This window comes from Halomonas sp. 3H, assembly GCF_024206005.1.
Lineage (GTDB): Bacteria > Pseudomonadota > Gammaproteobacteria > Pseudomonadales > Halomonadaceae > Halomonas > Halomonas campaniensis.
Map to the genome: position 1 here is coordinate 1,344,683 of NZ_CP100360.1, position 114,122 is coordinate 1,458,804.

A 114,122-nucleotide genomic window follows, 5' to 3' on the forward strand; every position below is an offset into this window, starting at 1 on the left:
CAAGGAGCGTGCGCGGCAGGCCGCGGCGACCCGCAAGATGTCGCCGGACGAGAAGGCCGAGTACCGGAAGCGCAAGGCCCAGGAGCAGCTGATCCGGCGCATGGGGATCGACCCCGAGCACGACTGGGAGGCCCACTACGAGATCCTGCCGGGCAAGGAGAAGGTGGTCGCCGAGCTCCAGAAGCTTGCCCAGAAGGCCGACACCGTCTATCTCGCCACCGACCTCGACCGCGAGGGGGAGGCCATCGCCTGGCACCTTCGCGAGACCATCGGCGGCGACGAGGCCCGCTACAAGCGCGTGGTCTTCAACGAGATCACCAAGAACGCCATCCAGGAGGCCTTCCAGGACCCCGGCGCGCTCAACATTCCGCGGGTCGAGGCCCAGCAGGCGCGACGCTTCCTGGATCGGGTGGTGGGCTTCATGCTCTCGCCGCTGCTGTGGGCCAAGATCGCCCGGGGGCTCTCGGCCGGGCGGGTGCAGTCGGTGGCCATGCGCCTGATCGTCGAGCGCGAGCGCGAGATCCGTGCCTTCGTTCCCGAGGAGTTCTGGGACGTCCACGCGGACCTGGTCCCGCAGGTCGACGGGGCCGGCGGCGAGCCGGTGCGCTTCGAGCTGGTGCGCCAGGACGGCAAGGCCTTCCGCCCCACCTCGGAAGCCGAGACCCTGGAGCGCATCGCCGCGCTGCGCAAGGCGTCGCTCGCCATCACCGCGCGGGAGGATAAACCGACGCGTTCCAAGCCGAACGCGCCCTTTATCACCTCGACCCTGCAGCAGGCCGCCAGTGGCCGGCTGGGCTTCTCGGTGAAGAAGACCATGACCCTGGCCCAGCGCCTCTACGAGGCGGGCTACATCACCTACATGCGTACCGACTCCACCAACCTGTCGAAGGATGCGGTGGAGAGCGTGCGCGAGTTCATCGGCGAGGAGTTCGGGCCGCGCTACCTGCCCGAGGCCCCCAACCGCTACTCCAGCAAGGAGGGCGCCCAGGAGGCCCACGAGGCGATCCGTCCCTCCGACGTGGGGCGGCGTGCCACCGACCTGGCCGGCATGGAGCGCGACGCCGAGCGGCTCTACGAGCTGATCTGGCGCCAGTTCGTGGCCTGCCAGATGACCCCGGCCGAGTACCTCTCCAGCACCCTGACCGTGGAGGCTGACGGCTACGAGCTCAAGGCCAAGGGGCGCGTGCTCAAGTTCGACGGCTATACCCGGGTGATGAAGCCCGCCGGCAGGAACGAGGACCAGTCGCTGCCGGACCTCGCCGAGGGCACCCCGATGACTCTGGCCTCCCTGGACCCGCTGCAGCACTTCACCAAGCCGCCGGCCCGCTACACCGAGGCGAGCCTGGTCAAGGAGCTGGAGAAGCGCGGCATCGGCCGCCCCTCCACCTACGCCTCGATCATCTCGACCATCCAGGATCGCGGCTACGTCAAGCTGGAGAACCGGCGCTTCTACGCCGAGAAGCTCGGCGATATCGTCACCGAGCGCCTCAAGGAGTCCTTCCCCGACCTGATGGATTACTCCTTCACGGCGCGCATGGAGGACAGCCTCGACGAGGTGGCCGAGGGCGAGCGCAACTGGCGCGCGCTGCTCGACGCCTTCTACGCCGAGTTCAGGAAGGAGCTTCAGGAGGCCGAGAGCGAGGCGGGGATGCGCCCCAACCAGCCGGTGCCCACCGATATCGACTGCCCCTCCTGTGGGCGCAAGATGCAGATCCGCACCGCCTCCACCGGGGTCTTCCTGGGCTGCTCGGGCTACAACCTGCCGCCCAAGGAGCGCTGCAAGACCACCATCGACCTGCTGCCCGGCGAGGAGGCGGTGGCCGCCGACGCCGACGAGGAGGCCGAGACCGATGCCCTGCGGGCCAAGCACCGCTGTGCGAAGTGCGGCACCGCCATGGACAGCTACCTGATCGACGAGACCCGCAAGCTGCACATCTGCGGCAACAGCCCGGACTGCAACGGCTACGAGGTGGAGCAGGGCAAGTTCCGCATCAAGGGCTATGACGGCCCCACCATCGAGTGCGACAAGTGCGGTAGCGAGATGCAGCTCAAGTCCGGCCGCTTCGGCAAGTACTTCGGCTGCACCAGCAGCGAGTGCAAGAACACCCGCAAGCTGTTGCGCAATGGCGAGGTGGCCCCGCCCAAGATGGACCCGATCGACATGCCGGAACTCGAGTGCCAGAAGGTCGAGGATCACTACGTGCTGCGCGACGGGGCCAGCGGGCTGTTCCTGGCGGCGAGCAAGTTCCCCAGGAACCGCGAGACACGCCCGCCGCTGGTCAAGGAGCTCAAGGCCCACGCCGAGGAGCTCCCCGAGAAGTATCGCTACCTGCTCGACGCCCCCAGCGAGGACCCGGACGGCCGCCCGGCCCAGATCCGCTTCTCGCGCAAGGCCAAGGAGCAGTTCGTGATGACCGACGAGGGGGGCAAGGCCACCGGCTGGAAGGCCACCTTCGACGGCCACCGCTGGCAGGTGGAGGACAAGCGAAAGTGACCCCGCGATCCCGTACCAACCAGCTGCTCTACCAGGCCGAGCTGCTGCTCGACACCCCGCCGGGCGACGACGAGCACGCCGAGGCACGGCGCATGGCGGCCGAGGAGGGCGCCCTGGCGCTGGCCGAGCTGGCGCTGCAATCGCTGCTGCGCGAGGTGACCGAGCACGCTCGCCTGGAGCGCCATGAGTGGCGCGAGCTGCTCGGTGCGGAAGGGGCCGGCATCGCCGAGCTGCACCGCCTGCGCGAGCTGGCCGCCCGCCCCGACAGCTGGCTGGCCTGGCTGATCGGCAGGCTCGAGGCGCTGCACTCGAGCGACGGCGTGGCTCGCCGCCGCAGCGGGGCCGCCGCCGGGCTGATCGCCGTGGGCAGCGGGGTGGCGCTGGGCGACGAACTGCGCTGGTGCCTCGCCGAGGCCAAGGCCGAACTCGCGGCCCTGCGCGAAACCAGCGAGGAGTGGTAGAGTAGAGCGACAAAGCCCCCCAGTCCGCCCCTATCTGCCAATTTCAAGTTCCCTTGTCGGGAGCTGATCCGGCGACAGGTCTGCGAGGGGGCGCTGTAAACCCCTCCCTGGGCGCTACCGATGCCATCCCTGGCATAGGACCCCCTCTACGACCTGTCCCCGGCGCTCCCTTGGCCCGAGTCAGCGTCGAGCCTGGCAACTTTCAAACAGTTGTTTATACTCGGTGCCATCTCCCACCCACCGGCCGACCGACATGAACGTCACCGCATGGAAGCGCCTGTTCATTGCCCTGGTGTGCGCGCCGCTGCTGGCGCCGGGCGACGTCTCGGCGGCCGACGCTGTTCTGGATCCGCGCCTGCTGCCGGGGGGCCAGGCCGACCTGCCGGCCCTGCAGCGGGAGCTCGAGCGCCTCTCCGCCGGCCGCGCCACGCCCGCGGTCGTCCCGGCCCCGCCCGGCACCGGCGTTCGACTGCCGGGCCTTGAGCGCCTGGAATCCTCCGCGTTTCTCGCCGCCACGGACCCCTTCGCCCTCGAGCCCCTCGACGGCGCCACCCGGGTGCTGCTGCTCGGCCCTGCCGGTGCGCTGGAGGAAGCCGCCGAGGCCCTGGCCGCCCAGGCCGGGGCACGCGGTATCGCGCTGGCCCCCCTGGCCGTCACCCCCGCCGGATCTCCTTCTGACACCGCCCTGCACGAGGCCGATGCCGCCCTGCTGCTGGCGCTGCCCGACCTCGATGGAGATGCCCAGCGGCGGCTCTTTGCCCGGCTGACCGAGGCAGGGGTGCCGAGCGTGGCGCTTACCGATGCCCGCCAGGTGGAGCGCGGCGTGCTGCTCTCCTCACCCCGGGCCCTGGACCATGAGGCCTGGCTGCGCCGCGTGGCGCTGCGCCTGGACGATGTCGCCGCCGGCCGTGCGCTCGAACCCCTCGACTCGCGACCCGGCCTGGAGCGCCCCTGGCTCAACCTGGAGACCGCCGACCGCCTCGGCTGGTCGCCGAGCTTCGCGCTGCTCAGCCAGGCCCGCCTGGTGGGCGAGGCGGCCGCCCCGGGTCGCGTGCGCCTGGAGCTCGCCCAGGCGGTGGCCCTGGCGCTGGCCGACAACCTGGGCCTGGCCGCCGCCCGCCAGGGCGTCGCGGTGGAGGCCTTCGAACGCGACCTGGCGGCCTCGCGCTATCGGCCCAGCCTCTACCTGGAGGCCACCGGGCGAATGATCGACGAGACCCGCGCTAGCGCGGCCCTGGGCCAGGAGCCCGAGCGCCTGGCCAGCGGCGGGGCGGTGCTGGAGCAGCTGCTCTTCTCCGAGCCTGCGCTGGCCGCCATCGCCGTCGCCGGCAGCCTCGACCGCGCCCGGCGTGCCGAGCTGGAGGTGGAGAGCCTCGACCTGGCCCTGGACGTCGCGCGGGAGTTTCTCGACCTGCTGCGGCTCGACGCCAGCCGCGAGGTGCTCCAGGCCGACCTCGAGCTGGCCCGCGCCCAGCGCGACCAGGCGGTGCGCGGGGAGGCCGCCGGCGCGGTGGGGCGCGGCGAGGTGGCCCGCTTCGAGGCGGAGCTCGCCCAGGCCCGGGAGCGGCTTGAGCGGGTGGCGGCCGACCGCGAGCGGCTGAGGATCGCCCTCAACCGCCGGCTCGGGCGCGACCCGTCCGCGCCGCTGGTCCCCGCCGAACCGGACCTCACCCGTCCCGGCTGGCTCGGCGCCGATTCCCGCTTCACCGCTGTCCTCGATACGTCGGCGAGCCTCGCCGCCTGGCAGGAGCGGCTGGTGACCGCGGCGCTGCATGATTCGGCCGAGCTCGAGGCGATCGGCGAGCTGCGCCAGGCGGCACGCCGCGAGCTCACCTCCCGACGCCGCGCCTTCTGGCTGCCCGAGGTGGGTCTCGAGGCCCGTTATACCAGCGAGCTCTCCCGCAGCGGGGAGGGCGAGCGGGCGCCCTGGGAGTCCTCGAACCCGCTGGTCCAGACCGGCGTCGGGGTCCTGGAGGGCGTGGGCGTGTCGCTGCCCGAGACCGGGCGCGACCAGTGGAGCGTCGGCGTCTCGGCGCGGCTGCCGCTCTATGCCGGCGGTCGGCGCAGTATCCAGCGTGACCAGGCCGCGGCGCGCCTGGAGCAGGTGGCCGTGGAGGATGCCGAGGCGCGGCTCGGGCTGGAGGCCCGGCTGCGGGCGGCGAGCGTGGAGCTTGCCGCCGCCTGGCGGCGCATCGCCCTGCGCGACGAGGCCCGCGACCATGCCGAGGAGGCGCTGCGGCTTGCCGAGGTGGCCTGGCAGGAGGGGGCGCTTCCCCAGGTGGCGCTGATCGACGCCCGTACCTCGGCCCGCCAGGCGGGGCTTGCCGCCGCGGAGGGGCGCTGGCAGGCGCTGCAGGCGCTGGTGCACCTGCAGCGGGCCCTGGGCATAAGCCCGGGGCCCATGGATGCGCGGGCCCGGGAGCGGCTGCTGGCGGGCGCCGCCGGGGCCCGGCAAGGAGGAGGGGAGCGATGATCATTCGAGGGGGGCTGCTGGTCGGACTGCTGCTGCTGGCCGGCTGCGCCGAGGAGGCGGTGGAGGAGCCGCCGCTGCGTCCGGTGCGCACCCTGATCCTGGAGACCAGCGGGGCCGAGGCCGAACGTGAGCTGCCGGGGCGCCTGGAGGCGTCCGCCAACCGGCGCCTCAGCTTCCGTGTGGCGGGGCGACTCGCGTCCCACGAGGTGGGGGTGGGGGACACGGTGGCGGCCGGCCAGCCGCTGGCCAGCCTCGAGGCCACCGACCTGCGCCTGCAGCGCGACCGGGCCCGCTCGGGCCTGGCCGGCGCCGAGGCCGCGGCGGCCAACGCCGAGGCCGAGTGGCAGCGTGCGAGGCGCCTCTATGAGGCCGGCAGCGCCCCGGCCCGTGACCTGGACGCCGCCCGGGCCCAGGTGGAGGCGGCCCGCGCCCAGCGCGACAGCGCCCGCGACGCCCTGGCCCTGGCCGAGCGCCAGCTCTCCTTCACGCACCTGGAGGCGCCCGGCGACTGCCGGGTGGCCACCCGCCTGGCCGAGGCCGGCGAGAACGTGGCCGCCGGCCAGCCGGTGCTGGTGCTGGCCTGCGGCGACGACCTGGAGGTGCGTGCCGCCCTCTCCGAGGACCTGCTCGGTGCGCTGGTGGTCGGGGCGCCGGTGCGGGTGCACCTGCCCCTGGCCGGGCTCACCCTGGCCGGCGAGGTCACCGAGATCGGCCTGCCGGTGGACCCGCGCCAGGCCACCTGGCCGCTGCGGGTCAGGCTGGTCGGCCTCGCCGACGACGAGCGCGAGCGGCTGCGTCCCGGCATGGCGGCGGAGCTCACCCTGCCGCTGGGCGGTCCCGGCAGCGGCCTCTGGGTGCCCATGGTGGCGGTGCAGCAGGATATCGACGGCCACTTCGTCTATGTCGCCGAGCCCGATGGGCCTGATGCCGTGGAGGGCAACGACGTGGCCAACGGCCGTGAGGCGACGGTGCGACGCCGCACCGTCACCCTGGGCGGGCGCCACGGCGAGCGCCTGGAGGTGGCGGCCGGCCTCGCCCTCGGCGAGCACCTGATCGTGGCGGGGATGAGCCGGCTGCATGACGGCATGCGGGTACGGCTGATCGATGACCATCGCGGCGATGCGGAGGCCTCGCCGTGACCCTCACCGAGGCCGCGCTACGCTACAACCGGGTCACCATCGCCGGGCTGCTGGTGGTGTTGCTGGGGGCGGTGATCAGCTACCTCTCCATTTCCCGGGCCGAGGACCCGGCGGTGACGGTGCGGGTGGCCCAGGTGGTCACCTACCTGCCCGGCGCCACTCCGGAGCGGGTCGAGCAGCTGGTCACCGACCCGCTGGAGACCGCCATCATGGAGATGCCGGAGCTCGACTTCGTCGAGAGCACCTCCCGGGCCGGGGTCTCCATCATCCGCGTGGAGCTGCGCCCCGAGGTCAGGGACGTCCAGGCCGGCTGGGACAAACTGCGCCGCAAGGTGGGCGATGCCCGGGGCCGGCTGCCCGACGAGGCCCTGGCGCCGATCATCAACGACGAGTTCGGCGACGTCTTCGGCATCATGCTCTCGCTGACCGGCGAGGGCTATGAACAGGCGGAGCTCAAGGCGGTGGCCGACGACGTCCGCGACCGGCTGCTGATGCTCGACGACGTGGCCAAGGTGAACCTCCACGGCTACGCCGAGGAGCGCATCTTTCTCGACTACAGCGAGGCGCGCCTGGCGGATCTCGGTGTCTCGCCCCAGGGCCTCGCCCAGCTGCTCGCCGCCCGCAACATCGTGCTGCCCGGCGGGGCGATCCGCAGCGGCGATGAGCGCATGATCCTCGAGCCTACCGGCAACTTCACCCACATCGACGACATCCGCCGGGCCCTGCTGCCGCTGCCTGACGGCACCCTGGTGCCCCTGGGCGCGCTGATGGAGGTGCGCCACGGCTACGCCGAGCCGCCCATGACCCGCTACCACGCCAACGGTGTCCAGGGGCTGGCCATCGCCATCGCCATGCGCGAGGGGGGCAATATCCTCGACCTGGGCGAGCAGGTGGAAGCCGCCATCGAACGGCTGGAGCGCGAGCTCCCGGTCGGCCTCGCGTTCGAGGTGCTGGCCAACCAGCCGGACCGGGTCGAGGAGCGCATCAACGAGTTCCTGGTCAACCTGCTGCAGGCGGTGGCCCTGGTCTGCCTGGTGATGCTGCTCTTTCTGGGGCTGCGCACCGGGCTGATCGTGGCGAGCCTGGTGCCCTCGGCCATACTCGCCTGCCTCGCCTTCATGGGGCTCTTCGATATCGGCCTGGACCAGGTGTCGCTGGGGGCACTGATCATCGCGCTGGGCATGCTGGTGGACAACGCCATCGTCATGGTGGAGTCGATACAGGTCTCGGCCCGGGAGGGCAGGACGGTGCGCCAGGCGGCCCTGGACTCCGCCCGGCAGCTGCGCTTCCCGCTGCTCACCGCCTCGCTGACCACGGCGGCGGCCTTCCTGCCCCAGTTCCTGGCGGTCTCCGACGTGGGGGAGTACACCCGTTCGCTGTTCCAGGTGGTCACCATCACGCTGCTCTCCTCCTGGCTGCTGTCGCTGACCATGATTCCGCTGCTCTGCGTGGCCTTTATCCGGGTCAGGCCGCAAGAAAAGAGCGGGGAGGAGAGCGAGGCACGGCGAGAGCAGCAAGAGGGGCGTGCCGAGTCGCGTCCGGGGCTCGCCGCCCGCCTGGCCGAGCGGGTCTACGCAGTCTATCGCCGGCTGCTGCTCGCCCTGCTGCGCCACCGCACCCTGACCCTGGCCGCGGTGGCTGGCCTGCTGGGGCTGGCCTGGCTCGGCTTCGGGCCGCTGCCCAAGATCTTCTTCCCCCAGGCGGAGCGTACCATCGTCACCGCCGAGCTGCGCCTGCCCTTCTCGGCGCCCATCGAGCGCACCCGGGCGGTGGTGGAGGAGGTCGAGGCCTTCCTGGCCGAGGAACTGGCCGCCGAGCGCGACGAGGCGGGGAACTGGACCCGCGACGGGGTCGATCGCTGGGGCAGCTTCATCGGCTTCGGTGGCGACCGCTATATCATCAATCATGCGCCGGAGCCGCCGAGCCCCGAGTACGCCTTCCTGCTGCTGCAGGCCAACCGCTGGCAGGCGGTGGACGAGGTGATCGAACGCCTCGATACCTGGCTCGCCGAGCGCTTCCCGGACCTGCAGGCCACGGTGGCGGCCACCAGCTTCGGCCCGCCGGTGACGGTGCCGCTCTCGGTGCGGATCTCCGGCGATGACGAGGCGACCCTGAGGCGCATCGCCGAGCAGGTACGCCAGCGGGTGGCCGAGGAACCCGGGACCCGCAACGTGCGCGACGACTGGGGGGAGTGGATCAAGCGCCTGCGCATCGAGGTCGCCCCGGCCCGGGCGCTGCGCGCCGGGGTCACCGAGCGCGACGTGGCGCTGAGCCTGCAGACGGCGCTCTCCGGCATGACGGTAGGGACCTTCCGCGACGGCGACACCCTGGTGCCGATCCAGCTGCGCAACGAGCGCGGCGAGGCGCGCACCCCGGATGACCTGGAAGGGGTGACCGTGCTGCCCGCCGGCGGCGGGGTGGGGGTGCCCCTGGCCCAGGTGGCCGAGGTCGAGCTCGACTGGGGGCCGGCGCGCATCCTGCGCCGGGACCGCTTCCGCACCATCGCCGTGGAGGCGGAACTGGCGCCGGGGGTCACCGCCGCCGGGGTGGCGGCCGAGCTGCGCCCCTGGCTGGAAGCGCAGCAGACGAGCTGGCCCGACGGTGTCTTCTTCGAGTTCGGTGGCGAGGTGGAGTCGTCGCGGATCGCCACGGCCTCCATCGCCGAGAAGCTGCCGATCGGCGCCATGGCGATCCTGCTGCTGCTGGTGGTGCAGTTCAACTCCCTGCGCCGGCCGCTGATCATCCTGGCGACCATCCCGCTGTCGCTGATCGGGGTGGTCTTCGGCCTGACCATCACCGGCTCTCACTTCGGCATCATGACCTTCCTGGGGGTGGTGTCGCTCGCCGGCATCGTCATCAACAACGCTATCGTGCTGATCGACCGCATCGATCTCGAGCGCGAGACACACCCGCCCCGGGAGGCGATCCTCGAGGCGGGCCGGCGGCGCCTGCGCCCGGTGCTGATGTCGACGCTGACCACCAGCGGCGGCCTGCTGCCGCTATGGCTGGGCGGGGGGCTGCTGTGGGCGCCCATGGCGATCACCATCATCTTCGGCCTGCTGGCCGCGGCGCTGATCACCCTCTGCGTAGTGCCGGTGCTCTACTCGCTGCTGATGCGGGTGCCCTTCGACGGCGTCGAGCCAGAGACGCGTGAGCGGGACGCTAACGGCGACGGCGAGGCGGCGACTGTGTCACGCTGAGGGCCACCTTCCCGTGCGAGGCCAGCCCCATGGAGCGTGTCGCCCTCTTCGTCGACGTGCAGAACGTCTACTACACCACCCGCGAGGCCTTCGGTCGGCACTTCGACTACCACGCCTTCTGGGCCCGCTTCGCGGCGGGCCGGGAGGTGGTGGTGGCCAACGCCTACGCGGTGGATCGCGGCGACCCCCGCCAGCGACAGTTCCAGGATATCCTGCGCGGCATCGGGTTCGAGGTGAGGCTCAAGCCCTTCATCCAGCGCCGCGACGGCTCCGCCAAGGGGGACTGGGACGTCGGCATCGCCCTGGATGCCATGGAGGCGGGGCCCCTGGTGGATCACCTGGTGCTGGTCTCGGGGGACGGCGACTTCGACCTGCTGGTGGACCGCCTGCGTGAGCGGTTCGGCATCCGGGTGACCGTCGTCGGGGTGGCGCGCCTCACCGCCGACTCCCTGGTGCGCGCCGCCAGCGAGTTCGTGCCCGTCGAGGCCTCCCTGCTGCGCTAGAGCTGCCATCAGCCCCCTTCATCGCCTGACGTTGATACACGTCAAGCAGGCGGCGCCCGCCTTGGCTAGGATGAAGTCAGGAGCCATCCGGCCGGGCCGCTGGCAGCAACGTTGAGGAGGAGCAGTCATGCGTTTTCATCAGGTAAAGGATCTGGTCACCTGGGCGGCCGGCTACCATCGGCGGCTGGCCGATCAGTTCACGGCGCTGGCCGGGGGCGGCGTGGAAGAGCGCGTGCGCATGGCGCTGGAGTACCTGGCCGAGCATGAGCACAAGATGGAGAACGACCTGACCGGCTATCTGGCGGACGGCACCGACCACAGCCAGGTGCTGGAGACCTGGTTCGACGATCCGGCCGATTTTCCCCACCCGCCGGTGCTCGAGCGCCTGCCCGACTGCATCGACTGCGAGACCGTCCAGAGCGTGCTCTCCACCGCCTTGACGGCCCACCGGACCCTCCAGGACCTATACTCCCACCGGGCCGAGCTGGCCGGCGGCAGCGACGAGAAGGCGTTCTTCGAGGCGCTTTCCAAGGGGCACGAGGCCGAGGTGCGGCGGGTTGCCAGGGACATGCAACGACTCGAGGACTACTGAGGAGGCCGCCATGACCGATCAGATGCTATCCCCCAAGATGCTGGGCTACTGGACCGAGGCGCAGCTGCGCGAGGCGCCGGACGAGTCCGGCATCTACTGCGTGTTCCGCGCCGCCAAGGACCCGGAAAGCGGCGAGATGGACGTCCAGGAACTGCTCTACGTGGGCGAGCACAGAAGCGCCCGCTACGGGATCCAGCACGACGAGATGCGGGAGACGTGGCACGCCTTCCCGCAGCCCGACGAGGAGATCTGGTATGCCGTGGGCCTCTGCGGCAGCGCCAACCGCGAGCGCCTGGCGGCGGCGATGATCAACGCCCACAAGCCGCGCTTCAATGGCAAGAGCCCCTATCTGGAGCGCTTCCCCTTCGACGAGACCACGGTGCATATCTACGGCAAGAAGCACAAGCTGCAGAGCATCTTCACCGTGGAGCGTCAGGACTGAGCGCCCCTCCTGTGGCATCTAAGCCCTTGGCGGACGGATGTGATGCCTCGCTAAGGTCGGATGCTTATGGTGGGAGCTGGGCTCCCACCAGTCACAACAGCCTCAGCTGAGTGTCTCACCAGGTCGATGGTCTCCCTGGCTCGGGAGCAGTGTGAAGGGCGCCCATAACCGGTACAATCCCGCCCCTTCCATGCACCGACCGGACCCTCTCCTTGATCTCCACCGCCAACATCACCATGCAGTTCGGGGCCAGGCCCCTGTTCGAGAACGTCTCCATCAAGTTCGGCAACGGCCACCGCTACGGCCTGATCGGGGCCAACGGCTGCGGCAAGTCCACCTTCATGAAGATCCTCGGCGGCGACCTGGAGCCCTCCTCGGGCCAGGTGATGGTCGAGAACGGCGCCCGGCTCGGCAAGCTGCGCCAGGACCAGTTCGCCTACGAGAACGAGCGGGTCATCGACACCGTGATCATGGGCAACGCAGAGCTCTGGCAGGTGGCCGCCGAGCGCGAGCGCATCTACGCCCTGCCCGAGATGAGCGAGGCCGACGGCATGGCGGTGGCCGACCTGGAGGTGCGCTTCGCCGAGCTCGACGGCTACACCGCCGAGGCCCGGGCCGGCGAGCTGCTGCTGGGGCTGGGCATTCCGATCGAACAGCACTCGGGCCCCATGAGCGAGGTGGCCCCGGGCTGGAAGCTGCGCGTGCTGCTGGCCCAGGCGCTGTTCGCCGACCCCGACGTGCTGCTGCTCGACGAGCCCACCAACCACCTGGATATCAATACCATCCGCTGGCTGGAGGGGATGCTCACGGCGCGCAACAGCACCATGATCATCATTTCCCACGACCGCCACTTCCTCAACAGCGTCTGCACCCACATGGCGGACCTGGACTACGGTGAGATTCGCCTCTTCCCGGGCAACTACGACGACTACATGACCGCGGCCACCGCGGCCCGGGAGCGCCAGTACGCCGACAACGCCAAGAAGAAGGCGCAGATCGCCGAGCTGCAGGCCTTCGTCAGCCGCTTCTCGGCCAACGCCTCCAAGGCCAAGCAGGCCACCTCCCGGGCGCGCCAGATCGACAAGATCAAGCTCGACGAGATCAAGCCCTCGAGCCGGGTCAGCCCCTTCATCCGCTTCGAGCAGGCGCGCAAGATCCATCGCAACGCGGTCAACGTGGAGGGGCTCACCCAGGGCTACCCCGGCGAGGCGCCGCTGGTGGAGCGCTTCGGCATGACCGTGGAGGCCGGCGAGCGCATCGCCATCATCGGCCCCAACGGCATCGGCAAGACCACCCTGCTCAGGACCCTGGCCGGTGAGCTCGCCCCCCAGGCCGGCAGCGTGAAGTGGACCGATAGCGCCGATATCGGCCACTTCGCCCAGGACCACGCCGACGACTTCGCCAACGACGCCACCCTGTTCGAGTGGATGGCCCAGTGGACCGATGGCGGCGAGCAGGTGATCCGCGGGGCACTCGGGCGGATGCTCTTCTCCAGCGACGATATCGGCAAGTCGGTCAAGGTGATCTCCGGCGGCGAGCAGGGGCGCATGCTGTTCGGCAAGCTGACCCTGACCCGCCCCAATGTGCTGCTGATGGACGAGCCCACCAACCACCTGGACATGGAGTCCATCGAGGCGCTCAACCTGGCCCTCGAGCACTACCCGGGGACCCTGATCTTCGTCAGCCACGACCGGGAGTTCGTCTCCTCCCTGGCCACCCGCATCCTCGACATGGGCGAGGCGGGCATCACCGACTTCAGCGGCAGCTACGACGACTACCTGAGAAGCCAGGGCCTGTTCGGCTGAGGGCGAGGAGCCAGGGCCAAGGCATTCTGTGGGAGCTCGGGTTCCCCGAGCGAATGGCGCCACAGGCGCCCTGGCGATGTTGCCTGTCTTCGAGACTCCCGCCCAGGAGTCCATCGGCCTCCATTCGTCGAAGCGTCGAGCCGCGGGAAAGCCCAGCGCCCACTGCCATGGCGCTGCATGGCCGTGGGGGCGCGGCTGGACTAGGGTGAAGGTGTTGCCGGCCCGTGGGCCGGTGTCGCCGCAAGGATGCCCATGCCCTGGTTAAAGTTCCTGCATATCATCGCGCTGGTGAGCTGGTGCGGGCTGCTGCTCTACCTGCCGGCACTGCTCCGGCAGCTGGCCCGTCCCGAGCGGCTGGCCCAGGGCTTCTCGCCCGGCGCACCGCCGCTTCCGCGCCTGCTCTTCAACGGCCTGGCGAGCCCCGTCGCGCTGCTCGCCATCGCCTCCGGTACCCTGCTGTTCCTGCTCCACGGCGTCGTGGATACCTGGCTGGTGCTCAAGCTGCTGGCGGTCTCCGTCATGGTACTGGCCCACGGCCTGTGCGGCTGGCTGCTGCTGCGCCTGGAACAGGGCCGGCCCCGCGGGGTCGCCGCCGGGTCGCTGCTGACGGCCGGGGTGGCGGGAGTCGCCATGCTGGCGGTGGTCGGGCTGGTGCTGGCCAAGCCGGCACTCTGAGGGGAGGGGAGAGAATGCCGCCGACTCAACCCTCAGTCATCGAGGTCGACACCCACCGCATGCTCGTAGACCAGCTGCCCCCCCAGCCAGCCGGCCAGGGCGATCAGTGCCGCGGTGGCCAGGCTCAACACCAGGGCCCAGGGCAGCAGGGGTTCGCCCATGAAGCGCCACAGCCAGTTCAGCGAGGCGAGCGAGAGCATCACCACCGCCACCATGGCGTGGCTCCAGGCGGTCACCAGCCGACGGATGCCCCGCACCGTCACCAGGTCGATGAGCCCGGCCAGGCTGGCGAGCCAGCCGCCGAAGGCACCCACCCCGGCCAGCCACAGGGAGGCGCGGGCCCAGAAGGGGTCGCCGGTGTAGAGGAACCCCAGGTCGCTGGCGACCAGGCCCAGCAGGGCGGCCACCGGGAAGTGGATCATCACCGGGTGCAGGGGGTGGCCGGCGACGGCGGCGCGGCTGTGGATGGAGCGCTGGGCGGAGGTTGGCATGGCGGCGTCCCTGTCGATGGCGGGGTGGGGAGCATCAGGCTCAGTGAAGGCCGCGGTGGCCGACGGGTCAACCCGAGCCCACCGCGCCGGGCGCTCGGGGGGGCGGGCGTGGCGCTGGCAGTGGCGCTCTCCATGGGATTGGCCGGCTGCAGCGGCAGCCACTCGATCCTCGACCCGGCGGGGCAGGCGGCCCGGGATGTGGCCTGGCTCTGGTGGGGCATGCTGGCAGGCTTCGGGCTGGTGTTCGTGGGCGTGGTGGCGCTCTGGCTGGCCGCCTTCCGTCCGCGCGAGCGCCCCGCTCGCAGCCCCGACCAGGAGCGCCGCCTGGCGCGAAGCTGGATCCTGGGTGGCGGCATCCTGCTGCCGGGGGTGACCATCCTGGTGCTGCTGGCCTTCGGGGTGCCCACCGGACAGCGCCTGCTGCCCCTGCCGCTGCCCGGGGGCGAGACGCCGCGGGTGATCGAGGTGACCGGGCACCAGTGGTGGTGGGAGGTGCGCTACCCGGACGAGGCCAGCGAGGTGGTCACCGCCAACCATGTGGTGATGCCGGCCGGCGAGCCGGTGGATTTCCATGTCACCGGCGCCGACGTCATCCACGCCTTCTGGGTGCCGCGCCTGGGCGGCAAGATCGACATGATCCCCGGGCGCATCAACCGCATCCGCCTCGAGGCCGACGCCCCGGGGGTGTTCGGCGCCCAGTGCGCCGAGTACTGCGGGGTGCAGCACGCCCATATGCAGCTCCATCTGGAGGCGGTGGCGCCTGCGGCCTTCGAGGACTGGCTGGCGGCACGGCGCGAGCCACCCCCCGAGCCTGATGACTCCCATGCCGCGGCCCGCGACACCTTCGCCGCGCACTGCGCCAGCTGCCACCGGGTGGCGGGGCTCTCCGACGGTGGTATCGGGCCCGACCTCAGCGACCTCGGCGCCCGCGATACCCTCGGCGCCGGCACCCTGGCCATGGAGGAGGGCGCCATCGCCCGCTGGCTCGCCGAGCACCAGCGCCTCAAGCCCGGCAATCGCATGCCCGCCCACGATCATCTCGCGCCCGAGGACCTCGAGGCACTGGGCGCCTGGCTGGAGACCCTGGCGCCATGAGCGAGACGCTGCGACCCAGCCCCGAGGCCGAGGGGCTGCACCGCGAGATGGAGGCGGTGTGGGGCAACCCCCGCGGCTGGCGAGGCCTGTTCAGCGTGGTCAACCACAGCACCCTGGGGCTGCGCTTCATGGCCACGGGCCTGGTCTTCTTCCTGCTGGGCGGGGTGCTGGCGATGCTGGTGCGCACCCAGCTGGCACTGCCCGACCAGGCCTTCATGTCGCCGGAGATCTACGCCCAGGTCACCACCATGCACGGCACGGTGATGATGTTCCTGTTCGCCATCCCCATGCTGGAGGGGCTGGCGATCTACCTGATCCCCAAGATGATCGGGGCCCGGGACCTGGTCTGCCCGCGACTCACCGCCTTCGGCTACTGGTGCTACCTGTTCGGCGGGATCATCCTCTTCGCGAGCCTCTTGCTGGAGATGGCCCCGGATAGCGGCTGGTTCATGTACACGCCGTTGAGTAGCGGGGAGTTCTCGCCGGGGCGGGGGTCGGATTTCTGGCTGCTCGGCATCACCTTCGTGGAGATCTCGGCGCTCTCCGCCGGGGTGGAGCTCACGGTGTCGATCCTGCGCACCCGGGCACCGGGCATGGCGCTGCACCGTATGCCGCTGTTCGCCTGGTACATCCTGGCCATGGCGCTGATGATCGTGGTGGGCTTCCCGCCGCTGATACTGGGCAGCGTGCTGCTGGAACTCGAGCGCGCCGCCGGGATGCCCTTCTTCACGGTGGCCGGCGGCGGCGACCCCATCCTCTGGCAGCACCTGTTCTGGCTGTTCGGTCACCCCGAGGTCTACATCATCTTCCTGCCGGCGGCGGGCATCGTCTCGACCCTGATCCCGGTGTTCGCGGGGCGGCCCATCGTCGGCTACGGCTGGGTAGTCGCGGCCATCCTCATCACCGGCTTCATCAGCTTCGGGCTCTGGGTCCACCACATGTTCACCGTGGGGATCCCCCAGCTCGCCCAGGCCTTCTTCTCGGCCGCCAGCATGCTGGTGGCGGTGCCCACTGCCATCCAGGTCTTCGTCTGGCTGGCCACGCTGTGGCTGGGGAAGCCGCGCATGAGCCTGCCGATGCTGTGGATCAGCGGGTTCCTGGTGATCTTCGTCTGCGGCGGGCTCACCGGGGTGATGCTGGCGCTGGTGCCCTTCAACTGGCAGGTCCACGACACCCACTTCGTGGTGGCCCACCTGCACTACGTGCTGGTGGGCGGCATGTTCTTCCCGCTGCTGGCCGGGGTCACCTACTGGCTGCCGCTGGTCACCGGGCGCATGCCCTCCGAGCGCCTCGGCCGGCTCGGCTTTTGGCTCACCTTCCTGGGCTTCAACCTCACCTTCCTGATCATGCACTGGACCGGCCTGCTGGGCATGCCGCGGCGCGTCTACACCTACGACAGCGCCATGGGCTGGGACCTCTACAACCTGATCTCCTCCATCGGCGGCTTCATGATGGCGGCGGGCGTCGCCGTGGTGCTGTTGGATCTGCTGCTCCACGGCCGCTACGGGCGCTCCGCACCGCGCAATCCCTGGGGCGCCGACACCCTGGAGTGGAGCCTGGCGATGCCGCCGGCCAGCTACAACTTCGCCAGCCTGCCCCGGGTGGAGGGCCGTCACCCGCTGTGGGAGACCCCGACCCTGGGCGACGCCATCGCCCGGGGCGAGGGCGCGCGGCCCGGCGCCGCCCACGGCCGCCGTGAGCTGCTCGGTGGCGATGCGCTGAGCGGTCGGGTGCGCGAGGTGATCCACCTGCCCGGCAACAGCCTGCTGCCGCTCTATGCCGCGCTCTGCCTGGCGGTGGTCTGCGTGAGCCTGCTTACGCGCCTCTACGCGCTTTCGCTGCTGGGCCTGGCCGGGGCCGGCGTGCTGCTGCTGCGCTGGTCCTGGGAGAACGGCGGCCACCGCCGGGCCGCACCCCTGGGGCATGACGAGCCCGAGGACCCGCCGCTGCACTCGCGCACCGCCGACGGCCCCGGGCGCTGGACCATGGGCGTGGCCCTGCTCGCCGACGGGGCCTTCTTCCTGTCGCTGCTGTTCGGCTGGTTCTACCTCTGGACGGTCTCGCCCGCGTGGCAGATGCCCGCCCAGTCGCCGCTCTCGCTGCCGCTGCTGCTGGCCTCCGGGGCCGCCCTGACGCTGGGCACCCTGTGGCTGGAGCGGCGGGTGGCGGCGCTCCAGCGCGGCCGTGAGGCGGGGCTTGCCCTTGCGCTCTCCGCCATTGCCGTCCTGGGCGGGCTGCATGTGGCCCTGCTGGTCATGGCGCTGCTCGGCGCGGACCTGGCGCCCACCGCCACGGCCCACGACGCCACCCTGCTGGTGGGGCTTGCCTATCTGCTGGGGCACGGCGGGCTCGCCGCCTTGCTGGCCGCGCTCCAGGCCTGGCGGGCAGGGCTCGGCCTGGTGGGGGCCCGGCTGCCCTTCGAGCCCGGCGTAGTGGCGCTGCTGTGGCGCTACCAGCTCGGCGTCTACTGGATCCTGGCGGCGGCCATGGCGCTGCTGCCGCGGCTGACGGGAGCGGCGCCATGACGGTGCTGCGTCGCTGGTGGGCGCCGAGCCACCCCGCCCAGCTGCTGCTGGGCCTGACCCTCTGGAGCCTGTGGTTCGTGGCGCTCTATGGCGGGCTTTCGGTGGCCTGCGCGCTGGCGCCGCCGCGGCCCGGGCAGGGGGCGTTTACCGCCATCAACGGCGGGCTCGCCCTGCTGACCCTGGCCACCCTGGCGCTGCTCGCCTGGCTGGCCTGGCGAGGGCTGGATGCCGCTCGGCGGGAGGCGGACCGCCGGCGCTTTATCGCCCTGACGGGGGCCGGGCTGCACCTCTTCTCGGCGGCCGGGGTGGCCTTCGTCGGCCTGCCCATCGTGACTCTGCCGCCATGTCTCTAGGGGAGGGGGCATGACCCGTCGCGACGCCTTCCCGGCTGGCCAGCAAGACGCCGCGACCCTGGCCGGTAGCCCCGCCACCGAGACGGCCGCGCTCGAGGGGGAGCGGCTGCTGCGTTCCTTGCAGGGCATGTGGTGCACCAGCTGTGCCCTGGCCATCGAGCACCGCCTGGGCCGCCTGCCTGGGGTCAGCCGGGCGGGGGTGGACTACCTCTCCGCCACCCTGCTGGTGGAGGGGGCGCCGGCGGCGGTGGCACCCGAACGGATCGCAGCGGCGGTGGGTCGACTCGGCTACCGGCTCTGCGACCTCGAATCGGCGCCGGATGCCCGCCAGCGCCTGGACGCCGAGAGCCGGGCCCTGGCCGGGCGGCTGCTGGCGGCCGCCGTGTTCGGCATGTGGACCATGCTGGCGTCGCTGCTGATCTACGCCGGCGCCCTGCCTGAAGCGCGCCTGGACCGGGTGCTGGCCTGGGTCTCCGGGGCCTTCGCGCTGCCGGTGGTGACCCTCGCCGCCTGGCCCTTCTACCGCGCCGCCTGGCGTACCCTGCGCGCGGGGCGCCCCGGCATGGATGCCCTGGTTTCGCTGGGCGTGATCGGGGCGCTCCTGGTCTCCGTCTGGCTGCTGTGGCGGGGGGCGGCGGAGGTCTACTTCGATACCGCCGTGATGCTGGTGCTGCTGCTGCTGGCCGGGCGGTGGGTAGAGACCCTGGTCCGCTATCGCGGGTTGCATGCCCTGGAGGGGCTCGCCCCGCTGCCTGAGCGGGTCCATCGGGTCAGGGATGCCGGCGAGCATGGGAAGGCCGAGGAAAGGGTGCCCGCGGCCGAGGTGGGGGCAGGGGAGCGCATTCGCGTGGCGACCGGCGAGACTCTGGCGCTGGACGGCGAGCTTCTCGATGCCGAGGCGCGGCTGGATCTCGCCCTGCTCACCGGCGAGAGTCGCCCGCGGACCCTGACCCGGGGGGCGCGACTCTCGGCAGGCTGTCGCAACCTGGGCGCGCCCTTCACCCTGAGGGTGTCCGCCGGGGTAGGCGCCCGGCGCCTGGATGGCCTCTACCGCCAGGTGCAGGCCCTGCAGGCGGGCAAGGGCGAGCTGCGTCGGCTGGCGGAGCGCTTCGCCGCCTGGCTCGCCCCCGCCGCCGTGGCCCTGGCGCTGGTCACCGTGGTCGTGCTGCTGCTGGCCGGCGTGGCGCCGGAGGAAGCGGCGGTGCGTGCCCTCTCGGTGCTGGTGGTGGCCTGCCCCTGTGCGGTGGGGCTGGCGGTGCCCCTGGCCAGCCTGGCGGGTACCGCCCGGGCGCTGGAGGCCGGCGTGGCGTTTCGCGACCCCGCGGCCCTGGAACTCGCCGGCCGGGTCCATGCCGTGGCCTTTGACAAGACCGGCACCCTGACCCGGGGGGCGCTGCGACTGGCCGCCCTGCGCCCGTCATCCGGCGTGGCGGAGCACGAGCTGCTGGCCCTGGCATCCCGTGCCGAGTGGGGCAGCGAGCACCCCCTGGGGCTGGCGATCCGTGCCGCCGCCGCCGAGGCGGGGATCGCCCCGGGGCAGGCGCCGGCGGCGATTTCCGAGCACCCCGGCCGGGGGCGCGAGACGCGTGAGGCCGATGGCACGTCACTGCGCATCGGCGCCCCCGACTGGCTGGTCGGGCAGGATGCGGAGCCCGCCAGGCGCGAGGCCGGGCCTCCCTGGGCCACGGAGGTGGCAGTGGCGCGCGATGGGCAGTGGCTGGGCACCCTCTGGCTCGAGGATGACCCCGAGCCCGGTGCCGCGGCGACCCTCGCCGGGCTGCGCGATCAGGGGCTGATGCTGGCGATGATCAGCGGCGATCGTCCGGCGCTGGTGCGCCGCCTCGGCCGCCGGCTGGGACTTGCGCCCGAGGCCTGCTTCGGTGGGCGCTCCCCCGAGGCCAAGCGTCACCTGGTGGCGGCACTGCCGGGCCCGGTGCTCTATGTGGGGGACGGCATCAACGATGCCCCGGCGCTGGCCGCGTCGACGGTGGGGGTGGCCACCGCGGAGGCCAGCGCCGGGGCCCGGGATGCCGCCGCGATCCAGCTGCTCGGCCGTGGCGTGCAGGGGGTGCCCGCGGCCATCGCCATTGCCCGGGCCACCCGGCGGGTGATGCGCCAGAACCTGGTCCTCTCGGCGCTCTACAACGTCCTGGCCCTGGGTCTCGCCGCCTGGATGGTGATCCCGCCCCAGGTGGCGGTGCTGGCCATGGTGGCCAGCTCGCTGTCGGTGGTTGGCAATGCCGCCCGGCTGGGGCTGGCGCACCCCGACGCGGGCAAGGCCCCGCAATCGCGCCTAGGCTGAGAAGGCCTGCACCCGGCCGGGTGCCCCGACCCGCGAGGATATTCATGCCTGCCGACGCGCCCCATGTCGAGTTCCACCGCCGCCTGCTGCCCCGCCTGAAGCCGCTGCTCGAGTCGCCCCCCGACCCGGGCGACGAGCAGCTCGAGGCCACCGCGCTGCTCGAGGACGCCCTGCGCGCCCGGGCCACCGATATCCACCTCGACCCCCACCAGGAGAGCCTGAGGATTCGACTGCGCATCGACGGGCGAGTCATCGAGGCGCTGCGCGTCGATGCCGCCACCGGCGCCCGGTTGACCAACCAGTTCAAGGTGCTGGCTCGCCTCAACCCGGTGCCGTCGCTGGCCGCCGCCGAAGGCAGCTTCAGCTGGCCGCCCGGCGAGGAGGGCAGCGAGGAGACCTTCCTGCGGATCACCGCGGTGAGCTGCGTGGCCGGCGAGAAGATGGCGGTGCGCTTCCTGGCCCCGCCCGAGAGCTTTCGCGACACCCTGTCGCTGGGGATCGGCGAGCAGGGCGCCCGCGGCATTCGCCGCTGGATGGACGCCACCGGCGGCATGCTGCTGGTGGCCGGGCCGACCGGCTCCGGCAAGACCACCACCCTCTACACCCTGCTCAATCAGCTGCGCCTGGACGACAGCCACGTGATCACCCTGGAGGATCCCGTGGAGTACGAGATCCCCGGGATCAACCAGATCCAGGTGGACGAGGCCAACGGCCTGGACTTCGCTACCGGCACCCGCTCGCTGCTCAGGCTCGACCCGGACTATGTGCTGATCGGCGAGATCCGCGACCCGGACTCGGCCCGGGCGGCCCTCAACGTGGCCGGCAGCGGCCGCTCGCTGATGGGCACCCTGCACAGCCGCGACGCGGTGGGGGTGGTCTCCAGCCTGCGCCATCTGGGACTGGGCGACGCCGAGATCAGCGCCAACCTGGGGCTGGTGGTGGCCCAGCGCCTGGTGCGCCGGCTCTGCGAGCACTGCCGCGAGCGCCAGCCGCTGCCGGCGCGGGAGGCCGAATGGCTGGAGGCGGTGGGGGCAACCCTGCCGGCCTCGGCGTGGATGCCGGTGGGGTGCGATCACTGCGACGGCCTGGGGTTCCGAGGGCGCACCGGGGTCTTCGAAGTGTGGCAGCCGACGCCGGAGGATCACGGGCGGATCCTGCGCCATGCCGACGAGTCCCGCCTGCGACGGGCCCTGATCGAACGCGGCGAGCCGCTGATGTTCGCCGACGGCCTGGCCAAGGCGGAGCAGGGCATTACCTCGCTGCGCGAGGTGCTGCGCATGGGGGCCATCCTGGCAGCCTGAGGCCCCCGCGGGGCGTTCAGGAGAGCCTCAGCGCCTCTGGCTCGCCCTCGCCGGCCAGGGCGTCGCGCTCGGCCGGACTCAGCAGGGAGTCCAGGTCCAGCTCGGCCACCTCGCTGGCGGCTTCCAGCACGTGGGCCCAGGTGGCGCGGTTGGCGAACAGCATGCCGAAGGTGTCCAGGGTGCCGCCACGGTTGCGATAGCCCAGGAAGCGCGAGTGTGTCCCGGTGTCCAGCGGACGCAGCACCCCCGCCAGGGGTTCCGGGCGACAGTGGGCCAGGAAGACCCGGGCGGCCACCTCCGGCACCAGGGTGCTCAGCCGGCACTGGCTCAGCAGGGCGGGGGCCTCCTGCTCGTCCCGGGCCTCGCGCAGCCGGCCGGGCGACTGGATCACGTAGAGGCTGGTCGGGACGCCGGCGGCGTCCAGCCGCGCCAGGGCATGGCGCATCTCGATCAGCTGATAGGCGCCGATGGCGAACAGCTGCAGCCGTGCCCGGTCGTCGTGGCGCAGGCAGAGCAGGCCGTCCTCGTCGAGGCGCCGGGCCTGCTCGGTGTCCAGGCACACCGGCACCGGGCCCTTGGGGACCACCATCACGGCGATACGCCCGCGAGTGGCGTAGAGGCGCTGCAGCGCCGTGGCCGCGCTGGTGGCGTCCACCGGGAAGAGCACCGGGGCGACGTCGTCCATCTCGCCGAGCCAGGCCTCGCACAGGGTCGGGTCCTGGTGGGACTGCTCGTTCTTGCCGTTCTCCCAGGTGTGGGAACTGGCCAGCACCGGCACCGACAGCCAGCCCGGCTCGCGCCCCGCCTCGCGGCAGTGGCGGGCGAAGATCGCCTCCTGGCGCATGGCGCCCAGCATCTTGACCGCGAAGGCCTCGTAGCTGGCCACCAGGTTCAACCCCTGCCTGTTGGCCAGGGCCGCGCTGACCACCGCTTCCTCGTTCAGCGCGGTGATCACCGCACCGTGGAGCGACTCGGCCACCCCGTCCTCGGGTTCGGTGACCCGGTGCTGCAGCAGGTCCAGGGTGCGGTTCAGCCGGTTGCTGCGCATCTCGTCGGGGTTGCCCACCCGCACCCGGAGGCCGGGATTGGCCTCCACCAGGGCGGTGAAGGTCGCATCGATGGCGGCCATGGGCGAGATAGGCTCGCCCAGGGTCCACTCGCGCGGCTCGGGCAGGGTGGGCAGGTCGGGATACGGGTGGGCCAGGGGATGGTCGCGTTCGCGCACCCGCGCGTCCCGGGCGTGGGTGTTGAGGGTGGCGATGGCCTCGCGCAGCTCGCCTTCGGGCACGTGCAGCGCCCGGGCGCCGGCGTTGAAGGCGTCCCGGGCCGCCGCGTCGGTGGCCGGGTTGTCGACCAGCGGCAGGTTGTGGGCGGCGTTGGTGCCGGCGCCGGGGAAGCCGAAGCCCTTGACCGTCTCGGCGATCACGTAGGGCAGGCGCAGCGGGTAGCGGGCCCGGCCGGCGCGCGCCAGTTCGGCCTGGTCGGCGAGTTCCGCCTCGGCGGTGAGGATCGCCCAGACGAAGGCCGCCGGATCACGACCGTCGATGGTCAGCGGGGCGAAGCCGTTGAGCACCAGGTGGTCCTCGAACCAGTCGGTGCCGCCGGACTGGCTCATGGTGGTGCGCTGGTCGATGCGCCGGCCGTTGGCGATCATCACCGGCACCACCGGGCCCGAATCGTCCGGTCGCCACCAGCGTGAGGCCCAGTCGCTGCCGCGCTGCTCCTCGAAGGCGCCATCGCTGAGGAAGGCCACCAGGGACTGGCCGGGCAGGGGCATGTGCACGTACTGCAGGCCGGCGAAGCCCAGGTAGCCGCCCTCGCCGGTGCCGCCGGCCGTATGGGCATTGACATGGCTGCCCAACGGCGAGACCGGGTAGCCGTCGGCGCTCACCTCGCAGCGGTAGAAGTCGTTGACCAGGCGCGTCAGGCCCGCGTCGTCGAGCGCGTATCGCGCCCCATGGGCAGGCCCCATGTTGTCCGTCAGCAGGTTGACGGCATCGATGGCGGCCACGCAGTGGCCCTGCCCCATCATCCAGCTGCGCGTCATGCCGCTGATGGCGTTGGCGGCCAGGTAGCCCACATAGGCGGGGACCATGTTCAGCGCGCCCCCGGTATGCCCCTCGGGAGTCGGCTTGAAGTCGTCGGCATCGAGCGGCTCGCCGTCGAGGCGCACTCGCCGGGCGTAGGTCATGTGGGCCACCAGCCACATGCCCATGCAGGCCAGGCGATCGGCGGCCTGCAGGTGCGCCAGCCAGTTGCGGCGCCTGGCGGGGTCGCCGGCATGGCGCTCCAGCAGCCGCGAGACGCGCTCGACGGTGACGGGGTCATGGCGGATGACGCCGACGCCTCGGGTCCAGGCCACGAAGTCGGGATCGCGGGTGAGGGGAGCGGGCGCGGAAGGGGAGGCGGGACGCGGATCATCGACGGGCATGCAGGACTCCTTGGACCGGGATGCCGGCGGGGGTGACATTCCCCGGACCCCCTCAGCCTAGATGGCCGCGCCCAGGGCCACCATGATCGAGCGCATCTTCGCGTGCCCTTGACAGTCAACACCTGACAGGCAGGGGGCGATTGCGCTATAAACGACGTTGAATGCCAGGGGCCGCGGCGGTCATCCGTCCGGCTGGCCACACTGCCCGAAACCGAGTCGAGTGATACCCCGATGAAACCCCTCTCACGACGCCGCTTCGCCCTGATGGCCCTGAGTGCCCCGTTTGCCCTGCTCGGCGCGGAGGCCGCTCGGGCCAACCTGATCGAGACGCTGCTGTCGCGAGCGCACCTCCCGCGCCACGACGACGAGCTCTGGGTGCTGGTGGAGGATCGCGAGGCTGCGCTGTCGGTCTATCGCGGCAATCGCATGCTGGAGCGCTTCGCACCCATCTCCCTTGGCCGCAGCGGCGCCAGGCCGGCCCGCCTGCGCGGCAGCAACGTCACGCCGCTGGGCGAGTTCCGTGTCAACCGCTTCAACCGCGAGAGCGACTGGCACATCTTCATCGGCCTGGACTACCCCACCCCGACCCATGCGCGCATGGCGCTGGAGGAGGGCGTCTACTCCCAGCAGGACTACGACGACTACTTCGACTACTACCGCCTGCGTGGCTACCCGCCCCAGCAGACGGCCCTCGGTGGCTTCATCGGCATCCACGGGATCGGCAAGGGCGACCCCGAGATCCACCAGCAGTTCCACTGGACCCAGGGATGCGTGGCGGTGACCGACGATCAGATCGAGCGACTCGCCTCGCTGATCGACATTGGCACTCGCGTCGTGATCCGCTAGGCTTTACATGCGCAAGGGACGTTCACAGCTATGGACAAGCGCCGCCTTGTATTATAAAACAGCGTTTGACTCCTGTGCTTCGCAGCACAAGTCGCTGCAAGATGGCCTGCATGTGCAGGAAGCCTGATCGTCAGGCAATCACCAACGCAGTACCAAGGAAGACTCAAGGAGAACACCATGACTCTGAAGACCACCCTGAAGCTGACCGCCGCCGCTGCATCCCTGGCCATCCTGGCTGGTTGTGCCTCCACCAGCGCGCTGGAAGAAGTTCGCCAGACCGCCGAGTCCGCACAGGCCGACGCTGCAGAAGCTCGTAGCATCGCCACCCAGGCTCAGAACACCGCCAACCAGGCGCAGCGTGACGCCCAGGCGGCTCTGCAGATGTCCGAGCAGAACCGTGACGAGATGAACCGCATGTTCCAGCGCTCCATGCAGAAGTAATTCTGCTGGAGGGCTGGCGCCATCTTCGGATGGCGGCGGTTCTGCAACACGAGAAGACCCCGCCTCGGCGGGGTCTTCTCGTTTCTGGGTGCCGGGTATCCGGCGGCTATCGCACGCTGAGCTCCAGCTCGCCGCCGAACAGGCCATCCACCTCGGGTGCCGGCTCGGCGGGGGTGGGCGCTTCCTCGGCGGTCTGCAGCAGCGAGACGAGCAGGCCGTCCGGCGCCTCTACCAGCTCGCGCAGTCGGGCATAGTCCACCGGCGGCTGCTCGTCACCGAAGGCCCGGGTCACGGCCTCGATGGCGTTGAGCAGGGGCTCGAAGCTGCCCTGGTTCTCCTCGAGCTGGGGGAATGACTGGGCATAGAGCACGCCCTCTTCCGACCACCCGGCCTTGAAGGGCTGGTCGATGATGTTCACCTTGGTGCCGCTGGGCACCCGCTCGTAGAGGGACTCGATGTCCTCCGGGAACATGCGGATGCAGCCGCGGCTGACCCGCATGCCGACCCCTTCCGGGCGGTTGGTCCCGTGGATCAGGTAACTCGGCAGGCCCAGCAGGATGGCATGGCGGCCCAGGGGGTTGTCCGGGCCGGGGGGCACCACGGCGGGCGGCGGCTCGCCGCGGGCGGCCGCCTCCTCGCGCATGGAGCGGGGCGGCGACCAGGCGGGATCCTTGACCTTGACGGTGGTGCGGGTCACGCCCACCGGGGTGGAGAAGCCCTCGCGCCCGACGCTGATCGGGTAGGTCTCGACCACGCCGGGGGAGGAGTAGTAGTAGAGGCGCAGCTCGGAGAGGTTGACCACGATGCCCTCGCGGGGGGCGTCGGGCAGGATGTGCTGGTTGGGAATCACCACCTCGGTGCCCTCGAAGGGCGCCCAGAGGCTCACGTCGGGGTTGGCCATGCGCATGGCCTCGTAGCCCACGTTGTGCTCGCGGGCGAGGTCCACCAGGGTGTCGCCCTCCTGGATCGTCAGGGTGAAGTTCTCGCCGATCACGTTGCCGGTCTCGGGCAGCGGGAAGTGGCCGCGCGGCCACTCCTCCTCGGCCAGGGCGCCGGAGGCGATCAGGGTGGAGAGTCCCAGGGCGAGGGCGCAGCGGGCGCCGCGCCGGGCCAGTGTCGAGGTGTTCATCAACGTCATGTCGTCTCTTGCGGGGCGCCGACCGGGGGTCGACGCAGCCAGGGTTGGGGTGCCGGGCGCTCCCTGCCCGGCGCCGTGGGGTCGGCGGCGATGAAACGCGGTAGCAATAGTATAGATTGCCGCGTGCCGCGGCGGTACGCCAGCCTTTCGTCCAGCGGCTACGCCGCCTCGGCCTTGCGGTTGAGGGTCTCGAGCAGTTGCTCGACGACCTGGAAGCGTGTCTCCTCCTTCTCCATGGCCGCCTCGAAGCGCAGGGTGTCGGCGCCGTCCAGCCGGTAGTGCGCCGGGTCCTGCTGGATCAGGGTGACCAGGGTCAGCGGGTCGACCCGGGTATGGCCGGCGAAGATGATCCGGCCGCGTTCGGGGCCTGCCTCGAGCCGTGCGATGCCGAGCCGTTCGGCACGCTGGCGCAGCCGGGTCTGGCGCAGCAGGGTCTTGACCGGCGCCGGCAGCAGGCCGAAGCGGTCGATCATCTCCACCTGCAGCTCCTTGAGCTCCGCCTCGTCGGCGGCGCTGCTGATGCGCTTGTACATCACCAGGCGCTGCTGGACGTCGTGCAGGTAGTCATCGGGAATCAGCGCCGGCAGGTTGAGGCTCACCTCGACCCCCTCGTCCAGCGGGGCCTCGATGTTTGGGGTCTTGCCGGCGCGGATTGCCGCCACGGCGCGGTCGAGCATCTGCATGTAGAGGCCGTAGCCGATCGCCTCCATCTGGCCGCTCTGCTCCTCGCCGAGCAGCTCGCCGGCGCCGCGGATCTCCATGTCGTGGCTGGCCAGGGTGAAGCCGGCGCCCAGGTCCTCGGCCCCGGCGATCGCCTCGAGGCGCTTGACGGCGTCCTTGGTCATCACCCTGGGCGGCGGGGCGAGCAGGTAGGCGTAGGCCTGGTGGTGGCTGCGGCCCACCCGGCCGCGCAGCTGGTGCAGCTGGGCCAGGCCGAAGCGGTCGGCGCGCTCGATGACGATGGTGTTGGCGCTGGGTACGTCGATGCCGGTCTCGATGATGGTGGAGCAGACCAGCACGTTGAAGCGCTTGTGGTAGAAGTCCGACATCACCCGTTCCAGCGAACGCTCGGGCAGCTGGCCGTGGGCCACGCCGACCCGCGCCTCGGGCACCAGCGCGCGGACCGTCTCGGCGGCGGTCTCGATGGTCTTCACCTCGTTGTGCAGGAAGTAGACCTGGCCGCCGCGGAGGATCTCGCGCAGGATCGCCTCCTTGATGATCGCCTCGTCGCGCTGCTGCACGAAGGTCTTCACCGACAGGCGCCGCGCCGGGGGGGTGGCGATGATCGACAGGTCGCGGATGCCGCTCATGGCCATGTTGAGGGTGCGCGGGATCGGCGTGGCGGTCATGGTCAGGATATCGACCTCGGCACGCAGGCTCTTGAGCCGCTCCTTCTGGGCCACGCCGAAGCGGTGCTCCTCGTCGATGATCAGCAGCCCCATCTTCGGCAGCTTCATCGATTTCGAGAGCAGCTTGTGGGTGCCGATGACGATGTCGGCCTGGCCCTCCTCGATACGCTTGACGGAGGCGGCCTGCCCCTTGCCGGCGGTGAAGCGCGAGATCAGCTCCACGTTCACCGCGGTATCGGCGAAGCGGTCGCGGAAGTTCTCGTAGTGCTGGCGGGCGAGCAGGGTGGTGGGCACCAGCACCACCACCTGGCGGCCGGAGTGCACCGCCAGGAAGGCGGCGCGCATGGCCACCTCGGTCTTGCCGAAGCCCACGTCGCCGCAGACCACGCGGTCCATGGGGCGTGGGGCGGTCATGTCCCCGATGACCGCCTGGATGGCGGCGCGCTGGTCCGGGGTCTCCTCGAAGGGGAAGTTGGCGGCGAAGCGGGCATACTCGGCGTCCGGGGGAGCACAGGCGAAGCCCTCGCGGGCTTCGCGGCGGGCGTAGATGTCGAGCAGCTCGGCGGCGGTGTCGCGGATCTTCTCGGCGGCCTTCCTGCGCGCCTTCTGCCACTGGTCCGAGCCCAGCCGGTGCAGCGGGGCGAGCTCGTCGTCGGCGCCGGCATAGCGGGAGATCAGGTGCAGGCTGTCGACGGGCACGTAGAGCCGTGCGCCGTCGGCGTACTCCAGGGTCACGAACTCGGCGGCCTGGCCGCCGGCCTCCAGGGTATCCAGCCCCTTGTAGCGGCCCACCCCATGGGTCTGGTGCACCACCGGCGCGCCGGGGCGCAGCTCCGAGAGGTGGCGGATGGCGAGCTCGTTGTCGTCGGTGGCCTTCTCCCGCCGGCGGCTCTGGCGTACCACGTCGCCGTAGAGCTCCGCCTCGCTGATCACCGCCAGGTCGGGGTCGGTCAGCCACAGGCCGGCATCGATCTCGCCCTCGGTGATCGCCAGGGGGGCGTCCGCCGCGAGGAAGTCGGCGAAGTCCTCGACATGGGGCAGGGCGAGGCGCAGCGGCGCCAGGGCCTCCTCCAGCGCCTCGCGGCGGCCACGGGATTCGGCCACGAACAGCACCCGGGTGGCCGCGTGCTCGGCGAGGAAGGTCGACAGCGGGGCCAGCGGCTCCCGGGCCCGGGCGTTGATGCCGACGGCGGGCGGTGCCTGGGTGGTCGGCGCCAGGGCGTGGCGGTGGGCATCGTCGTCGGTGAATTCCACCCGGGGGTGGCGCTTGATGGCGCCGAACACCTCGGCCACCGGCACGAAGGCGCGATGGGGCGGCAGCAGTGGCCGGGTGGGGTCGACGCCGAGGTTCTCGAAGCGGCTCTCGATGGCCGCCCAGTGGTGTTCGGCGGCGTCGAAGACGCCGGGGAGCAGCGCCACCCGGGTGCCCTCGGCGAGGTGCTCGAACAGTGTCGCGGTCTGTTCGAAGAACAGCGGCAGGTACTGCTCGAGGCCGGGGGAGGGGATGCCCTTGAGGGCGTCCACATAGAGCGGGCACTGGCGGGGGTCGACGTCGAACAGCGTCTCGAAGCCCTCGCGGAAGCAGGCGATCGCCGAGCGCGACAGCGAGTATTCGTGGGCCGGCAGCAGCTCCACCGCCTCGACGCGGTCGGCGCTGCGCTGGGTGTCCGGGTCGAAGGTGCGCAGGGTGTCGATCTCGTCGTCGAACAGGTCGATGCGCAGCGGGGCCTCGGTTCCCATGGGGAAGAGGTCGATCAGCGCCCCGCGCAGGGCATACTCGCCGGGCTCGTAGACGGTCTCCACGGCGCGGTAGCCGGACCGCGACAGGGCATCCCGGAAGCCCTCCCGGTCCAGGGTCTGGCCCACCGCCAGGGTCATCACCCGGCCGGCGATGTAGTCCACCGGGGGCAGGCGCTGCATCAGGGTGTTGATGGGGACCAGCACGATGCCGTGCACCCCGTCCTGCAGCCGGCGCAGGGTGCGCAGCCGCGCCGAGACGATGTCCTGGTGGGGCGAGAAGCTGTCGTAGGGCAGGGTCTCCCAGTCGGGGAAGGGCAGCACCGGCATGCGGCTGTAGAAGCGCAGCTCGTTCTCCAGGCGCAGCGACTGGGCGGTGTCGGCGGTGATCACCAGCAGCGGGGCATCCTCGGCGAGGTGTGCCAGGGCCAGGGCGCTGGCACTGCCCTGGGGCGTCTGCCAGTAGAGGGTGTCGCGCAGCCCCTGGGGTCGCGGCGGGTCGAGCGGCGAGAAGTTCGGCATGGTCACGTCGGTCGGCTGTCGGCGGGGCGGCCCGCCGGGGGTCATGGGAATCGGGTCTGGAGAGCAACCATCATACCAGCCCGCCTCTCTCCCTGTCGGCAAACCGGCTTGTAGTCAAACGGCCGTTCCTGTAACCCCCCTACAGGGGCTGCGACCATCCTGCGATTGCCCCGAGGGAGTCGGCCCCGGATAATGGCGCCGATCCCATAACCCCACCAGTGAGGCCTCACGTGAGTCAGCAACCCTCCGATACCGTCTTCCAGGAATGGCACGACAACCAGGCGCTTGCCGAGCAGATGATCCCGATGATCGGTAGCCTCTACCGGCACAACAACGTGGTCACCACCCTCTATGGGCGGTCGCTCTTCAACCGCAGCGTGATCCGGATCCTGAAGGACCACCGCTTCGTGCGCAAGGTCGAGGGAACCGAGCTTTCCGTGCAGGACACCTTCCCGCTGGTCAAGGCGATGACCGAGCTCAACCTGGGCCCGGCCCACGTCGATGTCGGCAAGCTGGGCGTGGCGTTCAAGAAGCAGGGCGGTGGCGATGCCGTGGCCTTCCTGCGCCGGGAGCTCGAGGAGATCGTCGACGCCCATGACCCGAACGGCAACAACGGTGAGCCCAAGGACGTGGTGCTCTACGGCTTCGGCCGCATCGGCCGCATCCTGGCCCGCGTGCTGGTCGAGAAGGCCGGGGGCGGCAACCTGCTGCGCCTGCGTGCCATCGTCGTGCGTGGCCGCGGCGATATCGCCAAGGACCTCGAGAAGCGGGCGAGCCTGCTGCGCCGCGACTCCGTCCACGGTCCCTTCGACGGCACCATCAGCGTCGACGCCGAGGCGCGTACCATCACCGCCAACGGCAACGTCATCCAGGTGATCTACGCCGATTCCCCCGCCGAGGTCGACTACACCGCCTACGGCATCGACAACGCCGTGGTGGTCGACAACACCGGCATCTGGCGTGACGAGGCCGGCCTCGGCCAGCACCTGGAGTGCAAGGGCGTGGCGAAGGCGCTGCTCACCGCGCCGGGCAAGGGCGACATCAAGAACATCGTCTACGGCATCAACCACGACGACATCGCCGCCGACGACAGCATCCTCTCCGCGGCCTCCTGTACCACCAACGCCATCGTGCCGGTGCTCAAGGTCCTCAACGACGAGTTCGGCGTCGAGCACGGCCATGTGGAGACCGTGCACTCCTACACCAACGACCAGAACCTGATCGACAACTACCACAAGGGCGACCGTCGCGGCCGCAGCGCCCCGCTGAACATGGTGCTCACCGAGACCGGTGCCGCCAAGGCGGTGGCCAAGGCGCTGCCGGAGTTCGCCGGCAAGCTGACCGGCAACGCCATCCGCGTACCGACCCCCAACGTCTCCATGGCGATCCTCAACCTGCGCCTGGAGAAGGAGACCGACGCCGAAGACCTCAACGACTTCCTGCGTCGCATGTCCATCGGCTCCGCCTACCAGAAGCAGATCGACTACGTCGACTCCCCCGAGGTGGTCTCCACCGACTTTGTCGGCAACCGCCATGCCGGCATCGTCGACGCCAAGGCGACCATCGCCAACGGCAAGAACGCCGTGCTCTACGTCTGGTACGACAACGAGTTCGGCTACAGCTGCCAGGTGATCCGCATCCTGCAGCACATGTCCAACGTGCACTTCCTCAAGCTGCCGCGCGCCAGCGCGTAGGGCCTTCGGGCAGCCTCAAGGAGCAAGTCTCAAGGAACCCCTTGGGCTTGCTCCTTTCGTTTGCGGGGTATGCTGACTTGCCGCTGGCAGCGCGAAGATCCAATCGCCTTGCGAGCAAGGCTCCTACATCCCCATCCGGCGCTCGGTCTTCGGCCGCTTTACGGCCTGCGACAATTTTTCCCTTGCTCTCTGTCACCGTCTGCGACCTTCGCGCAGGTGGTCATCGTCCTGCCTTGTCTTTATAATACGGGGGATTTTTCGGGGTGGTCCGGGCATGCCCTGGGCCTGACTGGTAACGTACTGAAAACACAAGAATTCGAACCCATTCGAACCCCTTTCTTCATCTATCCGATCCATCAACTGGGCGAGACTATGATCGAAGTCAAGAAAGGCCTGGATCTCCCCATCACGGGAGCGCCCGAGCAGCGCATCGAGGATGCGCGCGCGGTGCGCCATGTGGCGGTCCTGGGACCCGACTACGTCGGCATGAAGCCGACCATGGAGGTCCAGGAGGGGGACAGAGTCAAGCTGGGCCAGCTGCTCTTTACCGACAAGAAGATCGATGGCGTGCGCTTCACCGCGCCGGCCGCCGGCGAGGTGGTTGCCATCAACCGTGGCGAGAAGCGTCGCCTGCTCTCGGTGGTGATCAAGGTCGACGAGACCGAGGAAGCCGTCGAGTTCAAGGCCCACGGCCGTGACAAGCTCGAGGGCCTCGAGCGTCAGGCGGTGGTCGATCAGCTGGTCGAGTCGGGCCTGTGGACCGCGCTGCGCACCCGTCCCTACTCGCGCACCCCGGCCATCGACGGTATCCCGGCGGATATCTTCGTCACTGCCGTGGACACCCATCCGCTGTGCCCGAACCCTGCCGAGATCATCAACGAGCAGCCCGAGGCCTTCGAGGATGGCCTCAAGGTGCTGGCCCGCCTGACCGAGGGCAAGGTCTACCTGTGCACCGCGCCCGAGGCGCGCATCCCGGGCGGCGACGTCAAGGGCGTGCAGGTCGAGACCTTCGGCGGTCCGCACCCGGCCGGCCTGGTCGGCACCCATATCCACTACCTCTCGCCGGTGGCGCTGCACAAGCGTGTCTGGCACATCGGCTACCAGGACGTCATCGCCTTCGGCAAGTTCTTCGCGGAAGGCAAGCTGGACGTCAGCCGCATCGTGGCCGTGGGCGGCCCCCGCGCCGAGAATCCGCGCCTGCTGCGCACCCGTATCGGGGCCAGCACCGAGGAACTGCTGGCCGGTGAAGTGGTCGACCCCGAAGGCACCCGCGTGATTTCCGGCTCGGTCTTCTCCGGTTTTGCCTGCGAAGGCAGCCTTCGCTACCTGGGTCGCTTCCACAACCAGTTCAGCCTCCTCGAGGAGGGCAACAAGCGCCTCTTCATGGGCTGGCTCTCACCGGGCGCCAACCGTCACTCGGTGCTGGGCATCTACCTGTCGAAGATCACCGGGCTCAAGGACTACGCGCCGACCACCTCCACCAACGGCTCCGAGCGTGCCATGGTGCCGGTGGGGGCCTACGAGACCGTGATGCCGCTGGATATCCTGCCCACGCAGCTGCTGCGCTCGCTGATCGTCGGTGACATCGAGACTGCCATGCAGCTCGGGTGTCTGGAGCTGGATGAAGAGGACCTGGCCCTGTGCACCTACGTGTGTCCGGGCAAGTACGAGTACGGTCCCATCCTGCGTGACAACCTCACCCTGATCGAGAAAGAGGCCTGATCATGCCGATTCGACAGACACTCGACAATCTCGAGCCGCACTTCCACAAGGGCGGAAAGTACGAGAAGTTCTATCCCCTCTTTGAAGCGGTAGACACCATCTTCTATGCGCCGCCCAGCGTGGCCAAGACCACCGCCCACGTGCGTGACGGGGTCGACCTCAAGCGCATCATGATCACCGTCTGGATGTGCACCTTCCCGGCGATGTTCTTCGGCATGTGGAACGCCGGCTGGCAGGCCAACACCGCCATCGCCGACGGCTACGCCTCCATGGCCGGCTGGCGCGAGGCGATCATGATGGTGCTGGCCTCCGGCCACAACCCGGACAGCCTGTGGGCCAACTTCGTGCTCGGCGCGACCTACTTCCTGCCGATCTACCTGGTGACCTTCGCCGTCGGTGGTTTCTGGGAGGTACTGTTCGCGGTCAAGCGCGGCCACGAGGTCAACGAGGGCTTCTTCGTCACCTCCGTGCTCTACGCCCTGATCCTGCCGGCCACCATCCCGCTGTGGCAGGTGGCGCTCGGCATCACCTTCGGCGTGGTGATCGGCAAGGAGATCTTCGGCGGTACCGGCAAGAACTTCCTCAACCCGGCCCTGACCGGTCGCGCCTTCCTCTATTTCGCCTACCCGGCGCAGATCTCCGGGGATGCGGTGTGGGTGGCGGCCGACGGCTACACCGGTGCCACCGCCCTCTCCCTGGCCTTCCAGGACGGCATGGCCGCCCTGACCAGCACCTACAGCTGGTGGGATGCCTTCATCGGCTACATCCCCGGCTCGGTGGGCGAGGTCTCCACGCTGGCGATCCTGATCGGCGCGGGGGTGCTGCTGTGGACGAAGATCGCCTCCTGGCGAATCATGCTCGGGGTCTTCCTCGGCATGGTGGCGACCAGTGCGCTGTTCAACCTGATCGGCTCCGACAGCAACCCGATGTTCGCGATGCCCTGGTACTGGCACCTGGTCGTCGGCGGCTTCGCCTTCGGCATGGTGTTCATGGCCACCGATCCGGTGTCCGCCGCGATGACCAACCAGGGTCGCCTGCTGTTCGGCGCGCTGATCGGCGTCATGACCGTGCTGATCCGCGTGGTGAACCCGGCCTTCCCTGAAGGCATCATGCTGGCGATCCTGTTCGCCAACCTGTTCGCCCCGCTCATCGACCACTTCTTTGTTCAGGCCAACATCAAGCGCCGCATGCAGCGCACCGGTGTGCCGGCCGAGGAGACTGCCTGATGGCACAGAGCAACAACTCCATCAAGAAGATCCTGACGGTGGCGTTCGCACTTTGCATCGTGTGTTCGGTCATCGTCTCCACCGCCGCGGTGGCGCTGCGTCCGCTGCAGCAGCTCAACCAGGAGCTGGACCGCAAGACCAACATCCTCAACGTGGCCAACCTCTACGAGTCCGGCATGGATGTGGAAGCGGCCTTCCGGGACATCACGCCCCGCGTGGTGAACCTGGAGACCGGCGAGTACTCCGACCAGCACGACCCGCAGACCTGGGACGGCTTCGAGGCGCGTCGCGATCCGGCGGCCTCGCGGACTCTCTCCGGCGAGCGTGATCCGGCGGGCCTCTCCCGTGTCGAGAACTACGCCACCGTGTACCTGGTGGGTGACCCCGACGATCCCGAGCAGATCATCCTGCCGATCCGCGGCCAGGGCCTGTGGGGCCTGATGCGTGGCTTCCTCTCCGTGGAGGGCGACGGCAACACCATCGTCGGCATCACTTACTACGAGCATGCCGAGACGCCTGGCCTGGGGGCCGAGGTCAACAACCCGCGCTGGCAGGCCCAGTGGGAAGGCAAGCAGATCTTCGACGAAGAGGGTCAGCTGATTCCGGCCATCCGCGTGGCCAAGGGCAGCGGCAGCGGTGACCACGAGGTCGACGGCCTCTCCGGTGCCACCCTGACCAGCAACGGCGTCACCAACATGCTGCAGTTCTGGCTGAGCCCGGAAGGCTTCGGCGAGTATCTGGCCAAGTTCCGCAGCGCGGTGGACCCGGGCGAGGCCCAGGACGCCGACGTCGAACTCGAAGCTGAAGGAGCCTGATCATGTCAGCCGCGACTCCCAAGGGCGTCCTGACGACGCCGGTCTTCAAGAACAACCCCATCGCGCTGCAGGTGCTTGGCATCTGTTCCGCGCTGGCGGTGACCACCAGCATGAGCGTCTCGCTGGTCATGACCCTGGCGGTGATCTTCGTGACCGCCTTCTCCAACCTGTTCGTGTCGCTGATCCGGCACCATATCCCGTCCTCCATCCGCATCATCGTGCAGATGACCATCATCGCCTCGCTGGTGATCGTGGTGGATCAGATCCTCAAGGCGTACGCCTACGAGATGTCCAAGCAGCTCTCGGTGTTCGTCGGCCTGATCATCACCAACTGCATCGTGATGGGGCGCGCGGAAGGCTTTGCCATGCAGAACAGCCCCGGGATGTCCTTCCTGGACGGCATCGGCAACGGCCTGGGCTACGGCTTCATCCTGATGACCGTGGGCTTCTTCCGCGAACTGTTCGGTGCCGGCAGCGTGTTCGGCTTCACCGTGCTCGAGACCGTGCAGAACGGTGGCTGGTACGTGCCCAACGGCCTGCTGCTGCTGCCGCCGTCGGCGTTCTTCATCATCGGCCTGATCATCTGGGTGCTGCGCAGCCTCAACCCGGAGCAGATCGAGGAGAACGAGTTCAAGATGAAGCACAACACCGAACCGAAGGAGGCCGTATAACATGGAACACTATCTGAGCCTGTTCGTTGCCTCGGTCTTCGTCGAGAACCTGGCCCTGGCATTCTTCCTCGGCATGTGTACCTTCCTGGCGGTGTCCAAGAAGGTCTCGGCGGCCTTCGGTCTCGGCATCGCCGTGATCGTGGTGCTGACCATCTCCGTGCCGGTCAACAACCTGGTGTTCACCTTCCTGCTGGCGGAAGGGGCGCTGACCTGGACCGGGATCAGCGGTGCCGAGAACATCGACCTGTCGTTCCTTGGCCTGCTCAGCTACATCGGCGTCATCGCCGCGCTGGTGCAGATCCTGGAGATGTTCCTCGACAAGTACGTGCCCACGCTCTACAACGCGCTGGGCGTCTTCCTGCCGCTGATCACCGTGAACTGCGCCATCCTCGGCGGCGTGCTGTTCATGGTCGAGCGTAACTACAACTTCGGCGAGTCCGTGATCTACGGCCTCGGTTCCGGGGTTGGCTGGGCGCTGGCCATCACGGCACTGGCGGGTATCCGCGAGAAGCTCAAGTACAGCGACGTTCCCGGCTCCCTGCAGGGGCTGGGCATCACCTTCATCACCGTGGGTCTGATGTCGCTGGGCTTCATGTCCTTCTCCGGCATCCAGCTCTGAGGCAGGTCGTGTTTTCCCGGCGGTGCATGGCACCGTCGGGGACCAGGCAACGTCAAGCAATAGGAAACCGACATGGTTGATACAACAGTCATCTTGCTCGGTGTGGTCATGTTCACCGTGGTCGTCATCGGCCTGGTACTGGTGATCCTGGCTGCCCGCAGCAAGCTCGTCAGCACCGGGGACGTGACCATCGAGGTCAACGGCGACCCCGAGCACACCCTGACCACCCAGGCCGGCGGCAAGCTGCTCAACACCCTGGCGGCCAACGGCATCTTCCTGTCGTCCGCGTGCGGCGGCGGCGGCTCCTGCGCCCAGTGCAAGTGCCGGGTGGAAGAGGGCGGTGGGGCGATCCTGCCCACCGAGGAGTCCCACTTCACCATGCGCGAGAAGAAGGAGGGGTGGCGCCTCTCCTGTCAGGTGCCGGTGAAGCAGGACATGAAGGTCGAGGTGCCCGAGGAGGTCTTCGGCGTCAAGAAGTGGGAGTGCGAGGTCATCGCCAACCCCAACGTCGCCACCTTCATCAAGGAACTCAACCTCAAGCTCCCCGAGGGCGAGGAAGTGGCCTTCCGGGCCGGCGGCTACGTGCAGCTGGTGGCGCCGCCCTACGATATCTCCTTCAAGGATTTCGATATCGAGGAGGAGTACCGGGGCGACTGGGAGAAGTTCGAGCTGTTCAACATCTCCCACAAGAGCAACGAGGAAGTCATCCGCGCCTACTCCATGGCGAACTATCCGGAAGAGAAGGGCATCCTCAAGTTCAACATCCGCATCGCCACGCCGCCGCCCAACACCAGCCACCCGCCGGGCCTGATGTCCACCTACGTCTTCAGCCTGAAGCCGGGTGACAAGGTCACCGTGATGGGCCCCTTCGGCGAGTTCTTCGCCAAGGACACCGATGCCGAGATGGTCTTCGTCGGCGGCGGTGCGGGCATGGCGCCGATGCGCAGCCACATCTTCGACCAGCTCAAGCGCCTCAAGTCCCAGCGCAAGATCTCGTTCTGGTACGGCGCGCGCTCCTGGCGCGAGACCTTCTACAACGAGGAGTACGACCAGCTGGCCGAGGAGTTCCCCAACTTCGAGTGGCACCTGGCGCTCTCCGACCCGCAGCCCGAGGACAACTGGGAAGGCCCCACCGGCTTCATCCACAACGTCCTCTACGAGAACTACCTCAAGGACCATCCGGCGCCCGAGGACTGCGAGTACTACATGTGCGGGCCGCCCATGATGAACGCCTCGGTGATCAAGCTGCTGCTTGACCTGGGCGTGGAACCCGAGAACATCCTGCTGGACGACTTCGGCGGGTGATCTCCCTCGCCGTGAGGCGATATCCGGGGCTGGCCTTGCGGCCGGCCCTCTTTCTGTGCGCCCTGCTGATGCCGGTCGCCCTGCTGGGCGGTTGCCGACAGCAGGGCGACTGGCAGCACCTCGAGGGCGTGGCCCTCGATACCGGCTACCACATCACCCTGAATGGCGACCTGCAGGCGGCGGAGCGAGACCTGCTGATGGCCGCCATCCAGGGTGAACTGGCCAGCCTTGAGACCGAATCCGAGACGCTGCGGGGCCTGCTGCTCGCCGGCTGGCCGACGCGTGACGCGGCGCAGCTGCCGTTCCTCGCGTCGCTGCTGGAGGCCCTGCGGGGGGCCGAGCAGGCCAGGGCCGTGGACCGCCTCGATGCCGTGCTGGCCGAGTTCGGCATCGACCACGCCATGGTCGAGCTGGGCGGTGTGGTGCGCACCCGGGGCCAGGCCGGGCGCCGCCCCTGGCGCCTGGCTCTCGACCGGTCGGGGCTCGATGACGCCCCGGCACCGCCCCTGCGGCTGCGCGACGCCGCGCTGGTCACCCGGGAGCAGCCTGGCGACGCCGTGATGCCGGACGGTGGTGGAGAGCGTCTGCTGGCGGTCAGCGTCGTGGCCGACACGGCGGAACAGGCCGACCGTCGCGCTCGAGAACTGCTGCTGGCGGGGCCGTCGGCCGCCGACATGGAACAGGCCATTCGCCTTGTGGTCCTGAGACCACAGGGTATCGACATTCAATACGGTACCGCGCTCGAGCCGCTGCTCGAGCGCTGACCGAAGGAGAGCACTCATGACCATCTGGATCATCGCATTCGCCTTCATGCTGCTCATCATGGCCGCCATGGCCGTGGGGGTGATTCTCGGCCGCAAGCCCATCGCCGGCTCCTGCGGCGGGCTCAACCAGCTCGGCCTCAAGGAGGGCTGCGAGGTGTGCGGTGGCAAGGACGAGGTGTGCGAGGAGGAGAACCGCAAGCGCGGCAGCCAGCGCCGCCGCAGCGACGAGAGCCGCGGTGCCGACCTCGGCTACGACGCCACCCGGCGCTAGGCCCCTCGGACAGCGCCCAGCGACAAGCGCCAAGCGCCCAGCCGCTCAGTGACGGGCGGCTGGTGCCGAGGAGAGACAGTTGACGGCAGCATGGCTGGCGGCACCGTCCTGCTCGGCGCTCGGCGCTCGGCGCTCGTAACCGATATCGAACAAGGAGATCGAGCAGTCAATGGCAGTCCAACACTACGATGTGGTGGTGATCGGCACCGGCCCTGCCGGCGAGAGCGCCGCCATCAACGCCGCCAAGCATGGCAAGCGCGTGGCGGTGGTCGAGAAGCAGCCTCTGGTGGGGGGCAACTGCACCCACTGGGGCACCATTCCCTCCAAGGCGCTGCGCCACCAGGTCAAGCAGATCATGCAGTTCAACACCAACCGCATGTTCCGCGATATCGGCGAGCCGCGCTGGTTCTCCTTCCCCAGGGTCATGGAGCGCTCGCGCATCACCATCGACCAGCAGGTGGAGATGCGCACCAAGTTCTATGCCCGCAACCGCATCGACCTGTTCACCGGCGTGGCGCGTTTCAAGGACGAGCATACCCTGCTGGTGCGTGACGAGCACGAGGGGATGGAGGAGCTGGTTGCCCAGAAGGTCATCATCGCCACCGGCTCGCGTCCCTACCGTCCGGCGGACATCAACTTCCGCCATCCGCGGATCTACTGCTCGGACACCATCCTCAGCCTGTCCCACACGCCGCGCACCCTGATCATCTTCGGTGCCGGGGTCATCGGCTGCGAATACGCCTCGATCTTCTCGGGGCTCGGCGTCAAGGTCGACCTGATCAACAACCGCGACAGCCTGCTCAGCTTCCTGGATGACGAGATCAGCGACGCGCTCTCCTACCACCTGCGCAAGCACGGGGTGCTGATCCGCCACAACGAGGAGTACGACCGGGTCGAGGGCGACGAGTCCGGCGTGACCGTGCACCTCAAGTCGGGCAAGCGGTTGCGGGCCGATGCCTTCCTGTGGGCTAACGGGCGCACCGGCAACACCGACCAGCTGGGGCTCGAGAATATCGGGCTCGAGGCCAACTCCCGCGGCCAGCTGGCGGTGGACGAGCACTACCGCACGGCCATCCCCCATATCTATGCTGCCGGCGACGTGATCGGCTGGCCGAGCCTTGCCAGCGCCGCCTACGACCAGGGGCTCAACGCCTCCAGCGAGATGGTCGATGACGACTTCCGCTACGTGACCGAGGTGCCCACCGGGATCTACACGATTCCCGAGATCAGCTCCTTCGGGCGCAATGAGCGCGAGCTCACCGAGGCCAGGGTGCCCTACGAGGTGGCCCAGGCCTTCTTCAAGGATACCGCCCGGGCCCAGATCACCGGCGACACCGTGGGCATGCTCAAGATCCTCTTTGACCAGGACACCTTGGAGATCTACGGTATCCACTGCTTCGGCGACCAGGCCTCGGAGATCGTCCACATCGGCCAGGCGATCATGCAGCAGAAGGGCGAGGCCAACACGCTGAAGTACTTCGTCAGCACCACCTTCAACTACCCCACCATGGCCGAGGCGTATCGCGTGGCGGCCCAGAACGGGCTGAACCGGGTGTTCTAGTCGAGGACTGCCGTCCTGCCAGACGATGCGAGCCCGCAGGCGATGCCTGCGGGCTCTGTCGTTGCCGACGCGCGGCTGCCCGAGCCCCGCTATTCGTCCAGCCGGTGGGCATAGCAGGGCGGCGAGGCCGGTTCCCGATCCGCGCCATCCTCGTCATGCAGGGCCTTGAGCAGGGCGTCGCGCAGGATCGGCAGGTGGGAGGCCTCCAGGTCCCGGGCCGCCGAGAGCAGCGTCAACCGTCCCCGCCGGGCGTGTCGCATCAGCGGCACCAGGCTGTCGGGATCGTCGCGCAGTTCGCCGCGATAGCGGGCGGCGAACACGCCGGCGCTGATCTCGCCACGATGATACTGGCGGCGCAGTGCCGGAGAGGGCGAGGCGTCGCGGTACCAGTCGGTGAGCGCCAGGCTCTCCCGGCGCTTGCCGCGAGGCCAGAGGCGGTCGACCAGGACCCGGGCGCCATCCTCCTCGGTGGCGTCGGCATAGATGCGCTTGAGCGTGATCTCGTAGGCCATGGCTATTCCTCCTGAAGCGCGTCCAGCGCCTCTCGGGCATGGGGCTGCCAGTGGCCGGGCAGCGCGGCGGCCCGTTCCAGGGCGTCCCTCGCCCCGCCGAGGTCGCCCTGACCGCGCCGGGCCAGGCCCAGGTTGAGCCAGGCGACGGCCAGCTCGGGCTGTGCCGAGACGGCCCGCTCGAAGGCCGAGATGGCGGCCTCGCTGTCGCCGCTGGCATGCCGGGCATTGCCCAGTCCGAACTGCACCATGCCGTTCCCGGGGAAGCGGTCGGCCAGCGCGGCCCAGGCGGGAAGGCTCGCCTCGGCGCCATGGAGACGCTCGAAGGCACTGATCGCCTCCATGGCGGCGGCGGGGCGGACGCCCTCGGGCAGCTGCCCCGGCGGCAGGGCAACGAAGGCCCAGCGCTCGCTGCGGGCCCAGGTGGCATCGAAGCGGCGGAAGGACTCGACGCGCCGAGGCTCCTCGCCGCTGTGCAGGATCAGCTCGTCACGGTCGAGGTCGAAGCCGATGGCCACCGCGTAGTGCCACATGGGCCAGGCGGGCAGCGCGAGGTTCTGCATCACCACCACGGGATGGCCCGACGCCACCTCGGTGAGCAGGGCGTCGAGCCGCCCCTCGATCACGAAGGGAATACGGCCGTGGCGACGCACGGTGGCCAGCATTTCGGGCTGCACGCTGCCCTCGCGGCCCGGCAGGAAGACCTGGGGAATCAGGGTGTCGACGTCGACCTCGACCCCGCCGTCGTTGAGCACCATGGCCAGCGAGGCGGGGCCGCACTGGTAGTCGCGCTGGGCGTGGAAGGGCACGTCATCGAGCAGCAGCTGGCGGGGCAGGCGCTCCTCGGTGGTCTCGGCCAGGCGCGGGGTGCTGGCGCAGCCGGCCAGGGTGAGCATCAGCAGCACCAACGCGAGAACGCCCGCAGGGCGGGCGTTCCAGGGGTGCCGGATTCGGCGTGATGTCATGGGGCTCCCCGCTCAGCGGGTGAAGGGGAAGACGTTGGTCAGGCCGAGGATGTCGGTGACCAGCAGGATCACGAAGACGGCGAACAGGGCGCCGACCACGCTGGCGCCGGCGGGCAGCTGCTCGAGCTGGTCGGCCATCTGGGCGGCCTCCGCGTCGGAGAGGGCGGCCACGCGGGCTTCCACTTCGGCGAGGTCAACGCCCTGGGCCACCAGCTGCTGCTGGACATCGTCGCGGGCGAGGATCTCGTGGATCCGCTCGCGATCTGCCTGGTCGCGCTCGGCGTTCAGGGCCGCCTGGGTGGTAATCAGGTCGCTGCCCGGGGAGGCCGGGGCGGCGGCCACGGGGAGGCTGCCCAGGACCAGGGCGGCGATCAGCAGCGGGCTGAGGTAACGGCAGAGCTTCTTCATCATGTCGGTGTTCCTTCTTCGTTGGAGTGGCTTCCGGCTCCTTGATGATCCACGCGTCGCGTCCTGGCGATCGAGTGAGGCGTCACGATGATACCTGCCCAGTATAGGACGAAATGGCGTGACATTTCATGCCCTTGGCGGTCAACGCGGGCAGGGTCAGCCGATGCGGTAGGAAGAGGGGAGTTCGGCGAGCAGGCCGCGGCCGCCGGCCAGGGTCAGGGCCAGGTCGTGGAGGCCGTCCTGGACGGGCAGGGGAGAGGCGCCCTTGATGGCCAGGTCGAGGCGCTGGGCGAACAGCAGCAGCTTGTGCAGCCGCTTGACCGGGAGCCGGCCGATGGCCTGCTGGTAGGCGGGTCTGCGCTTCTCGAAGATCGACGGCTTCTGCGACTTGCAGGCGTGGTCGAAGCTCTGCCCCTGGTCCAGGTGCTGGTGCAGCGAGAGCAGGGTGCGCAGCTCCCGGGTCAGGGCCCAGAGCACGATGGGCGCCTCCACGCCCTCGCCGCGCAGGCCGGCAATGATCCGTGCGACCCGTGCGCGCTCTCCCTTGAGGCAGGCGTCGACCAGGGTGAAGACGTCGTAGCGGGCGCTGTCCTCCACGCCGCCGGCCACCTCCCGGGGGGAGACCCGGGCGCCGGGGGGCATCATCAGGGCGAGCTTCTGCAGCTCCTGGTCGGCGGCCAGCAGGTTGCCCTCGGTGCGCTCGGCCAGCAAGCGGGCGGCGTCCAGATCGAGGTTGAGGCCGTGGCGCGAGGCGCGGTCACGCAGCCAGAAGCCCAGCCGCGAGGCATCCACCGGCCACACCGGCACGAACAGGCCAGCCTTGTCCAGGCCCTGGAACCAGGCGCTCTTCTGCTGCCGGAAGTCGAGCTTGCCCATGGCGAGCAGCAGCACGTTGTCGCTGCCCTTGAGGTCATCGGCATAGGCCTTGAGCGCCTTGGTGCCCTCCTGGCCGAGGTTGCTGCCCGCCAGGCGCACCTCGATCAGCTTGGCGCCGGCGAACAGCGACAGGCTGGCCGAGGCCTCGTGCAGCCGGCCCCAGGCGAAGCTGCCCTCGACGTGGAGAATCTCGCGCTCCTCGATGCCTCGCTCGCGGGCGGCGGCGCGCACGGCATCGCAGGCCTCCATGTGCTGCAGGGGCTCCTCGCCGGCGACGATCACCACCGGGGGCAGCTTCTTGGCCAGCGCATCGGCCAGCTTGTCGGGGAAGACTTTCAACGAGCGTATCCTTTGCCATCGGGGCTGAGCCGGGGGCAGGCCTTCGAGGAGGCGCTGTGAACCCCTCCCTGGGCGCTACCGATGCCATCCCTGGCATAGGACCTCCTCTTCGACCTGTCCCCGGCGCCCCTTTCCTGGTGTCTCAAGCCTTGAAATTTACAGGCTGCGCAGGCGGTCGAGGAGCTGGCGGACTGCCGCCTCGAGGAGCTCGCGGCGGGCCTCTTCGCGCAGGTCCTCCTGGATCAGCAGGTTCGAGTCGCTGACCGTGTAGCGGGTCGAGACCTCGAGCCGCTGCTGGTCGAGCAGGTAGGCGCCGTCACCGCGCCGCTGGACCGAGAAGGGCGCGCGCAGCACCAGTTCCTCGTCGCGCGGGCCCGAGTCGAGCACGCTGAGGTTACGCCGCCGGATCTCGGGCTCGCCCAGGTTGAGCACCCGGTCCGCGTCGCCGTGCACGCGGGTGCCGGCGGCGTCGAGTCGCTCCCGGGCGAGGCGCGCGAGGTCGCTGTCCGGGCCCGCGATGGCCAGTTCATCGATCACCGCCGATGGCGTGTCCAGGCCGCGCAGGCGAAAGCCGCAGCCGGACAGCGCAAGGCCGGCGGTGCCGGCCAGGGCGTGGGTGAGGAAGGTGCGTCGCTGCATGGGTCGCTCCCTGTCCCGCGGCGGGCTCAGCCCACCACGATGTTGACCAGCTTGCCGGGCACCACGATCACCTTGCGGACCGTCTTGCCCTCGGTATGGCGCTGCACGTTCTCGGCGGCGAAGGCTCCGGCCTCGACGGTCGCCTTGTCGGCGTCCGCGGCAACCTCGATGCGGGCGCGCAGCTTGCCGTTGACCTGCACCACCAGCTCGATGGTATCGCGGGCCAGGGCCGACTCGTCCACCGCCGGCCAGGCGGCGTCGATGGCCGGCTCCTCATGGCCCAGCGCCGCCCACAGGGCGTGGCAGGTGTGGGGCGTGATGGGGGCGAGCAGCAGCACGCAGGCCTCCAGCGCCTCGCGGGCCACGGCCAGGCCCAGCGGGCTCTCGTCCTCGAAGCGGCCCAGCGCATTGGTCAGCTCCATCACCGCGGCGATGGCGGTGTTGAAGGTGGTGCGGCGGCCGATGTCGTCGCTGGCCTTCCTGATGGTCTCGTGGGTCTTGCGGCGCAGCTCCCGCTGGGGCTCGGTGAGTGCGGCGAGTTCCAGCGTGCCCGGGTTGCCGGCCGCGAGGTGCTCGCTGGCCAGACGCCACAGGCGCTTGAGGAAGCGGCTGGCCCCCTCGACGCCGGAGTCGGACCACTCCAGGGACTGCTCGGGCGGGGCGGCGAACATCATGAACAGCCGCACGGTGTCGGCACCGAAGCGGTCGATCATCGACTGGGGGTCGACGCCGTTGTTCTTCGACTTGGACATCTTCTCGATGCCGCCCATCTCCACGGGCTGGCCGTCGCGGATCAGCACGGCGCTGATCGGCCGGCCCTTCTCGTCGCGCCTGACTTCCACGTCGGCGGGATTGAACCACTCCTTGCCGCCGTTGGCGGTGTCCCGATAGAAGGTCTCGGCGATCACCATGCCCTGGGTGAGCAGTCGCTGGAACGGCTCGTCGACCTTCACCAGGCCCAGGTCACGCATCAGCTTGGTGAAGAAGCGCGCGTAGAGCAGGTGCAGGATGGCGTGCTCGATACCGCCGATGTACAGGTCCACCGGCAGCCAGTAGTCGGCCCGCTCGTCGAGCATGGCATCGGGGTTGTCCGCGCAGCAGAAGCGGGCGAAGTACCAGGAGGACTCCATGAAGGTGTCGAAGGTGTCGGTCTCACGGACCCAGCCGTCGCCCAGGTCGCTGAACTCCGGCATGCGCTTGAGCGGCGAGCCGGTGGCGTCAACGGTGACCTCCATGGGCAGGGCGACCGGCAGCTCCTCGTCGGTGAGCGGCACGGTCTGCCCCTCGGGGCCGTACTTGACCGGGATAGGGGCACCCCAGTAGCGCTGGCGGGCAACGCCCCAGTCGCGCAGGCGGTAGTGGGTCTTGACCTCGCCGCGACCCAGCTGGGCGAGCCGGGTGGCGATGGCCTCGAAGGCGGCCTCGAAGTCGAGCCCGTCGAACTCGCCGGAGTGGATCAGGGTGCCGTAGTCGTCATGGGCCCCCTGGGAGAGGTCCGGCGCCTGGCCGCTCTCGTCGGCGATGACCGGCTCGATGGGCAGGCCGTACTTGGTGGCGAACTCCCAGTCGCGCTGGTCGTGGGCGGGGACCGCCATCACCGCGCCGGTGCCGAACTCCATCAGCACGAAGTTGGCGACAAAGACCGGCACCTCGCGCCCGGTGAGCGGATGCACGGCCACATGGCCGGTGGGCATGCCCTGCTTCTCGCGGGTGGCGAGCTCGGCCTCGGAGGTGCCGCCGCGGGCACACTCCTCGCAGAAGGCGGCCAGCGCAGGGTTGCCTTCGGCGGCCTGCTTCGCCAGCGGATGGCCGGCGGCCACGGCCATGTAGGTGACGCCCATCAGGGTATCGGGACGGGTGGTGTAGACCGAGAGCGGCTCGCAGGCCGCGTCGTCGGCGGCCTTGATGTCGGAGCCCTCAGCGGGCTTGATATCAAAGCTGAGCTCCACGCCGCGGGACTTGCCGATCCAGTTGCGCTGCATCGTCTTGACCTGCTCGGGCCACTCGATGGTGTCGAGGTCGGCGAGCAGCTCGTCGGCGTAGTCGGTGATCTTGAGGAACCACAGCGGGATCTCCTTGCGCTCCACCAGGGCGCCGGAGCGCCAGCCGCGCCCTTCGATCACCTGCTCGTTGGCCAGCACGGTCTGGTCGACCGGGTCCCAGTTGACCGTGGACATCTTCTTGTAGACCAGCCCCTTCTCCACCAGCTTGGTGAAGAACCACTGCTCCCAGCGGTAGTAGCTCACGTCGCAGGTGGCGAACTCGCGGCTCCAGTCGTAGGCGAAGCCCAGCGCCTTGAGCTGGGTGCGCATGTAGTCGATGTTGGCGTAGGTCCACTCGGCCGGCGGTACCCGGTTCTGGATCGCGGCGTTCTCCGCCGGCATGCCGAAGGCGTCCCAGCCCATGGGCTGCATCACGTTCCGACCCTGCATCCGCTGGTAGCGGGAGACCACGTCGCCGATGGTGTAGTTGCGCACGTGCCCCATGTGCAGCTTGCCGCTGGGGTAGGGGAACATCGAAAGGCAGTAGAACTTCTCGCGGCTGGCGTCTTCCACCGCCTTGAAGCACTGGTTCCTGTCCCAGAACTGCTGGGCGTCGCGTTCGATCTCTTGGGGCTTGTACTGTGCGTCCATCGCTGTCTACGGGTACCTTGCGAGTCGGTCGCGCCGCCGCGAGGGGCGACGCGGGTCAACGGGGCTTGTCCGGCGTCACGGTCTTGCGGCTTTGTGCGTCAAGACGTTGAACTGCCGGCGGGAAGTCGTCTAAATGGTAGGCAAGGATACCCCAGCACGGCCCGGCCCGGCTATGCCCCGGGCCTCGCCGGCTCACCGCAGGAGAAGGAGCACACCATGAGCGAGCAGCAGAAACACCCCCAGGACCACCGGCTGCGCGAAGGCTACGAGCGCATGCTGGATCGCCTGCGCGAGGGGGCCCATGAGCTGACCTGGGAAAACCTGCAGCAGGAGCTGGACGACGCCGTGGAATTCGAGGCGGAGCTCGAGGAGTTCACCAAGGATGAGCTGTCACTGCTGCGCGCCTGGGTCGAGCGCGACCTCAAGGAGATGCGCCGCTACCTGAGCGCCGGCGGAGAGAGCGTGGCGACCTGGCTGGGCATCGACCTCTCGGCCCTGTCGCGCAAGGTCAGCGAGTCGCTGCTCTCCATCGCCGATCGCAGCGTGGTCGAGCGCGAGCGCTTCGAGGAGGACCTGGAGGCCGCCCGCGCCGACTACTGCGAAGGCGAGATGGCGGCACCGGGGCGCATGGCCTGCGTGCACTGCGGCAGCGAGGTGACCCTGGAAGGAGTGGCGCGCATCGAGCCGTGTCACCAGTGCGGCCACCGCTACTTCCAGCGGGTCTCGAAGTAGGCCTTCGGCCAGGGGCAAGAAACAAGAAACAAGAAACCAAGGAACAAGGAGAACCTTGCCCCTTGATCCTTGTAGCTGTCACAGCCAGGCGTCCAGTATCACGATCGCCATGACCACCAGCGCGGTCATGGCGCCGGCATAGCCCAGGTTGTGGCGCATCATCTCCGACCCGCTGATGCCGTAGCGCCCCTGCAGGGAGAGGTTGATCCCGGAGAGCGGGCCGACGCTGGTGCCCACCGCCCAGGAGGCCAGCGCCACGAAGGCGAACAGCGTCTGCCGATCCCCGCCCAGTTCCAGCACTGATGCCAGCACCGAGACGCCGATGATCGGATGCAGGCCGACCACGGCGCTGGCCACGATGGCCAGAAAGCTGGCCACGGCCTGGGGGGCGCCGAACTGGGCAAAGAGCGTCCACTCGCTGCCGGTGGCGGCGCCGATGAAGGTCGAGAGGCCCTGGGTCAAGAGCCCCGCGCAGAGGAATAGCGAGATCTCGCCGCGCATCGCCGGTAGCCGCTCCAGTGCGTGGCTGCGCACCCGGCGCAGGGTCCAGCGGGGCCCCCTGGGCAGGTTGCTGGCCAGCGCCACGCCGGGCATCAGGAAGGTGATGATGCTGACGATGGAGAGCGAAGGCGTGAGGCCGTAGTGGAAGAGCATGACCAGCGCCGCCATGCCCACCGGCATCATCAGGCTGGGGGGCGAAAGCGAATAGCCGGCGACCCGCGAGAGATCGAAGCGGCGCCCCAGCTCCAGGGCGGTGAGAACTCCGGCCAGCAGCGCCAGCGGCATGCCGAAGGCCACCACGGTGGGGAAGCGCATCTCCGGGGCCAGGGTCATCACCACGCCCATTGAGGCGAAGAAGGGGGACCAGAGCGCCGCACTCGACAGCCCCCGATTGAGGGCCAGCAGCTGGGGAAGGCTCAGAGGGCCACGGCGTTGCAGGCGATCGCCGACCATGAACACGGTGGAGAGGTTGAGAATGGCCCCGAGCAGGTGCACGCCCAGCCAGGTGCCGATGACCCCGCGCCGCCCCGTGACCCCGTGCCCCGCCGGCGGCGAATGCCCCTGGCGGGTGCCGATCAGGCCGATGAAGCTCACCCCGACCAGCATGGCCACCACGTAGCTGTTGCCGTCGAGGATGCGCGGCCAGGCGATGTCGGCCCCGTAGCCCAGCCATGCCGCCAGCAGCAGGGCGAGGCCGATGCCGGCCAGGGCACCCGCCTGGCGCCGATTGCGCTGGCCCAGGTCGATCCACAGCAGCGCGACCGCCAGCCAGAAGGCGTAGCTCACCGCCGGCAGGGCGACGGGCAGGCCTGCGAAGCGCATCACCTGCAGCAGCAGGCCGCCGAGGATCAGCCCGCCGGCGAGGGCGTGGCGAAGCGATATCGGCGGGGGAGTCGGCGCTGGCACGGGGACGGGGTTCCTGAACGGATGGCTGGGGCCGGGTGTCGGGCACAATGGTGAGCAGTCTAAACAATCCGGCGCTCATCCGCCCGTGCCGCCGTCTCCCGGGCGGCCTCGAGCTGCCCGAGCATCGCCCGTGCGGCGTTGGACAGGGTACGGCTGCGATGCACGATGAACCCCAGCGGCCGGTGGATCGGCGGGTGATCGATGGCCAGCTCGTGAAGGTCGCCGGCCACCAGGCGCTCCGGCAGCAGACTCCAGCCCAGCCCGATCGCGGTCATCATCTTCAGCGTCTCCAGGTAGTTGGTGGAGAGCGCCACCGGCAGGCGCAGTCCCGCGGCGGCGAAGCGCGCCTCGATCAGGCCCCGGGTGAAGGTGAGGGGCCCCGGGAGCACGGCATCGAAGTCGCAGAGGGTCTGCAGGCTGGGGTGCTCGAGCCCCGCCAGGGGGTGGTCCGGGGCGCAGACGAAGCAGAGCCGGTCGACCCACACCGGCACCACCTCGAGCTGCTCATCGGGGTGGGGGGCGAGGGTCACCACGGCGATCTCCAGCGAGCCGTCCAGCACGCCCTGGTAGGCCTCCTCGGAATCGAGGAAGTGCAGGTCCAGGCGCACCTCGGGGTGGGCGCGGGTATAGGCCTTGAGCAGCGGCGGCAGGCGGTGCAGGCCGATATGGTGGCTGGTGGCCAGCGTCAGGCTGCCGGCCACGTGGCCCTCGAGGTTGCCGAGCGCCCGACGGCTGTCGTCGACCATCACCAGGATCTGGCGTGCCCGCGGCAACAGCACCCGGCCCGCCTCGGTGAGGGTGACGCGCCGGCCGATGCGGTCGAACAGGCGGGCGCCGGTCTGGGTCTCAAGAACAGCGATGCGCTTGCTGACCGCCGGCTGAGTGAGGTGGAGCTGTTCAGCGGCGCGGGAGAAGCTGCCGCTGTCGGCGACGGCCAGGAAGGCCTGAAGGTTCTGGGTATCCATGGGCGTCCCCGTCGAGCGTGATGGAGAGATTCCATATGGGAATCCAATCCATAAATAACATGAATTGATTTTATGGGCGAGGGGCGGGAGACTGCTTCCATAGCGCCGATCGTCACGGCTCTTGCCTTGTAGGAGCTCTGCTTGCTGAGCGAAAGGTCCGAGGCAGGATTATGGCTATCGCCTTGCGAGCAAGGCTCCTACGAGCGAAAGGCTCGAGGGGCCGCAGAATTACGGCTATCGCCTTGCAAGCAAGGCTCCTACGAGTCGGCGTGGTTATCGCAGGCGGTGTGACTTCGCCTCCGGTTTTCCAGTATCGGCAACGAGCATCGGATATGACATCAAGGGCCGAGGGCCCGGGAGAAACGATATGGCAGGCCAGACACTCTACGACAAGCTGTGGTCGCAGCACCTCGTCAAGGAGCGCGATGACGGTACCGCGCTGATCTACATCGACCGCCAGCTGCTGCACGAGGTGACCTCGCCCCAGGCCTTCGAGGGCCTGCGCCTGGCGGGCCGCAAGCCGTGGCGCCTCGATGCGAACCTGGCCACGCCCGACCACAACGTGCCCACCACCGTGAAGGAGCGGGCCGAGGGCAATGCCGGCATCAAGGATCCGGTGTCGCTGATCCAGGTGCAGACCCTCGACGACAACTGCGTCGAGTTCGGCATCGAGGAGTTCAAGATCAACGACCCCCGCCAGGGCATCGTCCACGTGGTGGGCCCGGAGCAGGGCGCTACCCTGCCGGGCATGACCGTGGTCTGCGGCGACTCCCACACCGCCACCCACGGCGCCTTCGCCGCCCTGGCCCACGGTATCGGTACCTCCGAGGTGGAGCACGTGCTGGCCACCCAGTGCCTGCTGGCCCAGAAGATGAAGAACCTGCAGGTGCGCGTCGAGGGCACGCTCGGCACCGGCGTCACCGCCAAGGACGTGGTGTTGGCCATCATCGGCAAGATCGGCACCGCCGGCGGCACCGGCTACGCCATCGAGTTCGCCGGCAGCGCCATCCAGGGGCTCTCCATGGAGGGGCGGATGACGGTGTGCAACATGGCCATCGAGGCCGGCGCTCGCGTGGGCCTGATCGCCGTGGACGACACCACCATCGAGTATCTCGCCGAGCGCCCCTATGCGCCGACGGGCGAGCAGTGGCAGGCGGCCGTGGCCGACTGGCGTGGGCTCGTCTCCGACGCCGACGCCGCGTTCGACAAGGTGGTGACCCTTGACGCCGCCGAGATCGAACCGCAGGTCAGCTGGGGCACCAGCCCCGAGATGGTCACCGGGATCTCCGGCGAGGTGCCGGACCCGGCGGCCCAGGCCGACGAGACCGTGCGCAATGGCTACACCCGGGCGCTGCAGTACATGGGCCTGGCCCCGAAGCAGAAGATCACCGACATCCGCCTCGACAAGGTATTCATCGGCTCCTGCACCAACTCCCGCATCGAGGACCTGCGCGAGGCGGCGAAGGTGGCCCGCGGTAAGAAGGTGGCGGACTCCATCAAGCTGGCCATGGTGGTGCCGGGCTCCGGCCTGGTGAAGCGCCAGGCCGAGGCCGAGGGCCTCGACAAGGTGTTCATCGAGGCGGGCTTCGAGTGGCGCGAGCCGGGCTGCTCCATGTGCCTGGCCATGAACGCCGACAAGCTCGGTGCCGGCGAGCACTGCGCCTCGACCTCCAACCGCAACTTCGAGGGTCGCCAGGGCTACGGCGGGCGTACCCACCTGGTGAGCCCGGCCATGGCCGCCGCCGCCGCCATCGCCGGCCACTTCGTGGACGTGAGGCAGCTCGCCGCCAATGATGACGCCCAGGCACAGGAGGCCTGAACCATGAAGAAGTTTGAACGCAGCGAAGGGCTCGTCGCGCCGCTCGACCGGGCCAATGTCGACACCGACCTGATCATTCCCAAGCAGTTCCTGAAGTCGATCAAGCGCACCGGCTTCGGCGTCAACCTGTTCGACGAGCTGCGCTATCTCGACGAGGGCCAGCCCGGCCAGGACGTCTCCCGGCGGCCGCTCAATCCCGACTTCGTGCTCAACCAGCCGCGCTACCAGGGGGCCAGCGTGCTGCTCGCCCGACGCAACTTCGGCTGCGGCAGCTCCCGGGAGCATGCGCCCTGGGCGCTGGAGGACTTCGGCTTCCGCGTGGTGATCGCGCCGAGCTTCGCCGACATCTTCTACAACAACGCCTTCAAGAATGGCCTGCTGCTGGTCACCCTGCCGGAGGAGACCGTGGACCGGCTGTTCGCCGAGGTGGCGGCCAACGAGGGCTACCGCCTCGACGTGGACCTGGAGAACCAGCGGGTGATCACCCCTGCCGGCGAGATCCTCGAGTTCGAGGTGGACGCCTTCCGCAAGCACTGCCTGCTCGAGGGGCTCGACGACATTGGCATCACCCTCAAGGACGAGGACGCCATCCGCGCCTTCGAGGCGAAGCATCGCGCCACGCGCCCCTGGCTGTTCCGCGATAGCGCCCAGGCCTGACACTCGCACGCTCTTGCCGTCGGGAAGCGGGGCTGACCCGGCGGCAGGCCTGCGAGGAGGCGCTGTGAACCCATCCCTGGGCGCTACCGATGCCATCCCTGGCATAGGACCTCCTCTTCGGCCTGCCCCCGGCGCCCCGCGCCTCACCTGCGGCAACCTCACAAGGAAGAAGCAATGACTCAGAAGATTCTGGTACTGCCGGGGGACGGCATCGGCCCCGAGATCACCGCCCAGGCGAGCCGCATCCTGGCCGCCTGCCAGGCCCGCGGCCTCGACGTCGAGGTGGAAGAGGCCCTGGTCGGCGGCAGCGCCTATGACGTACACGGCGAGCCGCTGCCCGCCGAGACGCTCGAAAAAGCCAAGGCCGCCCGCGCCATCCTGCTCGGCGCCGTGGGTGGGCCCAAGTGGGACACCCTCGAGGATCTCGCCAAGCGTCCGGAGAAGGGGCTGCTCGGCCTGCGCAAGAACCTGGGCCTGTTCGGCAATCTGCGTCCGGCCATCACCTATCCGCAGCTGGCGTCGGCCTCGAGCCTCAAGCCCGAGCTGGTGGCCGGCCTCGACATCATGATCGTGCGCGAGCTCACCGGCGGCATCTACTTCGGCCAGCCCCGGGGCATCGAGGAGCGTGACGGCGAGCGGGTGGGCTTCAACACCTACGTCTACTCCGAGAGCGAGATCGAGCGCATCGGCCGCGTCGCCTTCGAGATGGCGCAGAAGCGCGGCAAGAAGCTCTGCTCCGTGGACAAGGCCAACGTGCTCGAGGTCACCATCCTGTGGCGCGAGGTGATGGAGCGGTTGGCGTCGGAGTACCCGGACGTCGAGCTCTCGCACATGTACGTCGACAACGCCGCCATGCAGCTGGTGCGCGCGCCCAAGCAGTTCGACGTCATGGTCACCGGCAACATGTTCGGCGATATCCTCTCCGACGCCGCCGCCATGCTCACCGGCTCCATCGGCATGCTGCCCTCCGCCTCGCTCAACGAGAGCGGCCAGGGCATGTACGAACCCTGCCACGGCAGCGCCCCGGACATCGCCGGGAAGGGCATCGCCAACCCCCTGGCGACCATCCTCTCGGTGGCCATGATGCTGCGCTACTCCCTGGACGAGCCAGCGCTGGCAAGCCGCATCGAGGAGGCCGTGGGCAAGGTGCTGGACGACGGCCTCAGAACCGCGGATATTGCCTCCGAGGGCTCCCATATCGTCTCCACCCGGGAGATGGGCGACGCCGTGCTGGCGGCCTTCGAAGCGATCTAAGGGCCTTCGGCCAGTCACAAGCCACAAGGAGCAAGCTTCAAGGAAATTCTTGGCTTGCTCCTTTGCCGTTGAAGCCATGATGCCTTGCGGCTTGCGGCTTGCGGCTTGCGGCTTGCGGCTTGCGGCTTGCGGCTTGCGGCTTGCGGCTCGGCGCTCGGCGCTCGGCGCTCGGCGCTCGGTTCTGTATAATACCTCCCACATTCGATTACTGGAGGACTTCACATGTTGAAAGTCGGTTTCGTCGGTTGGCGCGGCATGGTCGGTTCCGTGCTCATGCAGCGCATGGTGGAAGAGGGTGACTTCAAGGGCATCGAGCCGGTCTTCTTCACCACCTCCCAGGTCGGCCAGGCCGGCCCCGACGTCGGCGTGGACGTGCCTCCCCTCAAGGATGCCTTCGACCTCGACGCCCTCAAGGCGCTGGACGTCATCGTCACCTGCCAGGGTGGCGACTACACCCAGGCGGTCTACGGAGACCTGCGCAGCGGCGGCTGGAAGGGCTACTGGGTCGATGCCGCCAGCACCCTGCGCATGGAGGATGAGGCCACCATCATCCTCGACCCGGTCAACCGCCATGTCATCGATGCCCAGCTGGCCCGTGGCGCCAGGACCTTCGTCGGCGGCAACTGCACCGTCAGCCTGATGCTGATGGGTCTTGGTGGCCTGTTCGAGGCGGACCTGATCGAGTGGATGACCTCCATGACCTACCAGGCCGCCTCCGGCTCCGGTGCCAAGCACATGCGCGAGCTGCTCAACCAGATGGGCACCCTGCGCGACAGCGTGGCCGACGAGCTGGCCGACCCGGCCAGCGCCATCCTCGACATCGACCGCAAGGTCACCGCGGCCATGCGCTCCGGCGACTTCCCCACCGACAACTTCGGTGCACCGCTGGCCGGCAGCCTGCTGCCCTGGATCGACGTCAAGCGCGACAACGGCCAGAGCAAGGAGGAGTGGAAGGGCACCGTGGAGACCAACAAGATCCTCGGCCTGCAGGACAACCCGATCCCCATCGATGGCCTCTGCGTGCGCATCGGCGCCATGCGCTCCCACAGCCAGGCCTTCACCATCAAGCTGAAGAAGGACGTGCCGATCGACGAGATCGAGGATCGTCTGGCCAAGCACAACGAGTGGGTCAAGGTGGTGCCCAACGACAAGGAGGCGACCATCCGCGACCTGACCCCGGCCGCTGCCACCGGCACTCTCACCGTCCCGGTGGGCCGCCTGCGCAAGCTGGCCATGGGCGGCGAGTACCTCTCCGCGTTCAGCGTCGGTGACCAGCTGCTGTGGGGGGCGGCGGAACCGCTCAAGCGGATGCTGATGATCCTCAAGCAGCAGTGATCGTGCCCCTTCGACAACGCGCATGACCAGCGGGGCGTCTCCTTCGGGAGGCGCCCCGTCTTCTTGAGCGGCCGATGGTTCGCGTGGTCTGGATCAATGGCTTACGTTGAAGACATGAGCCCTGGCATGACCCCGGCCAGGCGCGTTCAGACGGTGAATATGGTACATAGGTACCATAACGACATTACGACATGGCATCGCTGCCCGCGGGATTGCCGCGTGGGCCAGCCGACGGACGCAAGGGACCTCCATGAAACGCAAGCTGACACTCGCCATGCTGCTTTCGCTTTCCGCCGCCAGCCCGATGGCGCTGGCCCTGGGGCTGGGGGAAGCCGACGTGCGCTCGACGCTCAACGCGCCGCTGCGTGCCACCATTCCGCTCAGCGATACCGGCGGCACCCCGCCGGGCCTGCTCAACGTCTCGGTGGCCGACGAGCGCGCCTTCGCGGCGGCGGGACTGACCCGCTCGCCGCTCGCCGCCAGCGTCAGGCTGGCGGTGGAGCAGCGCCAGGGTCGGCTGGTGGTGGACCTGACCACCGAGCGGCCGGTGCGCGAGCCCTGGGTCGACCTGCTGCTGCGTTTCGACTGGCCCGACGGCCAGCAGCTGCGCGAAGTGACCCTGCTGCTCGACCCGCCCGACTACGACCAGATGCCGGTGCTGGTGGCCGGCAGCACCCGCGTCCAGCCTCCTGCCCCTTCCGCCACGCCGCCGGCGCCGCGTGAACCGGCGCCCGCCCGGGCGGTCTCGCGCCCCGCCTCGTCGGGCACCGCCGGCGATCCGGCGTGGGTGCGCAGCGGCGACACCCTGTGGGCCGTGGCCGGTCGCCTGCGGCCCGACAGTGGCATCAGCATGAACCAGATGATGGTGGCGCTGGTGGAGGCCAACCCCGAGGTCTTCCCGTCGGGCAACATCAACGCCATGCGGGCCGGTTTCACCCTAGTGGTGCCCGGCCGCGATGCCATCGCAGCGCGCGCCGGTGCCGAGGCGGATCGCGTCGTCGCCGCCATGAACCAGGCCTGGGCCAACCGTGGCAGCGGCGCGCCGGCGCGGGTGCCCCTGGGTACCCCCGAGCCCGAGGCAGAGGCCCCGGCCGTGGCCTCCGCGCCGACGGCTCCGCCCCCTCAGGCGACCGAGCCCGCTCCCGCCGTCGACGACCCCGAGACCGATGCTCCCACCGAAGCGGCGGCGGCCCCGTCGTCGGAGGGTGAAGAGGGGCCGAGGCTGACCCTGCTGACCGATGCCCAGGTCGCGGCGGAAGGTGGCGCGCCCGGCGCCGCTGCCGAGGCGGTGGAGGACGCCGCTGCGGAAGGCGACGGCGGCGCGGAAGGCGAGGGCGGTGCGAGTGAGTCGGGCGCGACCGATGGCGCCTCGGCCCCGCAGGTCATGGTCGACCCCGACCTGCTGGCTTCGCTGAGCGGCGACGGCGAGCTGACCAGCGACGATCGCCTGCTGCGCCTCGAGGCCCGCTGGCTCGATAGCCAGCAGACGCTGGAGACCGTCCAGGAGGAGCGCGACCAGCTGCAGGACGAGCTGGGCGAGATGCGCGAGGAGCTGGCGGCGCTGCGCGACCAGCTGGCGGCGCTCGGCGCCGGTGGCAGCGGTGTGGACGGACCGGGCGCCGGCGGTATCGTGGCGCCGGGCAGCGAGGCCGAGGAGGCCCCCTGGTGGGGCGCCTTCTACCAGGGCGAGGTGGATCGCAACCTGATGCTGGGCGGTGCCGGCCTGGCGGCCCTGCTGGCGCTGTGGCTGGTAGTGCGTCGGCGGCGCCGCCATGAGGAGGCCGACGCCTCCCGAGGCGGCTTCGGCGAGGTGCGGGTCGCCGCACCCGGTGCCGAGTCGCCGGTTTCGCCCGGGGCGGCCACGGAGGGCGCCGCCATGGCCGGTACCGCCGCCGCGGCATCGCCCTCCCGGCCGGCCACGCCGGTGCAGTCGTCCATGCCCCAGGCCGAGGCGATCAGCGAGGCGGATATCTTCATCGCCTACGGGCGCTATGACCAGGCCCGCGACCTGCTCGAGGCCGGCCTGGCAAGGGAGCCGGAGCGTGACGACCTGCGCCTGAAGCTGCTGACCGTGCACCTCGAGCAGGGTGATCGGGAGGCGGCCGAGCGCGAGGCGGGACGGCTGCGCGACGGCGGCAATCCGGCCGTGGCCGACGAGGTGGAGCGGCTGATGGTACGTCATGGCCTGGCCACCGCGTCCGGTGCTCGCCAGGAGGCGGGCGGCCGGGCGGTGTTCACCGAATCGGCGTCCCTGCCGCCGCGGGTCTTCGATGACCCGTCCGACGAGACGCCCCGGGCCGACGATGACGCGGCGTCCCGTGAGGACGAAACGGCCTCGCCCTCCGCTGGCGCCACCGCGGGGACGTCGGCGGCGATCAGTGCCCACGGCGAGGAGGCAGCGACGGATAGCGCCCGCTACCGGCGTCCTGACACCGACGTCGACATGGGTGATGCGTCCACGGATTCAGCGGACGTCGACTCCCTGGCCGGTGCCCGGGAGCTCTCCACGGCCGAGGTGCCCGAGCCGATCGTTCCTCCAGAGCCCGAACCTGAACCCGAACCCGAGCTCCCGCCGCTGACCACCCGCGAGAGCGAGGATGGTCGAGAGATCATCGACTATCGGCCGCCGAGCCTGGACGCCAGTCCGGCGCCTCGGGAGGAGACGCCGATGCAGCCCAGCGTGGAGTTTACCCCCTCCGGCTCTGCCGGTGAGGTGCCGTCGAGCGAGGCGGCGTCCCCCGGCTTCCCGCCCCTTGACGCCTCCGCCGAGAGCGATGGCGAGGTGCCGGAGGAGTGGGAGGTCGAGGAGGTAGCCTTCCCGCCGCTGGATCGGGATAATGATGCCATTTCCCGGGGTGCTTCCGCCGATTCGCTGGACGAGGCGCGCCGCCTGCTGGAGGCGGGCGACGCCGACCGGGCCCGTTCGCTGCTCATGGCGCTTCGCCAGAGCGACGATCCGGCCCTGCGCGAGGAGGCGGAGGCGCTGTTCACCCGTCTCGATTCGTGAAGGCCGAATGACCCTCTTCCAACCCCTCGACGAACGCCACCCCCTGACTGGCCGCCTGGCCATGGGGGTGGAGTACGACGGTAGCGGCTACTACGGCTGGCAGTTCCTCAAGCACGCGCCCTCGGTGCAGGGCGCGGTCGAACAGGCCCTGGCCAGGGTGGCCGGGCAACCGGTACGGGTGCATGCCAGCGGGCGCACCGACTCCGGCGTCCATGCCACCCGGCAGATCATCCACTTCGATCCCCCCGCGGCGCGCTCGCAGAAGGCCTGGGTGTTCGGTGCCAATGCCAACCTGCCCCGGGACGTTGCCGTGCGCTGGGTCAGGGAGGTGCCCGAGACCTTCCACTCCCGCTTCAAGGCGCTGGCCCGCCGCTATCGCTACATCCTGCTCAACCAGCCCAGCCGGCCGGTGCTGGAGCGCGCCAACGTCACCTGGTGCCGCGACCCCCTCGACGCTGATGCCATGCACCGGGCCGCCCAGGCGCTGGTGGGGGAGCATGACTTCTCGAGCTTCCGTGCCGCCGGCTGCCAGTCGAAGACCCCCTGGCGCCACCTCCACTTCATCGAGGTCCATCGCCACGGCCCGCTGGTGGTGGTGGACGTCCAGGGTAACGCCTTCCTGCACCACATGATCCGCAACATCGTCGGCGCCCTGGTCACCGTGGGCCGCGGCGAGCGAGGCGACGACTACCTGGCCGATCTGATGGCCCTCAAGGACCGCACCCTGGCCGACGTCACCGCGCCGGCCTGCGGCCTGCACTTCGTGGATTCGCTCTACGACGAGAGCTGGGGGCTGCCTGCCGAGCCGCTGGGTCCCAACCTGCTGGCCTTCCTCGGCGAGTGGACCGGCCAGCGGCCGTTGCCCGACTGCCCCATGGTCGAGTTCCGCCGCGGCCGGCCGGTGGCCTCCCTCACCCCGGCGGAGGACGGGGCGCCATGATGCAGCGAACACGCGTGAAGCTTTGCGGCCTGACCCGCCCCGAGGACGTCGACGCCGCCGTGGCCGCCGGGGCCGATGCCCTGGGCTTCGTGCTCTGGCCGGGCAGCCGCCGCGCCGTGGACGAGGCCCGTCTGGCCGAGCTGGCCGAGCGGGTCCCCGCCTTCGTCACCCGGGTGGGGCTCTTCGTTGACCAGGGCCCCGAGCTGATCGAGCGCTGTGCCGCACACCTGGACCTGCTGCAGTTTCACGGCGACGAGCCGCCGGCGGTCTGCGAGGGTGCGCCGCGCCCCTGGATCAAGGCGCTGCGCATGCGCGACGGCCTCGACCTGCCTGCCGCCGCCGAGGCCTACGGCGGCGCTCGGGCGCTGCTCCTCGACGCCTATCGCCCCGGGGTTCCCGGCGGCACCGGGGAGACCTTCGACTGGTCGCGAATCCCCGCAAGCCTGGCAAAACCTGTTATCCTCGCCGGAGGCCTGAGCGCCGACAACGTGGCGGAGGCCATCGCCACCGTGGCGCCCTTCGCGGTGGATGTCTCGGGGGGCGTGGAGGCCGCTCCCGGCGTCAAGGATGCCGAGCGCATCCGGGCCTTTCTCGAGGCCGTGCGACGCGGCGACGCTGCCCGCCTGGCGAACTGAGCCCACGTTGTCCGGCGCCCGCCCTCGGCCGCACACGTTCAATGATCGATTTCAATCCCCAAGCCCTTCTGGCGACCTGTGAGGTGTCTTTCGTGAGCAAGTTCAGTGACCTGACCCGACTGCCGGATGCCCGCGGCCACTTCGGCCCCTACGGCGGCCGGTTCGTCTCGGAGACCCTGAGCTTCGCCCTGGACGAGCTGGAGAAGACCTACCTGAGTCTTCGTGACGATCCGGCCTTCCAGGCGGAATTCGACTATGACCTGGCCCACTACGTGGGTCGTCCTTCGCCGCTCTACCATGCCGAGCGGTGGTCGAAGCAGCTGGGCGGGGCGCAGATCTGGCTCAAGCGCGAGGACCTCAATCACACCGGCGCCCACAAGGTGAACAACACCATCGGCCAGGCGCTGCTGGCCAAGAAGAGCGGCAAGCCGCGGGTGATCGCCGAGACCGGCGCCGGCCAGCACGGCGTGGCCACGGCCACCGTGGCGGCGCGCCTGGGGCTCAAGTGCGACGTCTACATGGGTGCCGCGGACGTGCAGCGTCAGAAGCTCAACGTCTATCGCATGCGCCTGCTGGGGGCCAATGTGATCGCCGTGGAGTCCGGCACCCGCACCCTCAAGGACGCCATGAACGAGGCGCTGCGCGACTGGGTGACCAACGTCGACGATACCTTCTACATCATCGGCACGGTGGCAGGCCCGCACCCCTACCCGATGCTGGTGCGCGACTTCAATTCCGTGGTGGGTCGCGAGGCGCGCCGGCAGTCCTTCGAGGAGTTCGGCAAGTTGCCCGACGCGCTGATCGCCTGTGTGGGCGGCGGCTCCAACGCCATGGGGCTCTTCTATCCCTTCGTCGAGGACGACGAGGTGGTGATGTACGGCGTCGAGGCCGGCGGCGACGGCGTCGAGACCGGCCGCCATGCGGCGCCGCTGGCCTCCGGTGCGCCCCGCGGCGTGCTGCACGGCAACCGCACCTACCTGATGTCCGACGAGGGCGGCCAGGTCTCCGACACCCACTCGGTCTCCGCTGGCCTGGACTACCCGGGCGTCGGTCCCGAGCACGCGCTGTGGAAGGACGTGGGGCGCGTCAACTACGTGGCGGCCAACGACGACGCGGTGCTCGAGGCGTTCCGTGAGCTGACCCACGTCGAGGGCATCATGCCCGCGCTGGAGACCGCCCACGCCCTGGCCTACGCCAAGGTGCTGGCGCCGACCATGAGTCCCGACCAGAACATCATCATCAACCTGTCCGGTCGGGGCGACAAGGACATCCTCACCGTCGCCAAGCTCGACGGCATCGAGATCTAAGGGGCCATGATGAACCGTATCGACCAACGCTTCGCCGAGCTCAAGGCCCAGGGCCGCCGCGCGCTGATCCCCTTCATCACCGCCGGCGACCCGGGCCCCGAGCACACCGTGGGGTTCATGCATGCCCTGGTGGAGGCGGGCGCCGACGTCATCGAACTGGGCGTGCCCTTCTCCGACCCCATGGCCGATGGCCCGGTGATCCAGAAGGCCTGCGAGCGCGCCCTCAAGCGTGGCGTTCGCCTCTCCCACCTGTTCGAGATGGTGCGCGAGTTTCGCCAGACCGACGCCACCACGCCGGTGGTGCTGATGGGGTACCTCAACCCCATGGAGCGCATCGGTCTCGCCGCCTTCGCCGACCAGGCCGCCGAGGCCGGCGTCGACGGCGTGCTGACCGTGGACATGCCGCCCGAGGAGGCCGACGAGGTCGGGCCGCTGCTCAAGTCCCGCGGGCTGGCCTCGATCTTCCTCGTTGCCCCTACCACTTCCAATGCCCGGGCCGCTACAATATGCGCCCACGGCGAGGGCTATCTCTACTATGTTTCGCTGAAGGGCGTGACCGGCTCGGCGATCCTCGATTCCCGGGACGTGGCCGAGCACCTGGCGCCGCTGCGCGAGATGACCGACCTGCCGCTGTGCGTCGGCTTCGGCATCCGCGACGGCGCCTCGGCGGCCGAGGTGGGCAAGGTGGCCGACGGCGTCATCGTCGGCTCGGCGCTGGTCAGCCGTATCGCCGAGAACGCCGATCGCCCCGAGGTGATCGCCGGCGAGCTCAAGGCGGTGCTCGGCGAGATGCGCCAGGCCCTGGACGCCATGAGCGCCGGCTGACGCCGGCCTTCGCCACTCGACTCGATTCATGCGCCCGGGGTCTCCCGGGCGCCGACCACATGACGGAACCCTTTCTGACATGAGCTGGCTAGACAAGATCGTGCCCTCCATGGGGCGTATCCAGCGCAAGGACCGCCGGGCCAGCGTGCCCGACGGCCTGTGGCGCAAGTGCCCCAAGTGCGAGGCGGTGCTCTACCTTCCCGAACTCGAGAAGCACCACAACGTCTGCCCCAAGTGTGACCATCACCTGCGGCTGACCGCCCGCAAGCGGCTGGACTGGTTCCTCGACAAGGAGGGCCGCGAGGAGCTGGCCGCCGAGGTGGAGCCCGTCGATCGCCTCAAGTTCCGCGACTCCAAGAAGTACAAGGACCGCCTGACGGCGGCCCAGAAGGAGACCGGCGAGAAGGACGCGCTGATTGCCATGCGCGGCAGCCTCGATGGCCTGCCGGTGGTGGTGGTGGCCTTCGAGTTCACCTTCATGGGCGGTTCCATGGGGGCCGTGGTGGGCGAGAAGTTCGTCCGTGCGGCGACCCTGGCCCACGACGAGGGCATCCCGCTGATCTGCTTCTCCGCCTCCGGCGGGGCGCGCATGCAGGAGGCGCTCTTCTCGCTGATGCAGATGGCCAAGACCTCGGCCGCGCTGGAGAGGCTCAAGCAGGCCGGCGTGCCCTACATCTCGGTGCTGACCGACCCGGTGTTCGGCGGCGTCTCGGCGTCCCTGGCCATGCTCGGCGACCTCAACGTCGCCGAGCCCAACGCGCTGATCGGCTTCGCCGGCCCCCGGGTCATCGAGCAGACGGTCCGCGAGAAGCTGCCCGAGGGCTTCCAGCGCAGCGAGTTCCTGCTCGAGCACGGTACCGTCGACATGATCGTCCACCGCAGCGAGATGCGTGAACGGCTGGGCGGCGTGCTGCGCAAGCTGACCCACCAGCCCGCCAACGGCCTCGCCGAAGCGTTCCCCGACGAGCCCGACCTGGTGGACGTCGCGGAGCAGGCCGAGGAGCCCACCTCCGCCGAGTCGCCGGACGTCGAGGCGGCCGAGTCTCCGGAGCCCCGCGAGGCGTCTGCCCCCGGTGCCGACGAGCCCGCCGAGGACGGCGGCCGTGACGGGCACGACGCTGCTCGTCGCTGATCCTGGCGATGACTGACGCGGCCCTGCCCACCACCCTGGATGCCTGGCTGGCCCGGCTGGAAGCCGCCCACCCGGTGGGCATCGACCTCGGCCTCGATCGCGTGGCCGAGGTCGCCCGCCGCATGGGACTGCTGGCGCGGCCGCTGGCCAGGCGGGTGATCACCGTGGCCGGTACCAACGGCAAGGGCTCCACCGTGGCCATGCTGGAGGCGCTGGCCCGGGCCCACGGCCTCTCCACCGCCGCCTACACCTCGCCGCACCTGATCCGCTACAACGAGCGCCTGCGTCTCGATGGCCAGGAGGCCGACGATGGCCTGCTGATCGACGGCTTCACGGCCGTGGAGCGGGCGCGCCTGGCCGGTGAGCCGGTGAGCCTGACCTACTTCGAGGTGGGGACCCTCGGGGCCCTCTGGGCCATCGCGCAGCGGGCGCCCGATCTCGCCATCCTCGAGGTGGGGCTCGGCGGTCGGCTCGACGCGGTCAACGTCATCGACCCGGATGTGGCGGTGGTCACCACCGTGGCCCAGGATCATGCTGCCTTCCTCGGCACGGACATCGAGCAGATCGGCCGCGAGAAGGCGGGCATCCTGCGGTCCGGCCGCCCCGCGGTGCTGGGCAGCCGCGACCTGCCCGCCAGCGTGCGGGAGGTGGCCGATTCGCTGGGTGCTCCCGTCTACGCGCTTGGCGAGGACTTCCACTGGGACGAGGGCCTTCCCGACCCCGGCCTGCCCCTGGATAACGCCGCCACGGCGCTGAAGGCCCTCGAGCTTGCCGGCGTGATCCTCGAGGCCGAGGCCTGTCGCCGGGCGCTTGCCGAGGTGCGCCTGCCCGGGCGCATGCAGTGGCTGGGGCAGTGGTGCCTGGACGTGGGCCACAACCCCCATGCGGCCGGCTACCTGGCGGCGCGCCTCGCCGCGCGTCCCTGTGCCGGGCGGACCATCGCGCTGCTGGGGATGCTCGGTGACAAGGATGCCGACGGCGTGATGGCGGCCCTGATCCCGGCCGTCGATGCCTGGGTGACGGCGAGCCTTGCGGGCGACCGTGCCCGCACGGCCGAGGACCTCGCCGCCCGGCTCGACCGCCTGGGCGCCGAGGTGCTGCACTGCGCCGACTCGCCGTCGGCCGGCGCCGACTGGCTGGCCGGCCGGCTGGCGCCCGAGGATCGGGTGCTGGTCTGCGGCTCCTTCTTCACCGTCGCCGAGGTGCTGCCGGGGCGGCTGGCGAGCGCATCGCCGACGTCGCAGACTGAGGGAAACGACATGCGCAGCGAGGGAGTGTCATGAAATACGGAATGCGGGAGCGCCTCAGCGGGGCGGTGATCCTGATCGCCCTGGCGGTGATCTTCGTGCCCATGCTGTTCGACGAGCCGGCCCCGCGCAGCGAGCGGCCCCAGCCGGTGCTGACCATCGAGCAACCCGTCGACGTGGAGCGCCGCGACGTCCCGCCGTCCCGTCCCCCGGAGAGCCTCGGCCAGATCGAGGCGCCGCTGGTGTCCCGCGAGGGAGACGAGGCCCTGTCGGCCGAGGAGGTCGACGAGACCGCGGCGGAGCAGGTGGCCCAGGCCGAACCTCGGCCCGAGCCCCCGGCGGTGGAGTCGGACGCCAGCGAGGCGGTGGCGACGCAGGAGCCGGCCCCTTCCGCCGAGCCGCCCCCCGATCCCATCGCCGAGCTGGCCCGCGCGGCCGACCAGCGCCTGGCCGGCGGGTCCGGCGGCCAGGCCAGCGAGGGCCAGGCTAGCGAGAGTGCGGCGCCGGCCGCCGCGTCCGGCTCGGGCGAATGGGCGGTGCAGGTCGGCAGCTTCGGCGAGCCGGCCAATGCCGAACGCCTCGAGTCCCAGCTTCGCGAGGAGGGCTTCAGCGTCTTCAGCCGTCCCCGCGACAACAACCTGACCACGGTCTACGTGGGGCCCTATGACAGCTCCGAGGCCGGCGAGCGCGCCATGGGCGAGCTGAAATCCCGTGCCAACCTGCAGGGCCTGCTGGTCCGAGTAAGGAACTGAGCATGGCGCTGACCTGGCTGGACTGGATCTTCATCGGCCTGCTCACGGTGACCGCCGTGACCGGCTTCATGCGCGGGCTGATCCGCGAGGCCCTGGGCCTGGCGGCCTGGATCATCGCGCTGCTGGCTGCCCGGCTGCTCGCCGAGCCCGTGGCGGACCTGCTGTCCGGCCTGATCGACAACGCCGATGGTCGCCTGGTGCTGGCCTTCGTGCTGGTGATCTTCGCGGTGATCCTCCTCTGCGGCATCGTCATCCGGCTGATCCATGCCGCGGTGGAGTGGGTCGGCATGGGCCTGTTCAACCGGGTCATGGGGGCCGGCTTCGGCGCCGCCAAGGGGGCGGCGATCCTGGTGCTGGCCACCATCCTGATCAGCCTGACGCCGCTGGCCCAGCTCGAGGCATGGCGCGACGCCCAGCTCAGGCCGACCTTCGAGCAGCTGCGCGACTGGGCGGTGAGTCAGTTCGAGGCGTGGGAGGGGCGCCTGCCCGAGGCGCCGGAGTCCCTGCGCGAGATCTCCCTGCCCGGGCGCGGCGACGGGGCGGGCAGTGACGCGGCACCCCCCGACGAATGAATCCCGGGCGGCCCGGCCAGCCGGTGCCGCCGCTACTCTTCACAGCAAGTTCCCGGCAAGCGAGGTAAGGTGGAATGTGCGGTATCGTGGGCCTGATGGCCAAGCAGGCGGTGAACCAGGGCATCTATGACGCCCTGACGGTGCTTCAGCATCGCGGACAGGACGCCGCCGGCATGATGACCTGGCATGAGGGCCGCTTCCTGCTGCGCAAGAGCAACGGCCTGGTGCGGGACGTCTTCCACACCCGCCACATGGCGCGGCTGAAGGGCAACCTGGGCATCGGCCACGTGCGCTATCCCACCGCCGGCTCCTCCAGCGAGGCGGAGTCGCAGCCGTTCTACGTCAATTCGCCCTACGGCATCAGCCTGGCTCACAACGGCAACCTGACCAACTCCGAGCAGCTCAAGCAGGAGCTCTTCTCCTCGGACCTGCGCCACATCAACACCAGCTCCGACTCCGAGGTGCTGCTCAACGTCTTCGCCCACGAGCTGGGCAAGCAGGGGCTGCACCTGGAGCCCGGCGACATCTTCGACGCGGTACGCCGCGTGCATCGTCGCTGCAAGGGAGGCTATGCCGCCGTGGCCATCATCAACGGCGTCGGCCTGGTCGCCTTCCGCGACCCCAACGGCATTCGGCCGGTGGTCTTCGGTACCCGCGACGAGGGCGTCGGCCAGGAGGTGATGATCGCCTCGGAGTCGGTGGCCCTGGACGTCGGCGGTTTCGAGCTGCACCGCGACCTCGATCCCGGTGAGGCGATCTTCGTCGACATGGCGGGCGAGATCCACACCCAGCAGTGCGCCGACCGTCCCTCCCTGGCGCCGTGCATCTTCGAGCACGTCTACCTGGCGCGCCCCGACTCGATCCTCGACGGCGCCTACGTCTACGGCACCCGCATGCAGATGGGCCGCAAGCTGGGGGATCGCATCCAGGCGGAGTGGCCGGAGCATGACATCGACGTGGTGATCCCGATCCCGGATACCTCGCGCACCTCGGCGCTGGAGCTGGCCCAGCACCTGGGGGTGACCTACCGCGAGGGCTTCATGAAGAACCGCTATATTGGCCGGACCTTCATCATGCCGGGCCAGACCCAGCGCAAGAAGTCGGTGCGCCAGAAGCTCAACGCCATCGACATCGAGTTCAAGGGCAAGAACGTGCTGCTGGTCGACGACTCCATCGTGCGCGGCACCACCTGCAAGCAGATCATCCAGATGGCCCGGGAGGCCGGCGCCAACAAGGTCTACTTCGCCTCCGCCGCGCCGCCGGTGCGCTACCCCAACGTCTACGGCATCGACATGCCGGCGGCCAGCGAGCTGATCGCCCATGGCCGCAGCGAGGCCGAGGTGGGAGAGCTGATCGGCGCCGACCGCATCTTCTATCAGGACCTCGAGGACCTGAAGAGCGCCTGCCGCGAGGTCAACCCGAACCTCGAGGCCTTCGACTGCTCGGTGTTCGACGGCCGCTACGTCACCGGCGACATCGACGACGCCTACCTGGCCGAGCTGGAGGCCTCCCGCAGCGACGACGCCAAGCAGCAGCAGAGCGCCGGCGACCATGCGCTGGTGGGAATGCACAACCAGGACGATGACATCGACGACTGAGGGGCCCACGATGGATCAGCAACAGGCGAAAGACGACGAGTGGGCGCTGGAGACCCTGGCGATTCGTGCCGGCCATATGCGCACCCATGAACAGGAGCACGGCGAGCCGATCTTCCCGACCTCGAGCTTCGTCTACGGCAGTGCCGCCGAAGCCGCGGCCAAGTTCAGCGGCGAGGCGCCGGGCAACGTCTACTCGCGCTTCACCAACCCCACGGTGCGCACCTTCGAGCAGCGCCTGGCCGCCATGGAGGGCGGGGAGCGCTGCGTGGCCACCAGCTCGGGCATGGCGGCGATCCTCTCCACGGCCCTGGCGCTGCTGTCGGCCGGTGACGAGATCGTGGCATCGCGCTCGCTGTTCGGCTCCACCGTGAGCCTGTTCGACAAGTACCTGGGCAAGTTCGGCATCACCACCCGCTACGTGGAGCTCGCCGACCTCGCCGCCTGGGAGGCGGCGATGACCCCGGCCACCAGGCTGCTGTTCGCCGAGACGCCGTCGAACCCTCTCTCCGAGGTGGTGGATATCGCGGCGCTGGCCGAGATCGCCCATCGCCACGGGGCGCTGCTGGCCATCGACAACTGCTTCCTGACCCCGGCGCTGCAGCGGCCGATCTCGTTGGGTGCCGACCTGGTGATCCACTCCGCCACCAAGTACCTGGACGGGCAGGGCAGGGCGATCGGCGGCGCCGTGGTGGGTCGCGACAAGGAGCTCGAGGAGCTGTTCGGGGTGGTGCGCACCTGCGGGCCCTGCCTGAGCCCCTTCAACGCCTGGATCTTCACCAAGGGGCTCGAGACCCTGGCCCTGCGAATGAAGGCCCACTGCGAGAATGCCCAGGCGCTGGCCGAGTGGCTGGAGGCCCATCCGGCCGTGGCCCGCGTCCACTACAGCGGCCTGCCCAGCCACCCGCAGCACGCGCTGGCCGCCCGCCAGCAGCAGGGCTTCGGCGCGGTGCTGGGTTTCGAGGTGAAGGGCTTCGAGGTGAAGGGCGGTCGCGAGGCGGCCTGGTCGGTGATCGACGCCACCCGGCTGCTCTCCATCACCGGCAACCTGGGGGACGTGAAGACCACGATCACCCATCCTGCCACCACCACCCACGGCCGTCTCTCCGACGACCAGAAGCGTATCGCCGGCATCTCCGAGGGCCTGATCCGCGTGGCGGTGGGGCTGGAAGCCATCGACGACATCCGCGCCGACCTGGCCCGGGGCCTCGACGCCCTGCTGTAGCCCACGCCTCGGCACGTCTCGACGCCCGTTCCGCTCTCGGCGGGGCGGGCGTTGCCGTGTCTGGCCTTGAACTCTCGGCGATTGTCGCCATCTCATCAGGGCACGCATTCACTGCCGCCCAAGGAGGGCAACGATGAAGATCCTGATGGTACTGACGTCCCACGACCGCATGGGCGATACCGGCCACTCCACCGGCTTCTGGCTCGAGGAGTTCGCCGCACCCTACTATGTCTTCAAGGACGCCGGCGCCGAGATCACCCTGGCCTCGCCCAAGGGCGGCCAGCCCCCGGTGGATCCCAACTCCCTGGCCGAGGAGGCCCTCACCGAGGAGACCCGCCGCTTCGATGCGGATGACGCGGCCAAGGTGCAGCTGGCCAGCACGCAACGGCTCGCCGAGGTCGAGGTGGGCGACTTCGACGCGCTCTTCTTCCCGGGTGGCCATGGCCCGCTCTGGGACCTCACCGATAATGGTGACGTCAAGCGGCTCATCGAGGGCTTCCTGGCCGCCGACCGCCCGGTGGGTGCGGTGTGCCATGCGCCCACGGTGCTGCTCGGGGCGCGTACCCCCGAGGGGGATCCGCTGGTCAAGGGCAAGCGGGTTACCGGCTTCGCCAACAGCGAGGAGGACGCCGTGGGCCTGACCGAGGTGGTGCCCCATCTGCTGGAGGATGCGCTCAAGGCCCAGGGGGGGCGCTACGAGCGCAGCGCTGACGACTTCGCGCCCTTCGAGATCTGCGACGGCCTGCTGGTGACCGGCCAGAATCCGGCCTCCAGTGCGCCGGCCGCCCGGCGCCTGCTCGAGCTGCTCGGCAAGCACTGAACCAGCCCGTGCCCGTGCGGCCCGTCACGCCCGGCGTGGCGGGCCGCGTGCGGTTTTTCCGAATGGTTGGTTCGGCATTTTTCAGCAGATGCTGATGGTGCGCTGCGGTAAGCTTCACCCAGTCCAAGGCAACGAGGAGCCGCATCATGTGGCGGAATACCCGAAGCGGGTGGGGCATCGTCAGCATCGTGTTGCACTGGCTCAGCGCCCTGACCATCGTGGGGCTGTTCGCGCTGGGCTGGTGGATGACCGGCCTCGGCTACTTCGATTCCTGGTACAACCTGGGGCCCTGGTGGCATCGCTCGATCGGTATCCTGCTGCTGTTCGCGACCCTGCTCAGGCTGGCCTGGCGGTTCCTGAACCCGACCCCGGCATCACAGGGCAACCGCCTGGAGCGCCTGGCGGCCCACCTGGGCCATGTGCTGCTCTATGGGCTGCTGCTGGTGGTGCTGGTCAGCGGCTACCTGATCTCCACGGCCCGTGGCCGGGGCATCAGCGTCTTCGACTGGTTCGAGGTGCCGGCGCTGATCAGCGGCCTGCCCAACCAGGAGAGCATCGCCGGCGAGGTGCACTGGTACGCGGCCCTGGCACTGATGGTGCTGGCCGGTGGGCACGCCCTGGCGGCGTTCAAGCATCACTTCCTGGATCGCCACGATACCCTGACTCGCATGATCCATCCGGCGCGGTCCCGGCGTCCCTGAGCCGTCCGCACCGTTGCAAGACTCGCCGACGGCCACTGACCCGAGGCACCCCCGAGACGACCATCCTGTACGAGGAGCTCAACATGCTGAAGAAGACTGCCATCGCTACCGCCCTGGCCGCCACTGCCCTGGTGGGCGTCGGCCAGGTCCACGCCGACGACTACGTGGTGGATACCGAGGGCCAGCACGCCTTCATCCAGTTCAAGATCAACCACCTCGGCTACTCCTACATCCTCGGCAACTTCGAGGAGTTCTCCGGCCAGTTCCACTACGACCCCGAGGACCTCGAGGCCTCCAGCGTCGAGATGGAGGTCAACGTCAACAGCCTCAATACCAACCACGCCGAGCGTGACCGCCACTTCCTCAGCGACGACTTCCTGAGCGCCGGCGACCATCCGACCGCCACCTTCGTCTCCACCGGCTTCGAGCCGACCGGTGACAACGAGGGGACCCTGACCGGCGACTTCACCCTCAAGGGCGAGACCCGCGAGATCGAGATGCCGGTGAGCCTGATGGGCGAGGGCGAGGACCCCTGGGGCGGCTACCGTGCCGGCTTCGAGGGTAGCACCATGCTCACCCTGGCCGACTACGGCATCGACATGAGCGACTTCCCCGAGGTGATGCACGAACTCGAGCTCTACATCACCTTCGAGGGTGTTCGCCAGTAAGCCAGGCCCGCCCGGGGACTCCGATTCCCGCAAGACGCCACCCCCGGCATTCCCGGGGGTGGCGTCGTTATGAGCGTCGCCAGCCAAAAAGCGCTACCATGCGCGGCGTCATCCAGGGGCGGGATCCGCAGGAGAAGAGACGCCATGCCAGCCATGTGGAAGCGCGGTACCGGTCGTTCATCCATCGGGCTGGCGATTGCCGCCGTGTGCCTTCTGATGGCCTCCGTGGCGGTGCACTCGCGCACCCCGGGGGCCCTGCTGATGGTAGCGGGTCTGGCGCTGATGGGGCTTGCCGCATGGCAGTGGCAGCGCAACATGCGGGCGCCGGGCAGTCAGGCCGACCTGGGGCAGCTCCAGGCGCGGCTCGGCGAGGAGCGTTTCAGGGCGATGCTGGAGAGCCTGCCGAACATCGCTGTCCAGGGTTATGACCGGGAGCGCCGGGTGGTCTTCTGGAACGAGGAGAGTGAGCGACTCTACGGCTATCGCTACGAGGAGGCGCGGGGGCGCCGGCTGGAGTCGTTGATCATTCCCGAGACCATGCGGGGGCAGGTGATTCGTGCTCATGAGGCGTGGCTTCGTGAGGGCAGGGCGATCCCTCCTGGGCGTCTGGTGCTCTGCGACCGGGACGGCCGGCCGGTGCCGGTCTACTCCTACCACGTGATGCTGGATGAGCATACGGCCGACCCGGTGATGTTCTGTGTGGACGTCCGGCTGTCCGGGAAGGTGGATTCAGATGCCGTGTCGGCCGGAGATGAAACGTGAAGAGACAGGAGCGCGAGTGACGATCCGATCTGATACCGAGCAGTCCCTTGGCCTCGTCCTGTGGCGCCAGACCTGGCCCATGGCGATCGGCGTGCTGGCGCTGCTCGGCTTCCAACTGGTGGACAGCGCCTTCATTGCGCGCCTGGGTACCACCCCCCTGGCCGCCCAGTCCTTCACCTTCCCACTCTCCTTCCTGATCATCGGCATCCAGGTGGGGCTGGGGATCGCCATCGCCGCGCTGATCTCCCGGGCCCTGGGCGCCGGGCAGGAGGCAAGGGCGCGACGGCTCGGCAGCCTGGTGCTGCTGGCCGGGACCGGTACCATCGCCCTGCTGGCGCTGCTGCTGTGGGGCGTCCAGGAGCCGGTCTTTCGCCGCCTGGGCGCCGATGCCGCGAGCCTGGCGCTGATCCGGACCTACTGGGCGCCCCAGCTGCTCGCGGCCTGGCTGGGGGCGGCCCTCTACTTCGGCTACAGCCTGTTCCGCGCCCACGGCGATACCTGGCTGCCGGGCAAGATGATGGTGGTGACCAGCCTGGTGAACCTGGTGCTGGACCCGCTGCTGATCTTCGGGGTCGGTGACTGGGAAGGGCTCGGGCTGCCCGGGGCGGCCTGGGCCACCGCCATCGCCTTCTCCTGCGGCCTGCTGGTGCTGGGCCGGCGGCTCCGCGAGACGGACTGGCTGAGCTGGCAGGGACTGGGTCGGGAGGCCCGGGCGTCGGCCAGGCCCTTCGTTGGCATCGCCGGGCCGGCCATGGTCAGCCAGCTGATGCCGCCCCTCGCCGCCATGCTGGCGATCTCGGTGGTGGCTACCCTCGGCGAGGCATCGGTGGCGGCCTGGGGGCTGGCGAGCCGTCTCGAGACGCTCTCGCTGATGGTGGTGCTGGCCATGACCATGTCGCTGCCCCCCTGGCTGGGGCGCTGCTACGGGGCCGGCGACTGGGACCAGGTGCACCGGCTGATGCGCCTCGCCCTGCGGGTCGTGGTGGTCTGGCAGCTGGGGCTCGGGCTGGTCATGGCGGCGGCGGCGCCCTGGGTGGGGCTGGCGCTCTCCGGCAACGTGGAGGTCCGGGACGACCTGGCGCTGCTGATCCGCTTCCTGCTGCCGAGCTATGCCGCGCTCGGCGTCTGCATGCTCGTGGTCTCGGCGGGCAACGCCCTGGGCTGGCCGCTGCGCGCGATGCTGATGTCCGGTGCGAGGCTGTTTCTCTTCTACCTGCCGTGCCTGGGCCTCGGCGCCTGGCTGGGGGGGCTGGCCGGGCTCGCCGCGGGGGCGGCGGTGGGTAACCTGCTGGCCGGGCTGGCCGCCTGGCAGGTGCTGCGACGGATCCTGGCCAGCCCCAGGCGACAGCCCTCTACCGTCGGCAGTTGATTCACGACACCCCGGGTCGGACCCAGAGCGGCGGCAGCGCCCCGCGGCTGGACGATCGGACGGGCGGCAAGTGGCTGTCCATCGATCCCGCCGGCCTTGTCGCGATTTCCAGACGCGACCTTCGTCCGATGAACTGGCCCTGTCCGCGGTTTTCCTCCCGGGATCGTCGCCTCCTGCCGACAGATAGGGCCATCTTCCTGCTGCACCGCGCCTCGCTTCGCAGCGTGGTATTCGATTAACTGTCTGACCTTGCTGATTAATTCCTGTTTATGGCATGCCGCTCGCTTATTCATGGCAGGAACCGGCCCCTCGAGGGTCGAGCGACTCAGGGACGAGTCACCCTAGAACATGGAGGCCCGCCCCCTGGCGGGGCACAAGGAGGCGCATCATGAAACTCAAGACCCTGGCGGCCAGCATGGCGCTGATCTTCTCCGGCATGACCGTCCAGGCCCACGCCATGGGGCTGGAAGATGAGTCGTTGTCGACCGATTTTTCCTCATCTCCCTCGATGACACAGTCCAGTGACACCCTGCTGCTGGCGGCCGCCGACGGCGGCGCCGAAGGGGGTGGTACCGCCGGGAGTGCCGATGGCGGTGATGCCGACGGCGGCGCCGAAGATGGTGATACCGCCGGGAGTGCCGATGGCGCTGACGCCGATGGGGACGCCGATGGGGACGCCGATGGGGACGCCGTCGGTGATGCCGAGGGCGGTGTCGAGGGTGACGCCGACAGCGGTGTCGATGGCGAGGCCGATGCTGATATGGACGCCGCCGCCGAGTCGGGCCTGGAGGCCGATGCCGATATGGACGCCGCCGCCGAGTCGGGCCTGGAGGCCGATACCGGTATGGACGCCGACGCCGAGTCGGGCCTGGAGGCCGATGCCGACGTTGATTCTGGCCTGGAGGCCGAAACCGACACCGAGTCAGGTCTCGAAGCAGAGACCCAGGTGGACGCCGAGGCGGGGGTCGAGGCCGATACCGAGGTCGACGAGGAGGGCAAGACCAAGGCCCCGGGCCTGGATCGTGCCACGGAGCGTGCCGCGGAGCCGGCCAAGGGTCGACTCGAGGCGGTCAAGGACCGACTGCGGGGCATGATCGGCGGTGACGACGACACCGATGAGGCCAACTGAGGCCTGATGCTCCCATTGCCGGGCAGGAGGCCCGGAGACTAACCCTCAAGCGCGCCGGGGCAGGATGCCCCGGCGCTTGCGTGGGATCAGGTCCGGCCCGCGGCCAGGCGCTGCTGCTGCCAGGCGAAGTAGAGGAACAGGGCCCCCATCACCAGATAGCCCACCACATAGTCCGGGGCGGCGTTGAGGGCGAGCGCCGGGGCATGCATCAGGCCCACGAAGGAGAAGCCCGCGGCCACCGCGGCGAAGGCGGCGGCGCGGCGGAACTGGTGGTCGATCACTGAGACCGTCATGGCGCCGATCAGGATCGCCATGAACATGGCGCCCTGGCCCAGCGGCACGATCCCGGTGGAAATGCCGGTCACCGTCTCCTCGGCGGCGCGTCCGAAGCGGGTCATCACGTAGTTGGCGAAGTAGGGCAGCATGGCGAGCGCGACCGCCGGGTAGTAGCGGGTGTCGTTGCTCTGGAAGGCGGTGGCGATCATCGACATGCCGACGAACACCAGGATCGGCGCCACCACCGAGACCGGGATGATGGCGGCGAGTGCCGCGATCAGGCCGAACATGGTGGCCAGTCCGTAGACCGCGCCGTTGAGCAGGCTGTAGCCGCGCCCGGCGCCCATCCACTTGGCGCCCACGGTGGCGATGTAGACGGTGGTGGGGAAGACCCCGCCGAACAGGGCGCCGATCATGGTGCCGGCGCCGTCCACCGCCTGGCACTCGCGGACGTCGTACTTGTCGCCGGCGGCCTCCATGGCCTCGACGTTGTTCATGGTCTCGATGGCGTTGTAGAGGGTGATCGGCAGCACCACGGTGAGCACCGCCAGCATGCCGGTGAAGAGCAGCCCCAGCCCCTCGAGCCAGGCCAGGTTGGGCAGCAGCGGGTAGAAGCCCAGGTGGGTGAAGGCGTCGCTGAAGCGCTCGCTGCCGGCATCCCCGATCAGGTAAGCCATGGCGGTCCCTACCACGATGGCGAACAGCGAGGTGGGCAGCCGGAAGGGCATGGCCACCCGGGCGACCAGGCCGACGATGATGATCGCCAGCACCAGCAGGCCGATCACCGGCATCTCCAGGGTCTTGAACAGCATCTCGCCGGCGATGAAGGTCAGCGCCACGCCGGCGACCGCCCCCAGCATCGCCGCCCGGGGCAGGTGATGCTGGACCCAGCGGCCGATCAGGCTGATCAGTGCCTCGATGGCGCCGCTGATGAAGCAGGCGGCCACCGCCACCTTCCAGGCCAGTTCGGCATCGCCGGTGAGCTGCTTGGCGGGTAGCAGCACCCCGAACAGGAAGACGAACATCACCGGCGTGGAGATGCCGTAGGAGAGGGCGGTGACGTCGGCCCGGTTCTCCTTCCTGGCCAGGCGCGCCGCGCTCCAGGCGTAGTAGAAGTTGCCCACCATCACGGCCACCGCGGCGCCGGGCAGCACCTGGCCGAAGACGATCGACGCCGGGAAGCCCATGCCGAGCATGGTGATGGCGATGATCACGAAGTTGGCGATGTTGTTCTGGAACAGGGCGAAGAAGGCGTCGGTATCCTCCTTCTTGTACCAGGGATAGTGCACGGGTGAGCTGCCGGGGGTAGCCGCCATGGGGAGCCTCTTGCTGTTGGGTGGTTGTGTAAAAGGCAGGCGTCAGTCTCTATGCGACCTGACTGACTGGTCAAGGCCGGCGCTGCCGGGGGCGCCCTGGTCCCCGGTGCTGCGAAAAACAGGGGGGGAGTCTACCCGAAACGCAAACGCCCGGGCAGGGCCCGGGCGTCGGCATGGCTGGCGGTGCAATGATCAGTTGACGGCGGCGACGGCCTTGGCCAGGTAGGGCAGGTTCTCGTGGGAGAAGCCGGCTACGTTGGCGCGGCCGGTGCGCACCATGTAGATGCCGAACTCGTCGCGCAGTCGATCGACCTGCTCGGGCGTCAGGCCGGTGTAGCTGAACATGCCGCGCTGCTCGGCGATGTGCGCATACTTCTGGTCCAGGCCATAGGGCTTCAGGGCCTCGACGAAGTCGCGACGCAGGGTGTTGATGCGGTCGCGCATCTCGGTGAGCTCCTCGCGCCAGATGGCGGCGAGCTCCGCGGAGTGCAGGATCTCGCTGACAATGGCGCCGCCGTGGGCCGGCGGGTTGGAGTAGTTCTCGCGGGCCACGATGGCGATCTGCGAGCGGACGTTCTCCATCTGCTCGGCGTTCTTCGCCACCATGATCAGGGCGCCGGTACGCTCGCAGTAGATGCCGAAGTTCTTGGAGCAGGAGCTGGTGATGATCACCTCGTCGAGCTGCTCTGCCAGCAGGCGCACGGCGAAGGCGTCTTCCTCCAGGCCCTCGCCGAAGCCCTGATAGGCGAAGTCGACCAGTGGCAGCAGGCTGCGCTCGCGCAGCACCTCGAGCACGGTCTGCCACTGCTCCCGGGAGAGGTCGAAGCCGGTGGGGTTGTGGCAGCAGGCGTGCAGCACCACCACATCGCCCTCGGGAATCTGCTTCAGGGCGGCGAGCATGCCGTCGAAGTCGAGGCGGTTGTCGGCGTCCACGTAGGGGTACTTGTGCAGCGCGATGCCGGCGGCGGTGAAGATGCCGTGATGGTTCGGCCAGGTGGGGTCGGAGACCCAGATGCCCTTGCCGGGCAGCTCCTTGGCGATGAAGTCGGCCGCCAGGCGCAGGGCGCCGGTGCCACCGGGAGACTGGGTAGCGCTGGCGCGGTTCGCCTCGAGCACCGGGGAGCCCTCGCCCAGCACCATGGGCAGCACCACCTCGCCGTACTCGGGCGCCCCGTGGGAGCCGATGTAGGTCTTGGTGGTCTCGTTCTTGAGCAGCAGGGCCTCGGCTTGCTTGACCGCGCGCATCACCGGGGTGTTGCCCTGGGCATCCTTGTAGACGCCGACGCCGAGATCGACCTTCTGGGGATTGGTGTCCTTCTTGAAGGCCTCGATCAGACCGAGGATGGCATCCCCGGGGACCCGCTCAATGTGTTCGAACATTTAATTCGCTACCTCGTCGGTTCTGGCGGCAAGAATGAAGTCGTTCCTGTGCAGGCCCCGTATCTTGTGTGACCACCAGGTCACGGTGACCTTGCCCCATTCGGTCAGCAGGGCCGGGTGATGACCCGCCGCCTCGGCGATCTCGCCGACGCGGTTGGTGAAGGCCAGCGCCTGCTTGAAGTCGGGGAAGGTGAAGGCCCGCTCCAGCTGCATGATGCCATCGCGCTCGACGATCTGCCACTGGGGGATCTCCGGCTTGAACAGCGCGATCTCGGCGTCGCTGACGGTGGGGGCGCCCTTGCGGCACGCCTCGCAGGGCTGCTGGGACAGCTGGCTCATGGTCTGGCTCCCTGGGTGATGGCATGGCCCTGTCAAGGTCGTGCAGCCTGCCCCGGGCGTCAAGCACCGGCGGCGCTGACGGGATTGAGCCGCCGGGGGTGTCACGTTATCTTGACACTTCCGTCATGCCGGCGTGACACCCCATTTACGGCGTGGCCCCTTGATCCCCGAGAGGAGCGTTCTTGCCATGCGCCTGAGGTTTCACTGCCAGAATCGGGTGGGCATCCTGCGCGATATCGTGGCCCATTTTGCCGACTATGGCCTCAACGTGGCCCGTGGCGAGGTGGGGGGCGAGCAGGGCAACGCCATCTACCTGCATGTGCCCCACCTGCTCAATGCACAGCTGGTGACCCTCAAACCCGAGCTGGAGGCGGTGCCCGGGGTGTTCGCGGTGCGCCGGGTCGGCCTGATGCCCAGCGAGCGGCGCCATCTGGAGCTCGATGCGCTGCTCTCTTCGCTCACCGACCCGGTGATGTCCATCGACATGGAGGGACAGGTGGTGGCCGCCAATCGCGCCGCCGGCCAGCTGCTCGGCGTGCGCATCGACGAGGTGCCGGGGCTCTCCCTGGACCGCTACCTGCCCGACCTGGACCTGCCCGAGCTGGTCCGACGCAACAACGCCCGGGTCAACGGCCTGCGTGTCACCCTGCGGGAGACCACCTTCCTGGCCGACATCGCGCCGCTGCACCGGGAGCACCTCGATGACGTGGCGTCGCTGGCCGGCGCCGTGGTGACCCTGCACCGCGCCGAGCGCATCGGCGAGCGCATCTATCAGGTGCAGCGCCAGGAGCTGCGCGGGTTCGAGGCGATCTTCCAGGCCAGCCCGCGCCTGGAGGCGCTGACCCGGGAGGCCAGGCGCATGGCGCCGCTGGATGCGCCGCTGCTGATCCAGGGCGAGACTGGCACGGGCAAGGAGCTGCTGGCGCGGGCCTGCCACCTGGCGAGTCCGCGGGGGCAGGCCCCCTTCATGGCCCTCAACTGTGCCGGGCTGCCGGAATCCATGGCCGAGACCGAGCTGTTCGGCTACGCGCCCGGGGCCTTCGAGGGGGCCCGCCCCGAGGGCAAGCTCGGCCTGCTGGAGCTGACCGCCGGGGGCACCATCTTCCTCGACGAGGTGGGCGAGATGAGCCCGCGGTTGCAGGTCAAGCTGCTGCGCTTCCTGCAGGATGGCGGCTTCCGGCGGGTGGGCAGCGACGAGGAGACATGGCTCGACGTGCGCGTGATCTGCGCGACCCAGCAGGACCTGCCGCGGCTGTGTGCCGAGGGGCGCTTCCGCCAGGATCTCTTCCATCGCCTCAACGTTCTCTCCCTGACGGTGCCGCCGCTGCGGGATTGCCGCGACGGCATCCCCGCCCTGGCCGCGCACTTCGTCGACCGTGCGGCTCGCCAGATCGGCTGCGAGCTGCCGACGCTCTCGGGCGCGGCCCTGGCTCGACTGGGCGCCTACCCCTGGCCGGGCAATGTCCGCCAGCTGGAGAACGTGCTCTTCCAGGCCGTCTCGCTGTGCGAAGGCGGGGTCATCGAACCCGGGCACCTGCGCCTGCCCGATGCCGGTGAGGCCGCGTGCCTGGCCGGCCTCCCCCTCGAGGGGTCGCTGGCCGAGATCCTCGGCGAGGTGGAGCGGCGGGTGCTCGAGTCGCTCTATCCCCAGCACCCCTCGAGTCGCCAGCTCGCCCGGCGACTGGGGGTCTCCCATACCACCATTGCCAACAAGCTGAGGCGCCACGGGGTCGGCGGGGAGGGAGCGTGAAGCAGCGCCTGTCCCGGGAAGGCCTGACATCCGCGGCCCTGCCGCTCTGGCTCAAGCTTGCCTTCACCGGCTGGATCGTCGCCTGGGCGCCCACCTTCTGGCTCCTGCTGGGGCCCCAGAACTACTTCTGGCTGTGCAACCTGGCCAACTTCCTGCTGCTGGTCGGCCTGTGGCGGGAGAGCCGCCTGCTGCTCTCCATGCAGTGGCTGGCGGTGGCCGTGGTCGGGACGCTGTGGGCGCTGGACGTGGGCACGGCGGCCCTGACCGGCTGGCACCCCATCGGTGGCACCGAGTACATGTTCGATGCGGGCCAGCCGCTGCTGACCCGGTTGCTGTCCCTCTATCACCTGATCCTGCCACCGGTGGCGGGGCTTGCGGTGTGGCGGCTGGGCTATGACCGGCGGGCGCTGGCCTGCCAGGCCGGGCTGACCTGGCTGGTGGTGCCGGCGAGCTTCCTGTTGACCGACCCCGAGCGCAACATCAATTGGGTGCAGGGCCCCTTCGGCAGCGAGCCACAGACGCTGCTGGACCCGCTGCTCTACCTGGTCGCGCTGATGGGCCTCTGGCCCGTGCTGCTCTACCTGCCGGTGCACCTGCTGATGCGCCGGCTGCAGCGCCGGGGCCTACTGCGTTGACGAGTTCGCGCCATGCGCTGCCAGCCACTCGCGGACCTCGGCATAGGGGTAGCCCTCTAAGGCCGCGAAGCCCGGCAGCTGCCGCGCCTTGAGGCGGGTGAACAGCGGCGTGGTGATGCCGCACAGGAAGCGGGCCAGCAGGTCCGGGGTCTCGGGGTGTCCCTCGCCCTGGGTGGCCAGGCGTGTCCTGAGGTCGCCGACCAGTTCGTCCGGGTGGCGGTCTTCCAGCGAGGGCAGGGCCGGCCCCGACGGCAGCCTTGCGGGCTGGCCGCGACAGGCGGAACAGTGCCCGCACTGCTCGGGGGCTCGGTCGTCGCCGAACCATTCGGCCAGGCGGCGACTCAGGCAGCGGTCACTCTCGAAGAGCTCGAGCATGGCGTGCAGCCGGGCGATCTCCGCCGCCTCCTTGTCGCGAAAATAGCCGTGGAGCTCGTCGGTCAGCGCCTCGGGGTCGAAGTCGGCCGACACGACCTCGTAGACCTCGGTGAGCTGCCGACTCTGCAGCTCCATCCAGCCCTTGTCGACGAAGTAGTCCAGGGCGGTGATCACCCTGCTGCGGGAGGTATCGAGGCCCCGCTCCCGGCCCAGGGCCTCCAGCGCGGCGAAATCCAGCTCGTGCCAGGTGCGAGCCCGGGTGGCGGCGTCGAGGATGGCCTGGACGAAGGCCTGGCGCTCGCCCTGGAAGCGGGCCACCAGGGCCTCCGGCTCCTCGAGGAGCTTGAAGCGGTAGTCGGCGAAGTAGGCGTGGCGAGGCTGGATGATGCCGCGCAGCTCCAACTGCACCAGCAGGGTCTTGAGCGGCAGGGGCCGGATGTTGGCGTGCTGGGAGAGCGGCGTGAGCAGCAGCTCCCAGCGCGACCCGGCGTCGCGCAGCTCGTCGATCACCCGGCGGATGCCGTGGCGCTCCGGGGTGTCGCCGTAGACGAAGGTCTCCAGTACGCCGAGGGTGTCGCGCCCGGCCAGCATCAGGCACTCCGAGGTCTGTCCGTCGCGGCCCGCCCGGCCGATCTCCTGGCTGTAGTTCTCGATGGACTTGGGCAGGTCGAAGTGCACCACGGCGCGGATGTCGGCCTTGTCGATGCCCATGCCGAAGGCGATGGTGGCGACGATGCAGGAGGTCTCACCGGCCATGAAGTCGCGCTGGATCGCCTCGCGCCTGCCGGCCTCGAGCCCGGCGTGGTAGGCCGTGGCGCTGATGCCGGCCTTGCCAAGGTAGGCGGCCAGTCGCTCGGCCGTCTGCTGCAGGGTGACGTAGACGATGGTGGGGGAGGGCGCGTCCGCCTGGCGCGGCTTGAGCCAGGCGGCCAGGGCGCGGGGGCGGGCATCGGCGGCCACCGGCGCCACCGTCAGGTCGAGGTTCTCCCGGTAGAAGCCGGTGGCGGTGACATCGGAGGCCGAGATCCCGAAGCGGCGGCGCATGTCGTCGATCACCCGCGGCGTGGCCGTGGCGGTGAGCAGCAGCACCTGGGGGATGCCGAACTCGCGCTGGTAGTCGGGGAGCTTCAGGTAGTCCGGGCGGAAGTTGTGGCCCCATTCCGAGATGCAGTGGGCCTCGTCCACCACCATCAGCGAGATCGGCACGCGGCGGATGAAGGCGCGGAAGCGCTCGTTCTTCAGGCGCTCGACCGAGATCATCAGGATGCGGATCTCGCCGCGCTCGACGCCGGCCATGACCGCCGCGGCCTCCTCGCGTCCTTGGCCGGAGTCGATTCTGGCAGCGCGGATGCCGTGACGCTCGAGGAAGGCGAGCTGGTCCTGCATCAGCGCCAGCAGCGGCGAGATCACCAGCGTCAGGTGGGGCAGGTGCAGGGCGGGAAGCTGGTAGCAGAGCGACTTGCCCGAGCCGGTGGGGAAGATGGCCGCCGCCGAGCGGCCGGCCACCACGGCCTCGATCACGGGGCGCTGGCCGGGGCGGAAATCGGGGTAGCCGAAGACCTGCTGGAGGGTCTGCTGGATCATGGCGTGGCGCTCCCTGCCGGGTTGGGGTACTGGTTGGCTGTCCAGTGTAGCCGCCCGGCGGCCCCCTGTCCCGTGGGTTGGCGCGTCGTCAGAACGCCTGGCTACACTTCAGGCAGATCACCGGCGCCCGCCGGTGCCATCGGGAGGGGCTGCCATGTCGCTGGTCCAGCATGCCGTGGAGGTGTCTACCGCCGGTGTCCTTCTGGAGGGCGACCTGCTGCTCCCCGAGAGCGCTGCGGGTATCGTGGTGTTTGCCCATGGCAGCGGCAGCAGCCGGTTCAGCGTACGCAACCGTCGGGTGGCCTTACACTTCGCCCAGCAGGGGCTGGCCACCCTGTTGTTCGACCTGTTGACGGCGGAGGAGAGCCTGATCGACGAGCAGACCCGTGCCCTGCGCTTCGATATCCCGTTGATCGGATCCCGCATGACCGGGGCCGTGGACTGGGTGGCGGAGCAGCCACTCACCCGTGGCCTGCCCATCGGACTGTTCGGCGCCAGCACCGGCGCGGCGGCGGCGCTGGTCGCGGCGGCCCGCCGGCCGGAGCGCGTCGGGGCGGTGGTCTCACGGGGTGGGCGGCCGGATCTGGCCGATGAGTCCCTGCCCGCGGTGCGAGCGCCGACCCTGCTGCTGGTAGGCGGCCGGGATGGCCAGGTGATCGCACTGAACGAGGCGGCCATGGCGCGCATGAGCTGCGCCTGCGAACTGCTGATCGTGCCCGGTGCCACCCACCTCTTCGAGGAGCCCGGCACCCTGGAGACGGTGGAGGCGAAGGCGGCGAGATGGTTCCTCCGGCATCTGGCCGGCCGCCCCGACACCGCCTAGTTGACGGCGACGACCCGATTCCTGCCGCCACGTTTGGCGGCGTAGAGATGGTGGTCGGCACGGGCGATCAGGGCGTCGCGACTGTCGCCGATTCGGTGTTCGGCGATGCCGATGCTGACCGTCACCGGCGTCCCCTCGAGCCCGAAATCGTGCTGGGCGATGCGCCGACGAAGCCGCTCGGCGAGGCCATGGCAGCGCGACTGCGGCGTCAGCGGCAGCAGCAGGGCAAACTCCTCGCCGCCGAGCCGCGCCACCAGGTCCTCCTCGCGCAGTGCCTGGCGGCAGATCTCCGCCAGGGACTTGAGCACCTCGTCGCCCTGCAGGTGCCCATGGGTGTCGTTGATCCGCTTGAAGTGGTCGATGTCGAGCATCATCAGCGACAACGGCGTGCCGTGACGGTTGCTCAGCGAGATCTCCTCGTCGAGCCGGTCCATCAGCTTGCGCCGGTTGGCGCTGCCGGTCAGGTCATCGGTGTCGGAGAGCCGGCGCAGGCGAGCCTCCTCGGCGACCTGCTCGGAGACATCGAGCAGCATGCCGTGCCAGAGCACGCCGGTCGCGACCGGGCCGGGCTGGGCCCGCATGGCGATCCAGCTCACGCCATGTCCCTTGACGCGCAGCCGGAACTTGGTGGCGATGGGGGTCATGCCGTTGACGGAACGCTCGATGGCCGCCATCAGCCGGGGGAAGTCGGCGTCGTCGAGGCGTTCGAGGGCGGGCCTGGCATCCTCGGCGAGCCGCTCCGGGGAGATGCCGATCAGGCGGAGTCCGCTGCCGGCCAGATAGGGGAAGTGCAGGTGGCCGTCATGACGACGGTGCAACTGGAAGATCACGCCGGGCAGGCGGTCGGCCAGTTCGCCGGGTATGCCGGCGGCTGCCATTCCCCCACCCGGCATGACATGTCGTGACGTCATGCGGGTGTCCTATGTTCCCTGCTGCGTACAGGTCTGTTCTCGTTATTCGCCCCCGCCATGGCTGGTCGGGGGTCGCTGGGTTTCTGCCCTTATTAAGCGCTTTATGATACGCCGTCTGACCCGTCAGTCATATCCTTCCAGCGGTGTAGGACATCGCCAACAAGGGCGGCTGTTGACTGGTTTTGGTCGCTCATTGCACCAACGTCTGAAATCGGGATGTAGGAGGGATGCTTTGCATCGCGATCGAAGGCCGTAGGCCTTCCAGGCGAAAGCCACCCTGTGCCAGCGGGCGTCGACGTTCTCGAGCCAGGCCATCAGGGTGGGGTCGTAGTCGGGGCCGACCGGGGTTGTGTCCAGCGCCAGTCCTCCCCTCGGTTGGGGGATCAGCGCGGGGCGTCGTAGCGTCCCCGGCGGCCGCGGGAGAAGACCACCTGCCAGAGCTGGAGGTCCCGTGAGCGGAAGGCGCCGGCGCAGACAGACAGGTAGTAGCGGAACATCCGCCGGGTGCGCTCGTTGTAGTTCGCCGCCACCTCGTTCCAGCGGGCGTCGAAGTTCTCGAGCCAGGCCATCAGGGTGGGGTCGTAGTCGGGGCCGAGGTTCTGCCAGTCCTCCATCAGCAGGTAGTCCTCGCTGGCCCTTGCGATGTGCATGGCCGAGGGCAGCACCCCGTTGGGGAAGATGTACTTGTTCACCCAGGGGTCGGCGCTGATCTCCGAGCTGTTGGAGCCGATGGTATGCAGCAGGAAGAGCCCCGTCTCGTCGAGGAGCCGCTCGACGGTCTGGAAGTAGGTGACGTAGTTGCGGTGCCCCACATGCTCGAACATGCCGATGGAGACCACGCGGTCGTAGTGGCCTTCCAGGTCGCGGTAGTCCTGCAGCCGGATCTCCACGGGCAGCCCGTGGCAGCGCTGCCGGGCGAGTTCCGCCTGTTCCCGGGAGATGGTGATGCCGGTCACCTCGACGCCGTGATGGCGGGCGGCATGCTCGGCGAAGCTTCCCCAGCCGCAGCCGATATCCAGCACCCGCATGCCGGGGCTGAGCTGGAGCTTGCGGCAGGCGAGCTCCAGCTTGGCCAGCTGCGCCTGGTGGAGCGTCTCGGCCTGCTTCCAGTAGCCGCAGGAGTAGCACATGGTGGGGTCGAGCATCCGCTCGAAGAGGTCGTTGCCGAGGTCATAGTGGGCCTCGCCGACGATGTAGGCGCGCGCCTTGCTCTGCAGGTTGAAGAAGCCGGACTGCAGGCGATACTTCAGCCGCTCGGTGGTTGTGTGGGCACGCTCGCCGAGGCCGTGGCGCAGCAGCCGGCAGGCCATCTCGTCGATCCGCTCGCACTCCCACCAGCCATCCATATAGGCCTCGCCCAGGCCGAGCGTGCCCTGGCGCAGCACCCGCGAGAAGAACTCCGGGTGGTAGATCCGCAGGTCCTGGGGGGCGTCACCGTTGAGGGCGACACCGGAACCCTCGAGCAGCTGCTGGATGACGTGGCGGGCGCGGGTGTCGGGCAGGGCGATGGGGCCGATGCGGGTGTCACTGGTCATGGAGTCCTCCTGGTCCAGCAGGTCTGTCGCGTCTTCTGCGGCTGGCACCGTCGCCGGAGGGTACGCTCGGTGCCCCTGCGCGGTTAACCTTGAGCATAGACCAGCCAAAAAGACGGGGAGAAATGCCTCCCCCTGTCGTCACCTGCCATTCGGCAAAGGAGTCAACGCCATGCACGTCATCATCGATCTCTGCGTCGTCCCGCTGGGCGTGGGCGTCTCGGTCTCGCCGCAGATCGCCGCCTGTCAGGAGGTGATCCGGGCCTCGGGGCTCGAGCACCGCATGCACGCCTACGGCACCAACCTCGAGGGGCCCTGGGACGAGGTGATGGCGGTGGTCAAGCGCTGTCATGAGGTGGTGCACGAGATGGGGGCGCCTCGCATCACCACCACGATCAAGCTCGGCACCCGCACCGACCGGGAGCAGCACATGGATGACAAGGTGGCCAGCGTGGAGGCGCTGCTGGGCGGAGAGTCCTCCTAGGGTGCTCCGGCGCCGCATGACGAGGCGATCCTGTGTCAGGCTTTCGTGACGGGGTGTCAGGATTTCTTGCCACTTCCGTGGCGACATCGCGGAGCCGGAGAGGGGGTGTAAGGAAAACGTTACGCCAGGATGGGAAGGCGCTCGGGGGCAGCGGACCCGGGTGGCCCTGAGGGCGGTTCCGGAGGCGGTCGCGGGGCCCTAGGCTGAGGACAGTTGCAACAGGCGACGACACGTCCACAACAACAACCCCTGGAGACCCGACATGAATGCTCCCGCACACCAGCCTCGCACCTCCCTGGGGCCGGCCAACCCCATCGGAACCGATGGCTTCGAGTTCGTCGAGTACACCGCGCCGACCGCCGAAGGCATCGAGGCCCTGCGGCGCCTCTTCCGCCAGATGGGCTTCACCGAGACCCGCCGGCACCGCTCCAAGCAGGTCTTCCTGTTCCAGCAGGAAGGCGTCAACTTCGTGCTCAACGCCGAACCGGGCAGCCACGCCGCCGAGTTCGGTCGCGTGCACGGCCCCAGCGCCTGTGCCATGGCCTGGCGGGTAGCCGATGCCCGGCAGGCCTTCGAGCATGCGGTCGCCAATGGCGCCGAGCCGGTGGAGAACCCGGTGGGTCCCGGTGAGGTGGGAATCCCGGCGGTCAAGGGGATCGGTGGCTCGCTGCTCTACTTCGTCGACAACCGGGTCGATGATCAGGGTCGCACGATCTACGACATCGACTTCGTGGCCCACGAGGGGTGCACGCCGCAGGACAACAGCGTTGGCCTGACGGTGCTCGACCACCTCACCCACAACGTCGACCGCGGCCAGATGGACGTATGGGCCGATTTTTACACCCGTATCGCCAACTTCCGCGAGAACCGCTACTTCGATATCGAGGGCAAGATGACCGGGCTGCACTCCCGGGCGATGACGGCGCCCTGTGGCAAGATGCACATCCCGATCAACGAGTCCGCGGACGACACCTCCCAGATCGCCGAATTCCTGCGCGAGTACAACGGGGAGGGGATTCAGCACCTCGCCATGGCCACCGATGACATCTACGCCACGGTCCGTGCCCTCAAGGCCAACGGGGTTGCCTTCCTGACCACGCCGGACACCTACTACGAGAAGGTCGACCAGCGGGTGCCGAACCACCAGGAGAGGCTGGAGGACCTGCGCGAGTTGAGCCTGCTGGTGGACGGCGGGCCCGACGAGGGGGTGCTGCTGCAGATCTTCACCGAGACGGTGATCGGGCCGATCTTCTTCGAGATCATCCAGCGCAAGGGCAATGACGGCTTCGGCGAGGGGAATTTCAAGGCCCTGTTCGAATCCATCGAGGAGGACCAGATACGCCGCGGCGTGCTCAAGGCCGACTGATCAACAGGCATCCCGGGAGCCCGCGAGGGCCTCCCGGGATGCCCTGCGATACCGGACAGACACAACAATAATCCCTTGCCTGACTGCCAAGTCGCCACAGGATCCGTCAGAATTGGCGGCTTTCACCGCCGTAACCTCGTGTCGGCGACGGCAAGGCATCCCTGATCCCTCTGGTGTGAAATGACAACGAACACACAATCCCGTACCCAGTGGCTGGGCCGCTGGGGCTTCGTGCTGGCGGCCACCGGTTCCGCGGTGGGGCTCGGCAATATCTGGAAGTTTCCCTACATGACCGGCGAGTACGGTGGCGGTGCCTTCGTGCTGGTCTACCTGGCCTGCATCCTCGCGGTCGGGGTCCCGGTGATGATGACCGAGATCGCCTTCGGCAGGCGCGGACGCGGCAGCCCCATCGATGCGGTGCGCCGGGTGGTGACCGAGTCGGGCCGCACCTCGGCCTGGTCGCTGCTGGGCTGGATGGCCATGCTGTGCGGCTTCATGATCCTCTCCTTCTACGTGGTGGTGGCCGGCTGGTCCTTCTCCTACCTGTGGAAGATGCTCACCGGCGGCCTGGCCGGCAGCGGGGTGGACGACATGGTGGCGATCTTCGTCGCCAACAACGAGAACCCCTGGAACCTCGGCTTCTGGAGCACCCTGGTGACCCTGGCCACCATGTTCATCGTCGGCCGGGGGGTACAGGCCGGCATCGAGAAGAGCGTCAGCTGGATGATGCCCGGCATGGTGGTGATGCTGCTGGTGCTGATCGTCTACGGCGTCTTCTCCGGCGGCTTCGGCGAGGCGCTGCGCTTCCTGTTCGTCTTCGATGCCGGCAGCCTCTCCAGCGACGGCATGCTGGCGGCGCTGGGGCACGCCTTCTTCACCCTGTCGCTGGCCTCCGGTGCCATCCTCACCTACGGCAGCTACCTGCCGGCCAGGGCCTCTATCGCCCGCACCACCCTGAGCGTGGCGCTGGCCGACACCCTGGTGGCGCTGATGGCCGGCCTGGCGATCTTCCCGGTGATCTTCGCCAACGGCATGGACCCGGGCGAGGGGCCGGGGCTGATCTTCATGAGCCTGCCGCTGGCCTTCCAGGCGATGCCGCTGGGGACCCTGTTCGGCATTCTGTTCTTCGTGATGCTCTCCATGGCAGCGCTGACCTCGTCGATCTCCATGGTCGAGGCGACCGTCTCCTGGCTCTGCGACAGCAAGGGGTTCACGCGCCGTACCGCGGCCTGGGGAACCGGTATCGTGCTGTGGCTTATCAGCACCCTGGCCATGCTCTCCTTCAACCTGGGCGCCGACTGGACACTGGCCGGCAAGCATGCCTTCGACTGGCTGGACTATCTGACCTCACGCTGGATGATGCCGCTGGGCGGCCTGGGCATGGCGCTGCTGGCCGGCTTCGTGGTCAGAAGCGAGATCTTCCGCGAGGAGCTCGGCCTGTCACCGGCCTGGTATTCGCTCTGGCTGTTGATGGTGCGCTATGTCAGCCCGCTGGGGATCCTGGTGGTGTTCATCGACGCGCTGGGCATCGCCCGGGTCGAGTTCGCCCTGCACTGGCCCTGGCTGCTGGGCGCTCTGGTGGTGCTGACCCTGGTGGGGGAGATGGCCAGCCCGCGCCTGAGGCGCCCTCGCCACGGCTGATCGACGCGTCGCCATGTCCTCGACTCGCCCCCGCCACCGGGGGCGAGCTCGTTCAGGGTGTTCGTTATATCCTTGTGCCCAGCGGCGAGTGGAAAACGCGCCTCTCTTAAATTACCTTGGCGAATAACGGGAAAGTAATTTTTGAGGTTAAAGGAATATGCAGCGCGATTCGCAGCGACACCCGGGCCGGGGCGAGACGCCCGGCGATCTGCCGCCGGGGACGGCCATGCCTCCCGGCCGGGTCAGCCTGGTGGGGGCCGGTCCCGGCGACCCGGAGCTGCTGACCCTCAAGGCGCTGCGTCGCCTGCAGGCGGCCGAGGTGATCCTGCATGACCGCCTGGTGAGCCAGGAGGTGCTGGCCCTGGCCAACCCCGATGCCTGGCGACTCTATGTCGGCAAGGCGCGTTCCGACCACAGCCTGCCCCAGCAGGACATCAACCGGGCCCTGGTCGACTGGGCCCGCGCGGGCAAGCGGGTGGTGCGCCTCAAGGGCGGCGATCCCTTCATCTTCGGCCGGGGCGGCGAGGAGCTCGAGACCCTGGCCGAGGCGGGGGTCGACTTCGAGGTGATCCCCGGCATCACCGCGGCCTCGGGGTGTGCGGCCTATGCCGGCATCCCCCTGACCCATCGTGACCACGCCCAGTCCGTGCGCTTCATCACCGGCCACCTCAAGAACGGCAGCGCCGACCTGGACTGGCCCGCCCTGGCGAGCCCCGGCCAGACGCTGGTCTTCTACATGGGGCTGCACGGGCTGCCGGAGATCTGTCGCCAGCTGGTCGCCCAGGGTCTCGCGCCCGACACCCCGGTGGCCCTGATCGAGCAGGGCAGTACGGCCCGCCAGCGCGTGCATCGCGGCACCCTGGCCGGGATGCCGGCGGCGCTGCGCGGCGAATCCCTGAAGCCGCCCACCCTGATCATCGTCGGCGGGGTGGTGGTCCTCCATGATCGCCTCGCCTGGTTCGATGCCGAACGTGCCATGGCCGAGGGCTGGGACACCGGGCGGGGCGGCTGAGGGCGGGTGCCGACACCTTGGGGGACGTGCGATACTGGGGCTTTCGTCATCGAGTCCACCCCATGCCGTCCCGACCCGCCGACCCCATCGCCGAGGTCAGGCGGCTGCGCCGCCCCCGGGCGCGCCGCCACTGGCTGACCCGCAGCTTCCGCCTCCAGGTGATGCTGCTGGTGGGCGTGCTGCTGGCCGCCATGCTGCTGGCCCAGGGGGCCTACCTCAACCACCGCAAGGCCGAGATCATCGCCGACCAGATGGGTGAGCGTGCCCTGGCGGTGGCGAAGTCCGTGGCGGTGATTCCCGAACTGATCGCGGCCTTCGCCGACCAGGACCCTGCGGCCACCATCCAGCCCATCGCCGAGCGCATCCGTCGCCAGACCGGGGCGCGCTACGTGGTGGTGGGCAATACCGACGGCATCCGCTACTCCCACCCGCTGCCCGAGCGCCTCGGCCTGCCCATGGTCGGCGGTGACAACGACCGGGCCCTGCTGCACGGGGAGTCCTACGTCTCCGAGGCCGAGGGCTCGCTGGGCGAGGCGGTGCGCGGCAAGACGCCGGTGGTCGACGCCGAGGGCAGGATCATCGGCATCGTCTCGGTGGGCTTCATGCTCGACCGGGTCGCCCTGGACGTGGGCCGCCATACCAGCCTCGGCTGGTGGCTCGTGGCGGCGATGATCCTGCTGGGCTTCGCCGGCGCCTATGGCCTGTCCCGCCACCTCAAGCGGGTGATCCTGGGGCTGGAGCCCCACGAGATTGCCCGCCTGGCCATGGAGAAGGAGGCCATCCTGCAGTCGATCCACGAGGGCATCCTGGCGGTGAACCGGGAGGGGGCGATCACCCTGGTCAACCAGCAGGCGCGGCGCTTCCTCGACCTGCCGTCCGAGCGCGAGGTGCTGGGGAACCCGATCCACGAGGTGGTCCCCAACTCGCGACTGCTCGAGGTGCTGGAGCGCGGCGAGCAGCAGTTCGACCAGCAGATGTGGCTGGGTGACCATCCGGTGGTGGTCAACCGGGTGCCGGTGATGCACGGCGGTGAGGTGGAGGGGGCGGTGGCCACCTTCCGCAGCCGACGCGAGATCGTCGACCTCTCCAATGCGCTCAGCGCCGCCAGTCGCGACGTGGACATGCTGCGCGCCCAGGCCCACGAGTTCTCCAACAAGCTCTATACCATCTCGGGCCTGCTGCAGCTCGGCCGCGTGGCCGATGCGCTGGCGCTGATCCATCAGGAGAGCGAGCGGGCCCAGGCGCAGATGAGCTTCCTGATGGGCCACGTGGCGGATCCGGTGATCAGCGGTACCCTGCTCGGCAAGCTGACCCGCGCCCGCGAGCTCGGCGTGCGGCTGGAGATCGACGACCAGAGCTCGCTTTCCACCCCGCTCACCGCCACCGGCCAGGAGGTGCTGATGACGGTGATCGGCAACCTGCTCGACAACGCCTGCCACGCCGCCCTTCAGGAGCGCCGCGACGACGGGGAGGGGGCGAGGGTACGGCTCTTCTTCACCGACCTCGGCGAGCAGCTGCTGATCGAGGTGGAGGACAACGGCTCCGGGGTGGCCGCCGAGCACGTCGAGGCGATCTTCACCGAGGGCTTCTCGACCAAGCCCGGCAAGCATCGCGGCATCGGCCTGGCGCTGGTGGCGCGGCTCTGCCGGGCGCATGGCGGCGCGATCACCCTGGAGGAGAGCGAGCTGGGCGGCGCCTGCTTCACGGTGGTGCTCGACCGGTCGCTGTGCCGCCCCCCGCTGCCCAGTGAGCCCTGAGCGGGCCACGGGCATGCCGACACGACAATCACGACACCAGGGGAGAGCCGATGCGACACGACGGCCATGACGCCGGAGACCCATCCCCCGCGGAGTACGGGGTCCTGATCATCGAGGACGACTTCCGCATCGCCGAGATCCACCGTGCCTTCATCGAGCATAGCGAGGGCTTCCGGGTGGTGGGCATGGCGCGCTCCGCCGCCGAGGCCCGGGCGCTGCTGGCCCGGGATGCCGAACGCATCCAGCTGGTGCTGCTCGATGCCTACCTGCCGGACGTCGAGGGGCTGGAGCTTTTGTGGATGCTGCGCCGCGACCACCTGCACATGGACGTGGTGATGGTCACGGCGGCCCGGGAGGTGGATACCATCAGCGAGGCGCTGCGCGGCGGCGTCTTCGACTACCTGATCAAGCCCACCGAGGCCTCGCGCATGGCCCAGATGCTGGCGCGCTTCCGCCGCGAGCGCACGGCCCTGGCGGCCCAGGGGGAGATGAGCCAGGAGGAGCTGGACCGCGCCCTGGCCCGGCTGCGGCCGGAGGCCAGGCCGGCCGCGGACTCCCGCAGCCTGCCCAAGGGCATCGACCGGCTGACCCTGGAGGCGGTGGTCGCGGCCATCGAGACCGCCGGGGCCGCGCTCTCCGCCATGCAGGTGGCCCGCCACATCGGTGCCAGCCGCTCCACGGCCCGTCGCTACCTGGAGTTCCTGGTCTCGGTGCAGGTGGCCTCCGCCGAGCTGGGCTATGGTGACGTGGGGCGGCCGGAGCGTCGCTACCGGCTGACCGGCGACGCGGGGCCCTGGCGGGGAGAGGGCGGGGCGTGAACAGAATGAACACAATGACCAGAACGACCTTTTTATCGTTTATGGTCATAAACTTGTGGTGACCGTTCGGCTCTTCTAACGTTCCTGACGCATGCCGGTGCCCCGACGCATCGAGCCGAGACAACAACAGTGAATCGTCCGGAGAACGCCATGACCGTCAAGACCACACGCCTTGCCGCCCTCGTCCTGCCCATCGCCGCCCTGGCCGGCCTGAGTGGCGCCGTCCAGGCCGAGGAGTGGACCCCGACCCGCAACATCGAGTTCATCGCCCCGGCCAACCCCGGCGGCGGCTGGGATACCCTGGTGCGCACTACCTCGCGGGTGATCCAGGAGGAGGGGCTCGCCGAGCGCAGTTTTGCCGCCATCAACGTGCCGGGCGGCGGCGGTGCGGTGGCCTGGGCCCAGATCGCCCGCGACAGCGGCAACCCGCACAAGCTCTTCGCCACCAGCCCGCCGATCATCCTGGTGCCGCTGGCCGGCACCTCGCGCTACGACCACACCGACTTCACTCCGATCGCGCGCCTGATCACCGACTACTCCATCGTGCTGGTGCCGGCCGACTCCGAGTACCAGGACCTCAACGACCTGTTCGCCGCCCTCGAGGCGGACCCGGGCCTGAGCGTCGGCGGCGGCAGTGCCCCGGGCTCCATGGACCATATCTCCATCGCCGGCCTGGCCTCGGCCGCCGGGCTGAACGCCGCCGAGGTGAACTACATTCCCTTCTCCGGGGGCGGCGAGGCCATGACCAGCCTGATGGGCGGCCACGTCGAGGCGGTGATCACCGGAGCGGGCGAGGCGGCCGGCCAGCTCGGCGAGGGCAGCCAGCTGCGCGCCCTGGGGGTCTCGTCGCCGGAGCGAATGGGCGGCCCGCTGGCCGAGGTGCCCACCTATCAGGAGCAGGGCATCGACTACACCTTCGACATCTGGCGCGGCGTGATGGGCACCCCCGACATGCCCGCCGAGGCCGTGGCCTACTACGAGGAGCTGTTCGCACGGATGCTCGAGACCGACGGCTGGCAGCAGGCCCGTGACCAGCTCGGCTGGCTCGACGCCTACCAGGACAGCGAGGCCTTCGGTGACTTCCTCGACGCCCAGCAAGCGCAGTTCAGCGGCGTGCTCGGCGAGCTCGGCCTGCTCGGCGACTGAGCCTTCCTGACCCCGCGATCCCTGCCCGCCCCGTCTCCCCGGGGCGGGCCACCCGACCTCAGCCACTTGGTCCCCCGTTCCGCCTCGGGCGGGGGCCGGGAACGATTCCCATGACACGACTCAATTCCAACCAGATCCTGGCGCTGCTCCTGGCGCTGGTGGCACTGGGCTACCTGGCCATGGCCTGGCAGATCCCGGCCTTCCCGCTGCCGCGCCCCATCGACTCCGACCTCTTTCCCAAGGTGCTCGGCTTCACCCTGCTGGGGCTGTCGCTGCTGCTGTTCCTCGAACGCCCCCAGGCCCAGGACGCACCGCCGGCGCCCGATCCCGAGGAACAGGCCCGGCCGCTGCTGCTGCGCCCCTGGTCCCGGGTGGTGGTCACCGCCCTGGCGATCGCCGCCTATGCGCTGCTGCTGGTGCCGGTGGGCTTCGTGCTGGCCTCCACCCTGCTGGGTGTCGGCCTGACCGCCTACTACGGCTATCGCCGCCACGGGGTCAACCTGGCCGCCATCCTCGGGGTGGTGCTGGCCCTCTACCTGACCATGACCCGGGTCATGGACGTCTACCTGCCCACCGGCGTGCTGCCGTTCTGACCGGCTGGAGAGAGTGATCCCATGGAAGCCCTGAACAACCTGATGTACGGCTTCGGCATCGCGCTGGAGCCCATGAATATCGCCTACGTCTTCTTCGGCGTCTTCGCCGGCACCATCATCGGCATGCTCCCCGGCCTGGGGCCGATCAGCGCGCTGGCGCTGATGATCCCCATCACCTTCGCCATGGAGCCCTCGTCGGGCCTGATCCTGATGGCGGGGGTCTACTACGGCGCGATCTTCGGTGGCTCCACCTCATCGATCCTGCTCAACGCGCCGGGCGTAGCGGGCACCGTGGCCACCTCCTTCGACGGCTATCCCATGGCCAAGCAGGGCATGGCCGGCAAGGCGCTGGCCATCGCCGCCTATGCCTCCTTCATCGGTGGCACCATCTCCATCGTCTTCCTGATGCTGGTGGCCCCGCTGCTGTCGAAGGTGGCGGTCAGCTTCGGTCCGGCCGAGTACTTCGCTCTCATGGTGCTGGGCCTGACCGCGGTGGTCTCGCTCTCCGACAAGTCGCTGGTCAAGGGGCTGATCGCCGCGGTGGTTGGGGTGATGATCTCGATCATGGGCATCGACCTGCAGACCGGCACCGAGCGCTACACCTTCGGCTCGGCCCACCTGCTCGACGGCATCGACTTCCTGGTGGTGGCGCTGGGCATCTTCGCGCTGGCCGAGGTGTTCGTCATGCTGCTGCGCGGCGGCGGGGGCAAGGAGCAGCCACGCAACGCCATCGGCTCGCTCAGGCTGACACGGGGCGAGGTAAAGGAGATCGCCGGGCCCATCGGCAGAAGCTCGGTGCTGGGCTTCTTCACCGGGGTACTGCCCGGGGCCGGCGCGACGATCGGCTCCTTCCTCGGCTACAGCATGGAGAAGCGCCTGGCGAAGGATGGCGACAGCTTCGGCAAGGGCAACATCAAGGGCGTGGCGGCGCCGGAGTCCGCCAACAACGCCGCCTGCACCGGCTCCTTCGTGCCGCTGCTGACCCTGGGCGTGCCCGGGTCGGGCACCACGGCGGTGCTGCTCGGCGCGCTGCTGGTGATGGGGGTCACCCCCGGGCCGATGATGCTCGAGCAGCGCCCGGACGTCTTCTGGGGGGTGATCGCCAGCATGTACATCGGCAACATCTTTCTGCTGGTGCTCAACCTGCCGCTGATCCCGCTGATCGCCAGGATCCTCGACCTGCCACGCCCGCTGCTGCTCTCGCTGATCCTGATCTTCTGCATGATCGGCGTCTACGGCATGAGCTTCAGCGTCTTCGACCTGCTGCTGCTGCTTGGCTTCGGCCTGCTGGGCCTGGGCATGCGGCTGTTCGGCTTTCCAGCCGCGCCGCTGATCCTGGCGCTGATCCTCGGCAACATCATGGAGGAGTCCATGCGCCGCGCCCTGCAGATCTCCGGCGGCGACTGGATGATCTTCGTCGAGAAGCCGATCTCTCTGGTGCTGCTGGTCATCGCGCTGCTCTCCCTGGCGCTGCCGCTGGCCAGGAAGGCCCTGCAGCGCGCCCTGGCCTGAGCCTTCGCCTGCCGTGACCCCCGACAGGGGCGCCGATACCCTCGGCGCCCCTGTTGCGTTGTGGGTCGGGGAGGGCGCCTCGAGCGCCGGGGGCCGGTTGCATCGCCCCGGACCGGGGCGCGCACCGCGGGAGTGCAGCGGGGCGGGCGGCGCGGCAGGCGCGGTGCACGGGACGGCCGATCCCCGGGGTCTCCTGCACCGGACGGGTGCAGACCGGGGCCAGCGAGCCGCCGGTCCTGTCAAGCAACCTGCTGTTATATCGAGTCTTTCGTGGGAATGTCGCCTGATGGCGCAGCCCTTGCTTTGTCTTGTTGCCACACAACAACGACCCCCTCGGGGAGCAAGGAGATTCTCATGACCCTGTCCCATCGCAAGACGCCGTTCCATCGCAAGACCTTGGGACTGCGCCCGCTGACCACTGCGCTGCTGACCGCCTCCCTGCTGGGGGCCGGCGGCCAGGCCCTGGCCCAGGAGGACCCCATCAAGGTAGGCGTCCTGCACTCGCTCTCCGGCACCATGGCCATCAGCGAGACGGTGCTCAAGGACACCGTGGAGATGCTGGTCGCCAAGCAGAACGAGGAGGGCGGCCTGCTCGGCCGCCAGCTCGAGGCGGTGGTGGTGGACCCGGCCTCCAACTGGCCGCTGTTCGCCGAGCGCGCCCGGGAGCTGCTCGCCCAGCACGAGGTGGACGTGGTCTTCGGCAACTGGACCTCGGTGTCGCGCAAGGCGGTGCTGCCGGTCTTCGAGGAGCTCAACGGCCTGCTCTTCTACCCGGTGCAGTACGAGGGGGAGGAGTCCTCCGAGAACGTCTTCTACACCGGGGCGGCGCCCAACCAGCAGGCCATCCCGGCGGTGAACTACCTGCATGACCAGGTCGGCGTGGAGCGCTGGGTGCTGGCCGGCACCGACTACGTCTATCCGCGCACCACCAACCGCATCCTCGAGGCCTACCTCCAGGAGGAGTTCGGGGTGGCCGAGGAGGACATCCTGGTCAATTACACGCCGTTCGGCCACTCCGACTGGCAGAACATCGTCGCCGAGATCCGCCGCTTCGGCTCCGAGGGCAAGAAGACCGCCGTGGTCTCCACCATCAACGGCGACGCCAACGTGCCCTTCTACCGCGAGCTGGCCAACCAGGGCATCGACGCCGCGGACATCCCGGTGGTGGCCTTCTCGGTGGGCGAGCAGGAGCTGACCGGGATCGACACCGGTCCGCTGGTCGGCCACCTGGCCGCCTGGAACTACTTCATGAGCGTCGACACCGACGCCAACTACGACTTCATCGACGCCTGGATCGAGTGGACCGGCGACGAGGAGGCGGTGACCAACGACCCCATGGAGGCCCACTACATCGGCTTCAACATGTGGGCGGAAGCGGTGCGCAAGGCCGGCACCACCGACGTGGATGCGGTCAAGGACGCCATCATCGGCGTGGCCGTGCCCAACCTGACCGGCGGCTATGCGGCGATGATGCCCAACCACCACATCACCAAGCCGGTGCTGATCGGCGAGGTGCAGGACAACGGCCAGTTCGACATCGTCTGGCAGACGCCCTCCACCGTGGTCGGCGACGCTTGGTCCGACTACCTGCCGGGCTCCCGCGACCTGATCGCCGACTGGCGTGCCCCGATGCGCTGCGGCAACTACAACGTCGCCAGCGGCTCCTGCGGCGGCAGCACCGCGGCCGAGGAGGCCGAGGCCGCCCTGGCCGAGTAACGCCCGCTCCCGCCCCGCCGCTCGGCGGGGCGCACGCCCGCTTGACCCTTTTCGCTTCTCCCTACCGTGAAGGATGAACCCATGAGGCGTCTCCTTTTTTTCTGGCTGCTGGTGCTGCTGGCCGTGCCTCAGGGCGCCCAGGCCCAGCCCTCGGCTGACGACGACTCGGCCGCCATCGAACTGCTCGAGGCGCTGCACGTCGGCGCCTTTGCCGACAAGGCCGCCGGCATCGAAGCCATCGTGCAGAGCGACGACGAACGGGCCCGCGGCTGGCTGCAGGCTCTGCTCGACGGGCGACTGCAGCGTGCCGAGGACGGCCGCTTCGTGGTGGTGCTCGACAACCGCGGCCGCGACTGGCCGGTGGAGGATGCCCTCACCGGCGAGCCGCTCGGCGAGATGTCCCGTCGCGACCTGGACCGCATCGGCATCAACAACGCCCTGCGCAATCAGCTGCGCAGCGCTATCGCCGTGGTGGACCTCTACGCACCGGACCTCACGCTGCGCCGCGCCTCCGCCGAGCGGCTGCTGGGCGAGGTGGACGCCGACCTGGCCGGCCCCCTGGCCGAGGTGATCGAGGGCGAGGAGGACGCCCGGGTACGCCAGCGGCTGACCCAGGCACTGGCCATCCACCGCCTGGAGCAGGGCGAGGTGGCCGCCGTGGCGGACCTGGAAGGCAGCCTGCACCCCCGGGTGCGGGTGGCCCTTGCCCGCGCGGCTTCGGGCGACGACCCGGTGCTGGCCGATGCCGCCCGCAGTGCCCTCAACGGCATCGAGCAGATGCTCAAGGTCAACCGCGCCGCCGAGACCCTCTACTTCGGCCTCTCGCTGGGCTCGGTGCTGGTGCTGGCGGCCATCGGCCTGGCCATCACCTTCGGCGTGATGGGGGTGATCAACATGGCCCACGGCGAGCTGATCATGCTCGGCGCCTACACCACCTGGGCCATGCAGCAGCTGCTGCCCGGCCAGCCGGGCCTGGCGCTGGTGCTGGCGGTCCCCGCCGGCTTCCTGGTGGCGGCACTGGCCGGCATCGCCATCGAGCGCGGGGTGATCCAGTTCCTCAAGGGCCGGCCGCTGGAGACCCTGCTGGCCACCTTCGGCATCAGCCTGATCCTGCAGCAGCTGGTGCGCACGGTGATCTCGCCACAGAACCGCACCGTGGTCTCGCCGGAGTGGATGAGCGGCTCCATCGCCATCAACGACGCCCTGTCGCTGACGCTCAACCGCATGGTGGTGATCGGCTTCGCCCTGGCGGTGTTCGCCGGCCTGATGCTGATCATGCGCCGCACCCGGCTGGGCCTCGAGGTGCGGGCGGTGACCCAGAATCGCGCCATGGCACGCTCCATGGGCATCCGCGCGACCCGGGTCGATATCCTCACCTTCGCCCTGGGTTCCGGGGTCGCGGGCCTGGCCGGGGTGGCGCTCTCCCAGCTCACCAACGTCGGGCCCAACCTGGGCCAGAACTACATCATCGACTCCTTCATGGTGGTGGTGTTCGGCGGCGTCGGGAACCTCTGGGGCACCCTGGTGGCGGGCCTGTCGCTGGGCGTGATCAACCAGGTGCTGGAGCCCTGGGCCGGCGCCGTGCTGGCCAAGATCATCGTTCTGGTCTTCATCATCCTGTTCATCCAGAAACGCCCCCGCGGACTCTTTCCGCAGAAGGGCCGCGCGGCGGAGGGCTGACCCATGCAGGCTTCGAGATTCTGGCTGACGCGCCCCTTCGCGGAGCGCTCGACGCAGCTGTTCCTGGCCGTGCTGCTGGCCGCCATGACCCTGGTGACGCTGCTGCACGTGATGGTGCCCCAGGGCCATCCGCTCCACGTCAACGCCTATACCGTCAACCTCTTCGGCAAGTACCTGAGCTACGCGCTGCTCGCCGTCGCCGTGGACCTGGTGTGGGGCTATCTCGGCATCCTGAGCCTCGGCCATGGCGCCTTCTTCGCCCTGGGCGGCTACGCCATGGGCATGTACCTGATGCGCCAGATCGGCGACCGCGGGGTCTACGGCCACCCGGAGCTGCCGGACTTCATGGTGTTCCTCAACTGGGATGCGCTGCCCTGGTACTGGGCCGGCTTCGACATGGCCTGGTTCGCCTTCCTGATGGTACTGCTGGCTCCGGGGGCGCTGGCGCTGGTGTTCGGCTTCCTGGCCTTCCGCTCCCGGGTCACCGGAGTCTATCTGTCGATCATCACCCAGGCGCTGACCTTCGCCCTGATGCTGGCCTTCTTCCGCAACGAGATGGGCTTCGGCGGCAACAACGGGCTGACCGACTTCCGCGACATCCTCGGCTTCAACCTGCGCAGCGACCAGACTCGCCTCGGGCTCTTCCTGGCCAGCGGCGTGGCCCTGGCGCTGGGCTATCTGCTGTGCCGGGCGATCGTCGGCAGCAAGCTGGGGCGGGTCTGCGTAGCGACTCGCGATGCCGAGGCGCGCACCCGCTTCCTCGGCTACCGGGTCGAGCGCGTCCAGCTGTTCGTCTTCGTGGTCTCGGCGATGCTGGCGGGGGTCGCCGGCGCCTTGTACGTGCCCCAGGTGGGCATCATCAACCCCAGCGAGTTCTCGCCGCTCTTCTCCATCGAGATCGTGCTCTGGGTGGCGCTGGGCGGGCGCGCGACCCTCTATGGCGCGGTGATCGGGGCGATACTCGTCAACTACGCCAAGACGGTGTTCACCGGGGTGATGCCCGACGCCTGGCTGTTCGCCCTGGGCGGGCTCTTCGTGCTGGTCACGGTGTTCCTGCCGAAGGGCGTGGCCGGCCTGCTCGCCTGGCGGATCAGGCGTCGGCGACGGCCGGATGATGACCAACCCACCGGCAGTGAGGTATCCGCATGAGCCTGCTGAGATCCCTGGCCGACCGCGATCGCGTCTTCGACTTCCTGGTCCCGGCGACCTCGCCGGTGGACGTGCGCCACGGCCCGATCCTCTACCTGGAGGACGTCACGGTGAGCTTCGACGGCTTCAAGGCCATCAACAGGCTCAACCTGACCATCGACGATGGCGAGCTGCGCTGCATCATCGGCCCCAACGGCGCCGGCAAGACCACCATGATGGATATCATCACCGGCAAGACCCGGCCCGACAGCGGCCAGGTGTGGTTCGGCAGCCGCCACGACCTGCTGGCCATGAACGAGCCGGAGATCGCGAGCCTCGGCATCGGCCGCAAGTTCCAGAAACCCACGGTGTTCGAGGCGCTCAGCGTGTTCGAGAACCTGGAGCTGGCCATGGCCGCCGACAAGCGCATCCTGCCGACGCTCACCGCGCGCATGAGCGGGGAGATCCGCGATCGCATCGAGGAGGTGCTGGTCACCATCGGCCTGGTCGAACTGCGCGCGCGACCGGCGGGCATCCTCTCCCACGGCCAGAAGCAGTGGCTGGAGATCGGCATGCTGCTGATGCAGCGCCCGCGGCTGCTGCTGGTGGACGAGCCGGTGGCCGGCATGACCGAGCAGGAGATGGCGCGCACCGCGGAGCTGCTCACCGGGCTGGCCGGCAAGCAGTCGGTGGTGGTGGTAGAACACGACATGGGCTTCGTGCGCTCCATTGCCCGCCAGGTAACGGTGCTGCACCAGGGCAGCGTGCTGGCCGAGGGCACCATGGACCAGGTGGCCAGTGATCCCCGGGTGGTGGAAGTCTACCTGGGCGCGGAAGACGAGGAGCCGGCGTAATGCTGACCATCGACAAGCTCAACCAGTACTACGGCGAGAGCCACACCCTGTGGGACCTGGACCTCGAGGTGCCGGCGGGGGAGTGCACCTGCGTGATGGGCCGCAACGGGGTGGGCAAGACCACCCTGATGAAGGCGATCATGGGCGAGGTGGGGATCGCCTCCGGCAGCATCCGCTTCGCCGATGACGTCGAGCTGACCCGCCAGCGGGTCGAGGCGCGCTCCCGGCTGGGCATCGGCTACGTGCCCCAGGGGCGGCAGATCTTCCCGCTGCTCACCGTGGAGGAGAACCTGCGCACGGGTCTGGCCGCCCGGGGCGATGGCTTGAAGCGGATTCCCGGGCGCATCTATGAGCTCTTCCCGGTGCTCGAGGAGATGAAACACCGCCGCGGCGGGGATCTCTCCGGCGGCCAGCAGCAGCAGCTGGCCATCGGCCGGGCGCTGGTGCTCGAGCCCCGCCTACTGATCCTCGACGAGCCGGGGGAGGGGATCCAGCCCAATATCGTCACCCTGATCGGCGAGGTGATCCGCCGGCTGATCAAGGAGGACGGCCTGACCGTGCTGCTGGTGGAGCAGAAGCTGCCCTTCGCCCGCAAGTACGCCGACCGCTTCGTGATCATGGACCGTGGCCGGCCGGTGGCCAGGGGGCCGATCGGTGAGCTGACCGATGCGCTGATCAGGGAGCACCTCACCGTCTAGGCTTGAAGCGCCGAGCGCCGAGCGCCGAGCATCGAGGCGCCCCCGTGATTCTCAGGTGGCGCCTTGCACCTTTCTGGTCTGCCCGCCCGTGCGCCTGCACCCGCGAGGTGCGTGGCGGCCCGCCCCGATGCACCGCGAGAGGGCGAGGGCGCCTCAGGCCTGGCCTCGGGATCTATTTCAAATCACTGAATATATTAAGAAAAATATCTCCTTCCCCATTCTGGTACGCCCCTTGCTGAAAGCTGGTCAGACCCGCTGGATCACGAGCCGCCCATGACCGCCTTCGAGACCTCCCTGGATGCCACGCCGCCGACCGACTCCGGCCATCGCTTCGATGCGGGGCGCCGCTGGGAGGCCAGCCTGGACCTGGGCTTCACCTCCCGCCGGGGGGTGACCCGCCTGGTGCATGCGCGCCATCGCGGGCCGCTGCGGGTGCAACGGCCCTTCTACCCGGAGGGCCCGGAGGGCGCCTGCCACCTCTACCTGCTTCACCCGCCGGGCGGCCTGGTCAGCGGCGACGTTCTGAGCATCGATGTCGGCGTCGAGAGCGGCGCCCGGGCGCTGCTGACCACGCCCGCCGCCAACAAGCTCTATCGCGCCGACAGCCACGGCGTGGCCTGGCGGCAGCAGTCGCGCCTGCGGGTGGAGGAGGGCGCCACCCTCGAGTGGCTGCCCCAGGAGACCATCGCCTTCGACGGGGCCCGGGGCGAGCAGCGGACTACCATCGAGCTGGCCGGCAGCGCCCGCTGCCTGGGCTGGGAGGTCATGGCCCTGGGCCGCCCCGCCAGCGCATTGCCGTTTGCCTCGGGGCGCATCGAGCAGCGCTTCCGACTCACCCGCGACGGCAAGCCGCTGTGGCTCGAGCGCCAGCCGCTGGACCCCGCCCACGCGCGCTTCGCGGGGCGCTGGGGCCAGGGCGGTGCCAGCGTCCAGGCGACTCTCTGGGCGGTGGGCCTGAATGATGAGGCCGAGGCCGTCGAGGCGCTGCGAGAGGGGCTTGGCGCCTCGACCCGCTGGGCGGTCACCGTGCGCCACGGCGTGCTGCTGCTGCGCTACCTGGGCCAGGAGTGCCGCGAGGCCTGGGCACTCTGCGAGGCCGCCTGGCGGGTGCTTCGCCCCCGGCTGCTGGGTCTCGAGGCCCAGGTGCCGCGCATCTGGCTGACATAGAAGGTTTCGCCTACGGCCGGGGTGGTAGGAGCTCTGCTTGCAGAGCGATGGCGGCGTCAGGCATCGCCGTGCAAGCACGGCTCCTACAAGCCGCGGACTGACTGCGGCGCAACCATTTCAAAGACGAGAGGTGCCCATGGAACTGACCCCCAGAGACAAGGACAAGCTGCTGCTCTTCATGGCGGCCCAGCTGGCCGAGCGCCGCCGCGCCCGGGGCCTGAAGCTCAACTACCCCGAGGCGGTGGCGCTGATCAGCTTCGAGATCCTCGAGGGCGCCCGGGACGGCCGCACGGTGGCCGAGCTGATGAGCGCCGGGCGCGAGATCCTGACCCGTGACGACGTCATGGAGGGGGTGGCAGAGCTGGTCGACGAGGTGCAGGTGGAGGCCACCTTCCCGGATGGCACCAAGCTGGTCACCGTTCATGGTCCGATTGTCTGAGGAGCTTGCGATGATTCCTGGCGAATACCAGCTGAAGGAGGGCGAGATCGCGCTCTGCGAGGGGCGTGATCGCCTGACCCTCGAGGTCGCCAACACTGGCGACCGGCCGATCCAGGTCGGCTCCCACTACCACTTCGCCGAGGCCAACCCGGCGCTCACCTTCGATCGCGACCGGGCCCGGGGTCATCGCCTCGACGTGGCCGCCGGCACGGCGATCCGCTTCGAACCGGGCCAGACCCGCGAGGTCACGCTGATTCCCTATGCCGGCCGTCGCCATGTCTACGGCTTCCGGGGCGAGGTGATGGGTGCGCTGGAAGGAGACGCGTCATGAAGCCGGTCAACAAGATCAGTCGCCAGGCCTATGCCGACATGTACGGCCCCACGGTGGGCGACCGTGTGCGCCTCGGCGACACCGCGCTGTGGATCGAGGTGGAGCGGGACGCCACCCACTATGGTGAGGAGGTGAAGTTCGGCGGCGGCAAGGTGATCCGCGACGGCATGGGCCAGAGCCAGCGCCATGACGCTAGCGTGATGGACACCGTGATCACCAACGCCCTGATCCTCGACTGGTGGGGCATCGTCAAGGCGGACGTGGGCATCCAGGCCGGGCGCATCGCCGCCATCGGCAAGGCCGGTAATCCCGACACCCAGCCCGACGTTGCGATCGTCATCGGCCCCGGCACCGAGGTGATCGCCGGCGAGGGCAGGATCCTCACCGCCGGCGGCATCGATGCCCATATCCACTTCATCTGCCCCCAGCAGGTAGAGGAGGCGCTGATGAGCGGCATCACGACCATGCTGGGCGGCGGCACCGGGCCTGCCACCGGTACCAACGCCACCACCTGCACCCCGGGGGAGTGGCACCTGGGCAAGATGCTCCAGGCAGTGGACGACCTGCCCATGAACATCGGCTTCCTGGGCAAGGGCAACGCCAGCCTGCCCGAGGCCCTGGAGGCGCAGCTCGAGGCCGGTGCCATGGGCCTCAAGCTCCACGAGGACTGGGGCACCACGCCCGCGGCCATCGACAACTGCCTCGCCGTGGCCGAGCGCTACGACGTGCAGATCGCCATCCACACCGACACCCTCAACGAGTCGGGCTTCGTGGAGGACACCCTGGCCGCGTTCAAGGAGCGTTGCATCCACACCTACCACACGGAGGGGGCTGGGGGCGGCCACGCGCCGGATATCCTCACCGCCTGCTCGAAGCCCTATGTGCTGCCGTCCTCCACCAATCCGACGCGGCCCTACACGGTCAACACCATCGACGAGCACCTGGACATGCTGATGGTGTGCCACCACCTGGATCCCAACATCCCCGAGGACGTGGCCTTCGCCGACTCGCGCATCCGCCGCGAGACCATCGCCGCCGAGGACATCCTCCAGGATCTCGGCGTGATCTCGATGATCGCCTCGGACTCCCAGGCCATGGGGCGGGTGGGGGAGGTGGTCTGCCGCACCTGGCAGACCGCCCACAAGATGAAGGTGCAGCGGGGACTGCTGCCCGAGGACGAGGCGCTTGGCGCCGACAACGTCCGGGCCCGGCGCTATATCGCCAAGTACACCATCAACCCGGCCATCACCCACGGGATCAGCCACGAGGTGGGCTCCATCGAGGTGGGCAAGCTCGCCGACCTGGTGCTCTGGAAGCCGGCCTTCTTCGGCGTCAAGCCGGCGCTGATCCTCAAGGCCGGGATGATCGCCGCCGCTCCCATGGGCGACCCCAACGCCTCCATTCCCACCCCCCAGCCGGTGCACTACCGCACCATGTTCGGGGCCTTCGGCCGCGCCGCCAGCCAAACCCGCCTGACCTTCGTCAGCCAGGCGGCGCTGGACGCCGGCATCAAGGAGCGGCTGGGGCTCAAGAGCGAGCTCTCCGCCTGCCGCAACGTGCGCGGGGTGAGGAAGGGCGACATGAAGTTCAACGACGCCTGCCCCGAGCTCAGCGTCGACCCCCAGACCTACGAGGTGCGCTGCGATGGGGAGCTCTTGACCTGCGAGCCCGCCACCGAGCTGCCCCTGGCCCAGCGCTACCACCTCTTCTAGGAGCCCGAGATGCTGACACTGACCGAACGCCTGGGCCCCATCGCGGCGGACCGGGCCACCGACACCCTGACGCTGCCCTATGAGCTGCGTATTCGCGGCCGCCTCAAGGCGACGAGCGACACAGGCCGCGACCTCGGCCTCTTCCTGGACCGCGGCCCGGTACTGCGCGACGGCGAGGGGCTGCGCGCCGAGAGCGGCGAGGTGGTGCGCATCCGCGCCGCCGAGGAGCCGGTGGTCACCGCCCGCATTGCCCCCGGCCTGGCCCTGGCGCGGCTCGCCTACCACCTGGGCAACCGCCATGTGCAGCTGGCGCTGGGCGAGGACGAGCACTCTTCACAAGGTCAGGGCTACGTGCGCTTTCCGCCGGACCATGTGCTGGAGGAGCTGGCGACGCTGCTCGGCGCGACGCTCGAGCACCACCAGGCCCCCTTCGACCCGGAGCCCGGCGCCTACCAGCAGCTGGGCGGGCATGGCCACTCGCACGGCCACTCACACGGGCATGACCACGATCATGAGCATGGCCACGACCACTCCCATGCCCATGGCCACGCCCATGAGCACTGAGCCCGACGACCTGGCCCTGCTCGGCCTGCTGCAGTGGGTCAGCCCGGCGCTGCCCATCGGCGCCTTCGCCTTCTCCCAGGGGCTCGAGAGCGCCTTCGAGCTGGGCTGGGTGACCGACGAGGCGAGCCTCGGCGACTGGCTCGAGGGGGTGCTCGAGGATGGCCTGACCCGCTGCGAGCTGCCGGCACTGGCGCGCCTGCACGCCGCCTGGTCGGCAGGCGACGGCGAGGCCCTGGCCGAGTGGGATCAGTGGCTTGCTGCCAACCGCGAGACTGCGGAGCTTGCCGCCGAGGATGCGCGGCTCGGGGCCTCGCTCACCCGGCTGCTGGGCAGCCTCGACCTGCTGCCCACGGCTCGTTCGAGTGAGATGCCGGCCCTGCCGAAGGGGGCGGGCTATGTGACGGTGTTTGCCTGGGCGGCCCGGGTGCGCGGCATTGCGGTACGCCCGGCGCTGCTGGGCTTCGCCTGGGCCTGGCTGGAGAACCAGCTGGCGGTGGCCTGCAAGGCGCTGCCCCTGGGCCACACCGCCGCCCAGCGCCTCGTCGAGCGGCTGCGCCCGGCCCTGGTCGCCGCGGTGGACGAGGCCCTGGCGCTGCCCGATGACGAACTCGGCCCGGCGCTGCCCGGCCTGGCGCTGGCCAGCGCCCTGCACGAGACCCAGTATTCGCGCCTGTTCAGAAGCTGACGTGTCCAGAAGCGAACGATGTACAACCAGGAGAACGACATGACCCATTGCCTGCGTGTTGGCGTCGGCGGCCCGGTGGGCTCCGGCAAGACGGCGCTGCTCAAGCAGCTCTGCCTGGCCCTGCGCGACCACTACGACATCGCCGTGGTCACCAACGACATCTACACCCGCGAGGACGCCGACTTCCTGCTGCGTCACGAGGCGCTCGCCGCCGATCGCATTCTCGGCGTGGAGACCGGCGGCTGCCCGCACACCGCCATCCGCGAGGACGCCTCCATGAACCTCGCCGCCATCGACGAGCTCCAGGCGCGCCATCCGGGCCTCGAGCTCGTGCTGGTGGAGTCCGGCGGCGACAACCTCTCGGCCACCTTCAGCCCCGAGCTCTCGGACCTCACCCTCTACGTGATCGACGTCTCCGCCGGCGACAAGATCCCCCGCAAGGGCGGCCCCGGTATCACCAAGTCGGATCTCTTGATCATCAACAAGATCGACATCGCCGAGCAGGTGCATGCCTCGCTTGAGGTGATGGAGCGCGACTCGAGGACGATGCGCGGCGAGCGGCCCTTCGTGTTCACCAACCTCTACGACGGGGTCGGGCTGGAGACCATCATCCGGTTCATCCTCGAGCGGGGCATGCTGCCGGAGCGCCGGCCGCCGACAGACGCCCCGTCCCAATCCCGGGCCACCGCCTGAGCCCCTTTCCCCCGACTGCCATCATCCAGGAGACCGCTCCATGAAAACTTCCTCGACCCCTCGTGTATCGGCAGCGGCTCGCGCTGTCGTGACCGTGCCACTGCTGCTGACAGCGGGAGCGGCCATGGCACACCCCGGCCACGACGCCCCTAGCGTGCATGCCCATACCGGCAGCCCGGCGATGCTGGCGGTGCTGGCGATCGCGGTGCTCGGCCTGGTGGCGCTGGTGCCCCTGGCGCGGCTGGTGCGGCGCCGGCGTAAGCAGCACCTGAGCCGCTGACGCAAGCCGCCTTCCCCCCCAAGCGCCCGGCCTCGGCCGGGCGCGCTGCGTTTCGGCTCGCCAGGCGCTATGCTGCCCCTTCCGACGCCGCGGACCACGGCGATCGTTCACGGCAGGGAGTGGGCCCGCATGGGACAGAGAGTGCAGGGGAGGCGACGCATGTGGCCATGGATCGTGACGCTGCTGCTGGTGGCCTGGGTCGCCATGGGCGCCTGGCAGCGCTACAAGCCGCTGCCGGAGGCGGTGGGGAGGGCCTGGCCGGAGCGTCCCGCCGGCGAGGTGCGCTTCCTGGCCGACGAGTCCTGGTTCGACGCCGAAGGCGAACGCCACCTGGACCAGGCCATCTTCGACGAGGTGCTGGCGCTGGTGGGGCAGGCCCGGCGCCTGGTGGTGCTGGACATGTTCCTCTTCAACGACTTCGCCGGGGGCAGCGAGGGTGACGACTTCCGACCGCTCTCCACGGAGCTGACCGACGCCCTGGTCGAGCAGAAGCGGCGCCATCCCGACCTCGAGGCGGTGGTGATCACCGACCCGCTCAACACCCTCTACGGGGGCCTCGAGCTCGACCACCTGGAGGCCCTGCGACGGGCCGGGATCACCGTGGTGCTGACCGACCTCAACCGGCTGCGTGCCTCCAACCCGCTATGGTCGGGCGTCTGGCACCTGGGGCCGCGCTGGCTCGGCAACAGCGCCCGGGCGGGCTGGCTGCCCAACGCCCTGGGGCCCGGGCAGGTCTCGCTGCGCAGCTACCTGGCGCTGCTGAACTTCAATGCCAACCACCGCAAGACCCTGGTGGTGGATCGTGGCGACGGCTGGGCGGGGCTGGTGACCTCGGCCAACCCCCACGATGCCAGCAGCCTCCACGGCAACGTGGCACTGCGCTTCGAGGGGGCGGCGGCGCTGGACCTGCTGGCCTCCGAGCGGGCGGTGGCCGGCTGGTCGGGCGTGGCGCTGCCGGCACCGGCGCAGCGCGATGCCACCGCCGATGATGACGCTTCGCGCCTGCAGCTGCTCACCGAGAGCGCCATCCGCGATGCCCTGCTGGCTGCCATCGCGACAAGTGGCGAGGGCGACCGGCTGGACCTGGCGGTGTTCTATCTCGCCCATCGCCAGGTGATCGAGGCGCTCCAGGCGGCCAGCGGGCGGGGGGTGAGGGTGCGTGCGCTGCTCGATCCCAACCGCGATGCCTTCGGCCTGGAGAAGGGCGGCATTCCCAACCGGCCGGTGGCCCGCGAGCTCGTCGCGGCCGGCATCGAGGTGCGCTGGTGTGCCACCCGTGGCGAGCAGTGCCACAGCAAGCTGCTGCTGCGCCGTCCCGCCGACGGCGGGGAGGCGGAGCTGCTCCTCGGCTCGGCCAACTTCACCCGGCGCAACCTCGACGACCTCAACCTGGAGACCAGCGTGCGCCTGGCCGGCCCCGCGGACGCGCCGGCGATCCAGGAGGCCGCGGCGTTCTTCGAGCGGCGCTGGCAGAGCTCCCCCGAGCGCACCACCAGCGAGCCCTTCGCGGCCTTCGATGACGCCACCACCTGGCAGCGGCTGCGCTACCGGATCATGGAGGCCACCGGGCTCTCGACCTTCTGACGGCTGAAGGCTCTCTACCTTCTGAGCGTGCGCCTTGACAGCGTCCTGGCCGCCGGCCAGCTTGGAGGGGCCGATTCGACAAGGGGAACGGGCATGGACAAGCTGCTGCTGGCCGTGAAGCTGATCATCACGGCACTGGTGCTGATCCTCTTCGTGCAGAACATCGCCGTGGTGGAGGTGCGCTTCCTGACCTGGAGCCTGTCGTTGCCCCTGGCCTTGCTGCTGGTGGTGTTCTACCTGCTGGGGATGGTCAGCGGCAGGAGCCTGCTGGGCCTGGTGCGCAGGCTGGGCCGGAACGGCGGAGGCCACGAGAAACGCCCCTGAGACGCCTCCCGGCGTCAATCGACGTGGGTCACCGCCTGGCGGCGCGGGTCGACGTGCCAGGCCAGGCCGAGTCGCGCATTGCGCTCCAGTTCGGCAATCACCTGGGCGCCCAGCAGCAGGATGATGGCGCCCACCTCCAGGCTCAGCAGCACCACGATCAGGGTGGCCAGCGACCCGTAGACGGCATTGACGAAGGAGATGTTGGCGAAGTAGTAGACCAGCAGCAGGCGCACCCCCTCCCACAGCAGGGCAGCCACCAGGCCGCCGACGATCGCTCGCCGCAGCGCGACCTTCACCACCGGCAGCACCTTGTAGATGGCGCTGAACAGCAGGAAGACCCCGAGGAAGCTGGTCAGGTTCAGGGCCGTCTCCGAGAGTCCGGCCAGCGGCAGCTCGCGGTCGAACAGCGCCAGCCACAGGGCATTGACCGAACTGGCCAGGGTCACCAGCAATGTCAGCGCCAGCAGGCCCGCCCCCAGCACCAGCATGAAGGCATAGGGCATCAGCACCGAGACCCAGGCGCTGCGGCCGTGGGGATGGGCGTCCGGGGCGTGGAAGATGATCGCCAGGGCGTCCTCCAGCATGCGGAAGGCGAAGGAGCTGAACAGCAGCAGCACCGGAAAGCCGAAAATGCCGATCACCTCGCGGGAGTCCAGCAGCGCTCGTACCGCCTCCAGCAGGACCTCGGCATGGGCCGGTGCCAGGTGGCGCGCCTGGACCGACAGCACGCCGAGCAGGTGCGCCTCGTCCACCACCCGGGCCAGCAGCACCACCAGCAGCGCGAACAGCGGCACGATGGAGAGCAGGATGTTGTAGCCCACACCGCCGGCCAGCAGGATGCCGCGGTTGCGCAGGAAGGCGGTGATCACCCGCCACAGGAAACGGCCCACCCGCGGCAGCAGGGTGAAGGCGACGTGGCGCGAGCGGCGCGGTGGGGAGGGAGAGGTCATCGGCCTGGCCATCCATGGGCGTCAGGGCATCATACGCCCGCCGCCGCGTCAGGCGTCAACGCTATCGGACAACCTCACCGCTGGCCGGGTCGGTCACTTGCCCAGCAGCGTCGCTACCAGGGCATTGAGCTCCTGCTGGAAGGCGCCGCCGGGGGAGGGTGGGGTGGGGTCCGAGGTGATCGCCACGGTCAGCGCCCGGGCGGGGATCACGAAGAGCGCCTGGCCGCCGAAGCCGCGGCCGTAGTAGACGCGCTCGCCGGAAAGCTCGGTGACGAACCAGCCATAGCCGTAGCCGTCGCCGGTCCAGGGCGAGGTGCCCCGCGGCTGCCAGGAGGCCTCGACCCAGCCCTCCGGCAGCACGCGCCGGTTGTCGATGACGCCGTCGAGGCGATAGAGCTCGCCGATCTGCACCAGTGCCCGGGGCGAGAGCCGCATGTCGTTGCCGCCGAAGTAGACGCCCTGGGGATCCCGGGGCCAGGCGGGGATGGTGATGCCCAGTGGCTCCCCCAGCAGCCGCCGCGCCTGGGTCAGGGTGCTCTCGCCACCGGCGCGGGTCAGGGCCGCCGAGAGCAGGTGGCTCGATCCCGTGGAGTAGAGCATGCGCCCGCCCGGCTCGTCGACGAAGGGGCGTGAGAGGGAGTCACGCACCCAGTCGGCGCTGGCCACCCAGCCGCCGTAGTTGGCGCCGGAGGTGCGCTCCAGCCCGGCCTGCAACGACAGTAGGTGGCCGACGGTGATCTCCCGGACCCTCGGGTCGGCCCCGGCCGGGACCCGGTCGCCGAGCAGGTCGGCGACGGGCTGGTCGGCAGAGTCGATCACCCCGGCTTCGATCGCGGCGCCGACCAGCGCCGCCAGCACGGTCTTGGAGAGCGACTTGATGTTGGCCGGCCGGTCGACCCCGGAGCCGCCGTAGGCGCGCTCGAAGCGGATCTCGCCCTGCTCGGCCACCACCACCGCATGCAGCCGGTCGAGGCGTGCGGCCTGGGCGTCGAGGCGCTCCAGGCCGGCCGGGTCGAGGGGCGGGTGTGAGGTCTCGGCGGCCTGCGCATGGCATGCCGCGCCGACAGCCAGCATAATGAGCCCCCCCAGCAGGGGGCGAAGGGGATTCAAGAGATGCAGGTTCGGCATCGGGACTCCTTGTCCACTCCAGTGGGTGGTTCGCTCGGGCCGGCGAGCGCCTGATATTCGAGGCGCCGGCGGCCCCCGGGTTCCCCCGCTCTTCCACAGCCAGCGAGAGACCATGGCCAAGTTCGAAACGATCGGCACCGCCAGCATTCCCGGCAAGGGCACCGAGCTGCGCCTGCTGCAGCGCAACGACGAGTTCTCGATTCGCATCGTCGGGGCCCCCGGCGAGCTGATGAACACCCGCCTGCACGGCTCCGAGGATGCCCTGGCCGAGCTGGCCTGCCAGCGGGTCGCCGACCGGCCCGGGGTCCGGGTGCTGGTCGGCGGCCTCGGCATGGGCTTCACCCTCGCCGCGGCGCTGGCCGCCCTGGGCGAGGATGCCGAGGTGGTGGTCGCCGAACTGGTGCCGGGCGTGGTGGAGTGGAACCGGGGGCCGCTGGGCGCCGCGGCCGGCTACCCGCTTAACGACCCGCGCACCCGGGTCAGCGTGGGCGACGTGGGCGAGCTGCTGCGCCGCGAGCCCGGCGGCTTCGACGCCATCATGCTCGACGTGGACAACGGCCCCGAGGGCCTGACCCGGCGCGAGAACGACTGGCTCTACTCCCCCAAGGGGCTTGCCGCCGCCCAGGAGGCGCTGCGCCCCGACGGCGTGCTGGCGGTGTGGTCGGCGGGCCAGGATCCGGCCTTCACCGAGCGGCTGCGCCGGGTCGGCTTCCTGGTCGAGACGGTCACGGTGCGGGCCCACCGGCCCGGCAAGGGCGCCAGGCACTGCATCTGGCTGGCCGGCTGAGGGATACGGCCCACGGCGACCGGCACATCCGGGCCCCGCGGGAGTCACCGCCGGCTCCGCTGGCACCGAACGCCAATGTTCCACTTTCACCAGAAGGCAGACAGCATGCTGGAACTCTCCCGCCAGGTGGTCATCCCCGACCACGAGATCGAGATGCAGGCGGTCCGCGCCCAGGGCGCCGGCGGCCAGAACGTCAACAAGGTGTCCTCGGCGATCCACCTGCGCTTCGATATCCGCGCCTCCAGCCTGCCCGAGGGCTTCAAGGAGAAGCTGCTGGCGCTGGGTGACCGGCGGATCAGCCAGGACGGGGTGGTGATCATCAAGGCTCAGAACCATCGTACCCAGGAGCGCAACCGGGCCGAGGCGCTGGCGCGGCTCAAGGCGCTGATCAAGGGCGTGATGTACGCGCCGAAGAAGCGCGTCCCCACCCGGCCGAGCAAGGGCGCCAAGCGCCGCCGGCTGGAGAGCAAGAAGAAGCGTGGCCAGCACAAGGCGCTGCGCGGGAAGGTGGACCTGTGAGCGACACCGAGCGCCTCTCCCGGCGCCTCGCCCGCCAGCTGGGCTGCTCCCGCCGCGAGGCGGAGCGCTACATCGCCGGTGGCTGGGTGCGCGTCGATGGCCGGACGGTCGAGACGCCGCAGTTCCGGGTCGCCGACCAGCGCGTCGAGCTGGCGCCGGGGGCACGCGCCGAGGAGATTCCGCCCTGCACCCTGCTTTTCCACGCCGAGGCGGGGCTGTCGGCGGAAGAGGCGCTGTCGCGTGTTGCCGTCGACACCCACTGGCCCGAGGACCCGGATGATCGGCGCCTCCTCGAGGCGCATTTCCGCGGCCAGGCCGTGAAGCTGCCGCTGGAGCGGGGCGAGGCGGGGCTGCTGGTGCTCACCCAGGACCGGCGGGTGGCCAGGCGCCTCGACGAGGACCGTGCCCGGCTCGAGCAGGAGTGGCTGGTCGAGGTGGTCGGCAGCCTGGACGATGACCAGCTGGCGAGACTGCGTGCCGGCACGGCGGTCCCCGGTCGGCGCCTCGCGCCCGGCAAGGTGAGCTGGCAGAGCGAACAGCGCCTGCGCTTCGCCCTGAAGGGGATGGTGCCGGGCCAGCTGTCGGCGATGTGCGAGGCGCTGGGTCTCGAGGTCATCTCGGTCAAGCGGCTGCGGATCGGCGGCGTCTCCCTGGCGCGGGTGCCCCCCAGGCAGTGGCGCTACCTGCGGGACGACGAGCGGTTCTGAGGTGCAGCCGGGGAACGGGGCCCGCCTTTCCCTCCCCGTTGGCGCTATGTATGCTGGTCGAGGATGCACATGCGCCGTGCGGCTCCTGCCGGTCGGCACCGTACCCCCGCCTGAACCAGAGAGGATATGCCCCATGTCGGAAACCTCGCAGACGTCACCGTTCAAGGACAATCGGGTCAAGGGACTGGCCGCCGTGGCCGCCGTCGCCGTGATCTGGGCGATCGTTGCCCAGTCCGGTTCGAGCAGCCAGAAGGAAGCGCGGGAGGCCGCCGAGGCCGAGCTCGCCGCATTGGAATCACGCAACCAGGCGCTGGTCAGCCAACTGGACGAGCGCGACGAGGCCGGTGAGGAGATCGAGGCCCTGGAGGCACAGCTGGCCGAACTCGAGTCGCAGCAGGAGGCGGCCCGCGGGGAGCTCGATGGGCTCCAGACCCAGGTCGAGGAGACCGGCGCCGAGCTCGAGGAGTTGCGTGAGTCCCGCTCTGCCCTGGAGGCGCGTATCGAGGCCCTGCAGGGCGAGCAGGTCGAGGCCGAAGAGGCCCTGGCGGCGCTGCAGGAGGAGCACGACGCGGTGGCCGAGGCCCGCCTGGAGGCTGAACAGGCCCGCCAGGATGCCGAGAACGCTCGCCAGGACGCCGAGGAGGCCCGCCAGGCGGCCGAGCAGGAGCGCCAGGAGGCCGAGTCGGCGCGCCAGGAGGCCGATGCCGCCCGCGAGCAGGCCGAGTCCGACCTGACCGCG

General features: G+C 69.6%; 100 protein-coding genes (2 of these 100 running past the window's edge). 80 read left to right on the plus strand and 20 right to left on the minus strand.

The genetic code is table 11. The features are described from left to right. The 10 genes from topA to NFC98_RS06410 form a co-directional block, all read left to right on the plus strand. On the plus strand, positions 1–2,494 hold the 3' portion of the coding sequence (gene topA / locus NFC98_RS06365; protein ID WP_254277273.1) for a type I DNA topoisomerase. The gene continues 146 nt to the left of window position 1, outside the view; the window shows 2,494 of its 2,640 coding nt (coding positions 147–2,640); its start codon lies off the left edge, out of view; its stop codon occupies positions 2,492–2,494. Beyond that, positions 2,491–2,955 carry a DUF6586 family protein gene (locus NFC98_RS06370; RefSeq protein ID WP_254277274.1) on the plus strand — a complete coding sequence of 155 codons (465 nt, stop codon included), beginning with the start codon at positions 2,491–2,493 and terminating at the stop codon, positions 2,953–2,955. The genes topA and NFC98_RS06370 overlap by 4 nt, the downstream gene beginning before the upstream one ends. A 253-nt stretch (positions 2,956–3,208) precedes the next feature. Then, complete coding sequence (locus NFC98_RS06375) at positions 3,209–5,428, plus strand: TolC family protein (RefSeq protein ID WP_254277275.1); 2,220 nt, start codon at positions 3,209–3,211, stop codon at positions 5,426–5,428. Further along, positions 5,425–6,567, plus strand: a complete 1,143-nt coding sequence (locus tag NFC98_RS06380) for an efflux RND transporter periplasmic adaptor subunit (protein WP_254277276.1) — start codon at positions 5,425–5,427, stop codon at positions 6,565–6,567. The genes NFC98_RS06375 and NFC98_RS06380 overlap by 4 nt, the downstream gene beginning before the upstream one ends. Further along, on the plus strand, positions 6,564–9,767 hold the full coding sequence (locus NFC98_RS06385; RefSeq protein ID WP_254277277.1) for an efflux RND transporter permease subunit: 3,204 nt from the start codon (positions 6,564–6,566) through the stop codon (positions 9,765–9,767). The genes NFC98_RS06380 and NFC98_RS06385 overlap by 4 nt, the downstream gene beginning before the upstream one ends. Before the next feature lie 29 nt (positions 9,768–9,796). Then, positions 9,797–10,270, plus strand: a complete 474-nt coding sequence (locus NFC98_RS06390; protein WP_183332979.1) for an NYN domain-containing protein — start codon at positions 9,797–9,799, stop codon at positions 10,268–10,270. A gap of 127 nt (positions 10,271–10,397) precedes the next feature. After that, positions 10,398–10,862, plus strand: a complete 465-nt coding sequence (locus NFC98_RS06395; protein WP_254277278.1) for a 2-hydroxyacyl-CoA dehydratase — start codon at positions 10,398–10,400, stop codon at positions 10,860–10,862. A 10-nt stretch (positions 10,863–10,872) separates the two neighbouring features. Then, positions 10,873–11,304 (plus strand): hypothetical protein, encoded by a 432-nt coding sequence (locus tag NFC98_RS06400; protein WP_254277279.1) that lies wholly within the window; start codon positions 10,873–10,875, stop codon positions 11,302–11,304. Between the two features lie 212 nt (positions 11,305–11,516). Then, positions 11,517–13,109 carry an ABC-F family ATPase gene (locus NFC98_RS06405; RefSeq protein ID WP_254277280.1) on the plus strand — a complete coding sequence of 531 codons (1,593 nt, stop codon included), beginning with the start codon at positions 11,517–11,519 and terminating at the stop codon, positions 13,107–13,109. 252 nt (positions 13,110–13,361) lie between these two features. Further along, a complete protein-coding gene (locus tag NFC98_RS06410) occupies positions 13,362–13,784 on the plus strand; it encodes a CopD family protein (RefSeq protein WP_254277281.1) in 423 nt (140 codons plus the stop codon). Between the two features lie 32 nt (positions 13,785–13,816). On the opposite strand, the gene NFC98_RS06415 is transcribed toward NFC98_RS06410, so the two are convergent. Further along, a complete protein-coding gene (locus NFC98_RS06415) occupies positions 13,817–14,275 on the minus strand; it encodes a DUF2231 domain-containing protein (protein WP_183332989.1) in 459 nt (152 codons plus the stop codon). A 108-nt stretch (positions 14,276–14,383) separates the two neighbouring features. Here NFC98_RS06415 and coxB point away from each other — a divergent pair, with 108 nt between their 5' ends. Genes coxB through NFC98_RS06440 form a run of 5 tightly spaced genes read left to right on the plus strand, consistent with a single transcriptional unit; the run spans position 14,384 to position 21,851 of the window. Continuing rightward, the gene (gene coxB, locus NFC98_RS06420; RefSeq protein ID WP_254277282.1) at positions 14,384–15,370 is read left to right on the plus strand and encodes a cytochrome c oxidase subunit II; all 987 of its coding nucleotides are present in this window, start codon (positions 14,384–14,386) and stop codon (positions 15,368–15,370) included. Next, positions 15,367–17,895 (plus strand): cytochrome c oxidase subunit I, encoded by a 2,529-nt coding sequence (gene ctaD / locus NFC98_RS06425; protein WP_254277283.1) that lies wholly within the window; start codon positions 15,367–15,369, stop codon positions 17,893–17,895. The genes coxB and ctaD overlap by 4 nt, the downstream gene beginning before the upstream one ends. Further along, positions 17,892–18,248 carry a hypothetical protein gene (locus tag NFC98_RS06430; protein ID WP_254277284.1) on the plus strand — a complete coding sequence of 119 codons (357 nt, stop codon included), beginning with the start codon at positions 17,892–17,894 and terminating at the stop codon, positions 18,246–18,248. Before ctaD ends, NFC98_RS06430 begins: the two co-directional genes overlap by 4 nt. 10 nt (positions 18,249–18,258) lie before the next feature. Then, a complete protein-coding gene (locus NFC98_RS06435; protein ID WP_254277285.1) occupies positions 18,259–20,550 on the plus strand; it encodes a cation-translocating P-type ATPase in 2,292 nt (763 codons plus the stop codon). 44 nt (positions 20,551–20,594) lie between these two features. Continuing rightward, positions 20,595–21,851 (plus strand): GspE/PulE family protein, encoded by a 1,257-nt coding sequence (locus NFC98_RS06440; protein WP_254277286.1) that lies wholly within the window; start codon positions 20,595–20,597, stop codon positions 21,849–21,851. Between the two features lie 16 nt (positions 21,852–21,867). On the opposite strand, the gene NFC98_RS06445 is transcribed toward NFC98_RS06440, so the two are convergent. Then, on the minus strand, positions 21,868–24,282 hold the full coding sequence (locus tag NFC98_RS06445; protein WP_254277287.1) for a xylulose 5-phosphate 3-epimerase: 2,415 nt from the start codon (positions 24,280–24,282) through the stop codon (positions 21,868–21,870). 231 nt (positions 24,283–24,513) lie between these two features. Here NFC98_RS06445 and NFC98_RS06450 point away from each other — a divergent pair, with 231 nt between their 5' ends. Next, entirely contained in the window at positions 24,514–25,128 is a 615-nt protein-coding gene (locus tag NFC98_RS06450) for a L,D-transpeptidase (protein WP_254277288.1), read from the plus strand. Positions 25,129–25,305: 177 nt separating this feature from the next. Further along, entirely contained in the window at positions 25,306–25,569 is a 264-nt protein-coding gene (locus NFC98_RS06455) for an Lpp/OprI family alanine-zipper lipoprotein (RefSeq protein ID WP_110069744.1), read from the plus strand. A gap of 106 nt (positions 25,570–25,675) precedes the next feature. Here the strand turns inward: NFC98_RS06455 and NFC98_RS06460 are convergent, their stop codons facing one another. Together NFC98_RS06460 and mfd are read right to left on the minus strand one after the other, a co-directional pair. Next, positions 25,676–26,698, minus strand: a complete 1,023-nt coding sequence (locus NFC98_RS06460) for a L,D-transpeptidase family protein (RefSeq protein WP_254277793.1) — start codon at positions 26,696–26,698, stop codon at positions 25,676–25,678. A gap of 167 nt (positions 26,699–26,865) precedes the next feature. Continuing rightward, positions 26,866–30,315 (minus strand): transcription-repair coupling factor, encoded by a 3,450-nt coding sequence (gene mfd, locus NFC98_RS06465; RefSeq protein ID WP_254277289.1) that lies wholly within the window; start codon positions 30,313–30,315, stop codon positions 26,866–26,868. Between the two features lie 230 nt (positions 30,316–30,545). On the opposite strand from mfd, the gene NFC98_RS06470 reads away from it, so the two are divergent. The 10 genes from NFC98_RS06470 (at position 30,546) to sthA (ending at position 40,963) form a co-directional block, all read left to right on the plus strand. After that, positions 30,546–32,009, plus strand: a complete 1,464-nt coding sequence (locus NFC98_RS06470) for a glyceraldehyde-3-phosphate dehydrogenase (RefSeq protein WP_254277290.1) — start codon at positions 30,546–30,548, stop codon at positions 32,007–32,009. A gap of 372 nt (positions 32,010–32,381) precedes the next feature. Further along, complete coding sequence (locus NFC98_RS06475) at positions 32,382–33,731, plus strand: Na(+)-translocating NADH-quinone reductase subunit A (RefSeq protein WP_254277291.1); 1,350 nt, start codon at positions 32,382–32,384, stop codon at positions 33,729–33,731. A gap of 2 nt (positions 33,732–33,733) precedes the next feature. Continuing rightward, a complete protein-coding gene (locus tag NFC98_RS06480; RefSeq protein ID WP_254277292.1) occupies positions 33,734–34,957 on the plus strand; it encodes an NADH:ubiquinone reductase (Na(+)-transporting) subunit B in 1,224 nt (407 codons plus the stop codon). Continuing rightward, positions 34,957–35,772, plus strand: coding sequence for a Na(+)-translocating NADH-quinone reductase subunit C (locus NFC98_RS06485; protein ID WP_254277293.1), 816 nt, complete (start codon positions 34,957–34,959; stop codon positions 35,770–35,772). Before NFC98_RS06480 ends, NFC98_RS06485 begins: the two co-directional genes overlap by 1 nt. Positions 35,773–35,774: 2 nt before the next feature. Next, entirely contained in the window at positions 35,775–36,443 is a 669-nt protein-coding gene (locus tag NFC98_RS06490; protein ID WP_254277294.1) for an NADH:ubiquinone reductase (Na(+)-transporting) subunit D, read from the plus strand. A gap of 1 nt (position 36,444) precedes the next feature. Further along, positions 36,445–37,062, plus strand: coding sequence for an NADH:ubiquinone reductase (Na(+)-transporting) subunit E (nqrE, locus tag NFC98_RS06495; protein WP_254277295.1), 618 nt, complete (start codon positions 36,445–36,447; stop codon positions 37,060–37,062). Positions 37,063–37,134: 72 nt separating this feature from the next. Further along, positions 37,135–38,367 carry an NADH:ubiquinone reductase (Na(+)-transporting) subunit F gene (nqrF, locus tag NFC98_RS06500; RefSeq protein ID WP_254277296.1) on the plus strand — a complete coding sequence of 411 codons (1,233 nt, stop codon included), beginning with the start codon at positions 37,135–37,137 and terminating at the stop codon, positions 38,365–38,367. An 11-nt stretch (positions 38,368–38,378) separates the two neighbouring features. Further along, positions 38,379–39,131 carry an FAD:protein FMN transferase gene (locus tag NFC98_RS06505; protein WP_254277297.1) on the plus strand — a complete coding sequence of 251 codons (753 nt, stop codon included), beginning with the start codon at positions 38,379–38,381 and terminating at the stop codon, positions 39,129–39,131. A 16-nt stretch (positions 39,132–39,147) separates the two neighbouring features. Then, a complete protein-coding gene (nqrM, locus tag NFC98_RS06510) occupies positions 39,148–39,402 on the plus strand; it encodes a (Na+)-NQR maturation NqrM (RefSeq protein WP_183333016.1) in 255 nt (84 codons plus the stop codon). A 169-nt stretch (positions 39,403–39,571) separates the two neighbouring features. Next, entirely contained in the window at positions 39,572–40,963 is a 1,392-nt protein-coding gene (gene sthA, locus NFC98_RS06515) for a Si-specific NAD(P)(+) transhydrogenase (protein WP_254277298.1), read from the plus strand. An 89-nt stretch (positions 40,964–41,052) separates the two neighbouring features. Here the strand turns inward: sthA and NFC98_RS06520 are convergent, their stop codons facing one another. The 6 genes from NFC98_RS06520 to leuS form a co-directional block, all read right to left on the minus strand. Then, on the minus strand, positions 41,053–41,475 hold the full coding sequence (locus NFC98_RS06520; protein WP_254277299.1) for a DUF488 domain-containing protein: 423 nt from the start codon (positions 41,473–41,475) through the stop codon (positions 41,053–41,055). 2 nt (positions 41,476–41,477) lie between these two features. Beyond that, the gene (locus NFC98_RS06525; protein ID WP_254277300.1) at positions 41,478–42,437 is read right to left on the minus strand and encodes a PA2778 family cysteine peptidase; all 960 of its coding nucleotides are present in this window, start codon (positions 42,435–42,437) and stop codon (positions 41,478–41,480) included. A gap of 12 nt (positions 42,438–42,449) precedes the next feature. Further along, positions 42,450–42,845, minus strand: coding sequence for a PA2779 family protein (locus NFC98_RS06530; RefSeq protein ID WP_254277794.1), 396 nt, complete (start codon positions 42,843–42,845; stop codon positions 42,450–42,452). Positions 42,846–43,001: 156 nt separating this feature from the next. Next, on the minus strand, positions 43,002–44,060 hold the full coding sequence (gene holA, locus NFC98_RS06535; protein WP_254277301.1) for a DNA polymerase III subunit delta: 1,059 nt from the start codon (positions 44,058–44,060) through the stop codon (positions 43,002–43,004). A 156-nt stretch (positions 44,061–44,216) separates the two neighbouring features. Beyond that, a complete protein-coding gene (lptE, locus tag NFC98_RS06540; protein ID WP_254277302.1) occupies positions 44,217–44,699 on the minus strand; it encodes an LPS assembly lipoprotein LptE in 483 nt (160 codons plus the stop codon). 26 nt (positions 44,700–44,725) lie between these two features. Then, complete coding sequence (gene leuS, locus NFC98_RS06545) at positions 44,726–47,332, minus strand: leucine--tRNA ligase (RefSeq protein ID WP_254277303.1); 2,607 nt, start codon at positions 47,330–47,332, stop codon at positions 44,726–44,728. A 216-nt stretch (positions 47,333–47,548) separates the two neighbouring features. Here leuS and NFC98_RS06550 point away from each other — a divergent pair, with 216 nt between their 5' ends. Beyond that, positions 47,549–48,064 carry a zinc ribbon-containing protein gene (locus NFC98_RS06550; protein ID WP_183333030.1) on the plus strand — a complete coding sequence of 172 codons (516 nt, stop codon included), beginning with the start codon at positions 47,549–47,551 and terminating at the stop codon, positions 48,062–48,064. Between the two features lie 78 nt (positions 48,065–48,142). Here NFC98_RS06550 and NFC98_RS06555 read toward each other — a convergent pair whose 3' ends face one another. Both NFC98_RS06555 and NFC98_RS06560 read right to left on the minus strand, forming a co-directional pair. Beyond that, positions 48,143–49,387, minus strand: coding sequence for a hypothetical protein (locus NFC98_RS06555; protein WP_254277795.1), 1,245 nt, complete (start codon positions 49,385–49,387; stop codon positions 48,143–48,145). A gap of 143 nt (positions 49,388–49,530) precedes the next feature. Continuing rightward, positions 49,531–50,436, minus strand: coding sequence for a LysR family transcriptional regulator (locus NFC98_RS06560; RefSeq protein ID WP_254277304.1), 906 nt, complete (start codon positions 50,434–50,436; stop codon positions 49,531–49,533). Between the two features lie 367 nt (positions 50,437–50,803). Between NFC98_RS06560 and leuC the strand changes: the two genes are divergently transcribed. The 21 genes from leuC to NFC98_RS06665 all read left to right on the plus strand — a co-directional run bounded on the left by leuC (position 50,804) and on the right by NFC98_RS06665 (position 74,187). Then, entirely contained in the window at positions 50,804–52,255 is a 1,452-nt protein-coding gene (gene leuC / locus NFC98_RS06565; protein ID WP_254277305.1) for a 3-isopropylmalate dehydratase large subunit, read from the plus strand. A 3-nt stretch (positions 52,256–52,258) separates the two neighbouring features. Beyond that, positions 52,259–52,912, plus strand: coding sequence for a 3-isopropylmalate dehydratase small subunit (gene leuD / locus NFC98_RS06570; protein WP_254277306.1), 654 nt, complete (start codon positions 52,259–52,261; stop codon positions 52,910–52,912). A 174-nt stretch (positions 52,913–53,086) separates the two neighbouring features. Continuing rightward, complete coding sequence (leuB, locus tag NFC98_RS06575) at positions 53,087–54,166, plus strand: 3-isopropylmalate dehydrogenase (RefSeq protein ID WP_254277307.1); 1,080 nt, start codon at positions 53,087–53,089, stop codon at positions 54,164–54,166. 222 nt (positions 54,167–54,388) lie between these two features. After that, on the plus strand, positions 54,389–55,501 hold the full coding sequence (asd, locus tag NFC98_RS06580) for an aspartate-semialdehyde dehydrogenase (protein ID WP_254277308.1): 1,113 nt from the start codon (positions 54,389–54,391) through the stop codon (positions 55,499–55,501). Between the two features lie 250 nt (positions 55,502–55,751). Beyond that, positions 55,752–58,508 (plus strand): FimV/HubP family polar landmark protein, encoded by a 2,757-nt coding sequence (locus tag NFC98_RS06585; RefSeq protein WP_254277309.1) that lies wholly within the window; start codon positions 55,752–55,754, stop codon positions 58,506–58,508. A gap of 7 nt (positions 58,509–58,515) precedes the next feature. Beyond that, a complete protein-coding gene (truA, locus tag NFC98_RS06590; protein ID WP_254277310.1) occupies positions 58,516–59,448 on the plus strand; it encodes a tRNA pseudouridine(38-40) synthase TruA in 933 nt (310 codons plus the stop codon). After that, positions 59,445–60,083 carry a phosphoribosylanthranilate isomerase gene (locus tag NFC98_RS06595; protein ID WP_254277311.1) on the plus strand — a complete coding sequence of 213 codons (639 nt, stop codon included), beginning with the start codon at positions 59,445–59,447 and terminating at the stop codon, positions 60,081–60,083. Before truA ends, NFC98_RS06595 begins: the two co-directional genes overlap by 4 nt. A 92-nt stretch (positions 60,084–60,175) precedes the next feature. Continuing rightward, positions 60,176–61,390 carry a tryptophan synthase subunit beta gene (gene trpB / locus NFC98_RS06600; protein WP_254277312.1) on the plus strand — a complete coding sequence of 405 codons (1,215 nt, stop codon included), beginning with the start codon at positions 60,176–60,178 and terminating at the stop codon, positions 61,388–61,390. A gap of 9 nt (positions 61,391–61,399) precedes the next feature. Then, a complete protein-coding gene (gene trpA, locus NFC98_RS06605) occupies positions 61,400–62,215 on the plus strand; it encodes a tryptophan synthase subunit alpha (RefSeq protein WP_254277313.1) in 816 nt (271 codons plus the stop codon). Between the two features lie 79 nt (positions 62,216–62,294). Further along, a complete protein-coding gene (gene accD, locus NFC98_RS06610) occupies positions 62,295–63,347 on the plus strand; it encodes an acetyl-CoA carboxylase, carboxyltransferase subunit beta (RefSeq protein ID WP_254277314.1) in 1,053 nt (350 codons plus the stop codon). Positions 63,348–63,355: 8 nt separating this feature from the next. Further along, entirely contained in the window at positions 63,356–64,630 is a 1,275-nt protein-coding gene (gene folC, locus NFC98_RS06615; protein ID WP_254277315.1) for a bifunctional tetrahydrofolate synthase/dihydrofolate synthase, read from the plus strand. Further along, positions 64,627–65,346: an SPOR domain-containing protein gene (locus NFC98_RS06620; protein ID WP_254277316.1), complete on the plus strand. Its 720-nt coding sequence runs from the start codon at positions 64,627–64,629 to the stop codon at positions 65,344–65,346. Before folC ends, NFC98_RS06620 begins: the two co-directional genes overlap by 4 nt. Before the next feature lie 2 nt (positions 65,347–65,348). After that, positions 65,349–65,918 (plus strand): CvpA family protein, encoded by a 570-nt coding sequence (locus NFC98_RS06625; protein WP_254277317.1) that lies wholly within the window; start codon positions 65,349–65,351, stop codon positions 65,916–65,918. 74 nt (positions 65,919–65,992) lie between these two features. Continuing rightward, positions 65,993–67,516, plus strand: coding sequence for an amidophosphoribosyltransferase (gene purF, locus NFC98_RS06630; protein WP_183333061.1), 1,524 nt, complete (start codon positions 65,993–65,995; stop codon positions 67,514–67,516). Positions 67,517–67,526: 10 nt separating this feature from the next. Continuing rightward, on the plus strand, positions 67,527–68,738 hold the full coding sequence (locus NFC98_RS06635) for an O-succinylhomoserine sulfhydrylase (protein ID WP_254277318.1): 1,212 nt from the start codon (positions 67,527–67,529) through the stop codon (positions 68,736–68,738). A 133-nt stretch (positions 68,739–68,871) separates the two neighbouring features. Next, positions 68,872–69,558 carry a type 1 glutamine amidotransferase domain-containing protein gene (locus NFC98_RS06640; RefSeq protein WP_254277319.1) on the plus strand — a complete coding sequence of 229 codons (687 nt, stop codon included), beginning with the start codon at positions 68,872–68,874 and terminating at the stop codon, positions 69,556–69,558. Positions 69,559–69,704: 146 nt separating this feature from the next. Then, complete coding sequence (locus NFC98_RS06645; RefSeq protein WP_254277320.1) at positions 69,705–70,259, plus strand: cytochrome b; 555 nt, start codon at positions 69,705–69,707, stop codon at positions 70,257–70,259. 83 nt (positions 70,260–70,342) lie between these two features. After that, on the plus strand, positions 70,343–70,927 hold the full coding sequence (locus NFC98_RS06650) for a YceI family protein (RefSeq protein ID WP_254277321.1): 585 nt from the start codon (positions 70,343–70,345) through the stop codon (positions 70,925–70,927). A gap of 144 nt (positions 70,928–71,071) precedes the next feature. Further along, complete coding sequence (locus tag NFC98_RS06655) at positions 71,072–71,689, plus strand: PAS domain S-box protein (protein WP_254277322.1); 618 nt, start codon at positions 71,072–71,074, stop codon at positions 71,687–71,689. Between the two features lie 79 nt (positions 71,690–71,768). Beyond that, positions 71,769–73,058: an MATE family efflux transporter gene (locus NFC98_RS06660; RefSeq protein WP_254277796.1), complete on the plus strand. Its 1,290-nt coding sequence runs from the start codon at positions 71,769–71,771 to the stop codon at positions 73,056–73,058. Between the two features lie 388 nt (positions 73,059–73,446). Beyond that, the gene (locus NFC98_RS06665; protein ID WP_254277323.1) at positions 73,447–74,187 is read left to right on the plus strand and encodes an MSCRAMM family adhesin SdrC; all 741 of its coding nucleotides are present in this window, start codon (positions 73,447–73,449) and stop codon (positions 74,185–74,187) included. Between the two features lie 86 nt (positions 74,188–74,273). Here NFC98_RS06665 and NFC98_RS06670 read toward each other — a convergent pair whose 3' ends face one another. The 3 genes from NFC98_RS06670 to NFC98_RS06680 form a co-directional block, all read right to left on the minus strand. After that, on the minus strand, positions 74,274–75,779 hold the full coding sequence (locus tag NFC98_RS06670) for an NCS2 family permease (protein WP_254277324.1): 1,506 nt from the start codon (positions 75,777–75,779) through the stop codon (positions 74,274–74,276). A gap of 192 nt (positions 75,780–75,971) precedes the next feature. Beyond that, on the minus strand, positions 75,972–77,159 hold the full coding sequence (locus tag NFC98_RS06675; RefSeq protein ID WP_254277325.1) for an amino acid aminotransferase: 1,188 nt from the start codon (positions 77,157–77,159) through the stop codon (positions 75,972–75,974). Further along, complete coding sequence (locus NFC98_RS06680) at positions 77,160–77,498, minus strand: 4a-hydroxytetrahydrobiopterin dehydratase (protein ID WP_254277326.1); 339 nt, start codon at positions 77,496–77,498, stop codon at positions 77,160–77,162. A 187-nt stretch (positions 77,499–77,685) separates the two neighbouring features. On the opposite strand from NFC98_RS06680, the gene NFC98_RS06685 reads away from it, so the two are divergent. Then, on the plus strand, positions 77,686–79,248 hold the full coding sequence (locus tag NFC98_RS06685; RefSeq protein WP_254277327.1) for a sigma-54-dependent transcriptional regulator: 1,563 nt from the start codon (positions 77,686–77,688) through the stop codon (positions 79,246–79,248). Then, positions 79,245–79,883, plus strand: a complete 639-nt coding sequence (locus tag NFC98_RS06690; protein ID WP_254277328.1) for a hypothetical protein — start codon at positions 79,245–79,247, stop codon at positions 79,881–79,883. Before NFC98_RS06685 ends, NFC98_RS06690 begins: the two co-directional genes overlap by 4 nt. Here the strand turns inward: NFC98_RS06690 and NFC98_RS06695 are convergent. Then, complete coding sequence (locus tag NFC98_RS06695; protein WP_254277329.1) at positions 79,872–81,842, minus strand: ATP-dependent DNA helicase RecQ; 1,971 nt, start codon at positions 81,840–81,842, stop codon at positions 79,872–79,874. The genes NFC98_RS06690 and NFC98_RS06695 overlap by 12 nt on opposite strands. A 154-nt stretch (positions 81,843–81,996) precedes the next feature. On the opposite strand from NFC98_RS06695, the gene NFC98_RS06700 reads away from it, so the two are divergent. Next, positions 81,997–82,665, plus strand: a complete 669-nt coding sequence (locus NFC98_RS06700) for a dienelactone hydrolase family protein (RefSeq protein ID WP_254277330.1) — start codon at positions 81,997–81,999, stop codon at positions 82,663–82,665. Here NFC98_RS06700 and NFC98_RS06705 read toward each other — a convergent pair. Both NFC98_RS06705 and cfa read right to left on the minus strand, forming a co-directional pair. After that, positions 82,662–83,576, minus strand: a complete 915-nt coding sequence (locus tag NFC98_RS06705; protein ID WP_254277331.1) for a sensor domain-containing diguanylate cyclase — start codon at positions 83,574–83,576, stop codon at positions 82,662–82,664. The genes NFC98_RS06700 and NFC98_RS06705 overlap by 4 nt on opposite strands. Before the next feature lie 383 nt (positions 83,577–83,959). Beyond that, the gene (gene cfa / locus NFC98_RS06710) at positions 83,960–85,111 is read right to left on the minus strand and encodes a cyclopropane fatty acyl phospholipid synthase (RefSeq protein WP_254277332.1); all 1,152 of its coding nucleotides are present in this window, start codon (positions 85,109–85,111) and stop codon (positions 83,960–83,962) included. Between the two features lie 169 nt (positions 85,112–85,280). Here cfa and NFC98_RS06715 point away from each other — a divergent pair, with 169 nt between their 5' ends. The 24 genes from NFC98_RS06715 (at position 85,281) to NFC98_RS06830 (ending at position 109,292) form a co-directional block, all read left to right on the plus strand. Next, complete coding sequence (locus NFC98_RS06715) at positions 85,281–85,592, plus strand: MTH1187 family thiamine-binding protein (protein ID WP_183331428.1); 312 nt, start codon at positions 85,281–85,283, stop codon at positions 85,590–85,592. Positions 85,593–85,854: 262 nt separating this feature from the next. Further along, positions 85,855–86,958 (plus strand): 4-hydroxyphenylpyruvate dioxygenase, encoded by a 1,104-nt coding sequence (hppD, locus tag NFC98_RS06720; protein WP_254277333.1) that lies wholly within the window; start codon positions 85,855–85,857, stop codon positions 86,956–86,958. 180 nt (positions 86,959–87,138) lie between these two features. Next, a complete protein-coding gene (locus NFC98_RS06725; protein WP_254277334.1) occupies positions 87,139–88,599 on the plus strand; it encodes a sodium-dependent transporter in 1,461 nt (486 codons plus the stop codon). 226 nt (positions 88,600–88,825) lie between these two features. Then, positions 88,826–89,611 (plus strand): uroporphyrinogen-III C-methyltransferase, encoded by a 786-nt coding sequence (cobA, locus tag NFC98_RS06730; protein ID WP_254277797.1) that lies wholly within the window; start codon positions 88,826–88,828, stop codon positions 89,609–89,611. 62 nt (positions 89,612–89,673) lie between these two features. Further along, positions 89,674–91,368 (plus strand): sensor histidine kinase, encoded by a 1,695-nt coding sequence (locus NFC98_RS06735; protein ID WP_254277335.1) that lies wholly within the window; start codon positions 89,674–89,676, stop codon positions 91,366–91,368. A gap of 50 nt (positions 91,369–91,418) precedes the next feature. Continuing rightward, positions 91,419–92,186 carry a response regulator gene (locus tag NFC98_RS06740; RefSeq protein WP_254277336.1) on the plus strand — a complete coding sequence of 256 codons (768 nt, stop codon included), beginning with the start codon at positions 91,419–91,421 and terminating at the stop codon, positions 92,184–92,186. A 150-nt stretch (positions 92,187–92,336) separates the two neighbouring features. Continuing rightward, on the plus strand, positions 92,337–93,332 hold the full coding sequence (locus NFC98_RS06745) for a tripartite tricarboxylate transporter substrate binding protein (protein WP_254277337.1): 996 nt from the start codon (positions 92,337–92,339) through the stop codon (positions 93,330–93,332). A 110-nt stretch (positions 93,333–93,442) separates the two neighbouring features. After that, positions 93,443–93,925, plus strand: coding sequence for a tripartite tricarboxylate transporter TctB family protein (locus NFC98_RS06750; protein ID WP_183331414.1), 483 nt, complete (start codon positions 93,443–93,445; stop codon positions 93,923–93,925). Between the two features lie 21 nt (positions 93,926–93,946). Then, positions 93,947–95,437: a tripartite tricarboxylate transporter permease gene (locus NFC98_RS06755; RefSeq protein WP_254277338.1), complete on the plus strand. Its 1,491-nt coding sequence runs from the start codon at positions 93,947–93,949 to the stop codon at positions 95,435–95,437. Between the two features lie 354 nt (positions 95,438–95,791). Beyond that, positions 95,792–97,153, plus strand: a complete 1,362-nt coding sequence (gene urtA, locus NFC98_RS06760) for an urea ABC transporter substrate-binding protein (RefSeq protein ID WP_254277339.1) — start codon at positions 95,792–95,794, stop codon at positions 97,151–97,153. An 81-nt stretch (positions 97,154–97,234) separates the two neighbouring features. Then, a complete protein-coding gene (gene urtB, locus NFC98_RS06765; RefSeq protein WP_254277340.1) occupies positions 97,235–98,833 on the plus strand; it encodes an urea ABC transporter permease subunit UrtB in 1,599 nt (532 codons plus the stop codon). A gap of 3 nt (positions 98,834–98,836) precedes the next feature. Then, positions 98,837–99,982, plus strand: a complete 1,146-nt coding sequence (gene urtC, locus NFC98_RS06770; RefSeq protein WP_254277341.1) for an urea ABC transporter permease subunit UrtC — start codon at positions 98,837–98,839, stop codon at positions 99,980–99,982. After that, positions 99,979–100,815 carry an urea ABC transporter ATP-binding protein UrtD gene (gene urtD / locus NFC98_RS06775; RefSeq protein WP_254277342.1) on the plus strand — a complete coding sequence of 279 codons (837 nt, stop codon included), beginning with the start codon at positions 99,979–99,981 and terminating at the stop codon, positions 100,813–100,815. The genes urtC and urtD overlap by 4 nt, the downstream gene beginning before the upstream one ends. Next, on the plus strand, positions 100,815–101,513 hold the full coding sequence (gene urtE, locus NFC98_RS06780) for an urea ABC transporter ATP-binding subunit UrtE (RefSeq protein WP_254277343.1): 699 nt from the start codon (positions 100,815–100,817) through the stop codon (positions 101,511–101,513). Before urtD ends, urtE begins: the two co-directional genes overlap by 1 nt. A gap of 273 nt (positions 101,514–101,786) precedes the next feature. Then, entirely contained in the window at positions 101,787–102,680 is an 894-nt protein-coding gene (locus NFC98_RS06785; protein WP_254277344.1) for an urease accessory protein UreD, read from the plus strand. A gap of 136 nt (positions 102,681–102,816) precedes the next feature. Beyond that, the gene (locus NFC98_RS06790) at positions 102,817–103,119 is read left to right on the plus strand and encodes an urease subunit gamma (protein ID WP_183331398.1); all 303 of its coding nucleotides are present in this window, start codon (positions 102,817–102,819) and stop codon (positions 103,117–103,119) included. Positions 103,120–103,129: 10 nt separating this feature from the next. Then, positions 103,130–103,450, plus strand: coding sequence for an urease subunit beta (locus tag NFC98_RS06795; RefSeq protein WP_254277345.1), 321 nt, complete (start codon positions 103,130–103,132; stop codon positions 103,448–103,450). Continuing rightward, positions 103,447–105,162, plus strand: coding sequence for an urease subunit alpha (gene ureC, locus NFC98_RS06800; RefSeq protein ID WP_254277346.1), 1,716 nt, complete (start codon positions 103,447–103,449; stop codon positions 105,160–105,162). The genes NFC98_RS06795 and ureC overlap by 4 nt, the downstream gene beginning before the upstream one ends. Positions 105,163–105,171: 9 nt before the next feature. After that, positions 105,172–105,726, plus strand: coding sequence for an urease accessory protein UreE (gene ureE / locus NFC98_RS06805; RefSeq protein WP_254277347.1), 555 nt, complete (start codon positions 105,172–105,174; stop codon positions 105,724–105,726). Then, a complete protein-coding gene (locus tag NFC98_RS06810; RefSeq protein ID WP_254277798.1) occupies positions 105,716–106,411 on the plus strand; it encodes an urease accessory protein UreF in 696 nt (231 codons plus the stop codon). Before ureE ends, NFC98_RS06810 begins: the two co-directional genes overlap by 11 nt. A gap of 39 nt (positions 106,412–106,450) precedes the next feature. Then, positions 106,451–107,104 carry an urease accessory protein UreG gene (ureG, locus tag NFC98_RS06815; RefSeq protein ID WP_254277348.1) on the plus strand — a complete coding sequence of 218 codons (654 nt, stop codon included), beginning with the start codon at positions 106,451–106,453 and terminating at the stop codon, positions 107,102–107,104. A gap of 124 nt (positions 107,105–107,228) precedes the next feature. Continuing rightward, the gene (locus NFC98_RS06820; RefSeq protein WP_254277349.1) at positions 107,229–107,384 is read left to right on the plus strand and encodes a hypothetical protein; all 156 of its coding nucleotides are present in this window, start codon (positions 107,229–107,231) and stop codon (positions 107,382–107,384) included. 159 nt (positions 107,385–107,543) lie between these two features. Further along, positions 107,544–108,968 (plus strand): phospholipase D family protein, encoded by a 1,425-nt coding sequence (locus tag NFC98_RS06825; protein ID WP_254277350.1) that lies wholly within the window; start codon positions 107,544–107,546, stop codon positions 108,966–108,968. A gap of 93 nt (positions 108,969–109,061) precedes the next feature. Continuing rightward, positions 109,062–109,292, plus strand: coding sequence for a lipopolysaccharide assembly protein LapA domain-containing protein (locus NFC98_RS06830; protein WP_254277351.1), 231 nt, complete (start codon positions 109,062–109,064; stop codon positions 109,290–109,292). A 14-nt stretch (positions 109,293–109,306) separates the two neighbouring features. On the opposite strand, the gene NFC98_RS06835 is transcribed toward NFC98_RS06830, so the two are convergent. Further along, entirely contained in the window at positions 109,307–110,242 is a 936-nt protein-coding gene (locus tag NFC98_RS06835) for a YihY/virulence factor BrkB family protein (protein ID WP_254277352.1), read from the minus strand. A 93-nt stretch (positions 110,243–110,335) separates the two neighbouring features. Next, the gene (locus NFC98_RS06840) at positions 110,336–111,316 is read right to left on the minus strand and encodes a serine hydrolase (protein ID WP_254277353.1); all 981 of its coding nucleotides are present in this window, start codon (positions 111,314–111,316) and stop codon (positions 110,336–110,338) included. A 166-nt stretch (positions 111,317–111,482) separates the two neighbouring features. On the opposite strand from NFC98_RS06840, the gene NFC98_RS06845 reads away from it, so the two are divergent. The 4 genes from NFC98_RS06845 to NFC98_RS06860 all read left to right on the plus strand — a co-directional run. Beyond that, the gene (locus NFC98_RS06845) at positions 111,483–112,157 is read left to right on the plus strand and encodes a hypothetical protein (RefSeq protein WP_183331375.1); all 675 of its coding nucleotides are present in this window, start codon (positions 111,483–111,485) and stop codon (positions 112,155–112,157) included. Between the two features lie 105 nt (positions 112,158–112,262). Then, a complete protein-coding gene (gene arfB / locus NFC98_RS06850) occupies positions 112,263–112,676 on the plus strand; it encodes an alternative ribosome rescue aminoacyl-tRNA hydrolase ArfB (protein WP_183331373.1) in 414 nt (137 codons plus the stop codon). Beyond that, positions 112,673–113,383 carry an RNA pseudouridine synthase gene (locus NFC98_RS06855; protein ID WP_254277354.1) on the plus strand — a complete coding sequence of 237 codons (711 nt, stop codon included), beginning with the start codon at positions 112,673–112,675 and terminating at the stop codon, positions 113,381–113,383. Before arfB ends, NFC98_RS06855 begins: the two co-directional genes overlap by 4 nt. 133 nt (positions 113,384–113,516) lie before the next feature. After that, positions 113,517–114,122, plus strand: partial view of a kinesin gene (locus NFC98_RS06860; protein ID WP_254277355.1) — the 5' portion only. 426 nt of this gene lie beyond the right edge of the window; only the first 606 of its 1,032 coding nucleotides appear in the window; the start codon lies at positions 113,517–113,519; its stop codon lies off the right edge, out of view.

Excerpts from the sequence above, each read along its gene's own strand:
- NFC98_RS06375 (WP_254277275.1), top strand. The coding sequence starts at position 3,209 with ATGAACGTCACCGCATGGAAGCGCCTGTTCATTGCCCTGGTGTGCGCG.
- NFC98_RS06380 (WP_254277276.1), top strand. The coding sequence starts at position 5,425 with ATGATCATTCGAGGGGGGCTGCTGGTCGGACTGCTGCTGCTGGCCGGC.
- NFC98_RS06390 (WP_183332979.1), top strand. The coding sequence starts at position 9,797 with ATGGAGCGTGTCGCCCTCTTCGTCGACGTGCAGAACGTCTACTACACC.
- NFC98_RS06395 (WP_254277278.1), top strand. The coding sequence starts at position 10,398 with ATGCGTTTTCATCAGGTAAAGGATCTGGTCACCTGGGCGGCCGGCTAC.
- NFC98_RS06400 (WP_254277279.1), top strand. The coding sequence starts at position 10,873 with ATGACCGATCAGATGCTATCCCCCAAGATGCTGGGCTACTGGACCGAG.
- NFC98_RS06410 (WP_254277281.1), top strand. The coding sequence starts at position 13,362 with ATGCCCTGGTTAAAGTTCCTGCATATCATCGCGCTGGTGAGCTGGTGC.
- NFC98_RS06415 (WP_183332989.1), bottom strand. The coding sequence starts at position 14,275 with ATGCCAACCTCCGCCCAGCGCTCCATCCACAGCCGCGCCGCCGTCGCC.
- ctaD (WP_254277283.1), top strand. The coding sequence starts at position 15,367 with ATGAGCGAGACGCTGCGACCCAGCCCCGAGGCCGAGGGGCTGCACCGC.
- NFC98_RS06430 (WP_254277284.1), top strand. The coding sequence starts at position 17,892 with ATGACGGTGCTGCGTCGCTGGTGGGCGCCGAGCCACCCCGCCCAGCTG.
- NFC98_RS06435 (WP_254277285.1), top strand. The coding sequence starts at position 18,259 with ATGACCCGTCGCGACGCCTTCCCGGCTGGCCAGCAAGACGCCGCGACC.
- NFC98_RS06440 (WP_254277286.1), top strand. The coding sequence starts at position 20,595 with ATGCCTGCCGACGCGCCCCATGTCGAGTTCCACCGCCGCCTGCTGCCC.
- NFC98_RS06445 (WP_254277287.1), bottom strand. The coding sequence starts at position 24,282 with ATGCCCGTCGATGATCCGCGTCCCGCCTCCCCTTCCGCGCCCGCTCCC.
- NFC98_RS06450 (WP_254277288.1), top strand. The coding sequence starts at position 24,514 with ATGAAACCCCTCTCACGACGCCGCTTCGCCCTGATGGCCCTGAGTGCC.
- NFC98_RS06455 (WP_110069744.1), top strand. The coding sequence starts at position 25,306 with ATGACTCTGAAGACCACCCTGAAGCTGACCGCCGCCGCTGCATCCCTG.
- NFC98_RS06460 (WP_254277793.1), bottom strand. The coding sequence starts at position 26,698 with ATGAACACCTCGACACTGGCCCGGCGCGGCGCCCGCTGCGCCCTCGCC.
- mfd (WP_254277289.1), bottom strand. The coding sequence starts at position 30,315 with ATGCCGAACTTCTCGCCGCTCGACCCGCCGCGACCCCAGGGGCTGCGC.
- NFC98_RS06475 (WP_254277291.1), top strand. The coding sequence starts at position 32,382 with ATGATCGAAGTCAAGAAAGGCCTGGATCTCCCCATCACGGGAGCGCCC.
- NFC98_RS06480 (WP_254277292.1), top strand. The coding sequence starts at position 33,734 with ATGCCGATTCGACAGACACTCGACAATCTCGAGCCGCACTTCCACAAG.
- NFC98_RS06485 (WP_254277293.1), top strand. The coding sequence starts at position 34,957 with ATGGCACAGAGCAACAACTCCATCAAGAAGATCCTGACGGTGGCGTTC.
- NFC98_RS06490 (WP_254277294.1), top strand. The coding sequence starts at position 35,775 with ATGTCAGCCGCGACTCCCAAGGGCGTCCTGACGACGCCGGTCTTCAAG.
- nqrE (WP_254277295.1), top strand. The coding sequence starts at position 36,445 with ATGGAACACTATCTGAGCCTGTTCGTTGCCTCGGTCTTCGTCGAGAAC.
- nqrF (WP_254277296.1), top strand. The coding sequence starts at position 37,135 with ATGGTTGATACAACAGTCATCTTGCTCGGTGTGGTCATGTTCACCGTG.
- nqrM (WP_183333016.1), top strand. The coding sequence starts at position 39,148 with ATGACCATCTGGATCATCGCATTCGCCTTCATGCTGCTCATCATGGCC.
- sthA (WP_254277298.1), top strand. The coding sequence starts at position 39,572 with ATGGCAGTCCAACACTACGATGTGGTGGTGATCGGCACCGGCCCTGCC.
- NFC98_RS06520 (WP_254277299.1), bottom strand. The coding sequence starts at position 41,475 with ATGGCCTACGAGATCACGCTCAAGCGCATCTATGCCGACGCCACCGAG.
- NFC98_RS06525 (WP_254277300.1), bottom strand. The coding sequence starts at position 42,437 with ATGACATCACGCCGAATCCGGCACCCCTGGAACGCCCGCCCTGCGGGC.
- NFC98_RS06530 (WP_254277794.1), bottom strand. The coding sequence starts at position 42,845 with ATGAAGAAGCTCTGCCGTTACCTCAGCCCGCTGCTGATCGCCGCCCTG.
- lptE (WP_254277302.1), bottom strand. The coding sequence starts at position 44,699 with ATGCAGCGACGCACCTTCCTCACCCACGCCCTGGCCGGCACCGCCGGC.
- leuS (WP_254277303.1), bottom strand. The coding sequence starts at position 47,332 with ATGGACGCACAGTACAAGCCCCAAGAGATCGAACGCGACGCCCAGCAG.
- NFC98_RS06550 (WP_183333030.1), top strand. The coding sequence starts at position 47,549 with ATGAGCGAGCAGCAGAAACACCCCCAGGACCACCGGCTGCGCGAAGGC.
- NFC98_RS06555 (WP_254277795.1), bottom strand. The coding sequence starts at position 49,387 with ATGCGCTTCGCAGGCCTGCCCGTCGCCCTGCCGGCGGTGAGCTACGCC.
- NFC98_RS06560 (WP_254277304.1), bottom strand. The coding sequence starts at position 50,436 with ATGGATACCCAGAACCTTCAGGCCTTCCTGGCCGTCGCCGACAGCGGC.
- leuC (WP_254277305.1), top strand. The coding sequence starts at position 50,804 with ATGGCAGGCCAGACACTCTACGACAAGCTGTGGTCGCAGCACCTCGTC.
- leuD (WP_254277306.1), top strand. The coding sequence starts at position 52,259 with ATGAAGAAGTTTGAACGCAGCGAAGGGCTCGTCGCGCCGCTCGACCGG.
- leuB (WP_254277307.1), top strand. The coding sequence starts at position 53,087 with ATGACTCAGAAGATTCTGGTACTGCCGGGGGACGGCATCGGCCCCGAG.
- asd (WP_254277308.1), top strand. The coding sequence starts at position 54,389 with ATGTTGAAAGTCGGTTTCGTCGGTTGGCGCGGCATGGTCGGTTCCGTG.
- NFC98_RS06585 (WP_254277309.1), top strand. The coding sequence starts at position 55,752 with ATGAAACGCAAGCTGACACTCGCCATGCTGCTTTCGCTTTCCGCCGCC.
- truA (WP_254277310.1), top strand. The coding sequence starts at position 58,516 with ATGACCCTCTTCCAACCCCTCGACGAACGCCACCCCCTGACTGGCCGC.
- NFC98_RS06595 (WP_254277311.1), top strand. The coding sequence starts at position 59,445 with ATGATGCAGCGAACACGCGTGAAGCTTTGCGGCCTGACCCGCCCCGAG.
- trpA (WP_254277313.1), top strand. The coding sequence starts at position 61,400 with ATGAACCGTATCGACCAACGCTTCGCCGAGCTCAAGGCCCAGGGCCGC.
- accD (WP_254277314.1), top strand. The coding sequence starts at position 62,295 with ATGAGCTGGCTAGACAAGATCGTGCCCTCCATGGGGCGTATCCAGCGC.
- folC (WP_254277315.1), top strand. The coding sequence starts at position 63,356 with ATGACTGACGCGGCCCTGCCCACCACCCTGGATGCCTGGCTGGCCCGG.
- NFC98_RS06620 (WP_254277316.1), top strand. The coding sequence starts at position 64,627 with ATGAAATACGGAATGCGGGAGCGCCTCAGCGGGGCGGTGATCCTGATC.
- NFC98_RS06625 (WP_254277317.1), top strand. The coding sequence starts at position 65,349 with ATGGCGCTGACCTGGCTGGACTGGATCTTCATCGGCCTGCTCACGGTG.
- purF (WP_183333061.1), top strand. The coding sequence starts at position 65,993 with ATGTGCGGTATCGTGGGCCTGATGGCCAAGCAGGCGGTGAACCAGGGC.
- NFC98_RS06635 (WP_254277318.1), top strand. The coding sequence starts at position 67,527 with ATGGATCAGCAACAGGCGAAAGACGACGAGTGGGCGCTGGAGACCCTG.
- NFC98_RS06640 (WP_254277319.1), top strand. The coding sequence starts at position 68,872 with ATGAAGATCCTGATGGTACTGACGTCCCACGACCGCATGGGCGATACC.
- NFC98_RS06645 (WP_254277320.1), top strand. The coding sequence starts at position 69,705 with ATGTGGCGGAATACCCGAAGCGGGTGGGGCATCGTCAGCATCGTGTTG.
- NFC98_RS06650 (WP_254277321.1), top strand. The coding sequence starts at position 70,343 with ATGCTGAAGAAGACTGCCATCGCTACCGCCCTGGCCGCCACTGCCCTG.
- NFC98_RS06655 (WP_254277322.1), top strand. The coding sequence starts at position 71,072 with ATGCCAGCCATGTGGAAGCGCGGTACCGGTCGTTCATCCATCGGGCTG.
- NFC98_RS06660 (WP_254277796.1), top strand. The coding sequence starts at position 71,769 with ATGGCGATCGGCGTGCTGGCGCTGCTCGGCTTCCAACTGGTGGACAGC.
- NFC98_RS06665 (WP_254277323.1), top strand. The coding sequence starts at position 73,447 with ATGAAACTCAAGACCCTGGCGGCCAGCATGGCGCTGATCTTCTCCGGC.
- NFC98_RS06670 (WP_254277324.1), bottom strand. The coding sequence starts at position 75,779 with ATGGCGGCTACCCCCGGCAGCTCACCCGTGCACTATCCCTGGTACAAG.
- NFC98_RS06675 (WP_254277325.1), bottom strand. The coding sequence starts at position 77,159 with ATGTTCGAACACATTGAGCGGGTCCCCGGGGATGCCATCCTCGGTCTG.
- NFC98_RS06680 (WP_254277326.1), bottom strand. The coding sequence starts at position 77,498 with ATGAGCCAGCTGTCCCAGCAGCCCTGCGAGGCGTGCCGCAAGGGCGCC.
- NFC98_RS06685 (WP_254277327.1), top strand. The coding sequence starts at position 77,686 with ATGCGCCTGAGGTTTCACTGCCAGAATCGGGTGGGCATCCTGCGCGAT.
- NFC98_RS06695 (WP_254277329.1), bottom strand. The coding sequence starts at position 81,842 with ATGATCCAGCAGACCCTCCAGCAGGTCTTCGGCTACCCCGATTTCCGC.
- NFC98_RS06700 (WP_254277330.1), top strand. The coding sequence starts at position 81,997 with ATGTCGCTGGTCCAGCATGCCGTGGAGGTGTCTACCGCCGGTGTCCTT.
- NFC98_RS06705 (WP_254277331.1), bottom strand. The coding sequence starts at position 83,576 with ATGACGTCACGACATGTCATGCCGGGTGGGGGAATGGCAGCCGCCGGC.
- cfa (WP_254277332.1), bottom strand. The coding sequence starts at position 85,111 with ATGACCAGTGACACCCGCATCGGCCCCATCGCCCTGCCCGACACCCGC.
- NFC98_RS06715 (WP_183331428.1), top strand. The coding sequence starts at position 85,281 with ATGCACGTCATCATCGATCTCTGCGTCGTCCCGCTGGGCGTGGGCGTC.
- hppD (WP_254277333.1), top strand. The coding sequence starts at position 85,855 with ATGAATGCTCCCGCACACCAGCCTCGCACCTCCCTGGGGCCGGCCAAC.
- NFC98_RS06725 (WP_254277334.1), top strand. The coding sequence starts at position 87,139 with ATGACAACGAACACACAATCCCGTACCCAGTGGCTGGGCCGCTGGGGC.
- cobA (WP_254277797.1), top strand. The coding sequence starts at position 88,826 with ATGCCTCCCGGCCGGGTCAGCCTGGTGGGGGCCGGTCCCGGCGACCCG.
- NFC98_RS06735 (WP_254277335.1), top strand. The coding sequence starts at position 89,674 with ATGCCGTCCCGACCCGCCGACCCCATCGCCGAGGTCAGGCGGCTGCGC.
- NFC98_RS06740 (WP_254277336.1), top strand. The coding sequence starts at position 91,419 with ATGCGACACGACGGCCATGACGCCGGAGACCCATCCCCCGCGGAGTAC.
- NFC98_RS06745 (WP_254277337.1), top strand. The coding sequence starts at position 92,337 with ATGACCGTCAAGACCACACGCCTTGCCGCCCTCGTCCTGCCCATCGCC.
- NFC98_RS06750 (WP_183331414.1), top strand. The coding sequence starts at position 93,443 with ATGACACGACTCAATTCCAACCAGATCCTGGCGCTGCTCCTGGCGCTG.
- NFC98_RS06755 (WP_254277338.1), top strand. The coding sequence starts at position 93,947 with ATGGAAGCCCTGAACAACCTGATGTACGGCTTCGGCATCGCGCTGGAG.
- urtA (WP_254277339.1), top strand. The coding sequence starts at position 95,792 with ATGACCCTGTCCCATCGCAAGACGCCGTTCCATCGCAAGACCTTGGGA.
- urtB (WP_254277340.1), top strand. The coding sequence starts at position 97,235 with ATGAGGCGTCTCCTTTTTTTCTGGCTGCTGGTGCTGCTGGCCGTGCCT.
- urtC (WP_254277341.1), top strand. The coding sequence starts at position 98,837 with ATGCAGGCTTCGAGATTCTGGCTGACGCGCCCCTTCGCGGAGCGCTCG.
- urtD (WP_254277342.1), top strand. The coding sequence starts at position 99,979 with ATGAGCCTGCTGAGATCCCTGGCCGACCGCGATCGCGTCTTCGACTTC.
- urtE (WP_254277343.1), top strand. The coding sequence starts at position 100,815 with ATGCTGACCATCGACAAGCTCAACCAGTACTACGGCGAGAGCCACACC.
- NFC98_RS06785 (WP_254277344.1), top strand. The coding sequence starts at position 101,787 with ATGACCGCCTTCGAGACCTCCCTGGATGCCACGCCGCCGACCGACTCC.
- NFC98_RS06790 (WP_183331398.1), top strand. The coding sequence starts at position 102,817 with ATGGAACTGACCCCCAGAGACAAGGACAAGCTGCTGCTCTTCATGGCG.
- NFC98_RS06795 (WP_254277345.1), top strand. The coding sequence starts at position 103,130 with ATGATTCCTGGCGAATACCAGCTGAAGGAGGGCGAGATCGCGCTCTGC.
- ureC (WP_254277346.1), top strand. The coding sequence starts at position 103,447 with ATGAAGCCGGTCAACAAGATCAGTCGCCAGGCCTATGCCGACATGTAC.
- ureE (WP_254277347.1), top strand. The coding sequence starts at position 105,172 with ATGCTGACACTGACCGAACGCCTGGGCCCCATCGCGGCGGACCGGGCC.
- NFC98_RS06810 (WP_254277798.1), top strand. The coding sequence starts at position 105,716 with ATGAGCACTGAGCCCGACGACCTGGCCCTGCTCGGCCTGCTGCAGTGG.
- ureG (WP_254277348.1), top strand. The coding sequence starts at position 106,451 with ATGACCCATTGCCTGCGTGTTGGCGTCGGCGGCCCGGTGGGCTCCGGC.
- NFC98_RS06820 (WP_254277349.1), top strand. The coding sequence starts at position 107,229 with ATGGCACACCCCGGCCACGACGCCCCTAGCGTGCATGCCCATACCGGC.
- NFC98_RS06825 (WP_254277350.1), top strand. The coding sequence starts at position 107,544 with ATGTGGCCATGGATCGTGACGCTGCTGCTGGTGGCCTGGGTCGCCATG.
- NFC98_RS06830 (WP_254277351.1), top strand. The coding sequence starts at position 109,062 with ATGGACAAGCTGCTGCTGGCCGTGAAGCTGATCATCACGGCACTGGTG.
- NFC98_RS06835 (WP_254277352.1), bottom strand. The coding sequence starts at position 110,242 with ATGACCTCTCCCTCCCCACCGCGCCGCTCGCGCCACGTCGCCTTCACC.
- NFC98_RS06840 (WP_254277353.1), bottom strand. The coding sequence starts at position 111,316 with ATGCTGGCTGTCGGCGCGGCATGCCATGCGCAGGCCGCCGAGACCTCA.
- NFC98_RS06845 (WP_183331375.1), top strand. The coding sequence starts at position 111,483 with ATGGCCAAGTTCGAAACGATCGGCACCGCCAGCATTCCCGGCAAGGGC.
- arfB (WP_183331373.1), top strand. The coding sequence starts at position 112,263 with ATGCTGGAACTCTCCCGCCAGGTGGTCATCCCCGACCACGAGATCGAG.